The following is a 115,343-nucleotide window of genomic DNA, read 5'->3' on the forward strand; positions in this document are numbered from 1 at the left end:
ACCGAAAGCAGATACGGACAGTGCATTGGCGCCCAGTGCGGAACCTGCGTTAAAACCAAACCATCCAAACCAGAGTAAACCGGTTCCGATCAGTACATAAGGGATATTGGCAGGAGGGATCTCCTGTTGTTCAATATGCGATTTGCGACGCTTCAATACCAGTGCACCGGCCAAAGCGGCACAACCAGCAGAAATATGTACTACGGTACCGCCTGCAAAGTCGAGGGCGCCCATTTTAAACAGGAAACCTTCCGGATGCCATGTCCAGTGTGCGATCGGTGCATATACCAGTAAACTGAACAGGGCAATGAAGAGGATATATGCGGTAAAACGGATCCGCTCGGCTACAGCTCCTACAACCAGTCCGGGAGTGATGATGGCGAACATCAGTTGAAACAGTGCAAAGAGCGACAGAGGTATACTGGGTGCCAGGCTCCAGGGAGCGCCAGAGTTAACACCTCTGAAGAATAAGTGCGTAGAAGGGTTTCCGATAAAACCTCCGATACTGTTGCCAAAGCAAAGGCTATATCCTACAAAAACCCAGAGGATGCTTACCACTCCGGCGGCCACCACACTTTTGATCATGGTAGAAATTACATTTTTGCGGTGTACCATGCCGCCATAGAAAAAAGCCAATCCCGGGGTCATTAGGAATACCAGGGCGGTAGCCACGATGATCCAGGCTATATCGGCAGCGCTGTATTTTCCGCCGTCATCAAAGTTGGGAAGGGAGGGGGTGAACAGGGCTGCTACGGCAACTACTAATAAAAGAATAAATGGTGCGAATTGCTTGACGGTGGATTTTGACATAGATTTAATATTAAATTAAATAATAATAATTATTTATAAAACTAATGTAGTCATTAAAATGAATACTAGTATAAAAATAATTAACATTTAATTTAAATTAATATGTATCGCACAATCACTCTATTCTTTCTTGAAAATGACTTATTATTTTTAAATTCTATGTAAATAATAAAAAAAGCTCCCCAATGGGAGCTTTTACAAATAGATAACAAAAAATTATATACTAACTAAATAGCTCTTATCTTTCGACTCAAGTACTGATCCGCCCATTAAATACTCATCTACCTTACGCGCGCATTCCCTGCCCTCACTGATGGCCCATACTACCAGGGATTGTCCGCGACGCATATCTCCGGCTGTAAAGATCTTCTGGATATTGGTTTGAAAATCCTGTTCGGTTGCTTTTACATTACCTCTTTCGTCAAGGTCTATATCCAGTTGTTTCAATAATCCTTCGTGCTGCGGGTGTACGAATCCCATAGCCAGTAAAGCCAGTTCGCAAGGTATTTCCCTCTCGCTGCCTGTTACTTCTTCAAATCGGGCAGGTCCGCCTGCTTCGGGGGTTTTCCAGGCAAGATCCACCACTTTCAGTGCTTTCAGATTGCCTTTTTCATCACCAATGAATGCTTTGGTAGCGATCGACCAGTGCCTGTTGGCACCTTCTTCATGCGAAGAAGTGGTTTTCAGCAGCATAGGGTAAGTAGGCCATGGCATTACCGCTGTGCGGGTCTCCGGAGGTTTGGGCAGTAGTTCAAACTGGGTGACCGACACAGCTCCATGACGATTGGAAGTGCCTACGCAGTCGCTGCCGGTATCGCCACCGCCAATCACCACTACATTCTTTCCTTTGGCAAGTATGTCTTCGGTATCCACCGGGCGTTTACCGACGCGTTTGTTCTGTTGTTTCAGGAACTCCATTGCAAAATGAACTCCTTTTAATTCCCTGCCTGGTATATCCAGGTTGCGGGGGATGGTGGAACCTCCGGCTAATACGACTGCCTGGTACTCTCGCAGGAGATCGTTGATGCTCACATTCCCGCCTACATTGGCGTTGCAACGGAATATTACTCCTTCTTCTTCCATCAGGGAGATCCTTCTGTCGATCACCCATTTTTCAAGTTTGAAATCGGGAATGCCATAACGCAGCAGTCCACCAGGCGCATCGTCTCTTTCGAAAACCGTTACGCTATGCCCTGCATAGTTCAGCTGCGCAGCCGCGGCCAGTCCGGCTGGGCCGGAGCCTACCACAGCTACTTTTTTGCCCGTTCTTACATTGGGCTTACGCGGTATCACAAATCCTTTCTCGAATGCGATCTCGATAATGTGTTTCTCGATCTCTTCAATGGTCACCGGTGGCTGGTTGATACCCAGCACGCAGGCACTTTCGCATGGGGCGGGGCAGATCCTGCCGGTAAACTCGGGAAAATTGTTGGTGGCACTTAAGATATCATATGCCTCGGCCCAGCTTTTTCGGTATACGGCGTCGTTGAATTCGGGGATGATATTACCCAGCGGACATCCGTTGTGGCAGAACGGTACGCCGCAGTTCATGCAACGTGCGGACTGCTGATTGAGCTTTTCTTCCGGCAGTTTTTCTACAAACTCACGATAATCGTTCACTCGCTCTTTTGGGGAACGCTTGCCTGGCAGTTCCCTGGTAAATTCTATAAATCCTGTTGGTTTACCCATTGGGTTTATTTGTTTATTGGTTTACTGGTAATCAATTGCAGGATACCAGTGAAAAGGGTTATTTCTGTGTCTTAACTTTCGACTTTTCGCCTTTCTCAGCCAGCGCTTTTTTGTAGTCTCTCGGAAATACTTTCACAAAATTCTTCAGCTGGTTTTCAAAATCGCCTAATACAAATTTGGCAACGCTGCTGGCTGTGTAGGCAAAATGCCGGGTAATCATATCCTGCAACAATTGTGCATCGGTCTGATCCAGCGGATCAAGGTCTACCATTTCTTTGTTGCAGAGCTGGTCAAACTGCCCGTTTACATCATATACATAAGCAATACCGCCACTCATACCGGCTGCAAAGTTTCTTCCTGTGTTACCCAGTATTACGGCAGTTCCGCCGGTCATGTACTCGCAACCGTGATCGCCCACACCTTCTACCACAACATTGGCTCCTGAATTCCTTACCGCAAAACGTTCACCTGCTTTGCCACGGATATAGGCTTCTCCGGCAGTTGCACCATAGAATGCCACGTTGCCGATGATGATGTTTTCTTCCGGAACGTATGAGGCCTGTTTCGAAGGGTACACGATCAGTTTGGCACCACTCAATCCCTTACCGAAGTAATCATTGGCATCCCCTTCCAGTTCCAGGGTGATTCCCTTTGTATTGAAAGCGCCAAAACTTTGTCCCGCTGTTCCGGTGAAAGTAAAGTGGATGGTATCTTCCGGCAAACCTTCTGCCTTGTAGATCTTGGTGATCTCATTCGACAGGATGGTTCCTGCGGTCCGGTCGGTATTCTTGATGGGGAATGATGCCGATATGCGTTCTTTTTTCTCCAGTGCGGGTTGAGCGGCTTTCAGTAACTGCCAGTCGAGCACTTCAGCAATTCCATGATCCTGTTCTTCCTGTTTGTATAAACCTGTATACAGTGATCCTGGTTCCTTGTACAATACACCGGATAGGTCAAGCATACTGTATTTCCAATGGGTAATGTTCTCACGCATTTCGAGAGAGTCTACCTGGCCGATCATTTCGTTCACGGTCCTGAATCCCAGCTCCGCCATGATCTCACGTAATTCTTCGGTGATGAAATGGAAGAAATTGACAACATGGTCAGGGTTGCCTGTAAAACGTTTACGCAGTTCGGGGTCCTGTGTGGCAACGCCTACAGGGCAGGTATTCATATGGCATTTACGCATCATGATGCAGCCTTCCACGATGAGTGCAGCTGTGGCAACGCCCCATTCTTCAGCGCCCAGTAATGCGGCAATCGCAATATCTCGGCCGGTCTTCATCTGTCCGTCGGCCTGTACCACTACGCGGCTGCGTAATTTATTTTTGACGAGGGTTTGGTGTGTTTCAGCGAGACCAAGCTCCCAGGGAAGTCCTGCATGTTTGATGGAGCTGATCGGAGAGGCTCCGGTACCGCCATCAAAACCAGCGATCAATACCACGTCGGCTTTGGCTTTGGCAACACCTGCCGCAATGGTTCCTACACCAGCTTTGGATACGAGTTTTACATTGATACGGGCCGCACGATTGGCGTTCTTCAGGTCGAAGATCAATTGCGCCAGGTCTTCGATGGAATAGATATCGTGGTGGGGTGGTGGTGAGATCAAACCTACGCCGGGCGTGGAATGGCGGGTTTTGCCGATCCAATCATCTACTTTATGCCCGGGTAACTGACCACCTTCGCCGGGTTTGGCGCCCTGTGCCATTTTGATCTGCAGTTCGTCCGCTTCGGTGAGATAATAACTGGTTACGCCGAAACGGGCAGACGCTACCTGTTTGATGGCGGAACGCATGGAATCGCCATTGGGCAAACGTTCATAACGAACTTCGTCTTCGCCACCTTCGCCGGTATTGCTCTTTCCGCCGAGGCGGTTCATGGCGATGGCCAGCGTAGTGTGGGCTTCCCATGAAATGGAGCCGAACGACATGGCGCCTGTAGCAAAACGTTTGAAGATATTTTCGGCCGGTTCTACCTCATCGATCGGAATAGAAGGCCGGTTACGTTTGAACTGGAACTGGCTGCGTAACGTACAGGCTTTTTCGGTCTGGTCGTTCACCAGTTTCGAATATTTCTTGAATGTTGTATAATCATTTGTCCGGGTGGCCTGCTGCAGCAGGTGAATGGTTTGCGGATTGAACAGGTGGAATTCACCTTTCCGCTTCCATTGATAGATGCCGCCAACTGGCAGACGGTCAACCGGGATATCTTTTTTGCTGAATGCGAAATAATGTTTTGCCAGCACTTCTTTAGCGATTTCATCCAGTCCCATACCCTGTATACGGGAAGTAGCGCCAGTGAAATACTGGTCCACAACGGTTTTGTTCAGACCGATGATTTCGAAGATCTGGGCACCCTGGTATGACTGTAATGTGGAGATACCCATTTTTGAGAACACTTTCAGCAGCCCTTCGTTTATAGCTTTTACATAGTTCTTCTTCAGGTATTCAGTATCCAGTTCTGTCTGGAGTTTGTTGTTCAGTTTCATGTCCCTGATAGAAGAGAGCGCGAGGTATGGATTGATGGCAGTGGCACCAAAACCCAGCAGGCATGCGAAATGATGCACTTCCCAGACATCGCCGGCTTCTACGATGATGCCTACCTGTCCGCGATATCCTTTCCGGATAAGGTGGTGGTGCACGGCAGCAGTGGCCAGCAGCGACGGGATAGGAGCGTGATCGGAGTCGATGGCGCGGTCGGTAAGGATAATCACTTCAAAGCCATCTTCCACCGCATCTACCGCATAGCGGCATAAACGGTCAAGACCTTTTTTCAGTGATCCGGCTTTGCCGTCGGCACGGAAATAGGTCTGCAGGGTTTTTGCCTGGAAGATACCGGTATCGATACTGCGGATTTTTTCCAGTTCGTGGTTGTTGAGAACAGGGTGTTTCAGCGCTACACTGTGGCAAGCCAGCGGGTCTTCTATCAACAGGTTGCCATTGCTTCCTGCAAAAGTTGCCAGCGACATCACCATTCTTTCACGGATAGGATCAATGGGTGGATTGGTAACCTGAGCAAACAGCTGTTTGAAGTAACTGCTCAGGTGTTGCGGTTGTTCACTCAGGATCGCCAGTGGAATATCTGTTCCCATAGAGCCGATGGGTTCTTTGCCGTCGATGGCCATGGGGGCGATGATAGTATCGAGGTCTTCTGTTGAATAGCCGAATACTTTCTGGTATTTGAATACCTGTTCATGCTCCAGGTGGGTGAACATGACGCGAGGTTCGGGTAATTCTTCGAGCCGGATCTTGTATTTGTTCAGCCACTCTGCATAAGGTTTTTGTGAACAGATGGATTGTTTCAGTTCCTCATCACTGATGATGCGTCCCTGTTCCATATCCACTACGAACATCTTGCCGGGCTGTAACCTTCCTTTTTCCTTGATCAGGGCCGGTTCGATAGGGAGTACACCGGTTTCTGATGCCATGATTACGCGGTCGTCATGTGTAACAGCATAACGGGATGGACGTAAACCATTCCTGTCCAGCGTGGCCCCGATCATCTTTCCGTCGGTAAAAGAGATGGAAGCAGGGCCATCCCAGGGTTCCATCATGCAGGCGTGGTATTCGTAGAAGGCTTTTTTAACGGGGTCCATCTGGTCGTTGCCGTCCCATGCTTCGGGTATCAGCATCATCATCACATGCGGCAATGACCTGCCTGTCAGCGTCAGCAATTCGATCATATTGTCGAGACAGGCGGAATCTGACTGGTTTGCGGTAACGATTGGCAGTAACATTTCCATCTCTTCCTTACTGAAGTAGGGAGATGTGAATCCTTTTTCGCTGGTGCGTAACCAGTTCAGGTTTCCCTGCAGGGTATTGATCTCCCCGTTGTGGGCGATATAGCGGAAGGGCTGAGCCAGTTTCCAGGAGGGAAAAGTGTTGGTGGCAAAACGGGAGTGTACCAGACCAAATGCCGATACCACGCGTTTGTCGCTCAGGTCGGGGAAGTAGTTCCTTACCTGGTTGCTGGTGAGCTGACCTTTGTAGATAATGGTTTTATAAGAGAGGGAGGCAAGATAAAAGCCAATCTCATCTTTTTTTACCGTATTGCTGATGGTATGGGATGCGTAATTGCGTAATACAAAGAGTTTACGCTCGAATTCATCGGGGTTGGTGATACTGTCGGGACAGGCAATAAATACATGTTCCATACAGGGTTCTACAGAAAGAGCAGTATTGCCGATGCCCTCTTTGTTTACGGGCACTTTCCGGTAGGCCAGTACTTCAAGTCCTAATTTCTCGGCTGAACGGTTAAAAATATCCCGGCACTCTTCCCGCAGTCGGATCTCTTTGGGGAAGAATACTACGCCCACGCCATATTTACCATAAGCGGGCAAATGGACGCCGAGTTTTAAACACTCATCAAAAAAGAACTCGTGCGGAATCTGCAGCATGATGCCGGCTCCGTCGCCGGTATTTGCTTCGCAACCGCAGGCACCGCGATGCTCCATATTTTCCAATACGGTCAAAGCATCTGCAATGTGCTGGTGCGATTTGTTGCCTTTGATATTCGCCACGAAACCAATGCCACAGGCATCATGTTCAAACGACGGGTCGTAAAGTCCCTCGCTCTGTCTGGAAACAAGCATGTACAATCGAATTAATGTTCAGGAAATAAAATGGAAGGCAATCGTGGTGTGAATTTATGCAAAAAAATCGTCTTTACGAAAGATTGTTTAAATAAATTATCCAGATAGGTTAATAATATTCAATTAAATCAAAGAAAGATTGAATATTATCAATTATGCATACTAACGATTGTTATTCTGTTTCGAATACCTGCCAGTTTTGGCTGGCTTGTATCCGGGGCCGGGTACTCCTGGGGAAGATGCCATATACCGTACTTCCGCTGCCGGTCATAGCTGCATAGAGGGCTCCCCGGGCATATAATTCGTCTTTGGCTGCACTGATGGCGGGGTGTATGGCTGTTACGTGTTTTTCGAAATCATTTACCAGCCTGTTTTTCCATTCGGTTACAGGAAGAGAGGTGATCGTGGTGATGGGCTGCGCTGGTTTTTTGGGACTGATACCCGCGAATGCCTGGGCTGTGGAGACATGGATGCCGGGATTGATGAGTACAAAACGGTAAGCGGAAAGGTCCAGCGGGATGGGCTGCATCCGCTCGCCCCGGCCCTCGGCAAAACAGGGCTGGTTCAGGATGAAAAAAGGACAGTCGCTGCCAAGTTGCAGGGCATAACGGATCAACCGTGCCTGGCTAAGTTCCAGGTTGCAGAGCCGGTTAATGAGCAGCAGCATGAAGGCGCCGTCGGCACTTCCGCCGCCCAGTCCGGCCCCCATGGGTATCTGTTTATGCAGGTGCACCTGTAAACCGGGTAGATCAGGAAAATCTTTTTGCAGCAGGTGATAGGCTTTTACACAAAGGTTATCATGCGGGTTACCGGCAACGGGTAAACCTGAACTGGTGAACTGGATACCCCCACCTTCTGTCCGGATGCCTTCCAGGGCATCTTTGAGGGCTATGGGATAAAAAATTGTTTCCAGGTCGTGGTAACCATCCTCCCGTTTCCGGATGATATGCAGTCCGAGATTGATCTTGCAGTTGGGGAAGAGAACCATTGGGTATTTGTGAATGAGGAATGGTGAGTGGTGAATGGTGAATGTATCATTGCCATTCTCCATTCACTATTCACCGTAATCATTTTCGTTTGTTGATTTCATCCCGGATAGAGATGGCACGAATATAGTCTTCCTGCTCCAGGACATCATTCAGTAAGGTTTGTAACTGCTCCAGGTTCATGCTGCTCAGGTCTTCATGACTTCCGCCGGCCGCAGTTTCTTCAACACCTACGGCTTCGCCTTTGTTTTTTTTGGGTGTGCCATCCTCCATCAGGATACCCGCATTTTCGAGGATATGTTCATAGGTGTAGATGGGGCATCCGAAGCGTACGGCCAGCGCCAGGGCATCACTGGTGCGACTGTCTATCTCAACGGTATCGTGCTCGGTGAAACAGACCAGTTTGGAGTAAAATATTCCTTCCTGCAGGTCGCTGATGATAATTTCCTGCAGTTCTACGTTGAAGGCATTCATGAAGTTCTTCATCAGGTCGTGCGTGAGTGGCCTGCTGGGTTGCATGTGTTCCAGCGCAACGGCAATAGCCTGCGCTTCAAAACCGCCGATCACAATGGGTAAACGGCGCAAACCATTGACCTCACCCAATACCACTGCATAAGAATGGGTTTGGGTGATGCTATGCGACAGGGCCACGATTTCCAGTTCTATCTTCTTCATAGATATCACAAAAATACGTATAATGAAAACACGAAAACAGGGAAAGTAGCGAAAATGCGGAGTAGGGAATGATGAATATTGAGCAAGGAGTGGTGAATGATGAATGCCGGGGGGCGCATTATTATTCGGCATTACCGTAGTTTTGCCGCATGCATTATGTTTCTGCGGAAGGCCTGACGAAGAGTTATGGGATCAATCCCCTGTTCAAGAATATTTCCTTTCATATCAACGAGGGCGATAAAATAGCCCTGATCGCCCGTAACGGGGTGGGTAAATCAACCCTGTTGCGGATCCTGAACGGCGATGAAACCCCGGATGAGGGTAAACTGTTTATTCATAAGGATGTGACTGTTGCCCTGTTTGAGCAGGAGCCCAGATTTGATGAAAGCAAGACGGTATTGGAGAATATCTTTCATACCGATCATCCGGTGATGAATGTGATACGCGCCTACGAAGTGGCCAGTGAGACGGAGGATGGTGTGGCTTTGAGTGAACTGTTCGGCAAAATGGACGACCTGAATGCCTGGGATTTTGAAGTAAAGGTGAAGCAGATCCTGACCAAACTGAATATCCACCACCTGGAACAGCCGGTTCGCGACCTGAGCGGCGGGCAAAGGAAAAGGGTGGCCCTGGCCAAGACACTGATCGATATTGGCTTCGACCATAAGCATACGCTGCTGATGATGGATGAGCCTACGAACCACCTCGATGTGGAAATGATCGAATGGCTGGAGAACTACCTGAATCAGGAAAATGTAACCTTGTTACTGGTGACCCACGACCGTTATTTTCTGGATGCCGTTAGTGAAGAGATATGGGAACTGGAAAGAGAAAATATGTATGTGTATCATGGCGACTACGAGAATTATATCGAAAAGAAAGCTGCCAGGATCGAGAGCGAGCAGGCCAGTATCGACAAAGCCAAGAACGAATACCGGAAAGAATTGGAATGGATGCGCAAGCAACCCAAGGCCCGTACCACCAAAAGCAAAAGCCGGCAGGATAATTTTTATGAAGTAGAGGCCCGTGCAAAACAACGGATAGAAGATGCACAGCTGCAACTGCAGATGAAAATGAGCCGTCTGGGTGGTAAAGTGGTGGAGATGAAAAAAGTGTATAAAAGTTACGGTGAACTTCCCATCTTAAAAGGGTTTGATTACACGTTCAGCAAAGGGGAAAGGATCGGTATCGTTGGTAAGAATGGGGTAGGTAAGTCTACGTTCCTGAATATGTTGCAACAAATTGAGCCAGCGGATAGCGGTAAGATCAATATCGGTGATACGGTTGTTTTCGGGAACTTCTCACAGCAGGGACTGGTAATCAAAGAGAATATGCGTGTGATCGAATATGTGAAGACTTTTGCCGAGAATTTTCCATTGGCCAATGGCGGAAGTTTAAGTGCGGCGCAGTTCCTGGAACTGTTCCTCTTCACGCCAGATAAACAATATACCTACCTGAATGCTTTAAGCGGGGGAGAGAAGAAAAGATTGCAGTTATTGACCGTTTTGTTCACGAATCCGAACTTTCTGATCCTGGATGAGCCGACCAACGACCTGGACCTGCCAACGCTGGCTGTACTGGAAAACTTTTTGAGCGATTACCAGGGTTGTGTTCTGATTGTGAGTCACGACAGGTATTTCATGGACCGCCTGGTAGATCACCTGTTCGTTTTTGAAGGGGATGGTGAAGTACGTGATTTCCCGGGTAACTATACGCAGTACCGATTGTGGGTGAAGGACAATGAGAAGAAAGAGAATAAGTGGGATGTGCTGGAAGAGCGTAAGAGTAAAGGTGAAAGCACGGAATCTGCTGTTGTTACTCTTGAAATGCCTGTGGCCAAAAAGGAGCAGGCTGTAAAAAAGAAGATGAGTTTCAAGGAAAAGCGTGAGTTTGAACAGCTGGAGAAGGAATTGCCTGAACTGGAGGCCGAAAAGAAACAGGTCACGGAGCAGATGGGGTCGGGTAACTTGTCTTTCGAGGACCTGAATAAACTGAGCGGGCGGATACTGGAGATAGATCGCTTATTGGAAAAAAAAGAATTGCGGTGGCTGGAGTTGAGTGAGATGGAGGGTAAATAATAGTTACCAGTTGATTGAGGAAATTTTGGCTATGGTTTTGGGTAGCCAGAATTTCCTCAATTTTTTTTGATCAGATGAAGCTGATTAACTCCACATCGAAGATCAGTGTGCTGTTTGGTCCGATCTGGGCACTTACCTGGCGGTCGCCGTAGCCGAGATGCGGGGGAATAAAGAAGCGGAACTTGCTTCCGGTCGGCATCAGTTGTAATCCTTCTGTCCAGCCCTTGATGACCATATTCAAAGGAAAAGAAGCTGGTTTTCCTCTTTGTACAGAACTGTCGAAAATGGTACCATCGATCAGGGTTCCGTGGTAATGACAGGTAACTTCATTATGTGCCAGAGGTTTTTCGCCGGCACCGTTAACCAATATTTCGTATTGTAAACCGCTGGGCAATTCCGTTACTTCCGCCCTTTCTTTGTTTTTTGCGAGGAAATCCTGTCCTGCTTTCAGGTTGGCGTCTGATTTTTCAGCTTTCAGTTGCGCTAGTTGTTCTGCTACACCCATATTATTTTACTTTTTGCAAATATATGCATTGCCGCAAAGAGGTTGGGAAGTGCTCCTAATATTATGTTTTCATTATTTTTTCATTTTCCCTTTCCCAGTAATTTTGTTACGGCTACCTTGTGGGCTGATTAGTAATAGCCCCAATGACAAGCATAGTTAATAAGAACGGAGAAACGATCGCTTATTTGTACCAGAACATGATCCTCGACCTTACCCGGGAAAAAGTAATCGGCCTGATCCTGGGTAATTGCGTTTTTGGCAAACAAACGGGCCCGGCAGGTAAATTCTTCAACGATACATTTCGCAAAAAGAACGGCAAGATTATTGCTAAACTGGGTGATGATGTTTCAGCTACTTTCAAGAAATCGCCCAAAGATGCACAGCTTTCTTTACAGGCATGGCAGATTCTGTCTAAAGTAGACAACCACGTTTGCCTCTGGATAGAAGAGAAAAAAGCCTGGACCAAACAGGGTTTTATCGAATACCTGAAAGCCGACAAAGACCTGGTAGAGGAGGAATAAACTACCGTGTTTCTATTTTACCGGTACACGAACCTGAATTCATCCAGGTTGGGTTTTGTTTTGCGTAGCCGGTTCCTGTCATACTGTAACAGAATCTCACCGATCTCTTTAAAGAACGGATATCCGATTTCCTTATATTCATATTTATCATCGTTGAGAACTCCATCGCGGTTCACATAAATAACGGCGCTGAGCATTAGTTCCGTCCGGGTATCAAAATCAACGATATAAGCTGCATCGGTCAGGTAGCCATAACTCCATCCGGGTTTATTAAATATGCGGATATTAGCCGGTGGTTTTAATCTTTCTGATTTATATAGAAAAAATTTGCAGTAACTGTCGAAGAATTCAGTAGTGTCATATTTGGGATGGTTGCTTTCGGAAGGGTATTCTGACATGTATTGTAACAGGAAATTTCTGTCTTTTTTTCCAATATTAAATCGTTGATGACTAGCAACCGACTTGGGGAACAATACGGATTGTAACATCAGCCTCAGGTCTTCAAGAGGAAGGTTATTATGTCGGGTAAAATCAAATGGTGCATTGATCAATGAATCGTACCGGTTGTAGTGAGCCTTGCCGACCAGGACCTGCTTGCTGTAATCAAAATCCATACTGCTGTAATGGGGTAGTAAACGTAAAACGGTGTCGCCCTGGTTCAGAAAACTGATGGCATTGGTATGGCGGTTCTCTTCTTCGTTCATGGTAACAAAACGCCGGACAATACGAACATCTTTATACCCTTTCTGGTGCAGTAGTCCGTTCAGCTGGTCCTGTCCGTTGAATTCGTATAAACGGTTGTAAGCATCGTTGTCACTAACCAGGAATATTTTCCTGATATAGTTGGCGATAGAAGGCATTCCATCAGCTGCTGAGGTATCTTTTTTAACAGCCGTCTGCGCACTAAAGGAACTGTCCGTGAGCATACCTGAAAAAATACTCAGTCCGGGTTTGCGAAACGTATTCAGTTTTTCCAGCGCAATCAATGCAGTCGGAAGTTTTACTGTTGAGGCAGGATTATAATAACGGTTACGGTCAACCTGTACATAATGATTTTTAAAGTGGGGCTTGTTGTTTTTATCCCTGTTGATTTCCGTGTAGATGATCTGGTATTGGAAGCTGTCCGGATGATTGAGCACATGCTGTAAAAGCGGGGATCCCTGGGCTCTGAGCAATTGCAGCAACCATTCATCTGTTTTTTCCTGTGCCGTTGCCCGGGATAACAGGCAGGAGAAGAGCATTAGTAATGTAACGGTTTTACGGATAGACATAAGGAATATTTGAAGGACTGTTTGTTGGTAATGAATAGTAAAAGATAACTTACTGCATCCTCTTACTACTCGTTAGCTCAGGTTGGCTTGAAAGAAGTCGAGTGTGCGTTTCCAGGCATGCAGGGCGGCATCGGCATTGTAGCGTGCTTCAGATGTATCGTTATGGAAAGCGTGGTTTACGCCGGGATAGAGATAGAGTTCGTACCGGGTGCCAGCTTTTTTCAATGCCTCTTCAAACGCCGGAATACCAGCGTTTACACGTTCATCCAGTCCGGCATAGTGCAACTGTAGCGGCGCTTTGATTTTAGGAACGTCTGCCGGATCGGGTTGTTTGCCATAAAAAGCCACGGCAGCATTCAGCCTGGATGAGTTTACCGCTATCTGGTTGGTCAATGCGCCACCCCAGCAAAAACCCACACAGCCTACTTTTCGGTTGGTTTCTTTGCGTGCCCGCAGCAACTCAACTGATTTGACAAAGTTGTCCAGATTTTTTTTAGCATCCAGCGTTGTGAATAATTTGCGTGCTTCATCTTCGTTTGCAGGCGTGCCGCCGGCTTCTGAAAGCGCATCAGGCGCCATGGCCAGGTAACCGGCTTTGGCCAGGCGGCGGGTCACATCTTTGATATGGTCGTTCAGACCTCGGTTCTCATGTATCACCATAACTGCGCCCATATTCATTTTCTTTTTGGGCTTGGCCGTGTACGCGAACATCACAATGTCGTTGACTTCATAAGAGATCATTTCCGTATCCAGTTCCTCATCGTCTTCCGCGATGGTGGCGGCTTTGGCGTGATTGGATTCGAGCAGCGGGGTGATTGATAAAGCCAGGGCCATACTTCCGGTGATGGCGGCCAGCCGTTTTAAAAATTCGTCCCTGCTTAATGGCTGATGGGTGTACTCGTCATACAGGTTAATAATACGCTGATCCATGATATGGGTTTGGGTATTAAATATAAACAGAAAAGCGGGTAGCACAAGCAGGTCGTTCGTTCTGTGGAACCTTCTTACGCGTAAACTTTATTTCTGAGCACCCATTTTGCTTTTCGGTGTTGTGTGCAGGATATGTGCCGCTTCAACCAACTTACTTAGTTTTTCGTACAGGGTTAGGATGGAGGAGCGCTCCGATGCATTTAACTCTTTGTGATAAGTGCCTGTAACGGTAACTTTCAGCCATTCCCAAAGCAATTCCCGAATCTCGGGCAGGTGGGCAAAATCGAAAAATTCATCGATTACCAGTTGGGGATCTGCAATTTCTTTACTGCTAAGTAATTGTGATGCAATGTTTTGTTTCTGTGCCATCTTAATAACAGGGATTATTGGAGCTTACCTTACGACACAAAAAATAATAGTTGAATCTGCTTCATGGAATTCATTGCTCCGTGAAAAAAACAGGCAGATTAGGTATAAACCGCATTGCAGGGTTTAGTGGATTCTACTTATTTCGTAATGGTTATATGAGATACAATATTACCATTTAGTCGATGAATTTCATATGGTTTCATCACCTATTTTCTAACGTATTTATACCTGATGCGATTAATCGAAAGACTGCAGGACTATTTGATTTACAGTAATGTTTCAGCCTATGCTTTTGAGCGTAGTTGCGATCTGTCGAATGGATACCTGGGTAAACAACTGAAAGGAAAGGGTTCTGTGGGTTCGGATATTCTCGAAAAGATCAAGGAACAGTATCCCGACCTGAGCCTGGTTTGGTTGGTTACGGGTAAAGGGAAAATGTTATTGTCGGTTCCCATCAACGCCTCCTTGGGCAAACAGCCAGCTATTACGGAGCTTAACGAGGAACAGCAGACCTATTTTGCGTCCAAAGATGATGTGATCAAACTGCTGAACCGGCAATTGGAGCGGATGGAAACGATGCTGACTGATAAAGACAAGATCATCTTCCTGCTGGAAGATGAAGTGCGTAGGTTAAGCCAGTCGGCATACAAACGAGTCAGGTAAATCTTGCTATAAATAAAAAGGAATGCTGAATATTGGAATCATCGATCAAAATCGACTTCAACATTCAGCATTCCCTGTTCAATATTCCCTATGCATTTTCCATATAAGAGGAAACGGGCTCGCAGGTACAGATCAGGTTACGATCGCCATGGGTATTATTTACCCTTGCCACACTTGGCCAGAACTTGTTCTGGGTAACATAGTATAGCGGGAAAGCGGCCTGTTTACGGCTGTAAGTATGTTTCCATTCATCGTCACATACTACAGCCTGTGTATGTGGGGCATTTTTCAACGGGTTGTCGGTTTTGTCTGATTTACCTTCTTCGATGGCTTTGATCTCTTCGTAGATGGAGATCAGGGCATCGCAGAAACGGTCCAGTTCGCCTTTGTCTTCACTCTCGGTTGGTTCGATCATGATGGTGCCGGCAACAGGGAAACTGAGGGTTGGAGCGTGGAATCCGTAGTCGATCAGACGTTTGGCCACATCCTCTGCCTCAATACCTACCGATTGTTTGAATGGACGCAGGTCCACGATGAATTCGTGTGCACAAGTGCCATTGGAGCCGGTGTAAAGGATCTTGTAATATTTCTCTAACCGGGCTTTCATATAGTTGGCGTTCAGGATCGCATATTCGGTTGACTGGCGCAGGCCTGTTGCTCCCAGCATTTTAATATACCCGTAACTGATCAGCAGGATACTGGCAGAACCATAAGGTGCGGCACTGACAGAGCCGGTAGTATGCAGTGCCGGGTGGCCTGGTAAGTAGGGGGCCAGTTTATCGTTCACGCAGATGGGGCCCATTCCGGGACCGCCGCCGCCATGCGGGATAGCGAAAGTTTTGTGCAGGTTCAGGTGACATACATCGGCTCCGATCATTCCGGGGCTGGTAAGTCCGACCTGCGCGTTCATATTGGCGCCATCCATGTACACTAATCCGCCATTGTCGTGAATGATCTGGCAGATATTGCGTATGGTCTCTTCAAATACACCGTGGGTGGATGGGTAGGTCACCATCAGTGCTCCGAGTGTGTCTTTGTATTGTTCTGCTTTTGCTTTCAGGTCGGCCACATCGATATTACCGGCTTCGTCGCATTTCACTACCACTACATGGAAACCGCACATGACAGCGCTTGCAGGGTTGGTGCCGTGGGCACTGATGGGGATCAGTACCACATTCCGATGACTTTCTTTTCTGGCTGCGTGATAGGAGCGTATGGTAAGCAGGCCGGCATATTCTCCCTGGGCGCCGCTGTTAGGTTGCAAACTGCAGGCGGTAAAACCGGTGATCTCGCAGAGGTAGCTGTTCAGCTCGTCAATGATCTGCTGGTAACCTGCTGTCTGGTTCGCCGGCACAAAAGGATGCAGACCGCCAAATTCAGGCCAGCTAACCGGGATCATTTCTGTAGCGGCATTCAGTTTCATGGTACAGCTTCCGAGACTGATCATGCTGGTATTCAGTGAAAGGTCCTTGTTTTCGAGCGATTTGATGTAACGCATCATCTGGCTCTCGCTGCGGTGTGTATTAAATACGGGATGTGTGAGATACGCCGAGCTTCGCTGAAGATCTGCAGGGAACTGGTAGGTAACAGGTGAAAGCTCTTTGGCAGCCAGTTGGTGTCCGGTGCTTTTTTCTGTTACGGCTTCAAATATTTTCAGGATGGTATTGGCATCTTCCACGGTGCTGGTCTCGTCCAGGCTGATCCCGATATTACCATTGGCGAAATAGCGGAAATTGGTATGGTATTTTTCAGCCATGGTTTTCACAGATTCCGCCTGTACACCACTGATCTGTAAAGTGTCGAAGAATGCGGTATTGTTTTGTTTAATTCCCAGTTTGCCCAGTCCGTTGGCAACAGCCTGTGCCAGTATATGTATGCGGGAGGCAATATTTTTCAATCCTTCCGGCCCATGATATACGGCATACATGGCGGCCATATTGGCCAGTAATGCCTGTGCGGTACAGATATTGGAAGTGGCTTTTTCCCGTTTGATATGTTGTTCGCGTGTCTGCAGGGCCATACGTAAGGCACGGTTGCCCTGTGCATCGATACTCACGCCGATCAGTCGGCCTGGCATGCCTCGTTTAAAATCATCTTTGGTAGCAAAAAAAGCGGCATGTGGTCCGCCAAAACCCATGGGAACACCCAAACGTTGTGCCGAGCCAATGGCCACATCTGCACCCAGTTCTCCCGGTGCGGTGAGTACCGTAAGCGCCAGCAGGTCTGTGGCCATGATCACCTGCCCGTCCACAGCGTGAACATTGGCGATAAAAACACGATAATCCTCCACAGAGCCATTGTCGTTCGGGTATTGGATCAGTGCACCAAAATAAGTGTTGTCCAGTTGGACAGTCTTGTAATCACCATATACCAGCTCCACGCCAATGGGTTGTGCGCGGGTAACCAGTACATCTTTGGTTTGCGGGAAAACAGCATTGTCAACAAACAGTTTGGGTTTGCTGATCACCTCTGTTTTGTTCACATGGTGAAAGATCATGGCCATCGCTTCCGCGGCAGCAGTGGCTTCATCCAGTAATGAGGCATTGGCAATGGGTAAAGCCGTCAGATCGGCCACCATGGTCTGGAAATTCAGCAGGCTCTCCAGTCGTCCCTGGGAGATCTCCGCCTGGTAAGGGGTGTACTGGGTGTACCATCCCGGATTCTCAAAAACATTACGAAGGATCACGCTTGGCGTGATTGTACCATAATAACCCTGACCTATATAATTTTTGTATAATTTGTTTTTCGATGCTGTTTTTTTCAATTCGCTCAGGTACTCAAATTCACTGATGGCGGCGGGTATCTTCATGTCGCCTTTGATGCGGATAGAGTCAGGAACGGTTTTACTGATCAGCTCGTCCAGTGAGCCAGCCCCGATTGTGGCTAACATTTGTTTTGTGTCTGCGCTGTTGGGTCCGATGTGCCTGCCCTGGAATTCTGTGGAATGCTGTTCAAATAGATTCATAGTGCGTCTATAGTTTGAGGTGATTTTGTCGCTTTTCAGGGGGCCCCGAAAGCAGGCAAAGAAGTAAATCGCCGCAAAGGTAAGATGATAAATGAGGATAATAAAGCTTTTGTTGAACTTGGGGATAGGGAGTGGATTGTGTAAACAGTGCATGACTGCGCTGTGTTAGAGGATTTTTCGGAAAAACCGGTAAATCCTGCTAATCTTGTGGTTCTATCCGGCAAAGTATGAGCGAAATCATCATGGAAAACTGGGAAAAAAGGAGTGGGGAGCACCAGAAACAGTACAAACAGTTCTTGCAGCGGGCCAATAAGAACAGGGTACTGAAACTGCTGCCCGACCTGCACGAAGCCGCTTTTGAGGAAATTGATTGTTTAACCTGCGCCAATTGCTGCAAGAATTATTCTCCCCGGTTCAAAACCCCTGATATCAAACGCATCAGCAAATACCTGGGGATGAAGGAAGGTGATTTTATCGAGACCTATCTCTACCTGGATGATGAGGGTGATTACGTGGCCAAAAGCAAACCATGCCCTTTTCTGGGAAGCGATAACTATTGTTCCATCTATGACACAAGGCCGTCTGACTGCCAGCGTTTTCCCTATACCGATGAGGACGTATTGCTGAAACGGCCCGCCATCACGTTAAAGAATTCGACTTTTTGTCCCGCAGTTTATTTTGTACTGGAGAAACTGATGACTACTTTGAAGTAAGCTCTTCATAAGCAGCTGTCAGGCTTCTTTCCGCACCGCTGTTCTTCCAGCTGATACCGGGCAGTTCTTGGGATTTGATGATCTCTTCTTTGCTTTTGCCTGCTTTGATCTGGCTGTCAACAAAATCCAGCAGTTTTTTCAGGTAATCTTCAAAAGCTGCCAGGTCGTTCAATGAGCCCGTGATCTTTTCCGGATCGCCGGCATGTCCGAATATGAATAAAGTGTCCTTATCAAATGTTTTCTGTGCTTTCTGCATGACGCTTATCCAGTTTTGTATGTTGGCACCGGCTGATCTGTCGATGAATGGAGAGAGCTGGTTAAACAGCAGGTCGCCCATATGTGCGATATTAGCCTGTTCAAAATGGATAATGGCATCACCATTCGTATGGGCGGCGCCGAAATAATAAGCACGTATACTTTCTTTACCGATCTTCTGTTTCCAGCTTTTGCTGAAGGTGATATCCTGGAACAGTTGTTTGTCGGTGGTCTTTGCCTGTTCCGCCACGCGTTGGTAGTTGGCTAAACAGTTCTCATGTCCTACCACATGTTCAGCAATGTTTTTGAATGAAATATTCCCACCGGTGTGATCACCATGATGGTGGGTGTTGATCAGAAACCTGAATGGCATTTCTTTACGCTTCTTCAGTTCTTCTATCACGTGACTGGCAGGGTCGGGAAACTGCGAGTCTACAACAACGTACCCGTCTTCCGACTGGTAAAAACCTATTGTACCGCCTCTTTCTGTGAATATACCTATGTCACCACGGAGCATTTTTATTTTATAAGCAGGCTGTTGTAGTAAACCAGCCAACAGGTCCTGGGAAGATAGTGCCAGTAATCCGGCGGTAAGTCCTGTATTACGCAGGAATAAGCGACGTTTCATAAGTATTGGTTTAGGTTGAGGACGGATTACTAAGATAGGCAAATTTAGTATTCCATCTTCCGCAGGCTGGGAGCTTTGAACCAGGTAGTGGCTACCACCAGTAAGGTCATACAACCGCCGAAAACCACGGAAGGGATCACCCCCATCAGTTTGGCGGCCACACCGCTTTCGAACTGGCCCAGTTCATTGCTGCTGTTGATGAACATGGAGTTTACACTCATAACCCGGCCTCGCATATGGTCAGGTGTTTTCAATTGCAGGATAGTACCCCTGATCACCACACTGATTCCGTCGAGTATACCGCTCAGCATTAATACGGCAAAAGAAAGCCAGAATATTTTGGATAGGGCAAATATGATAATGCACAATCCGAAGCCGCCCACTGCCAGTAATAGCTTTTTGCCCTGTCCGCTGCGCATGGGTGCGATGGTGAGGGTTACGATGATCAGTATGGAACCGATATCCGAAGCCGCATTCAACCAGCCGAAACCGATGGGGCCTGTTTTCAATACGTCTTTGGCAAAAACCGGTATCATGGCTACGGCTCCTCCAAATAATACTGCAAACAGGTCAAGCGAGAGGGCCCCCAAGACTTCTTTGGTGCGGAACACAAAATTCAATCCTTCCTTTACACTGTCCAATGTTTTCTTTTCACCGGGTTCGTTCAGCGGTGGTTTGGGGTGTAGCAGGTACATGAAGCAGAGCCCCAAAGTCACCAGCAGACAAATAATAGCCAGTGAGCCCGTATTGCCAAGGCCGGCTATTAGGAAACCTACTGTAGCATGTCCCGTTACAGAGGCTGATAACCATACTCCCTGGTTCCAGGTAGTGGCATTCTGCAGGATGTTTTTGGGAACGATGGAAGCCAGCATGGTTCCGAATGTGGGACCTGTGAACGCCCTGAATATGCCCGTAAAAAAGATAATGACATAAATGCTGAATGCGATCCAGTGATTGCTGATCTGCGTAGCGGTATACCGGGTGGATAAGCCCAGTAGTAATAGTGCACAGCAGAGATACAGCGATACGCCTTTCAATAATAATTTTCGTTTCTCACTGATATCAATCACATGACCGGCATACAGGGAAAGAGATACGGCGGGAATCACTTCCGATAAACCGATCAGGCCAATGGCGAAAGGTTCATTGGTGAGTTCGTAGATCCACCAGCCCACCAGGGTGCCCATCATCCGAAGTCCCATGATGAACAGGAACCGTCCCAGCATCAGGTGCCTGTATTCCGGTATCCGCATGGCGGCAAAAGGGTCATGTTTCTGTTGGATATGGGTCATGGATCAGTAGTGGATTGACAAGATTTTTGAGGACCTTGCTAAGGTAAGCTGAAATAATGTTGTCCTTCATCGTAATCCTTATCCAACGCATCGATCACGATCTGCAGATGTTTCTCGTTGCCCAGGAAATCGGCATTGCTGGCATCAATAAAAATGGTTTTGATATTGTGCTGTTTGATATAGCTGGTATAGGTTTCCTGTAGGTTGAAAAGGTATTCATCAGGGATGCTCTGCTCATAACTGCGGTTCCTTTTGCGTATATTAGATTGCAGTTTCTGGACCGGGGCATGCAGGTAGATAAGGATGTCCGGGAAGACCAGTTGCTGGTGAATGATATCGAACAGTTTCTGGTACAGCCGAAATTCTTCTTCCGGGAGGTTCACCTTGGCAAAAAGAAGGCATTTGGTGAACAGGTAATCAGAAATGGTCACGGTTTGAAAAAGGTCTTTGGTATGCACCATCTCTTTCAGTTGCTTATAACGCTCGGCCATAAAGAACAGTTCCAGCGGAAAAGCATATTGATCCGGGTTCTCGTAAAATTTTGGGAGGAAGGGGTTGTCGGCAAACTCTTCCAGTATCAGCCTTGCATTGAAGTGTTTGGCCAATAAATGCGTCAGCGTGGTTTTGCCCACGCCGATATTTCCCTCCACAGTGATAAAATGGTGCTTCATGTAATCGCAGCTCAATGATGGCCAAAATTAACCGCCATCAGGTAGTGGTGTGAGATTTTTTTTGCACATCAAGCGGATCGGTGCATTCGTCCAGCAATTGTGCGATGGTTTTGTGTAAAACAGGGTGTAACAGCCCCGGTGCAATCTCTGATAAAGGCAGTAATGCAAATCTTCTCAGCGGGAGAGCCGGATGCGGTAATGTTAATAACCTCGTGGACAATACGAGGTCGTCGATCAGTAAAATATCCAGGTCAATGATCCTTGGTCCCAGCTTAACGGTTCTTTTGCGTCCCATAGATTCCTCTATGGACAGCAATGTTTTCATCAGTTCCCCGGGGGGAAGATGGGTGGCAACGGCAAGGGCCTGGTTGTAAAAATTGGGTTGATCCGTTAATCCCCAGGCGGCAGTTTCGTAAATAGCCGAAGAAAGAACGATATTGCCACAGGATTGTTGAATATAATGAATTGCTTCCTGCAGATAAGCAGACCGGTCGCCAAGATTGCCGCCTATCAGCAAATAAGCTGTATTCATAATTGGAAAAGGTTTTGAGGGGGCAAATATCTTTAAATTCATACTACTTAATCGAAAATTATGCAAGGCTTTTTTAAAACATTCTTTGCTTCCTTACTGGCGCTGATCATTTTTACGGTGATCGGGATATTTATTCTATTGGGAATCATTGCCAGTGCCACTACAGCCGATAAACCGGTTGTCGGTAAGGACGCTGTGTTGGTACTGGATCTTTCCAGCGAATTCAAAGAACAGTCGAGGGATAATCCATTGGATGCTCTGGTGAATGGTATTGAAAACGAGTGGCCCTCCCTGCATGATATGGTGCGTATGATCCGTTATGCCAAATCCGATTCCGCCATCAAAGGTATTTACGTGCTGTGTGGTAATAATCGGAATGGTTTTGCCGCCAGTGAGGAATTGCGGAAGGCGTTGGTCGATTTTAAAACCAGTAAAAAATTCCTGCTGGCCTATGGAGAAGCCATCTCTCAGAAAGGGTATTATGTGGGTAGTGCGGCCGATAGGATCTACTGTCATCCGCAGGGTGGGGTAGAGTGGTTTGGGTATTCCTCCAACCTGATCTTCCTGAAAGGTATGCTTGATAAACTGGAAATACAGCCACAGATCTTTTATGCCGGTAAGTTCAAGAGTGCCACGGAACCGCTGCGTGAAACAAAGATGACAGAAGCCAACCGTCTGCAGACATCCGTTTGGCTGGGTGATCTGTACAATGACCTGCTGGCAGTAACCGCCACTTCGCGTAAACTGGATACGGCGATGTTGAGGAGTATGGCGGTGCAGGGTACCATACAAACAGCGCAGGATGCAGTTACACACCAACTGGTGGATGGGGTAAAATACGATGATGAAGTAAAAAGGGAGATGCAGGATAAATTGAAACTCAGCCCGCGTGAGAAGATCAATTTTGTTACGTTCAGTGATTATGGTAAGGCTGTTGATTTTAAAGAGTCTTACAGCGACAAAAAAATTGCATTGATCTATGCCGATGGAGATATTGTTTCCGGCAATGGAGATCATGATCAGGTAGGAAGTGATGTATTTCGTACGTTGATACGTAAAGCAAGATTGGATAATGACGTGAAAGCGATCGTTTTCCGGATCAACTCTCCCGGGGGAAGTTCATTGGCGAGTGATGTGATCTGGCATGAGATCACACTGGCTCGAAAAGAGAAACCTGTAGTCGTAAGTATGGGAGATGTTGCGGCATCTGGGGGCTATTATATTGCCTGTAATGCGGATTCCGTTTTTGCCAATGCCAATACGATCACAGGATCTATCGGGGTATTCAGTATCGTTCCTAATTTTCAGTCTTTCTTCAAAAATAAACTGGGTATTACATTCGATGGGGTAAAGACAGCCCCGTTTGCCGATGCCGGCGGGGGGGACAGGCCTTTGAATGAAACAGAAAAAAGATTCTTCCAGGCTGCCACCGATTCCATATACCATACTTTCAAAAGCAGGGTGGCCGAAGGGCGTAAAAAAGATATCGGATATATCGACAGCATCGCACAGGGACGTGTTTGGACCGGTAAACGAGGAATTGATGTGGGATTGGTGGATAGGATCGGCACGCTGCAGGATGCAATTGCTTCCGCTGCCCGGATGGCAAAACTGGGTGAATACCGGATCAAAGAATACCCGGAGAAAAAGACCATTTTTGAGCAGATCATGAACAGTTATAAAAGATCGATCAAAACCAGCCTTTTAAAGGAAGAGCTGGGAGAGGAGCAGTTAAAAGCGCTGCAGGAACTCGGGAAAGTGAAGGCAATGATCGGTACACCGCAGGCAAAGCTGCCGTTTTTGGTTACAATCCGTTAAACGGCCTGTTGTTTGAACAGACGTTCATCAAAATAAAAATCAGCGGCATTACCCAGTTTCACTTTTTTGAAATCTGTATGGAGCGGATTGATGAGATAGTTGTGTTCCTGATGAACAATGGCCGATGGGCATCGGCATAACAAGTTTTGCTGTGATTGCAGTATCTCTTTCCCCATCCATTGGGTATAGTCAAAATCGTGGTGCCAGTTCTTTTTCAGGCCGTGCAAGCGGATGTCGTGATAGGCAATATTATCCGGTACCTCTATTTCCATGAGTTGCACGAGCCGAAGGTCCTCCAGGGTATGGGCATTAGCCAGTATTTCCAGCAATGCCAGGGATATGGTTTCGCTGGTATAGATCACGGGAATGCCCGGAGGGTTCCATCTGCCGCCTTTCAGGCGCGCACCGGTTCCGGAGAGGTCCTGCGCAAACTTCCTGTGTGCAAAACGAAAAAGCATCATGCGTAAACACCTTGTTGAATACGGATCAGTTGATCAATGATTTCCTGTATGCCACGATCTGAATATAAAGATGCAAAATTGAGTGTTTGCCCCATCACCGACTTCTCCTTTTTTAACCAGCGGTAAAAAGCCTGTGCATCCGTAAATGTTTCCAGCCCCAGCTGTATCATTTCCTGCAACAGCAGTATCCGGTCAGTATAAATGCCTTCAAAGGAAGAGTTGTTTTTGGCATAACGCTGCAGCGTTCTTTCAGAGAGATGCAGCATATTGGCCCATTCTGCCTGGGTAAAAGGTACCAGATCAGCTACCTTTTTCATTTTTTTATAGGTGTAATCAGCTACCTGTACAGGTTTCTTTGCCGGAGGATAGATGATGGCTGGTTCTTCTACGCGGGCTGTTTTCCCTTTCGGAGCGGTATATTTCTGCATTTTTGCCATATCCGTCAATTGTCGTACAATAATACGACTTTTGGCGGATATTTCGGTTTCCTGCTCTTTTTTTTTCAATAGGCAAATAATGGGATAGATTTGTTTGTATAATGTATTCATTATGAAAGGTACCTATAGCCAGTACAAGGCAATGCTGGCCATTACCCGGGGTAGTTTACGGGCTATTTTCCGCAGTCCCTCGGCGGTCATATTCAGTATTGCTTTTCCATTGGTGTTCATCCTGGTGTTTGGGTTTATTGGCAATGGAGGTAAAGTGTCCCTGAATGTGGCATTTGACAAACATACAGATACGGCCAATCCGGTATATGCCGCTATCAAGGGGGTGGCAGGTGTCAAAATAGTCAGCAAGCCGGACATTGAGATCCAGGAAGACCTGGAAAAGGGCAGGATCACTGCTGTGATCAATATTGAGAAATCCGGGCTGTCTAATCCACCTTATAAGATCAGCCTGTTGAGTTCTGAAGCGGTAAGCCCGCAGAACCTGCAGGTACTCCGGTCGATCCTGGATGCTGTTATCGCAGGACTCAATCAAAAGACCTATGCCAACGCACCTACCATCGCTATGGTAAGTAATACGGTACAAAAAATTCCCGGTCGTATTTACCGTACCATCGATTTTATCCTTCCCGGACAGTTGGGCTTCTCTTTGTTAAGTTCCGGAGTTTTTGGGGTGGCTTTCCTGTTTTTTAACCTGCGGCAGCAACTGGTGTTGAAGCGGTTTTATGCAACGCCTATCAAACGATCCTATATCGTACTGGGCGAAGCCATCAGCCGGGTATTGTTCCAGATGCTTACTTCTGTGATTGTGATCGGTGTAGGGCATTTCCTGTTCCAGTTCACGCTGGTACATGGTTTGCAGACCTTTCTTGAGATCATGGTGCTGAGTTTCATAGCACTGATCCTGTTCATGGGCTTTGGTTTTATTGTGAGTAGTGTGGCTAAGAGTGAAAGCACCATCCCGCCGTTCGCTAACCTGATCACTTTGCCGCAGTTCCTGCTGGCTGGAACTTTTTTCTCCATCGAAGCATTCCCCGCCTGGCTGCAGCCGATCTGTAAAATATTACCACTGACACATTTTAATACGGCCATGCGCAATATTGCATTTGAAGGGACCAGTTTGCTCAGTTGCTGGAAAGAATTGGGTATACTTGGCATCTGGACAGTGGTGGTCTATGCTGTTGCTTTTAAAACTTTTAAGTGGGAGTAGTGTATGAAACTGATCAAGCTGATTTTTTTTAGTGTACTGTCATTGTTTGTGGTTGCCTCATTCATAGGTATTTTACTGCCCTCTCATGTGCTGGTCTCAAGGGCTGTAGATATTGTGGCCGCAAAAGATTCCATCAAACCTTATATTGCCGATATTCAACAATGGAAGAACTGGATGGAGGGTATGAAGCAGGCTTCGGTTACCATCCATTCGCCGGTAAAAGCAGATCTTGCCGGTACAGAAGTGGTGATCACCAATATCACAGATTCATCGGTGGTATCCATCTGGACCCCCAAAAAAGGCATCAGGCAAACCAGTACGGTTCGTATCATCGGCAACAGCGCTCAAAACCAGGTAGTTGTTCAGTGGCAGTTCGAACAGCAATTGCCCTGGTATCCGTGGGAAAGGTTGGGTTCGATGATGAACGATAAGATACTGGGCACCATGATGGAAACAAATCTTAATCATCTCAAGAAACTGGCAGAGCAGCACTAATCACCGGCTCAGTTGCCCCAGTATACCGGTGATTACCTGATATACCTTGGTCAGTTCCTCTTCCGTAATACAATAGGGGGGCATCAGGTAAACCGTATTGCCCAATGGCCGGAGATATACGCCTTCTTGCATTGCTTTCTGCGTAATGAAACTGCTGAGCGAATTGAGGTATCCATCTTTTCCCTGAGTCACCTCAAAAGCAAGGATAGTGCCGCAAACACGGATGTCTTTTACAGGAAAACCTTGGGTCAGTGTTTCGGCGAAGCTTGTGTTTGATCGGCAGAGCCATTCGATCTTCTGCCGGCAGCTTTCTTTTTCCAGGAGGTCCAGACTGGCTAATGCGGCTGTACAGGCAAGGGGATTGGCTGTAAAAGAGTGGCCATGGAAAAAAGTCTTGAATGCATCATCGTTTACGAATGCTTCGTAAATATACTGGTTACAGGAAGTTACACCCAGCGCCATGGTACCACCGGTTAGGCCTTTACTCAGGCAGATGATGTCTGGCTGTTCGGTCAGGTATTCACTGGCAAACAGTTTGCCTGTTCTGCCAAAACCTGTCATCACTTCATCAGCAATACAAATGATCCGGAATTGTTTAACAGCTGCCAACAGCCGGTTCATCAATGCTGCCTCATACATCTTTATACCACCAGCGCCCTGAACCAGTGGTTCATAGATGAAAGCGGCGATCTCTTCACCCTGTTGTTGCAGGAGTTGTTCGATAGCACCTATGTTTTCCAGGGTAGGCGTATCAATAAAAATCACCTCAAATAACAGGTCGTGAAAAGCCAGGGTAAATACGCTTCGGTCGCTTACACTCATGGCACCAAAAGTGTCTCCATGGTAAGAATTCCGGAATGCCAGTATTTTTTTTCGGTTGGTTTCACCCTGGTTCCACCAGTATTGTATGGACATCTTCATGGCTACTTCTGTGGAGGTGGACCCGTTGTCACTATAAAAAACACGGCTCATGTTACCCGGTAACAATGGTAGCAGCCTTTCAGCGAGCCTGACCGCAGGTTCGTGTGTAAATCCGGCAAATATGACCTGCTCCAGTTGTAATGCCTGGTGGTAGATTTTTTCTGCAATATAGGGATGTGCATGGCCATGGAGGTTTACCCACCAGCTACTGATCGCGTCAATATAGGTGCTGCCATCTTCGGCGTATAAGAGTGTTCCGGCAGCTTTTACAATGGGGACAGGTGCTGCCATATTTTTTTGCGGGGTAAAGGGATGCCAGATTACCCTTTGGTCTCTTTCTGTTAAACTCATGAGGCAAATGTAATTGGCAATACGCTAAAAAATGAGTCAAAAGATTGTAAAAGCTGCAACGAACCATTTCCGTCTTTTATCCGGAAGGGCTGATAAAAGAAAGATTTCGTTTGATGCCTTTGTACTTGGCCCTTTTGATGGGAGAACCCTTGAAAATACGGGTGAAAGCTTCTTCACTCAGTGCTTCCCATTCTCGTGTGCCCAGGTTCAGTATTTCGGGGATGGGAGTGAATGCCGGTTCCGAATGTGTTTTGCTGAAACGGTTCCATGGGCAAATATCCTGGCAAACATCGCAGCCGAATAACCAGTTGTCGAATTTCCCTTTCATCTGCTCCGGAATCAGTGCATCTTTTAATTCGATGGTGAAATAACTGATGCATTTGCTGCCGTCGATCACTTTGTTGTTACCGATGGCGTCGGTAGGGCAGGCGTCGATGCATTTCCGGCAACTGCCGCAGAAATCTTTGGCAAGGGCATCGTCGTACTCTAGTTCTATATCCACTATGAGTGTGGCGATAAAATAAAAAGAACCGGTTTGTTTGTTGATGAGGTTCCCGTTTCGGCCGATCCACCCCGCACCGCTTTTTACGGCCCAGGTCCTTTCCAGTACTGGGGCCGAGTCTACAAATCCCCGTCCCTGTATCTCTCCGATGGATTGGTTGAGCTGTGCCAGGAAACCATGGAGTTTGGCCCGTATCACATCGTGATAATCCTTTCCATAGGCGTATTTGGCAATTTTAGGTATGCCGGTTGACTGCTTTTGCGCAGGATAATAATTCTGTAGCAGGGTTATCACAGATTTAGCACCGGGTACCAGCTTACGAGGGTCTATACGCAGATCAAAATGGTTCTCCATGTATTGCATGCTTCCATGCATACCTTGACGCAACCAGGCTTCAAGACGTCGGGCATCTTCATCCAGTTGTTCCGCCCTGGCAATACCACAATACGAGAATCCCAGCTGTCGGGCAGCTTCTTTCACCAAACGGGTATGTTTTTGCAGAACGCTCAAGGTGTTGGCTATTTACAGTTGGATGCCAGTTGTGCATCAATAGAACGTTTCATATCCATATAGATATCTTTTCTTTCTTCGCCTAATAGCCCTTTTGTGAAGAAGATACAGGCATAACCCCGGCAATGATCTACCATGGGCCAGGTGCCAAATAATCCCGGACTGGCCACTACGGTTCCCTGTCCGTTCTCATCTGCTTCCAGTATCCATTCACCAAACCCATAATTATATCCTTCGGCCGCTTTTGGTGCATATTTGATCATGGCAGGAGTGGTACGCACGGTCTGCATATCTCCGATCGCTTTTTCGCTGAGTATTCTTTTGCCATTGAACATTCCCTTATTCAGGATCATGGACAGGAAATTCATATAATCGCCGGCAGTAGAGATGGCTCCGCCGGAAGGATTTACGGCATTGAAGCTGGCAAAACTGGTGTTACGCATCATGAGCGGACGGGTAATGCGCTCCTGCATGAGCTGTTCAAAACTTCTGCGAGTCAACACTTCAAGTACACGACCGGCAATATTCAGCCCGATATTGCTGTAACGGAAAGAAAGGCCCGGGTTAGATTCAATCTCCTGTTTGGAGGCAAAATCATTTACTTCTTCTTCCAGTGAAGCATATTTTTTACGACCCATGATACTGAGCAGGCGTATGGGCTCCGATTCGATGCCGGTTAAATGTACGAGGCAATCCTTGATAGTGATATAACCTTTGGAATATTTGGTGAAAATGGGCAGGTATTTACCCACCTTGTCATCCAGTGATAGCTTGCCCTGGTCCACAAAACTCATGACCAATGCCGCCGTCAGCCATTTACTGCAACTGGCAATAGGCGCCTGGGTTTTCAGGTTAAAATCGGCTCCGATGGATTTTTGGTAAATGAGCTTGCCGTCTTTATAGATCAGGGCAACCACCTGTCCGCCAAGTTCTTTCCTGGAAGCTTCCAGTTTGCGGTCAAGTTCTGAAAACTCAGGCTGCCCCATGGCTACCTGAAAGAATAACAGGAAAATGAATACAGCACTGACTTTACCGCAGATTTCGCTTGTTTTTACAGACATAATTTCCGGATTTATCACTTGGATTGTGATTTGTAATAAGGTTTAAAGTTATTTGAAAAATAGCTAGTTCCGACAGAAATCGGTGGCCTGGCTGCAAAGAGTCTTTTGATAAATCCTGTTGCCCAAAGTACCAAAAGTACCCGTGTGCGACGCAAGAAAAGAGGAAGCGCCAACTGCAGCCGGGTAAAAACTATCTATCAGTCAATTAACCTTATACAAATCTGCCAATCAGTAAACGATAAAACCCCTATATGAACCTGAACAATTATACCATCAAGGCCCAGGAAACCATCCAGGCGGCACAGCAGGTAGCGTTCAATAACGGTAATCCCAATATTGAGACCAACCACCTGTTGAAAGCCTTGCTGGCGGATAAGGACAGTCCGGTAGAATTTTTGTTGAAGCGGAACAATGTGAATGTGGCATTCACCGAAACCAAAGTGGATGAAAGTATCAGCAAATTACCCAAGATCCAGACCGGTGAACCTGCCCAGAGCATCAGTCGCGACCTGAATACCGTTTTCCTTAAAGCCAACAGCACACTGAAAGAATTTAAGGATGAATTCATCAGCACGGAGCACCTGTTGCTCGCCCTGTTGCAGGTGAATGATGATACTGCCAAAACCCTGAAAGCGGTGGGTCTTACAGAAAAAGGCCTGATCACGGCTATCAAGGACCTGCGCAAGGGAGATACTATTCAATCGCAGACACAGGAAACCCAGTTGAATACTCTGAACAAATATGCCAAAAACCTGAATGAAATGGCTAGGCAGGGTAAGCTGGATCCTGTGATCGGCAGGGATGAAGAGATCCGCAGAACCCTGCACATTCTTACCCGTAGAAGTAAGAACAACCCGATACTGGTAGGTGAGCCCGGCGTAGGTAAAACTGCTATTGTGGAGGGGCTGGCCATGCGTATCATCAATGGTGATGTGCCTGATAACCTGCGTTCCAAAACCATTTTTGCACTGGATATGGGACAACTGATCGCCGGTGCCAAATACAAAGGTGAATTTGAAGAACGTTTGAAGGGCGTGGTAAAGGAAGTGTCTACCAGCGATGGGGAGATCATCCTTTTCATTGATGAGATCCATACCCTGATCGGTGCAGGTGGTGGTGAGGGTGCGATGGATGCAGCCAATATCCTGAAGCCGGCACTGGCCCGTGGAGAACTGAGAGCCATTGGCGCCACCACCCTGAATGAGTACCAGAAATATTTTGAGAAAGATAAAGCACTCGAACGCCGTTTCCAGAAAGTGATGATCGATGAACCCTCTATGGAAGATGCGATCTCCATTCTGCGTGGACTCAAAGACAGGTATGAGACCCACCACCATGTACGTATTAAGGACGAAGCCATTATTGCGGCAGTGGAACTGTCAAGTCGTTATATGACCGACCGGTTCCTGCCGGACAAAGCCATTGACCTGATCGACGAAAGTGCGGCCAAACTGCGCCTGGAAATGAATTCAATGCCGGAAGAACTGGATAAACTGGAGCGACAGATACGCCAGCTGGAAATTGAGCGCGAAGCCATCAAACGGGAGAATGATGAATCCAAACTGAAAGAACTGAATGTTGATATCAGCACCCTGATGGTGGAGCGGGATACCCTGAAATCGAAATGGAAACAGGAAAAAGAACTGGTAGAGAAGGTCCAGAACGCGAAAGCAAAAATTGAAGATCTGAAACAACAGGCCGAACAGGCGGAGCGTAACGGCGAATATGGAAAAGTAGCTGAGATCCGGTATGGTAAGATCAAAGAGCAGGAGGCGCTGATTACAGAGATCTCCGCACAGATCGAAAGCTCCACTGATAAACGATTATTGAAGGAAGAAGTGGATGCTGAGGATATTGCAGCCAATGTAGCCAAAGCAACAGGTATCCCGGTAGCCAAAATGCTGCAGAGCGAAAGGGAGAAATTACTGCACCTGGAGGATGAACTGCATCATCGTGTGGTTGGACAGGAAGAAGCCATCACAGCGGTGGCCGATGCTATCCGCAGAAGCCGTGCCGGTTTGCAGGATCCCAAAAAACCGATCGGTTCATTCATCTTTCTCGGAACCACCGGTGTGGGTAAAACAGAACTGGCCAAAGCGCTGGCCGAATACCTGTTCGATGACGAAAGTATGATGACCCGTATTGACATGAGTGAATACCAGGAGAAGCATACCGTATCAAGGCTGGTAGGAGCTCCTCCGGGATATGTAGGATATGATGAAGGTGGACAGCTGACCGAAGCCGTACGCCGAAAACCGTACAGTGTGGTATTGCTGGATGAGATCGAAAAAGCACACCCGGATGTATGGAACGTATTACTGCAGGTGCTGGATGATGGCCGTCTGACCGATAACAAAGGACGTGTGGTGAACTTTAAGAATACCATCATCATCATGACCAGCAATATAGGTAGCCACCTGATCCAGGATGCATTTGAGAAAGTGAATGAGGACAATGTTGAGGAAGTAACAGAAACGGCCAAGGTTGAAGTGATGAATCTGTTGCGTCAGACCATCAGGCCTGAGTTTCTGAACAGGGTGGATGAGATCATCATGTTCAGTCCGCTGATGAAAAAGCAGATCCTGGGCATCGTCAAGATCCAGCTGGAAGGGTTGAAAAAACTGGTGGCCGAGAACGGTATCGAACTGAATTTCAGTAAGTATTTGCTAGAGTTCCTGTCTGAACAGGGATATGATCCGCAATTTGGCGCCAGACCGCTGAAAAGGCTGATCCAGAAACAGATCATCAATGCCCTGAGTAAAAGAATTCTGGCAGGTGATATCGATAAAACAAAACCTGTATTAGTAGATGTGTTTGATGGGGTAGTTGTATTCAGGAACGAAGAATAAAGATGGGTTGACATAGGTTTTCAGGCCGGGGTAATGGTATCCCGGCCTTTTCTTTTAGGGTGTATTGATAGGAGGTGATTGCGGCAAATACGCTATGCAGTACTGCCCCGACAGATTATATTAGTAGTTCATATACACGCATGCCCCTTTAATTGGAGGACGCAAATTGCGTCCTCCAATTAAAGGGGATAACTCCCAAAAAGTTATGGATAGACAAGATATTCAGGTTGCTGACAAAGTGATTATGAACAAGATTTATGTGATACGAGGCCATAAGGTAATGATTGACAGGGATTTGTCCGAATTGTATGGTGTGGAGACCAAAAGGCTGAAAGAAGCTGTCAGGCGTCATTTGTCGCGTTTCCCGGAAGATTTTATGTTTCAGATGAATAGGGATGAGTTCGAGAATTGGAGAACGCAATTTGCGTCCTCCAATTCTCTCAAAATGGGACTCAGGCATTTGCCCTACTGTTTCACGGAACAGGGAGCAACCATGTTATCCTGTATTCTTAGCAGCGAAAGAGCCATTAAGGTGAATATTCAGCTGATACGGATATTCTCGCGTATGCGGGAAACATTATTGACGCATAAGGATATACTACTGCAGTTGGAAAAAATCGAAGAAAGGCTTTCTGGCCATGATGGGCAGATTCAGACTCTCTTTCAATATCTCAAACAACTGATCAATCCTACACAACCTGCCAGGCAAAGAATCGGGTTCAGGCGAAATCAGGAATGATTTTGCATTTTTTAAGGTGAACAGGCATGAGAAATGTATCATCATGACTGATCCTCTTTCTGCAGAAGTCATCAACAGCCTGCTCAGAATCTGCTTTAGAAAAAAAACCAGATAGCAGCAATCATACTGCGGAACACCTTAGACCTGTTGTATATCAAGAAGCATTCAAATATTGCGGTTGGGCAATCTTAAAAACAACCGTGCCGTGTGATTAGGAGAATAGATCGTTTTTAATAAAGAGGCTTGAATGCGTAAAAACAAGGGGCAGGTACGATGGATACCTGCCCCCCTATTGATGTAGCCGGAGAATAATCGATTATTCTTGTGGTTTGTTTTTAAGGGCCATTAAGAGGGTATACGCACCTTTAGTTACAATGGTTTTACCTGCAAAACTGGCACTATTCATGACCTCTATAAACCCATTCTCTTTGGTTCCTGTTTCAATGGCTGTCATCAGGAATTGATTGGGAGCTTTTTGTATGAATACATAGTTAACGCCCTCGTAAGCTACAATGGCTTCTTCGGGTAATGCAGGAGATTGCTGACTTTTCAGCTTGATCTCAGCATTCATATAGGTGCCCGGGAACAGGGTTTTGTCATAATCTTCAAAGTGACAATGTACATCAGCGGTTCTCTCTGGTGAAAGATCGTGACTGATGATGCTGATCTCACAGGGGTGTTTTTTTCCTGGGTTGTTATTGGTATATGCCAACAATTTCTGCCCAATGGCCAGTTTGGGCAGGTCTTTTTCAAATACCTGCAGGTTCAGGTGAATATCGTCAGGATTCACCAGTTCAAACAGGATATCAGTAGGGTTCACATATTTTCCTGTGTTCACCTTTACGCTTGATACGAACCCGGTAATGGGAGAGTAGATGTTGACACTTCTGGAAATATTGTTCTCCGATACCTGCTGCGGATTGATATGGATCAGCTTCAGTTTTTCAGCAATGGCACCCAGGTTGATTTTCTGTGTTTGATAATCCATCTGTGTTTGCTGGAAAATTTTATCACTGGTAGCTTTACTCTGGTTCAGTTCTTTCTGGCGGAGGAACTCTGCTTCAAGATATACCAGCTTTGATTTGGTTGTTAAATAATCCTGCTGCAGCTGGATGTATTGCTGGTCTTCCATAACGCCGATCACTTCTCCTTTGCTGATGTGCATACCCGGTAACAGTTTGGTAGAACGTAAAAAACCACCCAGGGGCATACTTACCGATATCATATTCTGTGGCGGCACATCTATTTTACCACTCACTTTGATTATGGCGGATATGCTTTTCTCTTCCACTTTCCCGGTTTCTATTTTGGAACCTGCCAATTGTGCTGATGTTAAGGTTACGAGGTTGGCAACTTCCGGTTTGGATATAGCGGCTTCTTCCTGCTTTTTGCTACTGCAGGCTGAGAGCATGATGAACAATAAGACGATATATATATGCTTCATATAAGATTATTTAGATAATAGATAAGTAATATGGATCAGGCTTTCGTTCAGCAGTTTCAGAGCATCCAGGTAGCTATTCTCTATCACGATACTCTGGTTACTCAGCATTACCCATTCCAGGTAATTGATCTCACCATTTAAAAACTGCTTATTGGCAGTCTGGGTGATCAGTCTTGCATTGGGCAATGCTGTTTTCTCGAAATAGGACACAGACTGAAGACCCGCCATATATTGTGTAACAGCTGTCTTGTATTGGCTTTCCAGTGATTGTAACTGTAGCTGGTAATTGGTTTCGGTAACCCTTTCATATGCCCTGGAAGAATTGATCCTGGCTTTCTGCGAGCCTGCAAAAATGGGTATGCCGACGCCGATCAAGGCTGAACTGAAACGGGTTCCGCTTCCGTACACAATATTGTCGGCGCCTACTCCCCGGATACTTGCGTTGGAATAACCGATGTTGAGATCGGGTAGCAGCCGGGCTTTTTCCAATTCCGTGTTGGCCATGGCCGCTATCTTTTGTTGCTGCAATATGGTCAGTAATGGGTGACCAGACAGGTTGCTACTGTCCATCCCCGGCGGGGCCGGCACTTTCAGCGAACTTGCTTGTGGCTCAAGCATCTCCGTGGTATTCAGTAATAAGCGGAGTTGGATCTGCAGCAGTTCCATTTCTTCCTGTAAGGCTTTCAGTTGCAGGAAAATATTGCCACGTTGTGTTTCTGCCGTGGTCTTTTCGAGGATATTGGCTTCCCCTTTTTCCAATCTAAGGGATGCTTTCCGGAGAAACTCGGCATAATTACTGTCTGCCCTCAATAACAGTTGCCTTTTTTCGTGTAATAACAGTATGGAATAAAAGACCTGTGTGACAGAACGTTTTAACTCTGCTTCCTTTACTGCTATGGTCAGTAAAGATGATTTCCATTCCTCTGTCAGCAGGTTTTTTTGTTTTGTGTAGACCGTTGGAAAACTGAAAGATTGCGTAATGCCAAATTTGGTATCAGTGTAACCGCTGTTGATCTGGCCCGCTTCTGCCGAAATATTGGCTTTGGGTATGTTGGTGGCTGTTTGGATCAACTGTTGTTGCCACACTGCTTTCAGTTTCTCGTTTTTTACTGTCAGGTTGTTTTTTAATGCAGTGTCAATTGCTGCACCCAGACTGATGTATTGTTGTGCCTGTAAGCCGGTTGTCGATAGTAACAGCAGACCAATAATTATGGCAACAGGCGCATGGCCATTCCTTTTTTTCTTTTTCCGGATACCGGATTTTTCAAAGAGGATATACATGATAGGTAAAACGAACAGGGTTAAAAATGTTGCGATCAATAATCCGCCGATTACTACGGTGGCCAGCGGCCTTTGCACTTCTGCTCCCGCACCGTTACTGATGGCCATGGGCAGGAAACCAAGCGAAGCGACCAATGCCGTCATCAAAACCGGCCTTAAACGTACTTTGGTACCCATTAGTACAATATTGTGCAGGTTGGTCAACCCCTCTTTTTTCAGGCGATTGAATTCTGCGATCAATACAATACCATTTAATACCGCCACGCCAAACAGCGCAATGAAACCGACACCCGCACTGATGCTGAATGGCATGCCACGTAAGGCGAGGAAAAAGATTCCCCCGATTGCCGATAAGGGTATGGCCGTGTAGATCAGTAAACCGTGTTTGAGTGAGTTGAAGGCAAAATGCAGTAATACCAGGATCATGAAAAGTGATACCGGCACGGCGATGCTCAGCCTTTTCTTAGCTTCATTCAGGTTTTCAAAAGCACCACCATAAGTGATATAATAGCCTTCCGGCAGTTTGATCTGTTTTTCCGCTTTCTGCTGTAGTTCTGTAACGATTGATTCCACATCACGATCCTTCACGTTAAAACCGACTACAATTCTTCGTTTGGCGTCTTCTCTTTGTATCTGGTTGGGACCGTCTTTGATGGATACAGTTGCCAGTTGCGACAAAGGAATCTGTGTGCCCTGCGGAGTGGCTACCAGCAGGTTCTGCACGTCTTCCAGGCTGCGACGTTTGTCCATATCCAGTCGAACCACCAGGCTGAAACGTTTTTCTTCTTCAAATACCATCCCGGCCGATTGCCCCGCAAATGCAGTATTGATGATCTGGTTAATATCAGCAATATTCAGCTGGTACTGTGCAATCAGTGGCCGGTTGTATTCAATGATGATCTGTGGCATGCCTGTTACAGGCTCTATAAATAAGCTCTGACTTCCCTGTACCGTGTTCACAATCTTTCCCAGTTGTGCGGCATAATGCGCCAGTGTGTCCAGGTTCTCGCCAAAGATTTTGCATACCACATCCTGTCTGGCGCCTGTCATCAATTCATTGAAACGCATTTGTACAGGGAATTGGAAACCGGTGGTGATACCCGGAACTTCCTGCAACGCTTCGCCCATTTTCTGCGACATTTCCTTAAATGTTTTGGCTGAAGTCCATTCTTCTTTGTCTTTCAGTATTACCATCAGGTCACTGGCTTCCATAGGCATTGGGTCGGTGGGAATTTCACCACTACCGATCTTGGTTACCACTTTCTCTACTTCCGGGAACCTTGTTTTTAAGATATGTGCTGCTTTTTGTGTACTCTCAATAGTAGTGGTCAGGTTACTGCCTGTAAGCACCCTGGTTTCAACTGCAAAATCACCTTCCTCCAGGGCCGGAATAAATTCACCACCCATGCGGGTTAGGGTAAAGATAGCCAGTATGAACAGGCTTACAACAATGGTCAGAATGGTTTTAGGAATACGCAGCAACCTGTTCAGTGCATGCTGGTAAATCCGTTCCAGCCGGAACATCAGTTTGTCAGACAGATTAGTCTTGTGTGATATCTTCTTACTCAGCACCAGTGAACTCATCATCGGTATGTAAGTGAGTGACAATATAAATGCCCCAAACAGGGCAAAAGCCACCGTTTGTGCCATGGGCTTGAACATTTTTCCCTCAATTCCCTGTAAAGTGAAAATAGGCAGGTATACAATCAGGATAATGATCTGTCCGAATACGGCGCTGTTCATCATTTTTCCTGCGGATAGGTCCACCTGCTCATCCATATCTTTTTGCGATAACTGTGTAATGCTGGCGAATTTCTTACTGTGTGTAAGCTGGTGCATCACCGCTTCCACAATGATTACGGCACCGTCAACGATCAATCCAAAATCCAGGGCTCCGAGGCTCATCAGGTTGCCACTCACACCAAACAGGTTCATCAGGATAATCGCTACCAGCATGGATAAAGGGATCACGGAAGCTACCAGCAAACCAGCACGTATGTTACCCAGGAACAGTACGAGGATAAACACCACGATCAGCGCACCTTCCATCAGGTTCCGGGTTACGGTGCCAATGGCATGATTTACCATCTTGGTCCGGTCGAGGAAGGGCTCGATCACCACACCCTTGGGCATGGTTTTTTGTATCTGTGCTACCCGCTCTTTCACATTCTTGATGACTTCGCTGCTGTTGGCACCTTTCAGCATCATGACAACGGCTCCGGCAACTTCACCCTTATCGTTGTAGCACATGGCACCATAGCGGGTGGCATAACCGGTTTTGATCTCTGCTATATCGCGCAGGAACAAAGGGGTTCCATTCGAAGTGGTTTTAACAGCAATGTTGCCCAGATCTTCCGGACTGCCGATCAGACCTTCGCTTCGGATGAACAGTACGGTAGCACCTTTTTCTATATAAGCCCCACCGGTGTTCTGGTTATTTTTTTCCAGTGCGGAAAATACATCCCGGATAGTAAGCTGGTATGATTGCAGTTTGTTGGGATTTACAGCGATCTCGTATTGTTTTAGTTTTCCTCCAAAGCTGCTGACTTCGGCCACACCTTTTACGCCCAGCAACTGACGGCGCACGATCCAGTCCTGGATCGTACGGAGTTGGGTTGCATCGTATTTATTTTCGTAGCCCTCTTCTGGTCTTACCACATATTGGTAGATCTCGCCCAGTCCGGTACTGATAGGGCCTAGTTCAGGTGTTCCTATGCCCGGAGGGATCAGTCCCTGTATTTTCTGCAGCCGTTCAGCTACCTGTTGTCTGGCCCAGTAAATATCTGTTTCGTCGTCAAATACGATGGTAACTAGTGAAAGGCCGAAACGGGAGAAACTTCGGATCTCCAGCATGCCTTTGATATTACTGTTGGCCTGTTCTATGGGAAATGTGACCAGTCTTTCAATATCGGTAGCCCCAAACGAAGGGGCCACAGTGATTACCTGCACCTGGTTATTGGTAATGTCCGGTACAGCGTCAATGGGTAGTTTGGTGGTTTCGTAGATACCAAAACCCACCAGCGTCAGTACAAATAGTCCGATAATGAGTTTATTGCGAATCGAGAAGCCGATTATCTTGTTTAGCATAATTTTTGTTGATCGTTTTTGTTAGCGTAATTGCATACAGGGTATCGCAAACACAAGGGTGTTTGCCTGATACCATTACCAGAGGTCAGATCAACAGCTTTTGGGGGGTTGCCAGATGGTAGACAAAAATGAAGCACCTGTAAATGTCTCATCTAACAAAGGAAAATGTCTGGAGTTGCTGGTAACAGGTTTGTGGATTTCTGTAGAATGATTGTTGGGTACAAATGCACCAATTACCGCATTGATGCAACCATCATGCGATTTAAACGGCAATTTCATGTCCTTGGCATAATCCGAATCTTTCTCTGTGGTAGGGGTGTAATGCAGGCAGAGAAACTCCCAAAGGGTCAGATCGCTTTTTTTCTGTTTATGTTCGATAAAATGCTCCACCAGCAGCGGCAGTTTAACCAGCTGGTACATTTCTGTTGTGGAAAACAGGTAAATGGAAAGGAACAATATAGCGATCAGCCTTTTCAACAGATCAAAGTTAGCAAAAACGTGCCAGTTGAACAACCCACCTGCCGATACTGGGCCGAGATTGGCCGGTTATCAAATGTATGGGATCTGATTTGCAGGATTTGCAGGGATACCCGAAATTGAATGAGAATATGGTACAGTTTACAGCTATGATACAACAATTTGGTGAGCAGGGAGAAAAGACCGGCTGGACCTATATTGCTATCCCTGTCGATATTGCTGAACAGTTGCAGCCGGGTAGTCGCAAATCGTTTCGGGTAAAGGGTAAACTGGATGCCTATGCTATTTCCGGTGTGGCATTGCTTCCGATGGGAGGTGGGAGATTTATCCTTCCGTTGAATGCAGTTATGCGAAAAACGATACAGAAGAAAAAAAGTGCCATGCTTACAGTCAGTTTATCCATTGACAAACAGGAACTGGCGGTTCCGGCCGAATTCATGGAATGCCTGGACGATGCACCTGAAGCCCGGATTTTTTTTGAACAACTCAAGCCTTCGCACCGCAATTATTTCATCAAGTGGATAGGGGGCGTAAAATCAGAGGCAGCAGTTACCAAACGTATTGTACAGGTGGTCAATGCCCTGGTTCGCAAGCAGGATTTTGTAACCATGATCCGCAGCCATCAGGCAGAGAAAGACAGGGGTGGGTTCTGAGATACCCCAGGAAGAAAAAAGACTTCTCAAAACTTACTGGTTAGTAAGTTTTCCTTAATTTCAGGGTGTGGCTCCCAGAAACCAGGATACCAAACAGGAAATACTCAGGATCGGGATGGATCTGATCAAACGCTATGGCTACAATGCGTTCAGTTATGCCGATATTTCGAAAGTCTTGCAAATGAAGAATGCTGCCGTGCATTATCATTTCCGTGGCAAGGAAGATCTGCTGGCGGCCATACTTGACCAGTACCTGGATGAGTATATCCAGATGGGCAAACAGCTGCAGGTATCAGGTTTGACTGCTTTACAGAAACTGGATAAGTTCATTGAACGTTACTCTGTGCTGGTAGATTCCAATTGCATCTGCATCATTGGTTCTGTAGCGTCTGATTATAATACGTTACCTGAGTCGGTTAAGACCCGGGTAACCGAACTGATCGAACTGGTGCTGGGCATGGTGGAAAAGACCCTGCAGGAGGGAAAGAAGAAGGGAGAATGCAGGTTTACTGAGTCGGCCAGAACGCAGGCGCTTCTGATCATGACCAACCTGGCTGCCGGTGTGCAGCTGGCAAGAATATCCGGTAAGCAGGATTATGTACAAATACGCAAGGCCTTACTAAGGCAGGTGAAAGGATGATTTTTTTTACCCTTAAAACTTACTTATTAGTAAGTAACTATCAGCAAACCAATAAAAACACATACCATGAAACAAATGATCGCATCTCTGTTATTAGTGGCTATCGGACTGCCATTGGGAACAGCGGCACAGTCGGTTCCCGAATTTCAGAAAGGAACCGTACAAAAAGCCAACCAGGAAACGCTGGATGGAACCATCCGCGACCAGACTGCTAAAAAAGGCAATATCCTTTTTCAATCAGCTGCCGGAAAGAAAACAATCTACTCGCCCGCTGAAATTGCTGGGTTTACCTTAAATGGCAGCAGTTATATCGCTTATGCCAGTGACTTTTATAAAGTACTTGTAGCACCGGGTAAGGCTGGTTTATACCAGCGTGTAACGGATAACAGTGGAAAAATGCTGTATAATGGCGCAGAAGTGATCAGTGTTACCACGGCTGAAGGTAAAGCGGGCGACTATTATATACAGTTGCAGGCAGACAGTAAATGGGTTCGTATTACCCAGAAAGATTTTGAGGCCACAGTCTCCAGTCTGTTCGCCGGTTGTTCTGTAGTGGTTGATGCAGTAAAGAACAAACAATTTGATTTTACCAGTTTGCCCAGGCTGGTAGAACAATATAATACCTGTAAATAACAGGGTAGCTGATGACTGAATGAGAAGATCAGTAACAGCAAAAAGGCATCCCGTCAGGGATGCCTTTTCTTATGATCAGAGAACTGTATCAGATCAGAGTTCAGAGAATTCTGCAGGATTCAGTAAGATCGTTTCATTTCTGGAAACGGTATTCAGGTATTCCGGCATTGCTTTCAGTTTGGTCCATTCGGGCGAAGACCCGAATGCTTTCCAGTGTTCATCCCTGTCGGCCATATTGTTAAAACTGGTCATATACATCAGGTTGGGCATACGGCTGCCAGCAATCACTTCTGCATAAAACACCGCATTAAAATTCAGGCGGCTGAACAGGGCTATTTCGCCACCCTCATTGAACATTTTTACTTTCTGCCGGTATAATCTTTCCGAACCGCCTTCATAACTCCGCAGCTCATACACCCGATCTGTTTTATTACCAGTGAGTGAGGGTTCTTTAAAAGTGGTCATCAGCGGGAATGCCTTCAGCAGGATATTCTCTATGCGCTTATACATAGGGGCATCATGTGCGGCATTCCAGTAAGTTTCACCGTCTTTCTGTAATTGGTTGTCTTTTACCAGCAGGTCTTCCAACGTACTGGCATCTTTCCATGTTGGAAGCGGGATAAATACGAAGATCCTTTTCTCTGTGGCCGTATCGTTACCCACAGGATGGTAAACGCCTACTTTCTTCACACCCGCCCTGTGTAATGCCGGCAAATAAGCGTTTTTCAAAAAAGCATCTACCTGCTGTAGCTGTTCATTATTGGCCAGACGGTAAACTTTGATTTCATAATAATCTCTTTTTTCGGCTTTGGATTTTTGGGCAACTAAATTTCCCTGGAACATTCCTGCGATGAGTAACAGGAGACAAACGACTTTTTTCATGGTGTTGTTGATGTTTATTGGATTAATCAGTATGGGTTAAACGATAGATCAGCAAAGCGGCTCTCTGTATCAGTAAAGGAAACTCTTTCAGGTTAATGGTTTCTCCCGGAGCATGTGCACCTCGGCCCGAAGCTCCCAGTCCATCGATACTTCCTTTCATATACCTGGCTACATACGAAATGTCTCCGGCGCCTCTTGAACCCGGATCACCCGCTTTGGTGGCGCCCAATCCCATGGCTTTGGTAACACCGCTGACCACATCCAGTAACCTGGCATTGCCTTCGGTAGGTTCCATGGCCGGAATGCCATCCTGAAATTTGATCTCAGCTTTGCTGCCATTCAGGTTCCTGGCAACGATCTGGCGCATTTTCTCCCGGGCAGTTTCTTTCTGTGCTTCGGTCAGGAAACGAAGGTCTCCGGTAACCACAGTTTCGGGAGAGATGATATTGGTTTTACCCAGTGCTTCCCCGCGTGCTTTGGTTTCCTCGTATATCATTTCTGATCCGCCCAGTATGAGACCAGGGTTGAAAGTGAGGTATTTTTCCATACTCAGTTCTTCGCGGAAACTATTCAGGATACGGGCCGCCTCATAAATGGCACCATAACCGGCTCCGGCACTAAATACCCCGGAGGAATGACCTGTTTTACCAGTTACATGCAGTTGCCAGCCACTGCTGCCTCTGCGGGCAGTAGCGATGGAATTCAGTCCGTTGGCACCTTCAAATGCCAGGGCCACATCACAGGCTTTGGCGCGTTCTATAAAATCTTTACGGCTAACACTGGTGGGTTGTCCCGATCTTTCTTCATCCCCCGTAAAATAAGCAATGATCTGTGTGTCGTCCAGTAATCCCATGGATTGTAAAGCCTGTAAGGCCATCACTACCACCACATCACCACCTTTCATATCATTTACACCCTGGCCGGTAGCAGTAGAATCATTTAAACGCTGATACGGAGAAAATGGCATATCAGGCTCAAAAACGGTATCCAGATGACCGATCAGGAAAATCTTCTTACCCTTTTTTCCCTTACGGCTGGCAACCAGGTGTCCCGCTCTTTTCAGCGAATCGGGCAGGTTGATCCATTCTGTGGTAAAACCAGCTTTGGCAAACTCTTTGGCAAAAACATCACCTACCTGTCGCACACCTGCCTTGTTCAAAGTACCGCTGTTGATATTCACCACATTGGCCAGTAAGTTTTCTGCCTCAGGGATGTGCAGATTAATGTAATTGATGATCTTTTTTTCGGTGTCGGAGAGCGGCTGTGAAAAAATTTGGTTATGCAGAAGCAACGCCAGAACAAAGGCGGGTATCTTTCTCATGAAGCATTCATTGATTTCTGCCAAGTTAAGTAACAAAATCCTGTGTTTCACAGGTATGCGGTTAAAACTTGGTAATTTTTTGAAAAACAAACAGTTGTACGCTAAATGTTTGTCATATAAGAAAAATCGAAATACGAATGGGGCTTGAAAAGTTTCTTTAACAAATTCTTTGCACAGCTTAGTATGGTTGTTGTAAGGTTTCTCCGGATCCAAACGGCAACCATCTATGGGCGAATGTTACTTTAAAATCTAAGCACATGAAAAAAAACATCTTCGCAGCCGCTATGGTGGTTGTTGCTGCATCGCTCCTGGTGACAGCCTGTAACAAAAGTACTTCTTCGGAAGTGAACATGAGAGGTAAGGAACAGCTATCCTTATATCTGACGGATGGTCCCGGTTTCTTTGACAATGTATACATCGATATCCGCTCGGTAAAAGTATTGGTGGATACCAGCAGTGATACACGCAGGCACGATGACGACGATTGGGACAGGAGAGGAGAGGATGATCGCAGAAGAGATTCTTCATTTGTTTGGGAAGACCTCGGAATCGCCCCCGGCGTATACGATATCCTGAAATTCCGTAATGGTGCCGATACCCTCCTGGCAAATGCCGGTATCACCAAAGGTTCTATCCGCCTGATTAAAATAGAGCTGGGTACCAATAACTCGGTGGTTAAGGACAGTGTAACCTATCCGCTGGCAGTGCCACCTAATGACAAAGGATATGTTCTCATTAAGTTAAAAGGAAATGAGTGCGAAGAGCACGCTCCCGGCAAAAAACGCCTCTGGCTTGATTTTGATGTAAGCCGCTCCATCGTACAGGATAATAACCGCTTTATACTGAAACCTGTGTTCCATTTCTTTGTGGTGAATAATTCCGCAAGCGTGGCAGGCAGGGTTGGACCTAAAGAAGCGTATCCGGTATTGACTTTATTTAACCAGACCGATACCGCGTATGCTCTTCCCAACAAAGAAGGCTACTTTAAGATGCGCGGTCTGAAAGCAGGAACCTATTCCCTGTATGTAAATGCTTCTAATGGATATATTGATACAACGATCAATAATATCAGTGTCAAACCAACAGGAGAGACTTCTGTAGGAATTATCACACTCAGAAAATAATAAAGCAAACAACCAACCGGGGGGAGCAGGAATGCTCCCCTTTTTTTATGCGCTGGATTCTTTGTACATTACCTTATGCAAAACAATAGCTTCCTTTTGTATGGGGCCAATGGATATACCGGCCGGCTGATAGCCGGTCTGGCCGATAGTTACGGACTTTCCCCAATTCTTGCCGGACGAAATAAAGAATCTCTGCAACAATTATCGGAAACGCTGGGATATCCTTACCAGGTAATAGACCTGGCAGACAAGGCTGCCTTACAGCAGGCTTTGCAGGAGGTTTCGGTTGTATTACATGCCGCTGGTCCTTTTCAGTTCACTGCCCTTAAAATGATGGAAGCCTGCCTGGCCACACATACCCACTATCTGGACATCACCGGTGAGATCGCCGTATTCGAAATGGCCAAACAATTGGATGCCCGGGCAAAAGATGCAGGCATCATGCTGATGCCAGGCGTAGGTTTTGATGTGGTGCCTACCGATTGCACAGCCCTGTATGTCAGGAATCAATTACCTGATGCCACACAGTTGAAACTGGCTTTTGCCACACTGGGTGGTAAACTCTCGCACGGAACCGCTACTACCATGGCGGAAGGCCTGGGTGAAGGAGGTGCTGTTAGGGAGAATGGGAAAATCATTAGAAAACCATTGGGACATAAGGGCGAATGGATCGATTTCGGTGAAAAGAAACTGTTTGTAATGGCAATACCCTGGGGTGATGTTTCAACGGCATACACCACTACGGGTATACCTAATATAGAAACGTATACAGCTGTGTCCCCAAAAACATTCCAGCTACTGAAGTGGCAATCACTCTATAATTGGATACTACGCAGTTCCTTTGTCCGCAACCTTGCTAAAAAGAGGATCAAAAAACAACCGGCTGGACCTTCGGCTGACTTGCGTGCCAGAGCCGTTAGCCTGGTCTGGGGTGAAGCCAGGAATGCTGCCGGTGAAACCCGTACCGTTCGTATGCGCTGTCCGGAAGGATATACATTAACAGCTATCAGCAGCCTGCTGATCGTCCGGAAAGTACTGGCGGGAAACCTGAAAATAGGTTACCAGACACCTGCCGGGGCTTATGGTGCCGATCTTATCCTGGAAGTGCCCGGGGTAAGCAGGGAACAGGTATAAATTTTCTTATATTTGTCGCCTTTTATTTTACATGCACTTTAATTTTGATACATGGCAATGAACCGCAAAGCGGCAATGGGTTTTATTTTTATCACATTGCTGATAGATGTTACCGGTTTTGGTGTCATCATCCCGGTAATGCCCAAACTGATTGAACAGTTGCTGGGCGTGGATGATATCAGTAAGGCTTCACAGTACGGTGGCTGGCTCACATTTGCCTATGCTTTTATGCAGTTTCTTTTTGCACCGGTGCTGGGTAACCTGAGCGATAAATATGGAAGGCGTCCTGTGCTGTTATTTTCCCTGTTTGGTTTTGGTATCGATTACCTCTTGTTGTCTTTCGCGCCTACCATTGCCTGGCTATTCCTGGGACGTTTGATTGCCGGTGTCACCGGAGCCAGTTTTACTACGGCATCTGCTTACATAGCCGATATCAGTACTCCGGAGAACCGTGCACAGAATTTTGGAATGATCGGAGCTGCTTTTGGATTGGGTTTTATTATCGGTCCGCTTCTGGGTGGTTTGCTGGGTGAGCTGGGACCCCGTGTTCCCTTTATGGTGGCCGCCTGCCTGGCTTTGATGAACTGGCTATATGGTTATTTTGTATTACCCGAGTCGCTCGATAAAGAACACCGCAGACCTTTTGAATGGAGAAGGGCCAACCCGCTGGGGTCGCTGCTGCAATTGCGCAAATACCCGGCTGTAGGTGGTTTGATCGGCTCCTTTGTATTAATTTATCTTGCGGCACACGCTGTACAGAGCAATTGGAGCTTTTTTAATATTGAAAGATTCAAGTGGACCCCCAAGATGATCGGGATCTCCCTGGGTGTAATCGGAGTGCTGGTGGGAGCAGTGCAGGGCGGATTGGTACGCGTAGTGAATCCCCGTTTGGGCAATGAAAGAAGTGTGTACATCGGTTTGGGATTGTATGCACTGGGGTTGCTCCTGTTTGCTTTTGCTTCAGAAAGCTGGATGATGTTCGTGTTCCTGATACCGTATTGCCTGGGAGGTATAGCAGGACCAGCTTTGCAATCCATTATTTCGGGTCATGTGCCACCGAATGAACAGGGCGAGTTGCAAGGGGCGTTGACCAGCCTGATGAGTGCAACATCAATCGTAGGGCCGCTGATGATGACCAATCTCTTCGCTTATTTCACACATAAGGAAGCGCCCGTTTATTTTCCGGGGGCCTCCTTTTTATTGGGTGCTGTGTTTATGCTGGCCAGTGCCATTTGGGCCTATATTGCGCTTCGTAAAAACCATGCAAAATAAATCGTATCGTGTGGATGAGTCGTAAAATGAGCTCAGGTATTGGCTTTTGTTGTAAAGTGATACCTGATGCGAAGGATCATGGCAGTAAGGATCAGCAACAGGCAAAATTCTGAGAAGAACTTTTCTGCATCCAGCCAATCTGTAGGTCTGTCTTTTAATAAAGGATCCATCAATAACCCGTGAAACAGGAACAACAAGGCCGTGGCATATGAAACCAGGTGAATGTTCTTCCACAAACGAAATCCCAGTTTCTTTTTGACTATTTTCTGTGTGGTGATGATAACGATCAGTAATGCATAAAAACTGATTGTACCTAACATAACGATATTACTTTGTTTGGGGGCCGCTACGGGCCATAGTATATCACGTAGGGTAAAAGCCTGCTCTTTATCCAGCAGCAGAAATAAGGGGTGTAGTGCCACAAAAAGCAAAGCGATATAAGCTGTCCAGTTATGCAAGCGGTCTATATTGATCTGTTGTACAACAGATGGCAGTTTCTTCCAGTACACGGAACGTTTGTATGCAGTACTCAGTAACATACCCAGCAAAAAATTGAAACTAAGCACCCCGGTAGCACAGAGTCCGAGTGCACCGGATATGTCTAAATAGGAGATGCCAAACATCAGATCAAATCTATTATAGGTTAGTAGAAACGGTTGTATCGCCTGCTAAGATAAGTCAGCCTTAGTATTCAGCAGATTACCCGCTTGTTTGTTATATGGGCGGATGAATCACTGTTGAATACGGGTATCAGGCTGTTATACAGCGTATTGGCTGTTATTTAACAGTTCAGGAGCATATTTATTAGGCGGCGAAGCTATTTAAGGTTACCTTTGCCGCCATTAATTATTTACAATTTTACAAATGGACACACAAATCACAGGAACTGTAAAGTTCTTTAACGAAGAAAAAGGTTTTGGATTTATTAAGCATGATAACTCCAGTAAAGAAACTTTCGTACATGCCAATGGCCTGATTGATCAGATCGAAGCAAATGACAAAGTCATTTTTGATGTACAGGAAGGACGTAAAGGCTTAAATGCCGTTAACGTTAAGCGTTTAAGTTAACTCTGAACTTTCTTAACCTATCATAGGCCACTCCGCTCAGCGAAGTGGCCTTTTTATTATCAGCATACGGATGCAGCACCCAATAGCTGTATAACTACGCGTGAGACTATTCTGTACAGTAGCCGCCTTATCATTATCTTTGCCAACTAATTTTTAGCATATGTCAGATATCATGCAGCAGTTGCAGGAAACAGTGAATTTTATCCGGAAACAGGTGTCAGGGCAGGCCAATGCCGGAATTATTTTGGGTAGCGGACTGGGCAACCTTGCCAACGTGATCGTAGCGGAAAAAGAAATACCATATACAGACATTCCTAATTTCCCCGTTAGTACTGTTCAGGGACACAAAGGGCGTTTGATCTTTGGCGAACTGGGTGGTAAAAAAGTATGGGTAATGGCCGGCCGCTTTCATTATTATGAGGGGTATACGGCACAACAGGTTTGTTTCCCCGTACGGGTGATGCGTTTGCTGGGCGTAGAAACGCTGCTTTTATCCAATGCTGCCGGAGGGGTCAATCCCGATTTCGAGATTGGTGACCTGATGATCATCAAAGACCATATCAGTTTTTTCACAGAGAACCCGTTATTGGGTAAAAATGAAGATGCACTGGGAACCCGGTTCCCCGACATGAGCGAACCTTACAACAAAGAACTGATCAAAAAAGTATGCGATATTGCTGGTCAGCACCAGATTAGGGTTCACCAGGGAGTATACACGGGTGTAACAGGTCCTACTTTTGAAACAAGGGCAGAATATAAACTGATCCATATCCTGGGAGGTGATGCCGTAGGAATGAGCACCGTACAAGAGACCATTGCTGCGGTACATTGCGGTATGAAGGTCTTTGCAGTGAGTGTTATCACCGATCTGGGTATCCGCGAGGAAGACAATACCATTACACATGAGGAGGTGCTGGAAGCTGCCCATGCAGCAGAACCCAAACTAACGGTATTGTTTACAGAGCTGGTGAAAAGTCTATAAGAGCAGTGGTGAGCCGGGAAATTGCAGTAATATGAAATCCTGACTCCGACTATTTTAACGTGATCCTTAGTAGCTTTACCCATAATTTATTGCACATTTGTAAGCATGCGTCTACCCTTAGCCCGGAACATATTTGTTTGGCTGTTGTTGCTGGTGTCCGGTAACAACATTTTGCAGGCGCAAACCCGTTTTGGGCAGTTGGGTAATCTCCAGCGCAATACCGGCAATATCACCTATGATAGCCAGGGCCGGATGATGAAAAAGAATACGGGTAACGATTCTTTGCAGCGGCGCGACAGGAATGCAGATTCTATTACCATTTTTTACAAGTTTTTTGATTCGAGCAGGCTGCGTACGATCGATTCTTCCATTAATGATTTTACCACGCGTTTTCCCCTGCCGTACTATTATCATACTTTGGGTAATTATTCTACTGCTTCACAATCTTTTTTCTTTAACCCCCTCATGAAACCCGGCTTTGATGCAGGTTTTCATCAGTATGATGTGTATGCTTACACTTTGGAGGGTACCCGTTTGTTTCAAACCACCCGGCCATATACAGAGCTCTCATATGTGTTGGGTAGTAAGGCCGAACAGTTACTGAGTGTGCTGCATACCCAGAACCGGAACAGTAACCTCAACTTTTCAGTCGAATATCGCTTCAATAACGCGCCGGGGAATCTTAAGAACCAGAATGCCAGCCAGAATAATTTCCGTTTTGCTGTGCATTACCAGACACTGAATAAGAAGTACGAGAATTTTTTCATTTTCATCTCCAACAAAAGTGCCTCTTCCGAGAATGGGGGATTGCAGGATGTAAACAAGCTGGATAGTCTTGCCCTTAATGATCCTTACGAACTGGAAACAAGGATGGGAAGGGCAGGAGCAGCAGGCCGTAACCCTTTTAATACGGCAGTGAATACCGGGAATATCTATAAAAACAGTACTTTTCTGTACCGGCATCATTATGATATAGGTTCCAGGGATTCGCTGGTTACCGATTCTGTGACTTACCAGCTATTCTACCCGCGTTTCCGGATAGAACATACTTTTCGATATACCGGCAGTAATTTCAATTTTCTGGATAAGTTTGTTGATTCAGGCCATTACCAGAAATATTTTAATTATACAACCCCCGATAATGTTCCTATCAGTTTCAAGGATGCCTGGAGCGACCTGAATAATGAATTCAGCCTGATCTCTTTTCCTGATAAGAACAATCTTGCCCAGTTTCTGAAAGCCGGTGTTGCGGTGCAGAACCTGAAAGGAACATTCAACGATTCAGTGGCAACCATCTCTATGTACAACCTGTCTGTGCTGGGCGAATACCGTAACCGTACCCGCAACCAGGTATGGGATCTGGAAGCTACGGGGCAGTTATACCTGAATGGATTTCATGCAGGAGATTACTCCGCTTACATCAGCATGAAACGTATGCTGGGAAAGAAACTGGGATACCTGAATATCGGGTTCCAGAATGTGAACCGTTCCCCTTCATTCATCCTGAACCGGCTGAGCAGTTTTCCGGTGTCTAAAAGAAGTACCTATGGTAAAGAAAACATCATCCGGTTGTTCGGGCTGTATGAGAATCCGCGTAATGGCTGGAAACTGGGAGCAGAATATTTTGTGGTGAACAACTACCTGTATTTTGATAGTTTTTTTACGGCTAAACAATATGCTAGCCTGTTCAATGTTTTGCATTTGAATGCCGAAAAGAAATTCCGGTTGTCCCGTTACTGGAACTGGTATACAGAGATTCATGTACAGCAAACAACAGGACAACCGCCGGTAAATATTCCTTTGCTGCTAACCCGTAACCGTATTGCGTTTGAGGGAAATTTTGCTACCAATCTTTTTCTTTCCACCGGTCTGGAACTTCGTTATAATACCGCTTACAAGGCAGATGATTATTCGCCCATACTGGGGCAGTATTTTGTGCAGCAAAACAATACCATCAGCAACCGGCCGGATATTGCGGCCTTCCTGCATTTCAGGATCAAGAGCTTTAAAGGCTTCCTGCGCCTGGAAAATCTGAATACGTTGAATGTAAAGAAAGGCTTCACGTTTAACAAACCTAACTTTATGACCAACTATTATCCCGGTACGGCACTGTGGATACGTTTTGGTCTTTGGTGGAATTTTGTGAATTAAACCGCGGGGGATACTTAATGCCCCTTCAATGCTCTTTTTTTGATCATGCCTCCCCGGGTATCCTTCACACTGTTCATGACCACAAAAGCATGCGGATCTATTTTTTCGATCTCGGTATTAAGCTTGTTCAATTCCAGTCGGGTTACTACAGTATAGATGATGTCAATATCATTTCTTTCGCCATGACTACCAAAACCACGTTTCCCTTTATACACGGTAAGTCCGCGCCCGATCCTTTCCATGATCATCATACGGATCTCCTCGCTGTGTGGAGATACGATGGTGACACCGGTATATTCCTCAATACCCTCAATAACAAAGTCGAGGGCCTTGGAAGCTACCAGGTAAGTGATCATAGAATACAGCGCGGTTTCTATGGAAAGCAGGTAGGCTGCCGCTGAAAAGATCAGGATATTGAACATAATAATAATATCGCCGATGGTAGTGCCCAGTTTTTTACTGAGAAAAATCGCCAGTACTTCTGTGCCATCAATCACGGCACCGCCTCTTACGGATAAGCCAATGCCGGCACCCAGGAAAAAACCGCCAAAAATGGAAACCAGTAATTTATCGCGCGTCACTTCCGGAAAATGAATAAAAGCAACCGTAATCGCAAGACCTGTGATTGCGAGAGCAGTTTTAACAGCAAAGTTCTTCCCCAATACTTTGTAGCCAAGATAGACAAAGGGGATGTTTACAACGATCAACAGTATGTAGAGGGGAACATTTGAAAGTTCTGAGATCAATAGAGAGATACCTGTGGCGCCGCCATCAATAAAGTCATTGGGTAACAGGAAACCTTCAAGTCCGAATGCGGCAGATAAAATACCCGCCAGCATAAAGAAGATATCTCTCAGCAGCCGCAGAAAATTGATCTTCAGCTCACGATATCCTTTAGCCAGTTCATACCGGGAATAATCGATATCGCCATCATCGTTTTTAGCGTTTAGAACAGTGCGCGTTATGATCCTGGTCCAGAAAGAATTCATCCCGGTAAAGTTACTAAAAAAGGGGAACGCTATTGCAGCTCAGTCTTCAAAATAGGCCAGACTTCCGCCTACCCATTCTTTGTCTTTATTGTATCGTACGCCGATCATCTTGCCTTTACTCAGGCGGGCCAGGTTGTTGGTGGCAATGGGTCTGGCTGATCCTTCTTTCCAGAAATAAAAAATACGGATCTCTACTTTCGCCGGAATATCCGGGGTAGGTATCACATCGGCATAAGTTACTTTCCGTTGCAATATCCAGTTTTGCGGATCGCTTATCTTATCTATATCAGCATGGGTGACATCGATCACGACACCCTGGCCTGCAAAAGAGAACAAGGGCTTTAATACGTAGTTCTGCAAGTCAGCAGGTATTTTCGATAGCTGGTTCAGAAACCATGTTTTAGGAACATAGGGATGATCGATGAATGGCAGCGTGTGTTTACTGATACGGTAAAACCAGTTGGGGTGTGGCACCCATTCCACATGGAGGTCTGCCAGTAATACTTTTCCTTTCTCCTGTATCTCGGCTGTTTGTTGCTGCAAATCGTCAAAAATGATCCGGTTGTAAATACGGGCAACGGGAATTTTTCTGCCATTTTTCAGGTAGAAAAGTTGTTTGCCTTCCTGAATCAATTCAGTCAGACAAACCACCGGTATGCCTATATAATCGGATGTGCAGTAAAAATCGATCCTTGTTTTCTGTTGGTGTGGTAATAATTCCAATAGAATGACATTTTCTGCCGGGTGGTTGCCCAGTATGATTTCTTTTAGCAGTTGTTTGTATGATTCGGGGGTAAACCCGTTAAGGTAGGTGTGGTAATTTTCGGGTATGTTGAAATTTCTGCGTGTTACTTCATCATGCCACACCTGGTAGGCAAACAGGGTAGGGAAGCCCTGCATTTCGATCAGTTGTGGTTCCAGTTCCCCCTGTTCATTTTGGCAGATGCCGAAATCAAAGGCGATGAAATGGGTGTGTGCATTTTCGTTGGGCACTTTCACCTCTTCAGGAATAGCAGCAGCACTGCTGTTGATAAATCCGGGCTGCGTGATCACATCCACGATACTTTCGCAGGCAGAAAGTATCTTGTCCCGAAATGCCCTGTCGATGAATACGGGAGTTTCTGCCACACGGAATTCAATGGCGCCGGGATGTTTGCTGTGCAGTTCTTTCAGGAAAGCTTCATATTGCTCAGTAGTAAAATGCTCGTTGTACTGTTTTCTCACAGCGGGTACCATGTATCAGAGTTTAGCTTTTTCCTAAAGTAAAAAATCCTTTCCAATACCCGAAAGATTTTTTACCTGTAGTGCTGATGAGAAAATACGCAGATGACTGCCTACGCTGTTACGGATTCTCCCAGCGCCAGGTTGAGAAAATTGGGCAGCACGTGACGGTAGGTCCACATGATCTTTTCAGGGTCCTGCAGTTGTTCCACCATACTTTGCCATTTGGCTTCGCCATGGTTCTCGATCACTGTTTTCTTTTTGTCTTCCCGAAGCAGGTACATATGCATACCCGTGGCATCTGCCTCTGGGTGGAACTGTGTTCCAAGGAAATGATCGTTGAAGCGGACAGACATGATGGCCCTTTCGTACGGTACATGCGGCCGGTCTTTTTCGATGGCGAGTATTTTGCCGCCCATCTCGCGCAAACGTGTGTGGTTCGGTTCTATTACCTGGTAATCGCGACTGTCCACACTGTAAAATGGATCTTTAAGCCCTTCAAATACGGGCTCCTGTTTGCCATCCTCCAGCATATGCACCGGGAATACACCAAAAGCGGTGGATTTACGTTTGCATACGTTTCCGATGCCATAATGCCGGCAGGCCAGCTGAAAACTATGGCAGATAAAGAACACATGTTTCTTATCTGCTTCATCGGCATGCAGGTTATGTTGTTCTATCTGTTCTAACCAGCTGAAATATTTTTTTTCCCATTCACTGCCTATCGTTTCCAGCGGTGAACCCGGGCCGCCGCTGGAGATATAAATATCAAAAGAACTGTCGGGCACTTCCAGTTTCAGGCGAACATCGAATTCCTGGCAGATCAGTTCTACCTGGTTGGCGGCTTCCCACTGTAATAAGATATCCCTGATACAACGCATTCCCTGGTTGGCCTGTCCTTCGTACAGATCAAGGATGGCAACCCGCACATATTTTTTCTCTGTTGCATTCATACGCCGCGAAAGTAGGGATATTTGAGTTGGGGGCCGGTACCGGGGTATTGCAGCCCCAAACTCAAATTGTTACAGGTAACTCAGGTTGGTTTTGGGTGTCAATGCCAGTAATGTATGGTACATCAGCTGGATGGTTTCTTCAATGTCTTTTTTGTGCAACATTTCCACGGTGGTGTGCATGTATCGCAACGGAATGGAAATCAGCACAGAGGGACAACCATCGTTGGCGTAGGCAAAACTATCGGTGTCGGTTCCAGTGCTGCGGCTAAGGGTTCTGTACTGAACGGGGATCTTGTTTTTCTCCGCCACATCCTGAACCAGTTTCAGCAATTTGTTATGAATGGCTGGTGCATAGGCAAGAGAGGGGCCTTTGCCACAGAGGATATCACCTTCAATTGCTTTACTGATCAGTGGGGTGTTGGTATCATGCGTTACGTCCGTGATGATGGCTACATCGGGTTTGATGCGGCGCGCGATCATTTCTGCTCCGCGTAAACCGATCTCCTCCTGTACGGCATTCACCACATACAGACCGAAAGGAAGTTTTTTCTTATTTTCTTTCAGTAAACGGGCCACTTCGGCGATCATGAAACCACCCACCCGGTTATCAAAAGCGCGACCGATGAAATAATCATAAGCCAGTTCGTCAAACCCCTCTTCATAGGTCACTACCGATCCGATATGGATGCCGAGGGCTTCTACTTCCTTTTTGCTGCGTGCACCGCAATCGAGGGTAAGATTATCTACTTTGGGTTGTGGTTCTTTCTGGTCGGGATTGCTTAAGCGGGTATGGATGGCTGGCCAGCCGAAAACAGCTTTTACAGGTCCTTTTTTGCCGTGGATCCATACGCGTTTGGCAGGTGCCACCTGGTGGTCCACGCCGCCATTTCTTTTCAGATAAATCAGTCCCTGCTCATTGATGTAATTCACAAACCAACTGATCTCATCGGCATGTGCTTCTATCACCACCTTAAAAGGAGCGTTTGGATTAATCACACCCACTGCTGTTCCGTATGGATCATGAAAATGGGTATCTACATATTGTTTTACGTAATCGAGCCATATTTTTTGCCCGCCACTTTCAAAACCAACAGGTGAAGGGGTGTTGATATAGTTCTTTAGAAATGCCATGGAGTCGTCCGTAAGGATCGACCTGGTCTTTGATCTGGAGGAAGATTTCGCTTTTGCCATACAGTTTATTTTATAAATATCATTCCTGCAATTCCGCAGATTGCTTTAACGAGCATTAGGCCGTCTATGATTGCAAGATAATAGAGAATGCTTTTACGCCGGTGCATGGAATGGGCAACAGTTATCAACAATAGAAACGGTATCATGTTAATCAATATGGTTTCCAGTGGAAAACCACGTAGCGTGGTAAACACCAGAAAAACACCCAGTCCGGCCAGGCTCAGCGGTATGATAATTGAAAAAAGGGTAAACCGAAGGCCGTACCTTACTACAAATGTCTGCAACTGTTTGTTATAGTCGGTTGCGTAATCCTTTATGTCGAACAGGATACACAAGAGGGAGATATACATGAAGTTTTTTAATGTAAGCAGGATCATGAAGAGGTTGGGCCGGTCAAGCCGATGGTGTTCCAGGTCGCTGAATACAACGGGGTATACGGTTACTGCACCCGCCCATACCAAACCGATGACAAAAGGTTTTATCCAGCCATTGTTCCGCAGGCTTTTTTTACTGGCGCCCGGGGACAGGCTGCCATAATACAATGCCGCCACTACCGGGAAAATAAGGATCAGCAGCCATTGCCAGCTTTTCAGTGCAAGGAGATTGTTCCAGTTCTCTTTCAGCAGGTAACTGCCTGTTGATAGGCAGAGGATGGTCAGCAGCAGTTGTGACCAGGCAATCATGCTCCGGTTCCTTGCATACCAGGCGGTTCTTTTGTTTTTATGTTCCGGGCTGCTTGCTGGCTCCGCTATATAGGCATGTGTGTAATACAGTACCGTAGCGGCAAATACAAACAAATAATAGGTGAGGCTGTTCAGCGGGATATGCTGTTGCAGGTTGGCTTCTATGGACAAAGCCACTGCACAGAAACCATAAAAATAGTTTCCGAAAAAGAGTAACCTGATTAAGCCATTCAACCGCTTTTATTTAAGTAAGATAATGTTACCACTGGTAAGGGTATCGCTCACGTTCTGGGCTTTGTCTTTCAGCCAGAATTTGAAATAGGCAGTATCGTTTTTGGTACCGCAACCGGTAATAGTGCTATAGCCCTGAATATTGGCATTGTAGGCATAACCGAATTCAAGCGTGCCTTTCAGGTTGGAAGTGGCCGTAAAATTCGGCACTTTATTTTTGCTGATGAACTGGGCACCGGGTGTACCCGGGCAATTCCGGGAGATTTTTTGTACCCATAAAGTATCCTGTATGTCACCTTCCTTATCGGTAAACTCCAGTTCAAATAACAGCAGGTCCCCCTGGTTCAGGGTTGTTGCGTTGATATTTTTGATACTGATCTGGGGTTTGGTGGTATAGGTATTCTTTTTACAGGCATAAAATAGGAACGGTATTGCCAATAGTATCAATAATTTTGTCTTCATTCGGATCACTTTCATTTCAAATTTAGTTAAAACATTACAATAGATAGCTGTGGGCTCATTTGATGTTAACAATATTTTCTCTCTTTCCGGCGATCCGGCTGCTTTTCTGGAAGCCAGCCTGCAGACTTTCCATTACCAGTATCAGGAGAACCCGGTATATAGCGAATGGTGCCAGCTTACAGGCGCTGATCCTGCCGAATGCAAGACGCTGGTTTCGATACCTGCGTTGCCCATCTCTTTTTTTAAAAGCAGGGAAGTGGTTTCCGGACAGTTTCAGCCTGAAGTTGTTTTCGAAAGCAGCGGAACCACACAGCAGCTCGCCAGCCGCCACCTGGTAAAATCGGTTGACCTGTACCGGCGTAGTTTCCTGGAAGCATTTCATCTTTTTTATGGAGAGGTAACAGAATGGTGCATCCTGGGTTTGCTGCCTTCTTACCTGGAACGGCAGCATTCCTCGCTGGTGATGATGGTGGATGAATTGATCCGCGCAAGTGCCCATCCCAATAGTGGTTTTTACCTGTATGATCACCAGCAGTTATCCGATGTATTGCAGCAACAGGAAACTAAGGGACAGAAAACCTTGCTGATCGGGGTTACGTTTGCCCTGCTTGATTTTGCAGCGTCTCATCCGCAACGGCTTACACATACGGTGGTGATGGAAACCGGAGGCATGAAAGGTCGCCGTAAGGAACTCACCCGGACAGAAGTACACCGTTTATTGACGGAAGGATTGGGGGTTACATCCATACATTCTGAATATGGCATGACGGAACTGCTCAGCCAGGCATATTCAAAAGGAGAGGGGCGTTTTGTTTGTCCCCCCTGGATGAAAGTGCTGGTGCGGGATGAAGAAGACCCATTTTGTATAAAAGAAACCGGTAGAGGTATTCTACAGGTGATCGACCTTGCCAACCGGCACAGTATTTCTTTTATTGCTACAGAAGATGTGGGACAGGTTTTCGGGGATGGTAGTTTTGAAGTATGGGGCCGGCTGGATAATAGTGATATCAGGGGCTGTAGCCAGCTTGTTGTTTAATTCAAAAATCAAAAATCAATATTGATAATTTCTAATTAAACTGAGGGGGCAGTTTTGTGTTGGAGGGAGTGTTAAAGAAAAAAATTTGCTTGGTATTTATTCAATTCCTCCTATATTTGCACCCCTGAAACACAATTAAGAAATCTGAATCTTGATTTTTGAATTTAGATTTTTTAATTATTCTCTGCCCAGATGGCGAAATTGGTAGACGCACTGTGTTCAGGTCGCAGCGCTCGCAAGGGTGTGCTGGTTCGAATCCAGTTCTGGGCACAAAGCTCCGCAAATGCGGGGCTTTTTTATTGGGCATCCCTGAACACCCGGGATGCTATAATGCCTGCCCTGCACCGATAAATGGGAGGGACTGCTGTACACGCTACAAATGCTAAAAAATCAGTGACAAATATTTCCGTGTTTTTCACAAATGAATAGGGTGATTATCGCAAGGTATTGGTAGTTGGATTCAGTAAATTGCCATAGGTAAAGCATGACAGTAAACCCGAATTACGATTGTCATTGTTGTATCATATTTGGATAAGATAGTATAATTCCAGCTTTTCGGCTGTATTTTTGTAACTCAATGATAATGAGTTTTTTATATTGGTATTGACAAGATTAATATGCCGGAATCAGCATGGAGTTGCTGTTTTTTGCAGAAAATTGATAAGTGAAATGTAGTAATTTTGAAGGCATAGGGCTGTAAAATCAACATCTAAATTGAAATAAAAGAGTAGCACTAATGAGAATATTGATTGCAGATGATCATACACTGATCCGGGAAGGTTTGAGAAAGATACTGGTGGAGTCGTTCCCGTTTGCGGATATACATGATGTGTCTGATTCAGCTGACCTCCTAAAAAAAGCCATTCAGGAAAAATGGGATATCATTATCTCTGACATCAGCATGCCTGGTTATTCAGGTATTGAGATTTTAAAACAGATCAAAGAAAATGCACCGCTGACACCTGTCTTGATGTTGAGTATGCATGCTCCGGAACAATATGCAGTTCGTTCGCTGAAAGCCGGTGCCTCTGGCTATTTGACTAAAGAAAGCGCTCCTTACGAACTGGTAAAAGCAGTACAACAAATACTTAGCGGCCGCAAATACATTACCAGCGAAGTGGCCGAAGTCCTTGCCGGTTCCATTGAACAAAACAACACACAGGCTCCACACGAACAGTTATCCGACCGAGAATTCGAAGTGTTCAAAATGATCGTTTCCGGGAAAAGTATTTCTGCTATTGGCGAAATACTGTCGCTAAACGTAAATACCATCAGCACTTATCGCTCCAGAATCATGGAAAAAATGCATCTGCAAAGCAATGCTGACCTTGTGAAGTATGCGATCATGAATAATATTATATAATTTGAAAAATATCGTGTAGTTTATTTACTACGCAATAGCAATAATATACTATTTTTTGTGACGATTTTTATCATTTCCTTTACCAAATAGGAAGTGAAGGTTTCTCTTGTATGGAACATCTTACCTCTTTATAATCAATATCCTTATAATTCATTATCCTTGGAAATTCCCAGATGCTTACCGGTTGCTTGCCATTGTAATGCATTTGCACAGAATATTTTCTCCTAGAAAAACCATGGGACAGAAAACTGAAGAACTCCATAACATTCTTTGTTGTGGGGTTTTTCTTTTTATAAACGCGATAAGCCCGGATAGAGGAATTGTATAGATTCTCTTGTAAGCTGTTTTATGAAAGATATAGCTTTTAATGGTAGTGTAACGACTACAATAGCTTTGTATTCTCTGCTACAACTACTATTTACAAGCAGCTCTATCTTCGATTTCTGGTATTGTACGCAAATGGAAAAGAAAGGACTCAAGGTTTTATTGATTGATGATACGGTAATGGTACTGCAGCATCTCAAATCAATCCTGTCTGATGTAAAAGATGTAACCAGCACCGAAACGGTTACCAGTGCAGAGGAAGCCCTGGTATTGATGGAGGGGTATCAACCTGATGTTATGGTACTCGATATCAATATGCCGGGAATGAGCGGTATTGAAATGTTGCGCAGGCTCAGTCTTCGCCAGGTGATAAAGCCTGTTGTCATCATGCTCACCAATAATACTTTTGCCGGTTATCGCGATGAATGTATGCGTTTGGGTGCTGATTATTTTCTCGATAAGTCACGCGATTTTCTGATGATCCCATCCATTGTCAAGCAGGTAAAAGAGCGTAACCTGGTGCGTGACTGATCCGCCAATGTGACCTTCAGATTCCCAGCACTTTCTTCAGTTTGGCATAACCCGCTTTACTCACCGGTAGTTTTACACCGATACTCAATACCGCCAGATGGTTTTCCTTTTCATAAGGATCTATGCGGGTGATCAATTGTACATTGATGATATAGGAACGGTGGATCCGGATAAAATTTTGCGCTTCCAGCGTTTCTTCAAAAAAGCCCATCGTTTTATTCTTGAGGAATATGCCGTCTGCCGTATGGATTTTTACATAATCATCTGCGGCTTCCAGGTAACGGATATGGGTAATTGGGATGATCTTCACTTTCCCGTTATCTTTCACCACCACCCGGTTCTGCTGCACAGGGTTCAGAGCCTGTGTTGTAAGCAGTGCTTCGGTTTTGGTTATCCTTTCCTGTTTGTTTTGTAACAGCCATTTCTGTATGGCTTTGTCAAAGCGCTCTTTGCTGAAGGGTTTCAGCAGGTAATCCACCGCATGTGTTTCAAAAGCCTTGATCGCATATTCTTCAAATGCGGTGGTAAAGATTACCGCAGGCGGGTTCTCAATCAGTTCCAGCATTTCAAACCCGTTGATCTTGGGCATCTGTATATCTAAGAATATCAGATCAGGCTGGTATTGTTGTATGGCTTTGATACCATCAAACCCGTCGTTACATTCCTGTACCACTTCGATGTCAGGATACGATTGCAGGTATTCTTTTACCATACTGCGGGCGAGCATTTCGTCGTCAATGATGATTGCTTTCATAGTTATATTGAGGTATCAGGATAGTGGTGGTAAACAAAGTGCCGGATTTGCTGGTTTGCAACAGGTCGTGCCGGGCAAACAATAAGAATAACCGCCTGTGGATGGATGCCAGTCCGAAGCCCGTTCCCTGGGTGCTTACAGCGGTTTCTTCATCATAGGGGTTGGTGATGGTGATCTGTAGTTGTCCCCGGTCGACATGGGCATCGATGGTGATCAGTACTTCGCCGGTGGTATCGTATAATCCAAACTTGATCGCATTCTCTACGATCGGTTGTAACAGGAGTGAGGGGATATGTAAGGCCCTAGTATCAGGCGCTATGGTTACTGCCGTTTGTAACCGCTGCCCGAACCTTACTTTTTCTATCTCAAGATACAATTCCAGATGCCTCAATTCCTCTTCCAGGGAAACCCATTGATGATCCTCTCTTTTTAATGTGCCGCGCAGAAAATCGGACAGCTGGTGTATCATATGCCTGGCTTTCTCGGGTTGTGTTCCCGCCAGGGCGCTGATGGAGTTAAGGCTATTGAATAAAAAATGCGGTTGCAGCTGCTGCCGCAGTTTCAGGAGTTCTGCGTCCTTGGTCATCTTCTCCGCCTCCTCTTTGCGACGGTTGGCTTCCTGCTGTTCCTGCAAGGTATACCAGAGCAGGCTCAGTATCCCCATACATCCGATCATCAGCACCCCGATCACATACCGGATATAGATTGATTTTTCCAGGAAAACAAGATAATCTGCATCGCTGCCCAGAAACAGTTTCAACAAGATCCTCACCAGCCATAACCATACCGCACTGAGTACCACACTCATCAGCAAAACATACCAGTATCGTTCTTTTTGGGGCAGATAGTATTTCATGTTATTGGTGATGAGCAGACAACTGGCTGCCAGTAAAAGGTTACAAAGCAAACTGTCAATAATGCTTTGCTGTAAACTGGCCCCATAGCTGTTAACCACCATCACCTGCACCAGTGCCCATACCAGCCACCAACTGGTAAATGAAATACGAAAACGGGAGCCGTTGGTGACAGGGTTGATCATGGACTTACAATGACTGGATAAATTGTTCGGTACAGTGTTCCGACAAATATCTTGATTTTACCTGTACGGTATGCTGGTATTTGTCGCCATCGGCATCTTCGTAAATGCGGGAATATACTTCTGCTCCGTCTGAAAGCGCTTCCAGTTTGTGCAACTCCGTAACATTGATGAATTTCCAGTGAACGGGTTGCTGATGGTGGTTGTTGAAGCAGTCCTGTTCCCGCTGTCCCACCAGTTGTGCTTTGTTGAAAGCATGTAATGCATCGTCTGCACAGATCAGTCTTAGTTGTTCATCAAACTGGGCGGTGTGGTTGCCGGGACCGCAGATGATGCGGTATACCAGTTTGGCCAGATACCATTGCATGGGAATTATAATTTTGGTGTGGGGTGGATATGTCATATACAGATCAATAGCTTTTGATCTCGATTCCGCCGAATATGGTAGTTCCTTTCAGGATCAGCACTTTATTAGGGTCGAAGCTACCGGGTTGTGCAGGACGTTTGTCTTCGATGCCTGCAAAAATGGCCACCGCTTCGGAACGGATCTCCCAATGCGGGGGAACTACCAGTTTGGTACCGCCAAATACCTGGATGATCTCGATGCTGACAGGCCCTGTAATATCGGCCTGGCTGAGGTTATACTCAGCGCCACCCATGAAACAAACGATTTCCCCGCCTTTAAAATCTTTTGAAGTAATCACTTTTTTTACACCACCGAAAATGGAAGTGCTGTTGATCACATCATCTGATGATTGAGAGGAATAGCCTGCACCGAAACTGATATTTTCATCCGGCAGGCCCCATTTTTCACGCTCACGGTACCATTTTTTTCTGGGCCGGAACATAAAGATCAGGCCAACGCCAATGATGATGACAGGCCAGAAATAACGTTTCAGGTCAAGATCGATCATCATTTCATCCCAGAGAAAAAATACGCCGATAGCCATCATGATCAGCCAGGAAGCATTGGTGAACCTGTGTTTCAAACCGGTTACCACACCTGCAATGATCAGTATCATGGGCCAGGTAAATAGCCAGTCGGGAAGACCGGCTCCCATTTTCTGCAGCAATAATGCCGCACCAACCACCAGGAAGGCGAAGCCCGTCCAGAACCGGTCGTGTTTCTCGTTTATCAGGCTGGGTTTTCTGCTTTCGTTTTCCATTTTGAAATATTTATACAGCAAAACTAGGAGAGGGGACTCCCCGGGTCAATAGACTTTAGGCTGTTAACCCGAAATCGCCGGTAAACGACAGGAAAGCTTCGGTAAAAAAATTGGATTTATTTCTCACCGGCATATTGCGACTGCCAGCCGATCAGGATTACCCCGGCAATTACCAGTGCGGTACCGATGATCTGTGCCGGAATAATATGCTCACCCAAAAACCAGTGGGCCTGCAGGATGGTAGAAACAGGGCCGATACTGGTGATGATGGATACGTTGTTGCTGCCGATACGCTTCATGCCGTTGCTCATCAGGAAAGAGGGGAATACGGTAGCGATCACGGCCAGTGCAATGCCATACCAGGCCAGCGTGGCAGACAGGGGGATGTCCTGCACCCGGTGCGTCACCAGGAAATTGATGAAGATTCCGGCAGTTGCGGCAAGCATGGCATATGCCGTATACCGGGTTACCCCTACTTTCTGTACCATTCTGCCCGTGCCTACCAGGTAAAATGAATACGTGATGGCACAGAGAAAGATCATGAATGAGCCATAATAGAAATGTGGATTCGAGGTATCCATTTTCAGTTCGCCAAAATACGCAATGCCGATACCAAGATAGGTTAGTACCAAGGCCACCAGCTGAACCCGGCTCAGGCGGGTCTTGAAATAAAAGGTATTGATCAGTACCGCAAAAGTGGGGTAGAGAAAAAGGATCAGCCTTTCCAGTCCGGCTGAAACATATTGAAGACCAATAAAATCGAACAGGCTGCTCAGGTAATACCCCAGTATACCCATCACCAGGATGAGGAGCCAGTCGCGCCGGCTCAAAGGGGTTTTATTTTCTTTCCTGGAAGCCATCCAGGCGGCAACCAGGTAGAAAGGCAGTGAGAAGAGCATACGCAGGCTCAACAGTGTGATGGCATCTACCTGTGTGGCCTGGAATGCCAGTTTAACAAAGATGGCTTTGGTAGAAAAAAAGATAGCCCCCAGCAGGGTAATTAAAAAACCGGCAAGGGTGATCTTTTTGTCCATAACCCTGATGGATAATCATAGTAAATAAAACCGTGACCATGGACTATGGGCCAGGGTCACGGTAAGAGAATTTAGGCGCTCACATTAAAATCGCGCAGTGCATCGTTCAGACTGGTCTTGAGATCGGTACTGGCTTTACGCTGACCGATGATGAGGGCACAGCTGACACTGTATTCGCCGGCATTGAATTTTTTGCTGTAGCTGCCGGGTATGACTACGCTGCGGGCCGGAACACGTCCTTTGTATTCAACCGGTTCGGAACCGCTCACATCAATGATCTTGGTGGATTGGGTCAGAACGACGTTGGCGCCCAGTACGGCTTCTTTTTCAACAACCACACCTTCCACCACGATACAGCGGCTGCCGATAAAACAGCCATCTTCAATGATCACCGGACTGGCCTGCAGGGGCTCCAGTACACCGCCGATTCCCACACCGCCGCTTAGGTGCACGCCTTTGCCAATCTGGGCGCAGCTGCCTACCGTAGCCCAGGTATCTACCATGGTTCCTTCGTCTACATAGGCACCGATATTCACATAACTGGGCATCAATACCACATTTTTGGCGATATAGGCGCCATAACGGGCCACCGCATGTGGTACGGCACGTACGCCCAGCTCTTTGTAATTGCTTTTCAGCAGCATTTTATCATAGAACTCAAAGGGCGGCAGTTCCCATGTCTGCATTTGCTGTATGCCGAAATATAACAGGATGGCCTGTTTCACCCATTCATTCACCACCCAACCCTGTTCGGCAGGGGCAGCCACCCGCAGGCGGCCTTTGTCTACTTCTTCAATCACGGCTTTCACCGCATCTGTATAAACAGGATCTTTTAAAAGTTCGCGGTTGCTCCAGGCTTCCTGGATCTGAGCTTGTAAGGACATGCGTAAATTTTTTGCAAACATACAGTATGAAAACTTTATGAGAACTTTGTTGGGTAATTGTTCTGTCACAATTAGTAATTTGGTGCCTGGAAAGCACTTATCGATACGCTTATGCTGCCATTTAGCAACGATCTTGAATATTGTCTCGAAAAACTGCAGGCGGGCGGCCTGATCCTGTACCCGACCGATACGGTATGGGGTATTGGCTGCGATGCCACCAACCCGGAAGCCGTGGAAAAGATCTACCGGCTGAAAAAACGTATCGACAGTAAATCTATGATCGTTCTGGTGGCTGATGAGCGGGATATACTCACGTATGTTTCCCAGCCGGAACTTCAGATATTCGATTATATCAAAGGTGTGAGCCGCCCTACCACAGTGATCTATGAGGGGGCCATTGGACTGGCCGAGAACCTGTTGGCTGATGATGGTTCGGTGGGTATCCGTATCTGTGAGGATGCTTTTTGTAAACACCTCATCAAACGGTTCCGAAAACCCATTGTCAGTACTTCAGCCAATATCAGCGGATACCCGTCACCACTGTGTTTCAAGGAAATTGAACCTTCTATCATCAATGGGGTGGATTATGTGGTAAGCTATCGACAGGAAGAAACAGAATACCGAAAACCTTCGTCGATTGTGAAATGGGAAAAAGACGGAACACTCAGTATCATACGTCCCTGAAATGTGCAAAACCCTGTGTGAAAAAAGGTTTTTCTGTTAATTTTCTGGCTCAGAATTGCTTAGAAAAGCTGCATTGTTAAATCTCTGATAATTCCAGGTAAGATAATCGGGTAAATGCTTGCATGGCTCAATAAAATGCAGTACATTTCTAGTAAGGAAAATAAGCCATGACCAGAGTAATCCTTGATGTTCCCAATGACAAAATGCAACCTTTTCTCAAGGCGATACTTGGGCTGGGACTGGCTTCTCATACCATTCAATCCAAAAGACTGCGCAAACCTTTTATCAGGCAGACCAGGCAGAATGCTTCCTTGAAAAGGATCTCTTCGAGTTTTCTGTTATTCGATTGGGAATTCTTCAGCAATGAGCTGGAGTATGAGTAGCGGATACTGTAAATCTTTTCCGGTCAACTCCCGCATCTTCTATAGTTTTGCACCATGCAGAAAATGCTTGTGATACAAACGGCTTTTATCGGCGATGTGGTACTGGCTACCGGTATTCTCGAAAAACTGCATGTCTATTTTCCGGATGCAAGTATCTCGATATTGGTGCGCAAAGGCAATGAGTCGTTGTTTACAGGACATCCTTTTGTACATACGGTACTTGTCTGGGATAAAAAAGGGCCTAAATATGCGAACCTGTTTACCCTGTTGAAACAGATCCGCCGCAGCAAATACGACCTGGTGATCAATGTGCAGCGTTTTGCCGCTACGGGTATCCTCACTGCGTTCTCCGGTGGTAAACAAACGATCGGGTTTGATAAGAATCCATTCAGTTTCCTTTTTTCAGATGTGGTGAGGCATGTGATCAGTGAAGGCGATCACACCATGCACGAGATAGAACGTAACCATGAACTCATCCGTTCCTTCACCGATGATAAAGCAGCCAAACCCAGGTTATACCCTTCTGATGCCGATATGGCTGCCGTAGCCGGATGGAAAACGCAACCTTATGTGTGCATAGCACCTGCTTCTGTCTGGTTCACCAAACAATTCCCGAAAGAACAATGGATCCAGCTGGTACAGGCTTTACCGCCATCGTTGCAGGTATACCTGCTGGGCGCTCCAGGCGATCGGGCACTTTGCGATGAGATCGTTGCCGCCTGCGGGGGGCGAATTGTGGTGAACCTGGCCGGTCAGCTGCGTTTCCTGGAATCGGCTGCTCTGCAACAGGACGCGGTGATGAATTATGTGAATGATTCGGCGCCAATGCATTTCGCCTCCTCTGTCAATGCACCGGTAACGGCAGTGTATTGTTCCACCATCCCCGCTTTTGGTTTCGGACCCTTGTCCGACAACAGCCATGTGGTGGAAGTGGCAGAACCCTTGTCTTGCCGCCCCTGCGGACTACATGGCAAAAAAGCCTGCCCACAGGCTCATTTTAGCTGTGCCAGGCTGATCACTACCCCGCAATTACTGGCTGTACTCTCAAAATGATGCAATTGGCCAAGCCACCTTACATTTGCAGCACATGGATATTGTATGTACAGATAGGGAGTTGGGTATTTTTGAAAAAATAGCTGCTGCAGCGCAACAGCTGGATGTTCCCTGTTACCTGATCGGTGGTTTTGTACGTGATAAGATCATTGGCCGTCCTACGAAAGATGCGGATATTGTTTGTATGGGAGACGGTATTGAACTGGCTCATGCCGTGGCTGCGGCATTCCGTCCCAAACCAACGGTGGCCTATTTCAAGACATTCGGTACCGCCCAGATCAAACTCGACGATTTTGAGATAGAATTTGTGGGCGCCCGAAAAGAAAGTTACAGCCAGAACAGCCGCAAGCCTGAAGTGCTGCCCGGAACACTGGAAGACGATCAGAACCGGCGTGATTTTACCATCAATGCCATTGCCATCAGCCTGAATCAAGCGGATTTTGGTACACTGGTGGATCCCTTTAACGGGTTGAGGGATATTGAACGGAAAATCTTACAGACACCTCTGGCACCCCTCCAGACCTTCAGTGATGATCCGCTGCGGATGATGCGCGCCATCCGTTTTGCCTCACAGTTGGGCTTCGTGATAGCTGAAGAGACTTTCCAGGCCATCCGGGATAATACGCATCGGATCAGGATCGTGTCGCAGGAACGCATCACGGATGAGCTGAACAAGATCATGCTGAGTCGAAAACCCTCTGTTGGCTGGGACCTCTTGTTCCGTTCCGGTCTGTTGCAGATCATTTTTCCGCAAATGGTTGACCTGCACGGTGCAGAATATGTGGATGGTAAAGGGCATAAGGATAACTTTTACCATACCCTGCAGGTACTGGATAATATTTCAGAAAATACCGGAGACCTCTGGATACGCTGGGCCGCGTTACTGCACGATATCGGCAAACCACCTACCAAAAAATTCGAGGAGGGACATGGCTGGACCTTTCATGGTCACGAAGTGGTAGGGGCAAGGATGGTGCCTAAGATCTTCACGCGTCTCAAACTTCCGCTGAATGAAAAGATGCGGATGGTACAGAAACTGGTGTTACTGCACCTGCGTCCCATCAGTCTCACCAAAGAGAATATCACCGATAGCGCCATCCGCAGATTGTTGTTCGATGCAGGTGAAGATATCGACCATCTCATGATGTTGTGCGAGGCGGATATCACCAGCAAGAATCCCAATAAGGTGAAACGTTTCCTCAAGAATTTCGAAATGGTGCGCAAACGACTGCAGGAAGTAGAGGAAAGCGATAAGATCCGTAACTGGCAACCACCTATCTCGGGAGAGATGATCATGGCCAAATTCGGGCTTAGTCCCGGTAAAACCGTTGGTGTCATCAAAGATGCTATCCGGGAAGCGATCCTTGATGGACTGATCCCCAACGATTTTGAAGCGGCCCATGCTTTCATGCTGCAAAAAGCGGCCGAGCTGAACTTGTCGGCGGTGGAATAAATTGTAGTTTTGTGAATGGGTAATCGTGAGTAGTGAGTAGTGAGTAGTGAGTGGTCAGTATTGCGTTCTTTAGTTAGATAAACCAACAAACCAATAAAACAACCGAATGGCTATATTAAAATTCCGGATCTACCTGGAAGAAGATGATGCAGTATACAGGGATGTGGTGATCAAACACACACAGAACTTTCAGGAGTTGCATTTCGCCATATTGAAATCGTATGAGTTCGATTCTAAACACAAAGCCACTTTTTACCGAAGTAACGATAACTGGCAGCGGGGAAGGGAGATCAGTTTTGAGCGGTACGACAAACCCTATGTGGTGGAGCCGCTGCTGATGGCGGAAGTGACCATTGGTTCTGAGATCCGTGATACCAATCAGAAGTTCATTTACGAATATGATTTTGAAAAGCACTGGGTGTTCCTGGTGGAACTGATCAATGTAAGCAAGGAAGAGAGCAGCAAACTCAGTTATCCTGCAGTTACCCGCACAGAAGGTATCGGCCCGCAACAATACGGGACCAAGAGCCTGTTGGGAGATAAGTTCACCGACATAGAAGAAAAATACGATCTCGCCGAAGCCGCCGAAGGTTTTGGTACGGAAGGGGATGAAGGCGATACCGAGGCCGATGAAGAGGAAGCCGCTGATGATAGTACGGGGCAGGAGGATGATTTTTAGGGGAAGGGTTAAAATAGTTAAAGGGGTTAAAGAGGTTAAAAGGGTTAAATGGGGGGGAGAGGCAGAAGTATTTTGCAGTGTACCATTCCGATGACCCCGCATAACCATCAGCTATTCCCTGTTTTATCAACACATCTCACCCATTCTTACTCTTTATTTTAACTATTTTAACCTCTTTAACCCTTTTAACCCCTTTAACCTTCTCTAACCCTCTCTAACCTCTTCAACATTCCCACTGCATGCAGCCAACCATTATCATCATTGCCGGACCCACTGCTGTTGGTAAGACCGCATTTGCTATGGAGGTGGCGAAACATTTTCAAACAGAGATCATCTCTGCCGATTCACGTCAGTGTTACCGCGAAATGCGGATCGGTGTTGCCAGGCCTACGGAGCAGGAGCTGGCAGCGGTGAAGCACCATTTTATCGCTTCGCATTCGGTAACGGAGGATCTGAATGCAGGAAGTTTCGAAAAATATGCGCTGGCGGCTGCTGAAGCCATTTTTCAACACCATCCCGTAGCTGTGATGGTGGGTGGCACCGGTTTGTACATCAAGGCCTTTTGTGAAGGGATCGATCCCATGCCGGAAGTGCCGGATGCCGTGCGGCAGGATGTGATCAAAGGATATGAGCAGAAAGGATTGATCTGGCTGCAGAAAGAATTGCAAACAAAAGATCCTGCATTCTGGGCAGTGGCCGAAAAACAGAATCCGCAGCGTTTGATGCGCGCACTGGAAGTATTCAATGCCACGGGAGAGTCCATCCTGGCATTCCGGACAGCTAAAAAGGTGGAACGTCCTTTCCGTGTGATCAAGATCGGATTGAACATTCCCAAAGAGCAGTTGCAGGAACGTATTCACCGGAGGGTTGACCAGATGATGCAGGAGGGATTACTGGAAGAGGTGAAATCATTAACGCACTACCGGTCACATAATGCGCTGCAGACGGTCGGATACCGGGAGTTATTCGAACACCTGGATGGCCACTGCAGTCTCGAAGAAGCCGTGAACCATATCAAGACGAATACCCGTCATTACGCCAAACGACAGCTTACCTGGTTCCGGAAGGATCAGGCGTTTCAATGGTACGAGCCTTCGGCAGCTGCCTTGCAGCAGCTGGTGGCACTGGTAAAAGGTTAAAAAAATGTTAGCTGTTGTGTAATAATCGCCGCTTTATTATTACAAATAATATTGATTCGTTTATCTTACAGGTATTCGATACGGAAACCTATCAAAAACATAATTATGCGAAAATGGCTCATGACCCTGCCGGCTGTTCTGTTGTTTATCAACGGTACACAGGCGCAGGCACCCAAAATCACTTTTGAGAAGTACACATTGCCCAACGGCTTAACGGTGATCCTGCACCAGGATAAAACGGCGCCGGTAGTGGCGGTGTCGGCCCTGTACCATGTAGGGTCGAAGAACGAGGACACGGCACGTACCGGTTTTGCGCATTTCTTCGAACACCTTATGTTCGAAGGAAGTGAGAACATCAAAAGGGGGGATTTTGATAAATATACCTCAAACGCGGGTGGCTATAACAATGCCAATACCACCCAGGACAGGACCTATTATTTTGAACTCTTTCCCAGCAACCAGGTGGCATTGGGCCTTTGGTTGGAGAGTGAGCGTATGTTACATGCCAAGATCGAAGAGGTTGGCGTGAATACGCAGAAAGAAGTGGTGAAAGAAGAAAAACGTCAAAGGATTGATAACCAGCCCTATGGAACCATCATCGGAGAGATCTTCAAGAGGGCATTCAGGGAGCATCCTTATAAATGGCAGCCGATCGGTTCGCTGGAGCACCTGAGCAGGGCAAAACTTTCTGATTTCATCCAGTTCTACAAAACGTTTTATGTACCTAATAACTGCGTGCTGAGCATCGCAGGTGATATTGATATACCGCAGTTGAAACAGCAGATCAGCGCTTATTTCGGACCGATCCCCAAAGGCGCTCAGCCCATACCCAGGCCCGCCATTAGCGAACCGCCGCTGGGTGGAGAAGTCCGGGATGTGATCGAGGATAATATCCAGCTGCCTGCCGTGGTGCAGGCCTATCGTTCTCCCAGGCAGGGTAGTGAGGAATATTATGCATTCAATGTACTCTCTTCGCTGCTTTCAGGCGGTAACTCTTCCCGCATGAACAAAGCCATCGTGGATGAAAAACAGCTGGCCGTGCAGGCTGGTGCTTTCAATTATGCGCTGGAAGACGCAGGTCTCTTCATCACTTTCGGTATTGCCAATATGAACGTGAAACCCGAAGACCTGGAAAAAGAGATACAAGTAGTGGTGGATGGCGTGAAGGAAAAACTGGTGGATGAGCGCGAGTTTGAAAAAGTAAGGAACAAGATCACTACCGATATCGTCAACAGGAATGCATCCATGGCAGGGATCGCTGAATCGCTGGCCAATTACCAGGTATATTTTGGCGATGCCAACCTGATCAATACGGAGATCAACCGCTACAACAAAGTTACCCGTGAGGATCTGATGAAAGTGGCACAGAAATACCTGAATAAGGAGAACCGGGTAACACTGTACTATGTACCCAAGGGATCCAAGAAATAAACAGTGTTTCGCTGACTCAACAATCTAAACGCAAGAACATGAAAAAGATATTCCTATACTTCCTGATAGTTACACCCATGGCCGTGATGGCACAGGTGAAGATCAACAGAACCCAGGCTCCGAAACCAGGACCCGCACCCGTGATCAAAGTAGGAGAGCCCGCCTCTTTTACACTGGCCAACGGCTTACGTGTATTCGTGGTGCAGAACACCAAACTGCCGAGGGTGTCAGCCACACTCACCATTGATCGCGAAACGATCCGGGAGGGCGACAAAGCCGGTCTGGTCAGTATGGCCGGACAGTTATTTCGTAGGGGAACCACCAGCATGAAAAAAGCCGTGTTGGATGAAGAGATCGATTTCCTGGGCGCCAACATCAATACTTCGGCACGCAGTGTCAGTGGCGGATCGCTCAAGAATAATTTCAGTAAACTGTTTGCGCTGATGGCCGATATTGCCCTGCGCCCTTCTTTTCCGGCCGATGAGTTGGAGAAGATCCGCCGCCAGGAATTATCCGGCCTGGCACAGGCCAAGGAAGATGCCAATGCCATTGCAGAGAATGTGGTAAGCCGACTGGTATACGGGAAAGATCATCCCTACGGTGAAATAGAGACCGAAGAGACCGTAAAAAGGGTTACGGTAGAAGATATCCGCTCTTATTATACCACTTACTGGAAACCGAATATCGCCTACCTGATCTTTGTGGGGGATATTACACCGGAAGAAGCCAGGAAACTGGCAGAAACACATTTTGGTAGCTGGCAGAAGGGAGAATTGCCAGCACAGGATTTTGCGATGCCGGTGGCTCCGGCCAAGACCTATATTGCTATTGTAGACAGGCCCAGTTCCGTACAGAGTGTGATCAACCTGGTAACACCGGTACCATTGAAACCCGGTGCACCTGATGCGATCGCTGCTTCTGTGATGAACAACCTGTTGGGCAATGGGTCTTCCGGCAGATTGTATAAGAACCTGCGTGAGAAACACGGGTTTACCTATGGCGCTTACTCATCACTGCAGGCAGATAAACTGGTAGGTAACTTTACAGCCAGTGCTTCTGTGCGTAATGAAAAAACAGACAGCGCCATTGGCCAGTTCTTTGTGGAACTGAACCGCATACGTAATGAAGCAGTCAGCAATGAGGACCTGGGCCGGTCTAAAAATGAAATGAGCGGCAGTTTTGCCCGCTCGCTGGAAAGCCCTGCCACCATCGCCAATTTTGCATTGAATGTGGCTCGTTATGGGTTGCCCAAGGACTATTACCAGAATTACCTGAAGAATCTGTCGCTTGTAGATAACAGTGCCGTACAGTCCATGGCCAACAAATATGTGACACCCGGAAAGATGCATGTGGTGATCGTGGGTAACGCAAAACAGATCGCACCTGGGTTGGAAAAATATGGTGAAGTGAGGTATTTTGATGTGTATGGTAATGAAAAGGCAGCGCCTGTAGAGAAAAAGGCAGGTGCAGATATCACACCGTCCAGCGTACTGAACAAAGCGATTGAGGCACAGGGTGGAGAAGCGGCCATCGCAGCATTAAAGGACGTATCCATGAAGGGAACGGCCAGTGTGATGGGGCAGAGCCTTGACTTTACAGCGCAGTATGTGCTTCCTTCGGGTTATCTGCAGCACATCAGTATGGGCGGGATTGCTGTAGCCAAACAGATGACAAAAAATGGTACCTACCTGGTGGCACAGCAGGGCATGGAACAGCAATTGAAAGACGAGGATAAGGAAGAACTGGATGAAGCTGCTTCGCTGATACCAGAACTGTATATGCAGAAAAAAGGTGGGTACAGCTATACTGTAAAAGGGATTGAGCAGGTAGAAGGGAAAGATGCCTATAACCTGGAGATCAGATCGCCTAAAGGAAGAACCATTAATTTCTTTTATGATGTGGCAACCGGTTTGCGTGTAAAGGAAGCCCGAACCCAGGAAACACCGGGCGGCAAAATGACGATCAGTGTCACCAATACAGAATACAAGACCTTTCATGGTGTGAAACTTCCTGTGAAACTGGTGATGGATACCGGTCAGTTCAAGATCAATACCGAGATCTCTGAGACCAAAGTGAACCAGGGGTTGACTTTGGATGATATCAAATAGGTAATTCAGTTACGCAAAGAAGAAGGCCAGTTGAATCAACTGGCCTTCTTCTTTATGATGGGAACTTCTATCAGAATTTACATCCGAAGGTCATCATGATGGTGCCCCGGCCGCCGGTTTGTGTGGCGAATGTGTTGGGCTTATCGTTCAGACGGTAAGCGAACTGTGCATCTTTCGTGAACATATGTGAGTAGGTAAGATCGATAAAAATGCCATGATCGCGGTAACCCACTCCACCAGATGCCAGGATACGGTTGGCTTTCAGCGCCGCATCGGCATAAGGGCTTCCATAATAGGCTCCGCCGATCCGGAACATGATGGTGTGCAGTTTTAACTCACCACCAAGGCGCAGGTTGATATTTCCCTTGTAAGTGTCTTTGATGCCTTCATTCACGATGCTGTAATAATCCCTGAGGGCCTGATCTGATTTATCTGCTGCGGAAAAACGGGCACCCCGGTAATTCACATATTCGAGGTCGGCACTGATGAAAGCGCGTTGCCTGCGGGTATCGCTGATCTCACGGAATACATAACTGGCACTGATGATGGCCCTCCAGGGCGTGATCATATTGTATTTACGTTCGCCGGAACGGCCGCTGTTCAGCGCGTTACTGCTGGCTGTACGGATGCCAGCATAACTTTCCGTATTGGCGGTGATGGAAGAACTGATCTTGTCGGTAAAGCCCATCAGTTGCGGACTGTGAAAGGCAAAACCGATGCGCCAGTATTCCTTGGGTTTATAGATCGTTCCCAGTTTTACGCCTACACCGATGCCCTGTGAGGAAAAGTTCTCGGTATACTCAAATGATTTGAACTGGTTATCGGTACGGCTGGTGGCATCAGTTTCACTATAGGTAAGATTGCGCCGGTAACTGATCACCGGGATGGTGAGGCTGCCACCTACATACATTTTATCTTCCAGGTTACCTGCAAGGCCCAGCGCGATCTCATGATAGCCGCCAAAAGTATTGGCGTCGTATGACTGGTTCACTCCGCTGGAGATGGGCACCAGGCTTTGGTAACCTGCCACAGATCCGCCGGGGCCGCTCAAAGTATCGATCAGGAAAGTCCGGAACGCAAGGGAAGAGCCAAAGATATAATTGCTCAAAGCTGCATTGGTATCGGCACGGTCGCGGGTAAGTTCTTCCAGGTATTGCTCAGTGAAAGAACTCATGTTGTTGAATCCTTTGAACTGAACATGGTTGTTATAATTGGCCACCTGGTTCACCGAAATGGCAACAGCGCTGCTGGTCCATTTGCGTTCCCTGCCTTTGTAGGATGAACTCAGGATAAATCCGGAAGCTCCATAATTAAAATTGTTCCGGTTGCTGATGGTGTCGGTACCACGGTAGTTGAACTTATTCCTGTTCAGACCAAAGCCCGGACTCAAAACGAATTCGTTCGTTTTGAAAAGGCCGATCCCCGCAGGGTTTACATGGTTGGCGGTGATATCGCCACCCAGGGAACCCATCACACCTCCGGTGGCCATGTTGCGGCCGGTGCCATTCTGGGTAAACCAGGCCGTACGTAAGGCGTCATCGGGATTTTGGGCAAAAAGGGTGGTACTGGCTATGGAAAATATAACTAGTAGATATTTTTTCATACAAGCGTTTTTGGGTACACGATGAACCGTGAAAACCTGACCAGGTGTTTTGATAATGGGATAATGATGAATGGAAAAAGTTTATCCTCGTCCTCCACGGCCGGTGCTGGTACTGCTGCCGGTGCTCTTGAATCCACCGCTGTTACCACCCGCACTGCTGCTGGTAGGAGGTGGTGTATAGGTTGGATTATTGGAAGGTGAGTTAAAGGTCCTTACAGGCCTGTCGTAACTGTAGCTACTACCCTCCGATGAACCGGAGAACACTCTTTTTAACAGGCTGCCGAAGTTACTGTTACTGCCGCCGGGTACAAAAGCGCCTGTTTTGGGGTCTTTGTAACCATAGTTGCTATTGTCGTAATTCTTATTACGGTAGGCAGTGATATTGCTGCCGAAAGTATAACCACCGGGGTTACTGGGTACCAGTGAGTAATAATGAACCACCGTGTACACAGGGCTGCTCCATCCCCAGCCATACCTGCCGGGGTAGTAATTACCGTAGCCCATACCCAATCCAAATCCTGGACTCCAGTAGGCATAAGGATTCAGGCTGCTATAATATTGATAATTGTATGTGCCGAAGTCGTAGCGGCTATCGTACCAATAGTCAAAATTGTCGATCCCGCCCCAACGGTAGCGGTTGGCTACTTTCATGCGCAGGTACCTGTCGTCCATGCTGCTGACATAAGCCTCGTAGGCTTCTTTTTGCTTTTGCTGATCCTTTTGGCTCAGCACTTCCTCTTCCAGCTCGCGGCCGGGTGAATAATACACATCATCAGGTGTTTGCCCGTTTTTAAAGGCAGTGGAACAACCGGAGAGTACAGTTACAGCAAGTAGCGATAGTAGTAAAACCTGTTTCATATAAGCAGGATTAGGGTTAGATAAAGCTAAGTTACCTACATTTGCGCAGCCGGTAAGGCTTCTTACAATAGTGTGACAAATCCTTTGCCAACTAACAATTGTAAGTCTTTATATATGTTAAAAGAATGTTAAACAAATATGGGAAAGGAAATTACATCAAGAGCGCAGGATTATTCACAATGGTATAATGACCTGGTGATCAAGGGAAGTCTTGCAGATTATAGCGCTGTTAGGGGTTGTATGGTCATCAAACCTTATGGTTTTGCGTTGTGGGAGAATATGCGGGATGTGCTTGACAGGATGTTCAAGGAAACCGGTCACCAGAATGCGTATTTCCCGCTGTTCATTCCCAAGAGCCTGTTTGAGGCAGAGGAAAAGAATGCGGAAGGTTTTGCCAAAGAATGCGCAGTGGTAACCCATTACCGGCTTACTTCTGATCCGAATAACAAAGGTAAACTGATTGTTGACCCAGAAGCAAGGCTGGAAGAAGAATTGGTAGTGCGCCCCACCAGTGAAGCCATTATCTGGAATACGTATAAAGGATGGATACAGTCGTACCGCGACCTGCCCATCCTCGTGAACCAATGGGCCAATGTGGTTCGTTGGGAAATGCGTACCCGTTTGTTTCTTCGTACGGCCGAGTTTCTCTGGCAGGAGGGACATACGGCCCATGCCACATCAGAAGAAGCGGTGGTGGAAACCAAAAAAATGCTGGATGTATATGCCGATTTTGTAGAGAACTGGATGGCATTGCCGGTGATCAAAGGAGTGAAAAGTCCGAACGAACGTTTTGCCGGTGCGGTAGACACCTATTGTATTGAAGCGCTGATGCAGGATGGTAAAGCGCTCCAGGCTGGTACTTCACATTTTCTTGGGCAGAATTTCGCCAAAGCATTTGATGTTAAGTTCACCGACAGGGATAATAAACTGGATTATGTATGGGCCACCAGCTGGGGCGTGAGTACCCGGTTAATCGGTGCTCTGGTAATGGCGCATAGTGATGATGACGGATTGATTCTGCCTCCGAAGATCGCTCCGGTTCAGGTGGTGATTGTTCCTATTTACAAAGGGGATGAGCAAAAGGCGCTGATAGATGAAAAAGTACATGCGGTGGTGAAGAACCTGAAAGCAATGGGCATTTCGGTGAAATACGACGATAGTGACAATGCAAGACCCGGATGGAAATTTGCCGAATACGAAATGAAAGGGGTCCCGGTACGCATTGCTATTGGCGCCCGTGACCTGGAGAACAATGTGGTGGAAGTAGCCAGGAGAGACACCAAGGAGAAGAATACGGTAAGCATGGATGGTATAGAAACCTATATCAGCCAACTGCTGGAAGAAATACAGGTCAACCTGTTCAACAGGGCCAAACAGTTCCGTGATGAACATATTACCCGTACGGACAACTGGGACGAGTTTGTGCAGTTGCTGGATAACAAAGGCGGATTTGTATCAGCCCATTGGGATGGTACACCTGAAACAGAAGACAAGATCAAGGAACTCTGTAAAGCTACAATACGCTGTATCCCCTTGAATAACCCACAGGAAGAAGGAAAATGTATTTTAACAGGCAAACCTTCTGCACAAAGGGTGTTATTTGCCAGAGCATATTAGCATATTGAACAGATGAACAAGGAACAGATGAACCTGTCTGACGGCGGACAGGTGTTGAATGAAAATAGCTGATATTCTTCAGTTCCTTGCTCATCTGTTCGTCTGTTCATTTGTTTTCTAATTGTGTTTTATTTTCATGAAACAGAAACCGCTTCCGGATTATATGCAGCCTTATCTTGAGGGTAAGGTGTTGCTGTTTGATAAGCCACTTCGCTGGACCTCTTTTGATATGGTTCGTAAGATACGGAACCTGACAAGGGTGATGAAAATAGGGCATGCGGGCACCCTGGATCCGCTGGCCACCGGTTTACTGATCGTGTGTACCGGAAAGTTTACCAAGAAAATCAATGAATACATGGGGATGGAGAAAGAGTATACAGGAACTTTTACTCTTGGTGCCGTTACGCCTACGTACGATCTGGAAAGTGAGCCCCGCGACCACAAAGAGTATAACCATCTTACTGAGCAAGCCATTCACCAGGCTACCCAAATCTTTACCGGAGAGATCATGCAGGTGCCGCCCATTCATTCTGCCATCAAGCAGGATGGCAAACCTGTGTATCTGGCCGCCAGGAAAGGGGTGGATGTTAAACTGGAACCCCGGCCGGTTACGATCTATTCTTTCACGATAGAGAAATTAGAACTGCCTGTTGTGCATTTCCGCGTAGTATGTTCTACGGGTACTTATATCAGGAGTCTGGCCCATGATTTTGGTGCGGCCCTGGGTGTGGGCGGTTATATGAGCAGTTTGCGCAGGACCCGTATCGGCATGTTCCAAGTAGAAGATGCACAGAGCATCGAAAGTTTTGAAGAGGAACTGAAGCAACTAACTGTTGCATCAGAAGGGCAGGCCGATGCCTAACTGTAAAGCGTAGTTGGGAATCTTTAATCCATTGGCCCTGTTCTCTGTCCACTGAAATTTGTCCATCCAGCCATTGTTGTATTGTCTGGCAGGGTCCTTCACTTTATAAGCCAGGTCGAGCCTGATCAGGAAGTAGGAAAAATCTACCCGCACGCCGGTACCCACGCCGATCGCGAGATCACGCCCCAGGTTTTTAAAAGAGAATTTTGCTTCGGGGTCAATGGTATTGGTCTTCAAGTTCCAGATATTACCGATATCTGCAAACAAAGCACTCCCGATTTTAACGCCTGCAATGGTTGCCAGTGGGTAACGATATTCAATATTGGCTTCCAGCTGGAAGTCCCCAAAACGGTCGCGGTAACTGTTGGCGCTGGCACTGGCTTCGCTTTGCTTCGAACTGCCCAGTCCCAGCTGCCGCAATCCCCAGGCCCGCATACTGTATGGTCCACCGGCAGAGAATTGTTTAAAGAAGGGTAGGGTCCTGTCGCGAAGCGTATCATTTCCGTAATTATATCCCACTCCCGCAAAAGCCCGGAAAGCCAGTTCTGTCTTGCGCATTTTGATCGACTCGCGGTATTCAGCTTCCAGTTTCACATAACGGTAGATCTGATTTCGGATGCCGCCAAATAAACCGAACAAGCCACCTGCTTCTTCCAGTCCAACACGCATATAATGGCTCCGGTTCGGATTGTTGCTATTGATGAAATTTTTTATCAATGAAAGGCTCTGGCTGATCACCCTGCCTGAATTGAAAGAGGATCGTAAGAATGGGATGCTGTCGAACAAGCGCCGTAAACCATCCAGCGTATCGATGGAGTAAAGCTCCACATTCAATGGTTTGTACAGCCAGGTATTATTTCCTTTTTTCCATTCATATCCCCAACTGGTCACCAATGAACGCAGTTTGTAAAAATCCCTTCTATCCACATATGAGCCGTTGACAGAGAACAGTGTTTTTTTATTGTCGAGCCTGCTCAACGCGCGCCAGTTCTTGAAAGGAACGATGAGTTTGGGGAATGCGTACGTGTGTCCTACATTCACCAGGAATGTCTGCAGCAAACGGCTTTTGTCGCTGGTAAGCAGATTGAGCTCTACTCCCGTACGTAAAGTGGTGAGCGATTGCACTGCGCTTTTCCATACGTTTTTGTTATTGTAGGCGAAATTGGTGGAGATACCCCAGAGATTACCCAGACCGAAATCGGCTGTGTTGCGACTGCCTTCGAGGTCTACGGTGAAATTCTGTTTGATGGCGGGAGCCAGGAAAAAATAGACATCCAGGCTGTCTTTACTCCGGATCACCGGCCTGGCATCCACCTGTTGCCAGGCGCCGATCTGTCCGAGTGTGTTGATCGATTTGAAATAATCGTTCTCATTGTACAGGGAACCGTTGCGTAAAAAAGTATGTTCGCGCAGCGGGCGGTAATTGAAAAGCCCTTTTTTGTAACGAATGGTCATATTCCTGCGATGGGTTTCCAGGAAATCAGTCCGTTTCAGCAGGCTGTCCGGGATATCAGACATTTTAGTCTCCGGATAGTAGTACAGCTGACCAATATAGTATTGTTTTAGCCGGTTTGAATCGGTGATGGGCCTGTTGAAGATGGTAATGTCCCAGGTGGGATTTTCCCTTCTTGCTTTGGCCGCTTCTGCAATCAGCTGAGCCTGTTTAAAAGGGTCGAGTGTTAATTCAAGCAGGCGGGGATCGGTGGTATCGGCTTCTGCAAAAATATCATCACGGGTGAACAGAAAATATCCATTTTGCCGGTAAAGACTCACCAGCCTGTCCAGCTCAGCGCTGATCAAACCTTTGGTATAGGGTACCCCTTTTTTCAGCAGGGTGCTGTTTTCTTTTTCTTTGGTAAGCTGCTGCAGGGTGCTATCGCCCAGGGCAAAGGAAACAGAATCAATCGTGATATTCTTACCCACCTGGATACGCATATTGATCTTTGCGCGGATCTGTTCTTTTACGGTATCGATCTTCACGGAATCTGCATAAGTGGCGTAATAATATCCCTGCGAATTGAGGTAAGCATTCATCATCGCTACGGTGCGGGTGATATTGGCCGAATCGAATACCGGCGGGTTCTTGATCTTATAAAAAACTCCGAACTGCTGGATCTTTGGTACTTTCAGGCTGTCATCCCAGTAATTGACCAGTTCTTCGGACAAACGTTTTTTCTCATCTTTGGAAATATTTCCTTTGAGTTCGATCTTGTTATCGAATACAAAAGCTTTGTTGGTGGGTGGATTTTTGACGGTAGTAAAATTCACTATTGAACAGGAACTGAAGAGTACCAGCAGTAAGGAGAAACAGAGAAAAGAACGAATAAATATATTATGAAAGGTCAAACCCATACAGAATGTTAAGCAAGAATGAGCTCAAATATATCCAATCTTTGTGCCAGAAAAAACAAAGGCAGGAAGAACGGTTATTTATTGTGGAGGGTGCCAAGCTGGTAGAAGAGCTGTTACTCACCCAATATGAGGTGAAAGGTATTTATGCACTGCCTGCCTGGGCGGAGAAACACAGCCACTTGCCGAATCTGACCGTTATCACCGAACCGGAACTGGAACGGATCAGTAACCTGCAAACCCCCAACCAGGTACTGGCCGTAGTGGTACAGCCGGAGCAGGCTAACGGCCTGGAACTGGAGAACCAGCTTACTCTGGTGCTGGATAATATTCAGGATCCCGGTAATCTGGGTACCATCATCCGCATTGCCGACTGGTTTGGGATCCGGCAGATCGTTGCCAGTCCGGACACCGTTGAACTCTATAATCCCAAAGTGATCCAGAGTACCATGGGTAGTTTTGCCAGGGTGCAGGTATGGTATCAACCTTTGTTGTCCTTTCTGCAATCGGTGAAACTGCCGGTGTATGGTGCTTTGTTAAAAGGTAAGAACCTGTACGAAGAAGCACCGCTGAAAGAGGGTTTGTTGCTGATCGGAAATGAATCCAAAGGTATTGCGCCGGAGTTATTGCCATTCATTTCACATCCCATTACCATTCCCAGGATCGGTGGAGCCGAATCGTTAAATGCTGCGGTGGCTGCTGGTATCATCGTATCTCATCTTACCCGGGTAAAATAACCGGCTGCCCGATCTTACCGGAACTGTATCGCTTTTACCGGTTCTATCTTTTTGATGAGCCAGGTGGGAATGATCAGGGCCAGGTAACAGACCAGGGCTGTTACTGCGCATACCAGCGAGATCTGCCACCAGATAATCTTTACGGGAGCGGTGGATACATAGTAGGAGGCTTCATCCAGTGTAATAAAACCGGTGGACTGTTGCAGTAAACAGAGGCCTATACCCAGTATGAAACCTGCGCCAATACCGGTGAATGTGATCACGGTGGCATGGTAGAGGAATACTTTCCGTATCAACCCGTCTTCGGCTCCCAATGCCTTCAGGATGCCTACCATACGGGTTCGCTCCAGTATCAGTATCAGCAAACAGGTGATGAGGTTGATGATAGCCACCACCGACATCACGATAAAGATCACATCGCGGTTCATATCCTGTATGCTCAGCCAGTCAAAGATATTGGGATACACTTCGCGGATACTGCGGCTCATCCAGGCCGCGGGTAAGGCTTCGGACAAACGGTTGCTCACACTGTCGATGCTGCTGTGTTCTTTCAGGAAGATCTCATAGCCGCCTGTCTGGTCGGGTGCCCAGTCGTTCACCCGGCGTATCAGGTCCAGGTCGCCCAGCACAAATAGTTTGTCGTATTCTTCGATGCCCGTTTTGTAAATACCTACCACTGTCAGTTTCCGGTAGGTCCTGGCACCATCGGTTCCGGAAATAAAATAAACGGTAATGGTATCCGACAGATTAATCTTTAGCTGGGCCGCCAGTTGCTTCGATAACAGGATCTCTTTGCTGTAACCGGCTGTATCAAATCGGATCCATCTGCCCTCTGACAGGTAAGGATGTAAACGACTGCTGTCATAATCCCGTTCAACGCCTTTGAGCAATACCCCTTCAATCTCCTTATTTTTTTCCAGTACGGCCGATTTGGTGGCAAAACCCTGCAGTTGCAGAACATCCGGGTCCCGCCTGATCAATGCCTCAATGGATGTGTCCTTGTTGATGGCCGTTTCTTCGGCTACCAGTGATTTGTTGGGTTCGTATTTCTGTACGCGTACATGTCCCCAGAAGCTGAATACTTTTTCTGATACCGTTCGCTGGAAACCGTTTACAAAAGATAGCGTAATGATCATCGCCATTACGCTGAGCGCTGTTGCGGTAACAGATAAGCGGATGATGAACCGCGAGAAGGTTTTCTGTCGGTTAAACGCGATCCTTTTGGCAATATGAAAAGCCAGGTTCAACGGCACGATTTTGGTTGCACCAAAACTACACAGCTGCAGGCAATGCCCCAAAAGCAATTGGTTACAGAAATGTTGTATGTTTAAGCTTGAATGGCACATATGCGAAACCTTTTCTTTTGGGTACTATTGATAGCAGGTATGGGCAAGGCAACTGCACAAAGATTGCCAGACCATGTTTATATGCCGGAGATACGCACCCCCAGGCTGTTTCAGCAGAATAACCAGCAAAGTATGGCCCTGATCACGCTGAATTCTTCAGACCTGCTGGAACTGCATTTCGACGATATGAGCGGGGTCCCTAAAAATTACTATTATACCTATGTACTGTGCAATGCCGACTGGACGCCGGCTGATGTGAGCCCGTTCGATTATATCAAAGGTTTTCCGCAGAACCGTCTCAGTCAATACCGGGTTTCTACGGTTACTGCCAGCCGATATGTACATTACCAGGCATTGTTGCCGGATCGGAACTGTATGCCTTCGAAAAGCGGCAATTACCTGCTGAAAGTATACCTGGATGCGGATACGTCCAGACTGGCTTTTACCAAACGGATGCTGGTAGTGGATAACCGGGCCAGTGTGGGGGCGCAGGTACAGCAGCCTTTTGATAATGAGATCCTGCGCACCCACCAGAAGATACAGGTGGCGGTGAATACGCAGCAACTGAATATACTGAGCCCGCAGCAGACCAAACTTGTGATCCTGCAGAATAACCGCTGGGACGATGCGATCAGGGATATACAACCGACTTTTATCCGCGGTAAGATGATGGAATACAATGCAGAGCAGGACTGCATTTTCCCCGCAGGGAAAGAATACCGCTGGGCTGATCTGCAGAGTTTCCGTTTCCTGAGCGACAGGATGGACCGGGTTGATAAAACCAGGGAACCGGTTGATGTATATCTGAAACCTGATCTGGAAAGAAATAATCTCCGTTACCTGTTTTTCCGCGACCGCAATGGCTGGGATGAGATCAACACAACAGAATCGCTGAATCCCTGGTGGCAAACAGATTATGCATATGTGCATTTTACTTTTGCCCCTGCCAACAGGCAGCCTTTTGCCGGAAGATCGGTGTACCTCTTGGGATCCTGTACCGGTAACCAGATTGGGGATACTTCGAAGATGGACTATGATGCGGCCCGGGGACTGTACACCAAGACCATCTTGCTGAAACAGGGCTATTACAGTTATGCTTATGTGACCAAAAACGATCAACATCCGGAAGAAAAAGCGGAGCCATCGTTAACGGAAGGAAATTACTGGGAAACGGAGAATGAATATACTGTCCTGTTTTATTATCGTTCTTTCAGTAGCCGTCATGATGAATTGGTGGGGATCCGTTCAGTGAATTCACGTAATGAGCGGCCGGTTTTTTGAATGCATGTATGTACGGGATATTTATTTCAGTCAGAATCCTTCAAAAAAATAGTTGAATTAGCCTGTCAACCCTTATTTTTGCGCCGGCAGGTCTCGCACGACCAGCTCCTGCTGAACCTCCCCAGGGCAGGAATGCAGCAAGGATAAGCGGTTGAGCGGTGCGATGCGAGTAGCCTGCCATTTTTTTTCTTCTACTCGAAAAATGGCTGATGTGCGAATGATCGGAATGCAAAAGAATTATTCATCCGACAAATCCGTAATCCGTTAATTCATAATCTGCAATACCAATATGAAATTTTTTATTGACACGGGTAACCTGGCCCAGATTAAGGAAGCCAATGATTTAGGAATTCTGGATGGTGTAACCACCAATCCAAGTTTAATGGCCAAAGAAGGGGTTAAAGGCGAGGAAGCCATTGCCCAGCATTACAAAGCCATTTGCGAACTGGTGGATGGTGATATCAGTGCGGAAGTGCTGTCTACCGATTTTGCCTCCATGGTGGAAGAAGGTAAGAAACTGGCTGCCATTCATCCCAATATCGTTGTAAAAGTCCCTATGATCAAAGATGGTATCAAAGCCATCAAGTGGTTCACCGATAATGGTATCCGTACCAACTGTACGCTGGTATTCTCGGCCGGGCAGGCCATACTGGCTGCCAAAGCGGGTGCTTCCTATGTTTCTCCATTCATTGGTCGTATTGATGATAGCGGCTGGGATGGAATGGAGCTGATCGGTCAGATCCGTCATATTTTTGATGTACAGAACTACAAAACAGAGATCCTGGCTGCCTCTATCCGCAACCCGCTGCACATCATCAAAGCGGCTGAACTGGGCGCTGATGTGTGTACCTGTCCGCTGGACTCTATCCTTGGCCTGCTGAAACATCCGTTAACAGATATCGGCCTGGCTAAATTCCTGGAAGACGCTAAGAAAATGTAATACCAACGAATACACAATTGATAAGAAAACCCACCATTCGGTGGGTTTTCTATTGTTGACTACTATAAGTCCATCACTTTCCTTTCCCGGCTGCTTTCCCTGGCCGCTTCAATGATCTGCATCACATGGATACCATCGGTGGCTGATACCGGAACCGGTTTCCCGTGGCGCAACGATTGATAGATGCCTTCATAATAGCCGTAATAATTTCCCTGCAGGGTGGGTACTTTTTCACGAATTACCTGACCGTTTTTTTCAGTATGCAACAATCCCTGTTCCGATATGGGCTCTGTTCCCCAATCTGTGAGGTTGGGTTTCTCATTGGCCAGCAACCGGGTTTCCTGCACGTCTGCACGCGTCTTCAGAAAAGATCCTTTGCGCCCATGTATCACATACGAAGGAAAGGGCTCGCGCACCTGGTATCCCGATTTTAAACGAACGCGCAGCAGGGGATAATACAGCAGTATCTCAAAATAATCATCAACCTGTGAACCCGGCCGGGTAATGCGGATATCCGCAAAAACAGCTTGCGGCATGCCGAACAAATAAAGGGCCTGGTCTATCAGGTGCGGTCCCAGATCACTGACGATACCTGCACCCGGCGCAGCGATTTCTTTGTGCAGTTTAGGACTCAATTCATCTTTAAAACGGTCGAAATGGATCTCTGCTTCCATGATCTCGCCCAGCCAGCCTTCCTGAACGATTTGTGTAACGGTTGCAAAGTCACTGTCCCACCTGCGGTTCTGAAATACTGAGAGCACCAACTGCTGCTGTTCTGCCAATGCGTTCAGTTCTATAGCTTCAGCTACAGTTGTGGTAAAGGCTTTCTCTACCACAGCATGTTTGCCTGCCAGTAATACCTGTTTGGTGAAATCATAATGGGTTCCGGTAGGGGTATTGACGACTACTAACTCTATGGACGGATCGGTCAGTATTTCTTCCAGTGAACGGTAGATCCTGGCCTTCGGATAAAATTCGGCTGATGCTGATCGGCTTCTTTCCCAGATACCGGTCAGTTCGAATCCTTTGTGCAGATCGATGAAAGGGGCATGGAAGACCTTTCCAGACATGCCGAAGGAAAGTAGGGCTGTTTTAATGGGAGACATAGGGAGTAATGAGTGAATGAGTGGATGAGAGAATGAGTGAATGATCGATTGGGTTAAAATTATAAAACCTGCTCCAATTTGGGGCAGGTTTTATGTGATGAGATTACGATAACGGTTTAGTTGGTTGTGGTGGAGGCGGGTTTTTCGCGTTCTTTCATTTTATCGAGATAAGAGACCCCGTTGCTGATCCATTTTTCTGCGGGTTTGCCCAGCAGGTAATGATCGAACCACTCTCTTTGTTTTTTCTGGTAGTCGATCTGGTTCTCTTTTTTGGCAAGACCATGGTTCTCGTCTGCATATACCAGCATCACATGCGGTTTTTCCATCCGGCGCATAGTGCCGTACATTTCGATGCCCTGGTGCCAGTCAACCGCCCCGTCCTTATCGCCAAAAGCCACCAGCAAAGGTGCTTTGATCTTACCGGCATTGAACATGGGTGAGTTACGGATATGCGCATCAGTTCTTTCATACCAGGGACCATCAAACCTGCCCTGACTGGTTTCGAAGATCTTCTGATCGGGTGTACCGCTGTTCCAGTAAATGCTCATGGACATGCTGATCAGGTCTGTGAGCGGAGCTCCGGCGCAGGCAGCTTTGAAGATATCTGTCTGTGTGATGATAAAAGAGGTCTGGTAAGCACCCCAGCTATGTCCCATCAGGCCTACTTTGTCTTTGTCGATCATACCTGTTTTTAGAACCTCTTTTACAGCAGGCACCACGCAGTTCACAGCGCTGGTGCCGGGTTCGTTGGTCTCATATACAATGTCGGGCCGGAATACAAAATAACCATTGGTGGTGAAATTGGTGGTATTGTAAGGGCTCCGCGCTGATGGATTGGTGTAAGTATGAACAGTATTCGACAACAGCTCATAGATATAAACGATCATCGGGTATTGTTTACCTGGCTCATAGTTGGCAGGATAGAACAGCGCGCCCTGCATTTTTTTGCCCTTGGTATTGGTATAGCTGATCAAGCGGCTCTTACCCCAGTAATAATTATCCTGCTGTGGATTGGTGCCGGTGACCTTTTTTTCGTTGTTGAAATTATCGCTAACAAAAAGTTCGGGCGATAAATGAAAATCCTGTTTTACATAAAGGAAACTGTTGGCATCCCTGGCTTTTGTCAGGCGACTGATGGAGAGATCTTCGAAAATGAGTTTGTCGGTTTTCCCGTTCTCCCATTTGTAATAACCATACTTTTTACTTTTATCGCCATAGGCGGAAAAATAGATCGCTTTGCTATCGTCCAGGTAAGGTTCTTCAAAATCGGTCCGATATACGCGGAACATGATCTCTTCCTTTTCTCCCTGCGTTAATTTTCTTCCCCCACTGCCATCTGGCTTCACTGCCCAGATATTGTACTCGTCATACAATAAGAGTTCCTTGTCGGATTTGGTCCATCCTCCAACACCCACCGGTGGCCTGGTAGCAGGATGATCGTCGCGTATATCCTGGAAATCCGTTTTTATGTTTTGGGTAATGTTGGTATTCCTGGCCGCAGCGATATCATATACCCACCAATGTTTGTCTCTGAAATAATACAGGTATTTGCCGTCAGGAGAGGGGCGGGGACCGGTGTAGGCACCTGCCAGCGATTTTTCATACAATAATTTCTCTTCGCCGGTTTGCGTATTCACCAGGTAAAAATCCGCATAGTCTTCTTTAAAAGCGGGTTTGTATTTTTTGTTGGTGGAAGTGATGGCAAATTTCTGGTTGCCGGTCAGTAATGCATCGGGTGTGTTCTCTTTCGCCAGTTGGTAGAACTGTCCGTTGCCCAGGTTCCATACAGACAGGTAACTGGCTTCCTTGTCCTGTGGAAACATCACTTTCTGTCGTGGTTGTACTTCTGGATCCTTCCAATGCCAGATATCCACTGCAGGTAATTTTTCATCAACGGCAGGTCTCTTTGCTGCCAGCATTTTTGTGCTGTCTGTTTTGCTTTTGCTGCTGTCCGTATTCTTTTTGTCCTCTTTTTTGGATTTCAGGGTCCAGGTCTTCAGGCCAAAGAAAACGGCACTCATGTCATCACTGAGCCTGAGTGCAGAACCGTTATAGATCCGCATGTTTTTCGGAAAACCAGCTACGGTGGTTGGGTCAAAGACCTGTAATGCAAGATTCTTATAAATATCCGTGTAACTGTATACCATGGCGTTCTCTTCCTCGTGTGTATCCTTCTTAAAGGTCTTGAAGAAGCTGAATCCATCACCCTCTTTCTGCCAGGTAAGTTTTGAGAAACGGGTTGTGTCGCTGGCCACCACTTTTAAGGTATAGTGATTCAGGTTGAACAGTTCCACAGAGTTTCCGGCGATATTGGCCGATTCTGTGATATAGGCAAGGAAATCACTTTTTTTGTTGAAGGCATAGTCGGTGACATTGCCAATGGTTCGGGTGGAATTATCCGCCAGGTTTTTCAGCAACAGTACACTGCCTTTTTCCTTATTCTCTTTCGGAGGAGACAGGTACACGGCGAGGAACTTTCCATTGCGTGAAAACCCGAACCGGGATATGTTCTGCACGGTTTCTTTTTTACCCGTTTCCAGGTTCAGTAGTCCCATTTTGTATTCGATGGGTTTACCCTGGTCTCGAAGTCTCTCTGCTTCTTTGAACGGCAAACCAATACGGTAGGCCAACCATTTGTTGTCTTTAGAGAACTCCGGTGCGCTGGCAAACTCCAGTTTATAGGATTTGCCGGTGCTTCGGTTGGTAACGAACAGCGTGTCGTTATCCTCCTGCACCAGTAGCTGGTAAGCTACCCATTCACCATTGGGTGAGAGGTCGTTGGCACCAATGCTTTGCCATTTGCCGTAATCGTCTACGGGCAATGTCTTTTTTTGTTGTGCCAGGGCACTGCCTGTTACACAGCTGGCCAGTAACAGCACAAGAAAGAACTTCCTGAACATAAGCGTATAGTTTTAACCAAGATAACCAAACTTGCTGATGCAGCTACCCGCTTGTTGTATGGAAGCTTATTTATATACATTAACATAGTATTTGCAGTTTTATTTTTCCATTATGTTGAAAAGCTGTACATTTGCACCCTGAAACCGAGAACGTATTATTAAAGACTCTCATGGGTGATGTTATCTGGAGTTTCTTCTAACGATTGAACTGGTTCTTTCCCCCTTTCTGCTCGGTATAAAACATAACAGTAAAAAATAGAAATATTATGAAGAATAATGTCATGCCCTCTATTGTCCAGATCGAGGCAAATCAATTGAAGCAACTGGTAAGCGAAGTAAAAGAAACCGTTGCAACCGGTGTACTTCCTGTAAATCGCAAAAAGGTCAACCACCGTTTCGGTGCTGTTGATATGTGGAAACTGCGCCGTGGTATGAAAACCACTCGTGTGGCATGCCGCCTGTTCCTGTAACAGCCGGTCAGCTGATTCCAGGCTGTGATACGCCTTGTTTACGGGGTATCCTGCAGCTGTTTTACAGAAAATCATACCGTTCACCGATAATAATCCTCTAACGCCCGAATAATCAGTTTTGCGCTGGTAAGGACAAGTAGTTTTATCCTGTTAAAGGTTACAACTCGGTGGCATAGCAATCGGTACCGGGTAAATAATCCGAAGCCCCTGAGAAGGGGCTTTTTCTTTTAGAGCTGTTTGCAGAGTATTACCATACCCCGGTATATTTCTTTCATATTTTCAAAAGGTAATACCAGCCTGCCGTGTTCTGTAAATCCCATCTTTTTGTAAAAACGGATGGCATCAAGACTGGTGTCCATCGCTTTCAGAAAAATAAGCTGTTGGTTGTGCTGCCGGGCAATTGCTTCACTTAATTCCATCAACTGCTTACCGATCCCTTTTCCCGTAAAGGCTTTGTGCAGATAGATCCTTTCGATCTCCAACCCGGTTTTGTTTTCACAAACATGGCATACGGACTGCAGTTTTAGTTTGAGATAACCTTCGGGCAAACCTTTGTCGTTGTAAACGATATAATGCAGGTTGTTAGGATCGGCCAGCTCTGCCTGCAGTTTGTCTTCCGGATAGGCATATTCATTCATATACCATTCTGCTCCGCCGGGATACCATAAATGCAGGTAATGCTCCACATAAATGGCTTTAGCCAACCCGGAAAGTTCTGCTGCTTTCGACTTGTCTATCTGTTGAATGTTCATACGGTCTTCTTTTCGGTCCAGCTGAAATCCGCTGACCTGGGCATGCTGTTAAATACCTGCCGGAAGGATTCCGGCGGTACGGCCAGTTTACGGGTAGCAGTATCGATCCAGGCTCCGTCGATGGTGATGATGGCGCTGAGTGTATTACCGTTCTTCCAGATTTCGTGTATCATGGTCCAGCGACTCATGTCATGGGTGCTTTTCACCATTTTCAAGGAAATCTCCACTTTGTCGCTGAAATGGATTTCCCTTTTGAACATACATTCCTCGCGGAACAGGATGGGGCCTATCTGGTTCTGTTGCATCACAAAAGGGGTAAGTCCGTGTTCTGTCATGAACGCTACCCGAACAAAAGCGCCGAAATCGTAATATACAGAATGACGCAGATGAAAATTCGGGTCAATATCGCTCCATCTGATCTCGATCTGTTTGCTATATCCATTCATGTAAGAGTCTTTTTCTGAGTGCTAAATTCTGCTATGTTTACCATTCAATTCAAAATTATGCGGGAAACAGAGAAAATATGTCATTTATTTGACGATCTGCAGCAGGGTGATTGCTGGGTAGGACTGAACATGCAGCAGGTATTGGAGGGCGTATCCAACAGCACCGCAGTTCAGAAACTGCATGAGAAAGGTAATTGTATCTGGCAACTCGTTAACCACATCATTTACTGGCGAAAAACTGTGATGATCCGTTTACAGGGAAAGAATGCACAGCCTCCTATGCCCGACATGTACCTGCCTGATCAACCGGATGATGACTCCTGGCAAACCACACTGGCACATTTTGAAGAGGTTTACCGCCAACTGCACCAGGTGATCACAAGGTTTGATGAGTCATCACTTGATAAGGCATCGCCCATGAAAGGGCAGACCTATTATCAGTTGCTGATGGGATGTCTGCAACACGATGCCTATCATATGGGGCAGATGCAGTTGATCAAAAAAGCCCTGTAAAAATACAGGGCCTGCGACATAACAGATATGTACACATGAGAAAGCTCTTTACCACAAAGGTTTTCCCTGGTAAAAGTCGAGCACTTTTACCCGTAACAGGTAATCATATTTGGCTGCAATGAAATTGGCATTGCTTCTGTCCACATTGTTCTTCGCGATCATATATTCTACGGAAGTGTTCACACCCGCATTGAAACGGACTTCAGCCGCTTTGAAAGAAATGGTAAAATCCTCCAGTTGACGTGCCAGGGTCTGGTAGCGTTCAAAAGCGGTATTCATATTGATATAGGCCTGGTCAACCGATTGCCGCAGCTGTGTTTTGACCGTCTGAGCCTCAAAGCTGGTCCTTTTCTCGGCGATCTTAGCCTGGTTCATATTGCTGCGCGCACGTAATCCGTTCAGGATCGGGATCTGCAGGCCAATGCTCAATGAAGAGTTCAGGTTGTTGGTCCATTGGTCTCCATAGGTGATCTTATGGCTCTGGTAATTGCTTTGCGGTGCAAATACAGGGAGTTTGCTGCCGCTCAGGTCTACATACTGATTGGTGGGCATATCGGTAGTGCTGATCAGTTCCTGCCGGGTGGCCACGCTGGAATAATTGGTGCCGAAACCTCCGTTAAAACTGAGCGTGGGCAATAATTGCGCTTTGGCCGACAGGTATCTTTTCTGTGCGCTTTGTTTCCGGTATTCGGCTGCTTTTACCAGCGCCAGCTGTTGTGTGGCTGCCTGGTAAATATTATCGGCTGTGCCATCGTATAAAATAGGTGTAACGGGTGAAGCGAGTGCCTCCAATTGGAGGGATGCCTGGTAGGGCATGTTCATCATCTGCGACAGGTTGATGCGTGCAGTCTCCAGCTGGTTCTTCACATTGATCACACCCAGCTGGTCGGATGCAAGCTGACCTTTCAGGTCGTACAATACGGCCGGGGCGATGGCGCCACTGGCATTCAGCGTTTCGAGCCGGGCCACCTGGGCCTTGGTAACTTCTACCTGGTTGCGTGCGATGGAGAGCTGTTCCTGTGCACTCAGCACCTGCAGGTAGGCCAGTATCACATTGATGGTGATATTGTCTTTGGCCTGCTGCCAGTCCATTTCACTGGCTTTGGCAGACAGTTCATTCTGCCGGATCATATTCTGTATGGCAGAACCGTTCCAGAGGGTGACGCTGGTATTGATGTTGTAGTTCGCGAAATTGATCTGCTGGTTGGCATAAGTGTTGGTGAAAGGATCGATGCTGCGGCCCTGGTTGATGCCATGGTTCACTGCTCCCGAGATAAAGGGTAACTGGCTGGCTTTTGCCTGACGATAGATCACTTTGTCGGACTGTGCCTGGTATTCAGCCTGTCTTACCTGCAGGTTGTTTTGGATGGCCCTCTCAATACATTGTTTCAGTGTGAGTACGCCGTTGTTCGTATCCGTGTTCTGTGCACTGCTTCCGATGCTTAACAGTAAACACCCTACCCATGTGATGCCCGTAAGAAGTCTTTTTTTCATATGCGCTATGCCATTTAATTTTTTTCGATCCTGCCATCGAGCAGGTTGATGATCTGGTTGCCGTATGCGGCATTTTTCTCTGAATGCGTTACCTGTATGATGGTAACGCCCTCTTCCTCGTTGATCTTTTTGAAAAGTTCCATGATCTCTTCGCCCTGTTTGGAATTGAGATTTCCCGTAGGTTCGTCTGCCAGTAATAGTTTGGGTTTGGCTATCAGTGCCCTGGCAATCCCAACCAACTGCTGCTGACCACCGGATAACTGGGACGGGAAGAGATCTTTTTTACCCACTATGTTGAACCGGTCGAGCATATCCGCTACCATGGATTGCCGTTCCGCTGTTTTGATCTTCTGATAGAGCAGGGGTGTTTCAATATTCTCATAAACGGTCAGCTCATCAATGAGGTGGTATGCCTGGAAGACAAAACCGATATTCTGTTTGTACAGGTCGGAACGTTGTTTCTCTTTGATCTGGAACACATCCTGTCCTAAAAAGCGGTAATTGCCTTCGGAAGCTTCATCCAACATGCCGATAATGTTCAGCAGGCTGGATTTACCCGATCCTGAAGGGCCCATAATGGAAATGAATGCTCCTTCCTCAATACCAAGGTTGATGTCTTTCAGGATGAACACCCGGTTATTCCCGTTGTTATGCCATTTGTAGATTTTTTCTAACTGGATCATAGTCGGTTGTATCGTTAAGGTCGAAAGTCAAAGTTTATGCCATCTTTACAAACCCTTGCCAGGAAAGGATTTTGTGAATTATTGCTATTGGAAGGTGTACGAAAACGGACAGTTGCTGTCTGTGTTCGTACATGTCTATTCTGTTCGTAAACTGTTCACCGGGTTGCTCCGTGCCGCTTTAAGTGCACGGAAAGTCACCGTAAGCAAAGCCAGGGTGATGGTAGCGATACCCGTTATAGCAAAGACACTCCAATGAACTGTGATCCGGTATGAGAAATCCTGCAACCACTGGTTGACCGCCCACCAGCCAATGGGGAAGGCCAGCAGAAATGCAAGCAATGCCAGCAGGATAAACTCTTTAGACAGGATGGTTACGATCTGGAACAGGGAGGCCCCCAGCACTTTTCGGATACCGATCTCTTTAATCCTTTGCTGCGCCGCAAAAGACGACAATCCCAATAATCCCAAACAGGCCAGCAATATGGCGATGCCGGCAAATACCGACAGTACCTTTGCCAGCCGGTTCTCGCTTTCGTAGAGTTCATTGAATGCGTCGTCCATGAACCGGTATTCAAAAGGCCTGTGCGGCACCATTTTTCTCCATAGTTCTCCCATGCTGGTGATCGCCAATGGCAGGTTGTTACCATCCAGTTTCACCAGCATCTGTGAACTCCTGGAGGATGGGAAGAGTACCAATGGGTTGATTTTATCGTGCAGCGACCTGAAATGAAAATCTTTAATCACGGCTTTCACATAACCGGGCCTGTCATCGCCAAGAAACATCTTTTTACCGATGGCGGTCTGTGCCGTCCAGCCCAATTCTCTGGCAGCAGACTCGTTCAGTATGAATTGATAGGCCGGATCTTCGGGATGTTTCAATTCGTCTGCATTTTCCATGTCCTGTTGTGTCAGATCACTTCCGGCAATCAGTTGCAGACCGGTCGTTTTCACATATTCCTCGTCAACAGGCGAAGCTGTCACGGAAACTATTCCATCCGGTGGCATCGCATCACTCCGCATATGGTATCCGCCTTCTATCATGGTGGGGTTGCTCACGGCCCTGGATACAGCAAGGATACCTGTTTTCTTTTTCAATTCGGTTTTGAGGGTGGGGTAGTTCTCCAGCATTTTCTGATCCAGCGGTAATAGCAATACATGCTCCCGATCATATCCCAGGTTCTTGCTGCGGATATAATTCATCTGCTGCTGTATGACCAGGGTGGCAACGATCAGGAATACAGAGATCATGAATTGGAAAACGATGAGCGACTTTCTGACCAGCAGCCCCGAACTGCTGTTGCGGAACAGCCCTTTCAATACTTTGATCGGTTGAAAACCAGACAATACCACTGCAGGATAACTTCCTCCTGCAAAACTGACGATGATCCATACAGCCAAGAGGAAAGACAGGTTCACCGGCGTGAATAGTGCCGAATAACTGATATGCTTGTCTGCTAGTCCGTTAAACCAGGGAAGTGCCATCGCCACCAGGATCAGGCTTACCAGCAGGGCAATCAGGCATAGCAGTAGGGATTCGCCGATGTGTTGCCAGAATACCTGCCATTTATCGGCGCCCAGTACTTTGCGGATGCCTACTTCCTTAGCCCTTTCAATAGAGCTGGCCGTACCGAGATTGATATAGGTAAAACAGGCGATAAATAAGATCAGCAAGGCTACTGCACAGATAATATAGATATAGGTGATGCTGTTGTTGGGTTCAAAACCGGGATAAGGTGAGTATAAATGTATTTTAGTAAAAGGCTCCAGTTCAAATGAAACATAGGTATTGGGCTGGTCGGCCATTTCTTTTTTCATGAACCCGGGTATCTTGTTCTGCAGGGAGATGAAACTGTTCTCATCTCTCAGCAGCAGGTAGGTAGTATAGTTTGCATTCCAGTAAGTTGTTTCCTGGATTTCCCCCATGGAAGAGAAGGACGCCAGGAAATCAAATTTTATCTGTGAACTTTCCGGGCAATCCTGTATGATACCTGTGATGAGGTAGGGCGTTTGCGAAGCACTGATCAGTAGCGTCTTGCCAACCGGATTGGTATTGCCGAAATACCTGCGTGCTGTTGTTTCGGTAAGGAGTATCTTGTTAGGACCAGCCAGCGCAGTGCTGGTGTTTCCCTGGCGTAACCGGAAGGAGAATAGGTCAAAGAAAGTGGAATCTGCGTACATGAATTTCTTTTCATTGAATACCTTATCCTCGAATTTTACGATCCGGCCAGACTGGTACATACGAACCGCTGATTCCACTTCGGGAAAATTACGTTTGAAAACGGGGGCTACTTTTGTACTGGTGTAGTTGCCCTTGTTTATTTTTTCACCAAAACTGTAGGACATGATGACGCGGGCTATTCGGTTGCCTTTTTGTTGAAAACGATCATAGCTCAGTTCGTTTTGTATATATAAACCCATCAGTATGCAACAGGTGAAACCTATGGTGAGCCCCACTAGGTTGATAAATGTGAAGAATCGGTTCTTCTGAAAACTTCTGAGGGCGGTTTTGAGATAATTTCGGATCATATTTGTGAGTAGTGAGTAGTGAGTAGTGAGTAGTGAGTAGTGAGTAGTGAATGTGGACTACCTACTCACCACTCACTACTCACGTAGATCATTCTGTTCGTAAACTTTTTACAGGGTTGGCGATAGCTGCACGGATGGCCAGTATACTGACAGTAAGCAGGGCAATGGCGGCGGCTATGCTGCCTGCAGCCACAAAGATCCACCAGCTTACCGGAATGCGGTAGGCGAAATCTGCCAGCCATTGACTCATGGCGTACCAGGCAACCGGGAAAGCGATCAGTGCTGCCAGTAATACCAGTTTCATGAAATCTTTGGATAACAGGAACACAATACTGCCTGTTCCTGCACCCAGCACTTTGCGTACGCCGATCTCTTTGATCCTTTGTGTAATGGCAAAGGAGGAGAGTCCCAGCAGACCCAGGCAGGCTATCAGTATGGCAATACCCGCGAAGATGGTGAACAACCGGCCCTGCCTCTGTTCAGCCTGGTACAGCTTGTTGTAACTGTCATCTACGAATGAAAATTCAAAAGGGATCTCCGGTAAATACGTTTTCCATATTTTCTCGATGGAGGCCACTGCTTCTTTGGTGTTGTTGCCAGCTATCTTGACAGAGAGGGCGTTGTAGAAATTAGGAAGTGCCGGGTTGGGCATCGACAAAACCATCGGAGCGATACGCTGGCGCAGTGATTCGAAGTGGAAATCCCGGACAACCCCGATCACTTTACCGCGGGTGCCGCCATAGGAGAAATTCCGCCCGATCGCTTTTTCTGCTGAAGGCCAGTCCAGCACTTTTACTGCGGTTTCATTCAGCAGGAAATTGGCGGTATCTGTAACGATCGCTTTGGAGAAATTCCTTCCTGCGGCCATGTCAATACCGTAAGAAGGAATAAAATCCTGGTCTATGGCAAGGTATTTCAGTTCCGCATTAACGGGCTGTAAGGAGTCGCCGGACTCGGCGGCTGCATTCTGCGAGTCGAGCAGGCGACCCGTAGGGATGCGTGAGGAACGTCCGATGGTTTGTATATGCCTTTGTGTAAGTATGTCATTCCTGAAAGCTTCATACTGACTGCTGCTGGTAAAATAGTAGGGAAGTGCAAGCACTTGTTCCTTCTGATAACCCAGTTTGGCCTGTTGCATATACCGGAGTTGCTGGAACACGATGGCTGTAGTAATGATCAATACGATGGAAATCCCAAACTGTGTCACCACCAGTGCCTGTCGGAATGAAAGGCTACGGCCGCCAGCCCTGAATAAACCTTTCAGCGTTTTGACGGGTTGAAAAGAAGACATGAACAGGGCAGGGTAGATACCCGATGTAATACCTACGATAAAAGGGACCAGGATCACCGGAGCCATGTATTTCCAGTTCAGAAGCATACGTCCTGTTAATGCCAGATCCGATAAACGGTTGATCCAGGGTAAAGTTATCCAGGCGATCAATACAGCCAGTATCATGGCTATCCAGGCGATCAATACGGACTCGCTAAGGAATTGTACGATCAGTTCACCTTTCCCGGCTCCCGCTACTTTGCGGATCCCGATCTCTTTTGCCCTGAGTGCAGAACGGGCTGTGGCCAGGTTCATATAATTGATACAGGCGATCAACAGTATAATCAGAGCGATCACAGCGAAGATGTACACACGGGTGATATCTCCATTCTCCTCTGCTTCATAATCTGTATGTGAGTATAGGTGGATGTCGGTTAGTTTCTGTATCCCCAGACTGGTAAGCTTCGAGAACTTCACGGTAGGAGGTGCGCCAGGAAAAAAAACGTGTTTGTCGATGAATGCCGGGAACTGCGCTTCTATCTGCTTAACAGGATACTTTTCGGGGATCAGGAAATAAGTGAAGAAGGAATTGTTGCCATAGTTTGTCAGTAATTGCTTCTCGCCATATACTGCAGAATCTTTCAGGGTATTAAAAGATACCATGATCTCTGGGTGAATATGTGAGTTGGACGGGAACGAGCGGAATACACCCGTTACTTTCAGGTTGAACTGATTGTTGATCTTAATAATCTTGTTCAATGCTTCTTCATTACCGAAATATTTCCTGGCGATTTTTTCTGAAACCATTACAGTGAATGGATCCTGCAGGGCTTTTTGCGGGTTACCCTTGGTTACATCCACATCAAATACGTCGAACAGGTGTTCGTCGGCAAAAAATAATTGTGTTTCGTTGAAAAGTTTCTCCCCGTATTTGACGGGTGTTTTCCCGCTGGGCAGCAGCCTCGTCACTTGCTGGATATCCGGAAAATCATTTTTTAACAGTGGCCCAAAGGGTGGCGCAATGGTGCTGAGTCTGAGCGTAACCGTACCATCCGGATTATTGAAATTCCGGGTTACCCGGTAAATGCGATCGGCTTTGCTGTGGTATCTGTCGTAACTGGTCTCGTGTATGATATAAATGCTGATGAGCAGGCAGCAGGCCAGCCCCATGGTCAGCCCAAAGAGGTTGATGAACGAGATGAACCGATGTTTCATCAGGTTACGCCAGGCCATTTTCAGGTAGTTCTGTATCATAAGTCGTATTTTTAATGATACCCGGCGAACATGGATTCGCCGATATCTGCTATTCGCTTCTTAATGTTTTTACCGGATTGGTTAGTGCTGCTTTCGTGGCATTCATACTGACTGTCAGCAGTGCGATCACCAGCATTAGTAGGCCTACTGCAAAAAAGATCCAGATAGAGACCACTACGCGATAACTGAAATTCTCCAGCCAGCGGTGCATGCCCCACCAGGCGGTAGGTATGGCAATCAGGAAAGCAATGGCTACCAGGTACAGGAATTCTTTCGACAGCAATAACAACAGTTGTTGTAAGGAAGCTCCCAGCACCTTACGGATACCAATCTCTTTTTTTCTTCTTTCTATCGATGAAGACACCAGTCCGAATAAACCGAGGCAACAGATAAAAATACCCAGACCGGCAAAGATCACGGATAAACGTCCGATCAGCTGTTCTGTCTTGAATTTCTGGTTGAATTCATCATCTGCAAAGCTAAATTCGAAAGGGAAGGCAGGACTGTATTTTTTATAGATGGATTCAATAGAAGCCATGGTCTTACGTATATCGGCCTTTTCGTTGATGCGGATATTGATGTAGCGAGACCACCTGTCTTCATAACGGAACATCAGCGGAGCAGCTGATTCGTAAGGGGAACCCATGATCATATTATCTACTACGCCTACGATCTCCATATTTCTTCCCGCCCAGTTTACGGCAGTGCCAATGGGGTTTTTCAGTCCCATCAGTTTAATAGCTTCTTTGTTGAAAATCACACCCAGACTGTCACCTCTTCTGAAATCACGTCCTTCCGTGATCCTTGCCTGCAGGGTTTTGGTGAGATCCACATCTGTGAACATGAACCCGATGATCAGGTTATTGCTAACAGGTGCATTGATTGCTTTTACACCTGAAGTGAATCCGAAGATGTTAGAGGGCGGACTGGAAGCGCGGTTCACTGATGTGATGAGCCCTGTTTGTAGCAAGTCGTTTCGAAGCGCATCAAAACTTTTGTCTGTCTGGTTCGATGCGTTTACCGTTACCAGCTTGTTAGTTGAAAAGCCGATATCGCGTGTTTTGACATATTGTAATTGCTGGTAAATAATGAAAGTGGCGGAGACCAGTACGATAGATACGATGAACTGAGCGGTCACCAGTATTTTCCTGGGTAATAATACGCCCCGGGTAGGCAGGAAACTTCCTTTAAGTACTTTCACAGGCTGGAACCCAGACAGGTAAAATGCGGGATAACTGCCTGCCAGCAAACCGGTAACCAATGCAATGCCGGCCAGTATTAACCATAACATGGGTTCTTCATACGGAATACGGATGGGCTCATTTAACAACTGGCTGAATGCGGGGAGCAGCAGGTACACCAATCCGGTTGCCAGTATCACTGCAGTTACGGATAATAGTATCGACTCTGTGATAAATTGGACCAATAACTGGCCTCTCCCTGAACCCAGTGTTTTACGGATACCCACTTCTTTGGCTCTCTTTTCAGAGCGTGCGGTAGAGAGGTTCATGAAATTTACGCAGGCAATGGCCAGTATGATCAGTGCTATCCAGATAAAAAGAGATACATACTGGATCCGTCCACCGGTATTTTTTCCGTCCTTGAATTCTTCAAACAGGCGCCACTTGGACATGGGATGCAGTATCAGGCTGCCCCTTGTGGTGGGATTGTCGCCCTGCGTCTTTGATCTGATCAGGTCCAGCAATTTCTTTTCCAGTGCAGATATGTTGGTTCCGGGCCTGGTGGTCAGGAATACGCGGTTTCCACAGTTCACCCATCCATTTTGATCGGCAATTACCTGGGGGGAGGATGGGTTAAAAGTGATCAATGCGTCGAACTGTATGGTAGAGCCCGCGGGAATATCCTTAACGACCGCTTTTACCACAGCGTTCCTGTCATTGTTGATCTTTACAGCGCGGCCATAAGCATTGCCGTTGCCGAACAGTGACCTGGCGGTAGATTGGGTCAGGGTCACGGCATCCGGGTCGTTGATCACAGAGGCATCTCCCTCTATGAAGTCAAAGCTGAATATCTTGAAAAAATCAGTTGTGGTGGTGAGGGTGTTTTTGGTCAGGATCTTTTCACCAACAGTAAAGATTGTCTTCTCGCCAAACGAAACTACAGCTGCGTTCTCCACTTCCGGATAAGCTGCTTTCGCTGCTGCCGGCAGCGGGAACATCATATCAGGGCCGGTATTGATCACGCCATTGAAATTCCGGTTGGACATGACATGGTACGTATTGGCATATTTCTCATTGTGCTTGTTCCATGATTTCTCCGCGTACACCCACAGCAGGATGAGCATTGTGGCCGCCATGCCAATCGAGAGTCCCAACAGGTTGATAATGGAGAACGAACTGTTCCTTACCAGGTTCCGCCATGCGACGATCAAATGATTCTTTAGCATTGGTTTGTTTTAAGTTGTGAAAGGATGCAACTGTTTCTCATGTGCTGATCCGTTCGTGTGATCTTTCTTATTCTGTACGCAGGCTTTTTACCGGATTGGCATTGGCCGCTTTGATGGCATGGTAACTGACTGTTACTATTGCGATCAGGATGCTGAGCCCGGCAGCGAAAGCAAAGACCCACCATTCAATAGATACCCGATACGGGTAGTTTTGCAGCCAGTTATGCATGAACCACCATGCTACGGGAGATGCCAGTATGAATGAGATCACTACCAGCCCGATGAAATCCTTGGATAAAAGGGTGGCAATGCCCGTTACAGACGCGCCCAACACTTTCCTGACACCTATTTCCTTGATCCGGCTCTCTGCCATATAAGCTGCCAGGCCAAACAAACCGAGGCATGAAATAAAAATGGTAAGTCCTGCGAATAAGCCGGCCAGGGTTCCGGTTCGTTGTTCCGATTTGAACTTGGCAGCATAATCCTCATCCACAAACTTGTATTCAAAAGGGTATTCAGGATTGTATTTTTTGAAGATGATTTCCGCTTTTTTTAGATTATCTGCAGTAGTGTTCTTGTTGTTGAGTTTAATGTGTATGATATTCATCCAGCCTTTGGCCCCTTCAATGATCATGGGTTTGGTGGGATAGTAGGGTGACTGCAGGATAAAATCTTTGATTACACCTACCACATGCCATTCGCGTCCATTGTCTTTAACGATCTCTCCAATAGGTTCTTTCAGTCCCATCGCTTTTACAGAAGATTCATTCAGGATCATAGCGGTAGAGTCTGTGATATACTGTTTCAGGTTAAAATCACGTCCTTTAACAAATTGCAGTCCCACGGTAGTTCCAAAATCCTCATCGGCAGAGAAGCGGTCGAAATCTGTTTTGTCATCCGGAGCTTTTCCTTTCCATTCAATGCCCCAGGTATCGCTCCATCCCTGTGTGATGGGGGAACTGGTCTTGGTAACGGAAGTGGCAGCGCCGGATCCGAGCAGTTCGTTTTTGACCAGCGCATAATTCTTTTCAAGATCGCCGGTAAGAAAATGGAAGATGAGATTGTTCTTATCGTAGCCCATTTCCCGGTTGCGGGCATGTTGGATCTGTTCTTTTACGATGGCAGTACAGATGATCAGGATGATGGCAAAAGTGAACTGCAATACCACCAGTACTTTCCGCGGAGTGACTACCTTGTCTGATTTCAGGAAAGTACCTTTCAACACTTTTACCGGCTGGAAGGCTGATAGGTAGAATGCGGGATAACTTCCTGCGATGACACCTGTGAACAATACAAAACCGATAAAGATCAACCATAAATAGAGGTTGCTGTAGTCGATGGATAGTTTTTTGTCGGTAAGTGTGCCAAAAGCCGGTAATGCAAGCTGCACGATCAGTAAGGCTGCGAGGCCTGCTATCAATGAGATCAGAATGGATTCTCCGAGAAACTGTCCTATCAGTGAACCTTTGTTGGCGCCTACCACTTTCCGGATACCTACTTCTTTTGCCCTTTTTTCACTGCGTGCGGTGCTCAGGTTCATAAAGTTGATGCAGGCGATGAGCAGGATAAATGCGGCGATGACGGCAAACATTTTTACAAAATCGATCAGTCCGCCATCTTCTACGCCGTTGGTGAAACTGGAATACAGGCGCCAGCGTTGGATGGGATAGAGAAACATTTCATTGGTCAGCTCCGAGTTATCGTATTTTCGTTTGAGTGTTTTCAGCTTCGGTGCAATGGAAGCCAGTGTTGCATTGGGTTTCAGCAGGACATAGTTCCGTGTGGAATTGTTACCCCAGTTGGCATCATCCTCACCCTGTTTGCGGAGGTAGGCCCAGGGCAGCAGGTAGTTGAATTTGAAGCGGGTATTGTTGGGGAGATCTTTCAGTATGCCGGTTACCGTAAAATTATCCTTGTCGTTGATGCGGACCTGTTTTCCCATCGGATCTGTATCACCAAAGAAATTTTTGGCTGTGGTTTCTGTGAGTACGATCGAATACATGTCCTTCAATACTGTGTTCGGATCTCCTTTGAGTAAGGGGAAGCTGAATACATGCAGGAAATTCGAGTCTACGATATTGCCTGCTACTGTAAGCCTTTTCTCGCCGATGGAGAAGAGATAATTACTGGGCCAGTTCACACGTGTGGCCATCTCCACTTCCGGGAAATCACGTTCTACCGTACGGGCGAAGATCTTCGGAGTGGTATTCCAGCATTGCAGTTTACCGCTGAACGTGTCTTTGTTCCAGGCTTCATAAATACGGTCTTTCTTTTCATGAAACTGGTCGTAGCTCATTTCATGGTTGATCCATAATAGGATTAATATGGCGCTGGCCATGCCTACGGACAGGCCCAGTATATTGATGAAAGAAAACCCTTTGTTCTTTAAAAGATTTCTTACGGCTATTTTCAAATAATTCCTGAACATGGTGATGGGTAGCTTTGGTAATGGTTCGTGGTTAACAGGCTTACAACTTTTGAATGAATTATACCAGTATGTTCTCGGTCACTGTCTGTCCATCAAGCATGCGGATGATGCGGTGACTGTACCTGGCATCATGCTCTGAGTGAGTAACCATGATGATGGTGGTTCCCTGTTCGTTCAGATTGGTGAGCAACTCCATTACTTCGTTACCATTGGATGAGTCCAGGTTACCGGTTGGCTCATCCGCCAGTATCAGTTTAGGGTTGTTGACCACGGCACGGGCAACTGCCACACGCTGCTGCTGACCACCGGACAACTGCTGGGGATAGTGATTCCGGCGATGCATGATCTGTACTTTCTCCAGCACTTCATCTACCTTTTTTTTCCGATCAGCCGCTTTCACACCTGTATAGATCAGTGGAAGTTCTACGTTCTCAAATACGGTCAGCTCGTCTATCAGGTTGAAGCTCTGGAATACGAAACCGATATTGTGTTTGCGCAGTTCAGCACGCTGCCGTTCATTGAATTTGGCGATCTCTGTCCCGTTAAAAACAAAACTGCCATTATCCGGATCATCCAGCAGGCCAAGGATATTCAGCAGGGTAGACTTGCCACAGCCTGATGGCCCCATTACGGCAACAAATTCTCCTGATTTGATCTCCATTGACAGACGGTTCAGTGCAATGGTTTCTACTTCATCCGTACGATAGATCTTCTCTAGGTCAGTGATTTTTATCATGGTTTGGTTTTTGTTATGTGTATGAGTTGTTTTTATTCGAAAGTTGTAATGCCCTTTGTTTTATTTGTTGATTGGCCGTTCATCTGCCTGTTTCCAGGTAACTCGGCCAACCACCAGTATCCAGAATCAAGTATCCAGTATCCAGTATCCCCAAAACTGTATCTACTGCTTCTTCAACACCAGTTCCTGCATATTTCCATAGTTCTCATAACTGGATGTCACTACTTTATCGCCTGGTTTCAGTCCCTGCAATACTTCATAATAATCGGGGTTCTGGCGTCCCAGCTGTATATCTACTTTGTATGCCATGGTTCCGTTCTCGTTCACTTTAAAGATCCAGTTACCGCCGGTCTGCTGATAAAACCCCCCTTTGGGTACCAGTATGGCGGTTGTCTCATCGCTCAGCGCCAGCAGGATCTGTAAGGTTTGACCACGGCGGATACCCTGGGGTATTTCACCCACGAACTGCATGTCTACCTGGAACCGTCCGTTCGTTACCTGGGTAAATACTTTGGTAATCTTGAGTTTAAAGGTCTTGTTACCGAAAGTGTAATCGCCTGTAAGACCGGTGAATATCCGCGAGATATAGTGTTCATCAACGTCTACACGCACTTTAAAACCGCTCAGCACATCTATTTGTCCCAGTCGTTCACCTTCTCTTTTGTTCTGGCCGATTTCTGCATCAAGCGAAGTGAGCTGCCCGTCAATCGGTGCTCGCACCACCAGGTCGCCCACTTTTTTACGCATGACCGTTAAAGCGTTCTGTGAGCCTTCATAGGATTGTTTGGCCTGTTCCAGCTGTTGTTTGTTGGAGATAGAGTCCTGCTGCAGGATCTGGTTGGTGAGCCGCTTCTTGCGCAGCAGGTAATTATAGTTGTTCTCTGAGGTCTTGAATTCCTGTAAACCGATGGCTTTTTGCTCGTATAGGGTTTTATTCAGTTTATATAAACGTTCCGCTTCAGTCAACTGACTCTCCACGTCGGTCATCTGGTTTAATTTGTTCACCGTATTCTGTAATGCGGCATTGCGTGAAATCTGCATCTGAGTCAACAGGTTATATACGGAAGTCTCCTGGTTTACCAAGCTCAGTTGCAGGTTGGTGTTAGATAGTTTCAGGATGGGCTGTCCTTTTTTCATGATGGCGCCGTCTTCTACATATTTCTCTTCTACACGGCCTCCTTCAGTGGCATCCAGGTAGATAGATGTAACCGGTAAAACAATACCATTTACCGGTATGGCATCTTTATAAGGACCTTTGGTTACTTCACTGATGGTGATCCTTTCTGTATCCACATTCAATTTGGCTTTACCCGAAGTGAGGTAAAAACTACCGCCGATCAATGCGAGAATACCTATTGCTGCCACAATGGTAAGGATCCGTTTGTTGTTCCATTTCTTTTTTTGAATGACTCTGTCCACAGCTGTTGGTTTTTGGTTGAACTTATATGAGTTTGATGATGCCGATCTCAGATCCTTCCCTTGCTGAACGTTGTTTATGGGAAGATGTTACAAACACCAGTAGCACCAGGCCAATTGTTCCTGCTGCCAGCAGGAGGGCTATGAATCGGGGTTGTTGCCGGATGGTTGTTTTCATACAGGGTGAATTATGGTATAGACTATGAAACGATTGTGCCAGAACTTGTGCTTATTGATAATCAATGATTTACTTTTTCATCAACTGAAAAGACTGTACGCATCCGGTACAGAAACTGTCCGGTTTTGATACAGTATCCCTTTGGCTTTTTTTTCTAAATTGTTCTTTCTCAAATTATTAGCTAACTGGTATATTTATGGCTCATTTGTTTGCGGTGTTATTGAATAATGAATTACTGTTTGTAAACAGCCTTTATCAACCGTTTAACCCGTGAACGCATCAACCCATGTCCATAAACCATAACGATATCTGAAAAACCGCCCCTGCATGAGTTTGAAGAAAGCCAGTATTCTGGTGATAGATGATGATACCGACGTGCTGACGGCGGTCCGCCTGCTGCTTCGTACCGAAATGAAAGAAGTGGTAACCGAAAAGAATCCCGAACAGATCCCCTTTTTACTGAGTAAGGACAACTTTGATCTGGTATTGCTGGACATGAATTTCAACGCTTCCATCAACACCGGTAATGAAGGTATTTACTGGCTGCAAAGAATCAAGCAGCTGCAGCCTGGTGTATCTGTGATCATGATCACCGCCTATGGCGATATTGATCTGGCGGTAAGATCCCTGAAAGAGGGTGCGGCAGATTTTGTGGTAAAACCCTGGCATAATGAGAAACTGCTCTCAACACTGCAGAGTGTATTGAGTAAGCGGGAACTTCCCAAGAACCATACTGTTGGTAAAAAGATACAGGTAGGACTGGGCAACAGTACGCTGATCGGTGAGAGTGATGTGATGCAGGATATCTTTTACAAAATCGATAAGATAGCACCTACGGATGCCAATATTCTGATTCTGGGCGAGAACGGCACAGGTAAGGACCTGATCGCTACCGCTATTCATGAACAATCCCTGCGTGCAGATAAACCATTTGTGAAAGTGGACGTAGGTGCGCTGACAGAAAGTCTTTTTGAAAGCGAACTGTTTGGCCATAAAAAAGGCGCATTCACGGATGCAAGAGAAGACCGTATGGGACGTTTTGAATCGGCCAGTGGCGGTACGCTCTTCCTGGATGAGATCGGGAATATTTCTTTACAACAGCAGGCCAAACTGCTTACGGTCTTGCAGAACCGGCAGGTTACACGTTTAGGCGCTAATCAGCCCGTGCCGATTGATATCCGGCTGATCTGCGCCACAAACATACCGCTAAGCGAGCTGGCCAATGAGAACCGTTTCCGCAAAGACCTGATCTATCGGATCAATACGGTTGAGATCACCGTACCGCCGCTTCGTAAACGTAAGGATGATATCCTGCTGCTGGCCAAACATTTTGCCAAGACCTATGCAAACAAATACCTGAAGCCGAATATCCAGTTTCATCCATCGGCTATGGAGAAGTTGCAGCATTACCCATTCCCCGGAAATGTTCGGGAGTTGCAATATACCATCGAACGCGCCATCATCATGGCTGACAGTGATACTATCGGAGCGGCGGACCTGCTGTTTTCACCCATTGAATCCTCCGTAACGGAGTCGCAGGAAGATGAAGTGTTCAAACTGAGTACCATGGAAAAGAACACGATCATGAAAGTGATCGATAAACACAATGGCAATATCAGTAAAGCTGCCAGAGAACTGGGGCTTACCAGAACTGCATTGTACAGAAGACTTAGTAAATATGACATATAGAAGGATCCAGTGGGATATCCTCACCCGCGTACTGTTGTTATTGCTTACACTTTGTGCAGCCGCATTCCTGCTGGTAAAGCAGTGGTATGTATACGAGATTTTGGTACTGCCTGTGATCATCTACCAGGTATTTGATTTCTATAGCTTCCACAAACAGGCACAGCGGGAAGTGGAGCAGTTTGTGGAATCGATCCATTACCGGGATTTCTCCCGGAACTTCAACGTGACACAGGCACCTGAAGACCTGAAAGAACTTCGTCGGGGTTTTAATGAGATCAATTCCGCTTTCAAACTTATCTCGAAGGAAAAGGAAACCCAATACCAGTACCTGCAGAAGATTCTGGAACTGGTTGATACAGGAATCATTTCCTACGAAACGGAGACTGGAGAAGTGGTATGGATGAACGAGTCGCTGAAACGAATGCTGTTGTTGCCTTATCTAAAGAGTATTCATTCCCTGCAAAAAAGGGATGCGGTGCTGTACGAACAGGTCATTCGTCTGCAACCCGGTAACAGCCACGTGGCCACGGTTCACCAGGAAAAGAACATGTTCAAGATACTGCTGTCTGCCACCGCTTTTCAAACGGAAGGGAAAAAGTTTCAATTGGTGGCTTTTCAAAATATTAATGAGGCGTTAGACGCCACCGAATCGCAGGCCTGGAAAAAGCTGTTGAGTGTGATGACGCATGAGATCATGAATTCAGTAGCACCCATTTCTTCCCTCGCCGATACGCTCAAAAACCGCCTGCAGGAATCGGTCCAGTTCCTGGATAACAGTAATGGGGTGGTGGAAGACCTGGAAGTGGGTATCAACACCATTAAACGCCGCAGCGAAGGGTTGCTGAAATTCGCAGAAGTATACCGGAACCTGAACAAAATTACCAATCCAGCCCTGAAACATGTGTTCGTGCGTGACCTGTTCGAGAACATGCACAACCTGATGCTGCCTACCTTCAACCAGAAAGGCATTGAGATGGAATTGATACTCAAAGACCCCGACCTGTCCATTGAAGTAGATCCCAATCTGATTGAACAGGTATTGATCAACCTGATTGTGAATGCCATTGAAGCAGTGAAGGAAAGTGAACACCCGAGGATCGTTCTTTCGGCGGTACAGTCTTCCGGCCATAAACTGGCCGTTAAAGTATCGGATAATGGTTATGGGATGAGCGAAGAGGTGATGAACAATATCTTCATACCTTTTTTCAGCACCAAAAAGAATGGCAGTGGTATTGGACTGAGCCTGTGTAAGCAGATCATGATGTTGCACAAGGGCAATATCACGGCTCAATCGGTGGAAGGGAAAGGATCCGTATTTACTTTGCAGTTTTGATGCAGGATCTCAATGCTCTCGCGCAAGCGCCTGCTGCATTTTTTCTTTACTGGCGTCGGGGAGGGTTTCATGTATATGGATCTGCCTGGCCATACGACCGATCAAACCGCTCTGCTTCTCAAACCTTCTGCACATGCTGCATAGGGCCATATGTGTGCGTAATTGCCATTTTTCGAGCCAGGACAACCGGTTCTCCTCTTTCTTAGCAATAAGCCATGTGGCTTTTTTACAACTGATCATCAGGGATTTCATCATAATTATTTTAAATGGATCCAGTTTTTTTCCAAACAGACGCGTAATTGCAATTTGGCCCGGTGTATTAATACCCAGTAGTTAGACGAAGTAATGTTCAATACCTTACAAATCTCCGCTGCGTCAAGATCTTCCAGGTATTTCATGGAAAAAACAGCCTGTTGCATTTCCTGCAGTTTTTTCCGGCATTTTTCCAGTACTGCATAAAATTCTTTACTGTCTGTTGGTTGTTGCTGTATGTCCCAATGGCCGGGCTGGTTTTCAGGAATCCAGTGTTCCACTTCATCAAAAAAACCATCTGCTGCAGTGAACTCGGGCATGGGTTGGGTGATATCCCTGGCTTTTTTACGGTAATAATCGATTATCTTATTTTTGCAAATGGTGTAGAGCCAGCTTTTTTCAGAAGCTTCGCCCTTAAAGCTGCTACGGGCTTTCCAGGCACTGAGAAAGGTTTCCTGGACAAGATCCTCGGCCAGCGCTGCATCGTTTACCCGGGGAAGCGTGTAACTGTATAACGCGTCCGCATAGTCGTTGATCCAGCGATCGGGGTTAAGTAAAGAATGAGACATAGGCTTGGATGAATTTCGAAAATACGTAAATTAAATTGCTTGCCATTAACGGAGTGATCAGGCTACCCGCCGGGAAAACAGTAAGTTTGCGGTTATGCAAGTGTTCTCCAGTTCCAGTCGTATTATTATAACCTGTCATAAATGGCTGTCTCCTGCCTTACAGCGTGAAGTAACGGCCCTGGGTTTCCCGATCGCACGTTCATTCCCTACGGGTGTGGAACTGAACGGTACCCTGAACGACTGTATCCGGCTGAACCTGAACCTGCGTTGCGCCAGTCAGGTCATGTATTCGCTCAGATCATTCCAGTGTGATCACCCGGATGAATTGTACAGGGAACTGACAAGCATAGCCTGGGAAACGCTGATCCGGCCGGATGGTTATTTTTCTGTGACCAGTAATGTGTTTCATCCTACCATACAGACCAACCTCTTTGCCAATCTGCGTGTGAAAGATGCTATCGTAGACCGTATGCGGAATAAAACAGGTAAACGGCCTTCTACGGGTTCTGAATTATCGGGGGCGGTGGTATACCTGTTCTGGAAACAGGAAGAGGCCGAGATTTTTTTAGATACCTCCGGTGAAACACTCGCCAAACACGGATACCGGAAATTGCCAGGCAAAGCGCCTATGCTGGAGGCCCTGGCTGCCGCTACCATCTTATCCACCAAATGGGATGGCCGCTCGCCTTTTATCAATCCCATGTGCGGCTCAGGTACTCTTGCCATCGAAGCCGCGTTGATCGCTACCAACCGCCGGCCGGGGCTGTTACGCAAGAATTATGCATTCATGCATTTTCTTAGTTATGATGCCGCCGTGTACGAGGAAGCCATGGCACAGTTGCAAAAACAGGTACAGGAAGTGCCAGGTTTGCAAGTGATTGCTTCGGACCGGAGTGAACTGGCCGTATCCATCGCCAAAACCAATGCGGTTGCTGCAGGTGTGGAGCAGCTGATCGTTTTTCAGGTATGCGATTTTGAAAAGACCACCGTTCCGCAGGATGCCGCTGGTGTGATCATGTTCAATCCTGAATACGGTGAGCGACTCGGTGATGAGATAGAACTGAATGCTACCTATGCACGAATGGGCGATTTTCTGAAAAAATCCTGCAAAGGATATACCGGTTATGTGTTCACCGGTAACCTTGACCTTGCCAAAAAGATCCGTTTGAAACCTTCCCGACGGATCGAATTCTTCAATGCCACCATCGATTGCCGTTTACTGGAATACGAAATGTATGCCGGTACCAAACGGGAAGACAAAATAAGCCCTGCCCCAGGTGTTGAGCAATAGTCACTGCCTTTTTTGGTTGAATTTGATTCCGTAATGTTGAATTACTGCTGCTGTGCTTCCGCAAATACCGTTTTGTGGAAATTAAATGCTGTTCGGAATGACAGCCAAAGCATTTTAGTTTTATCATTGTAAGCCACAAAGAAATTCCTTCTCACGTTAAATGCTTGCACATGAAAAAATCCCTGTTGTTTTTGGTTGGTGTGCTAACTGCTGCAGTGATGCAGGCGCAGTTATATACACCCAGTCCAGAAAATCTCGCATCAAGAAAACAGTTTCAGGACAGTAAATTCGGTATGTTCATTCACTGGGGCGCTTCGAGTGTATTGGGTAGCGGTGAATGGGTGATGAACAACCGTAATATCCGTGTGAATGAATACAGCACCCTGCAGCGGGTATTCAATCCGGTAGATTTTGATCCCAAAGCCTGGGTAGCCACGGCTAAAAATGCGGGTATGCAATACATCACTTTCATTACCCGGCACCACGACGGCTTCAGTAACTGGGATACCCAACTCTCGGATTGGAAGATCACCAATACGCCTTACGGGAAAGACGCGTTGAAGTTATTGGCAGATGAGTGTCATAAACAGGGTATCCAGCTCTTCCTGTATTATTCGCTGCTCGACTGGTACCGTTCTGATTACCAGTATGAGACCGGTAAGACAGGCAAAGGCACCGGCAGGACCCAGAAAAGCAACTGGCCCAGCTATATCAATTTCATGAAAGGGCAGTTGACCGAATTACTCACCAATTATGGCGAGATCGCGGGCATCTGGTTTGATGGCCACTGGGATCAGCTGGATAACGACCATGATAAAACCCTGCAATCCAAAGTGAACTGGCATTATGATGAGATCTATCCGTTGATCCACCAGTTGCAACCCAAATGCCTGATCAGCAATAACCATCATCTTTCACCCATACCCGGTGAGGACTTTCAGGCATTTGAGAAAGACCTGCCCGGTAATAATACCACAGGATTTGGCGGGGCCAGCGTTTCGCAGCTGCCACTCGAAACCTGTGAAACCATGAATGATGCCTGGGGATACAATATGACCGACCGGAAATTCAAAACAGTACCCGCTTTGATCCATTACCTGGTGAAAGCTGCAGGGCGTAATGCCAATTTCCTGCTGAATGTGGGACCCAAGCCTAATGGACAGATCCAATCAGAATTTACCGATACGCTGGCACAGATCGGTGACTGGATGCGTACCAATGGAGCCAGTATTTACGGAACGCGCGGTAATGTGATACCGGAACAGGAATGGGGAACCGTTACGGCCAAAGACAAAACTCTGTATGTACATATTCTGAACAAAAAAGAAGTGAAACAGCATTACCTGTTCCTGCCGGGTGTTACGGCAACGGTCAGTAAAGTCGCTACTTTTGCCGATAAAAAAACGATGCGGTTCAAACAGCAACCGGAAGGTTTGTTTGTATACCTTGATACTATCAGCTTAGATGCCATTGATACGATACTGGAATTAACCCTTCAATAAATAACCAACATGAAACTGATCCGCTTTGGAGAACCGGGTAAAGAGAAACCGGGTGTGCATATCAATGGAAAGAATTACGATCTGTCCGGCTTTGTGAATGATTACGATGAAGCTTTTTTTGCGAACGACGGGCTCGGCCGCTTATCGGCCCTGTTATCGAAACGAACGGAACTGACGCCATTACCGGAAGGAACCCGTTTGGGTTGCCCGGTAGCCAGGCCCTCCAAGATATTGTGCATTGGATTGAATTATGCCAAACATGCAAAAGAAACCAATGCACCCATACCGAGTGAGCCCATCCTGTTTATGAAAGCTACCAGCTCTATAAGTGGGCCCAATGATCCCATTATCATTCCGAAGGATTCGGTTAAGACGGATTGGGAAGTGGAACTGGCATTTGTGATCGGTAAAAAAGCAAGTTATGTAGCCGAATCGGAAGCCATGGATTATGTGGCCGGCTATTGTTTACACAACGATGTGAGTGAACGTGAATTCCAGCTGGAACGTGGGGGCACCTGGGATAAGGGCAAGGGTTGCGACACATTTGCCCCGCTGGGACCCTGGATGGTGACCAGGGACGAGATCTCCGATCCGCATAAACTACGGTTATGGTTAAGCGTGAACGGCGTGATGATGCAGGATGGAAATACGGACGACCTCATTTTTTCTATTCCGCAACTGGTGTCCTATATCAGTCGCTTCATGACCCTGCTGCCGGGTGATATCGTGTCTACCGGAACACCGGCGGGTGTGGGGCTTGGTTTTACGCCGCCTGTATACCTGAAACCCGGTGACGTAGTAGAGCTGGGGATCGATGGATTGGGCAGTTCCCGTCAAAACCTGCTTGCTTATGCCCGTGATTGATGCGCACCAGCATTTCTGGAAATACCATCCTGACACGCATGACTGGATCAGCGATGAGATGGCGGTGATCCGGGAGGATTTCCTGCCTGCGGATCTGGCCCCCATACTGAAACAACAAGGGGTTGATGGATGTATTGCCGTTCAGGCCGACCAGTCGGAAGCTGAAACTGATTTTCTCGTATCGCTTGCCGATAGTAATGATTTGATCAAAGGGGTAGTGGGTTGGGTAGATCTTTGTGCAGAGAATATCCGGGAACGTTTGCAATATTATCACCAGGTGCCGGTAGTAAAGGGATTCCGGCATATTCTGCAGGCAGAAGATCCTGTGTTCATGCTGCAGCCTGCATTTTTACGGGGCATCGGGGCTTTGCAGGAATATGGATTTACGTATGATATACTGGTCTACCCCAGGCACCTGTCTGCAGCGCAACAACTGGTGAAACAGTTTCCCAACCAGCGTTTTGTGATCGATCATCTGGCCAAACCGGATATCAGCAGGGGTGTTTGGAAGGATTGGGCCAAACATATGCAGGCCATATCGGCTTTACCGAACCTGTATTGCAAGGTCAGTGGCATGGTTACCGAAGCCAACTGGTCGTCCTGGAAAAAAGAAGACCTGTATCCGTATCTGGATATTGTAACAGAAGCATTTGGAACCAACCGCTTGTTGTATGGTTCCGACTGGCCCGTTTGTTTGCTGGCCGCATCGTATGAAAGAATGATGGAACCCGTGAGAGAATATTATAGTAACTTTTCTGCTGCCGAACAGGCGGCTTTGTTTGGCGGCAACGCAGCTGCTTTTTATCATGTATAATTCTTGAAGATGGACCTCCAATTACAAAATAAAGTGATCCTGGTGACCGGCGGTGCACGCGGTATCGGGGAAGGTATCGTACGGGTACTTGCCAAAGAAGGAGCCATTCCGGTGATCATTGGAAGAAATGAGCAGGATAATCAACAACTGGTGAATGAGCTGCTGGCCAATGGTTGCCAGGCAGGACAGGTGGTTGCGGAGCTGGCCGATCCCGTTGCAGCCAGTAATGCCGTCAGGGCCGCATTGTTGCAGTTTGGCAGAATAGATGGCTTAGTGAATAATGCAGGTGTGAATGATGGGGTGGGATTGGAGCATGGCAGTTATGACTGTTTCATGGAAAGCCTGCACAAGAACCTGGTACATTATTATCTGGTGGCACAAACTGCGTTGCCTGAGTTGATCAGGTCCAAAGG

The 115,343-nt window shown here is 46.7% G+C and carries 99 protein-coding genes, 1 tRNA gene and 1 other RNA gene (2 of these 101 cut by a window edge); 45 read left to right on the plus strand and 56 right to left on the minus strand.

What is annotated here, in order from left to right:
* From ACH3Y6_RS11740 to ACH3Y6_RS11760, 5 genes are all read right to left on the minus strand, one after another.
* Window positions 1–810, minus strand: partial view of an ammonium transporter gene (locus ACH3Y6_RS11740; protein ID WP_490835803.1) — the 5' portion only. The gene continues 537 nt to the left of window position 1, outside the view; 810 of the gene's 1,347 nt are visible here — the first part of the coding sequence; the start codon lies at window positions 808–810; its stop codon lies off the left edge, out of view.
* A 216-nt stretch (window positions 811–1,026) separates the two neighbouring features.
* Window positions 1,027–2,499 carry a glutamate synthase subunit beta gene (locus tag ACH3Y6_RS11745; protein ID WP_490835804.1) on the minus strand — a complete coding sequence of 491 codons (1,473 nt, stop codon included), beginning with the start codon at window positions 2,497–2,499 and terminating at the stop codon, window positions 1,027–1,029.
* Window positions 2,500–2,557: 58 nt separating this feature from the next.
* Window positions 2,558–7,090, minus strand: coding sequence for a glutamate synthase large subunit (gene gltB / locus ACH3Y6_RS11750; RefSeq protein ID WP_490835805.1), 4,533 nt, complete (start codon window positions 7,088–7,090; stop codon window positions 2,558–2,560).
* Between the two features lie 172 nt (window positions 7,091–7,262).
* On the minus strand, window positions 7,263–8,141 hold the full coding sequence (gene ispE / locus ACH3Y6_RS11755; protein ID WP_490835806.1) for a 4-(cytidine 5'-diphospho)-2-C-methyl-D-erythritol kinase: 879 nt from the start codon (window positions 8,139–8,141) through the stop codon (window positions 7,263–7,265).
* Window positions 8,142–8,157: 16 nt separating this feature from the next.
* Window positions 8,158–8,751: a bifunctional nuclease family protein gene (locus ACH3Y6_RS11760; RefSeq protein WP_490835807.1), complete on the minus strand. Its 594-nt coding sequence runs from the start codon at window positions 8,749–8,751 to the stop codon at window positions 8,158–8,160.
* A gap of 149 nt (window positions 8,752–8,900) precedes the next feature.
* Here ACH3Y6_RS11760 and ACH3Y6_RS11765 point away from each other — a divergent pair, with 149 nt between their 5' ends.
* A complete protein-coding gene (locus ACH3Y6_RS11765; RefSeq protein WP_490835808.1) occupies window positions 8,901–10,829 on the plus strand; it encodes an ABC-F family ATP-binding cassette domain-containing protein in 1,929 nt (642 codons plus the stop codon).
* A gap of 70 nt (window positions 10,830–10,899) precedes the next feature.
* On the opposite strand, the gene ACH3Y6_RS11770 is transcribed toward ACH3Y6_RS11765, so the two are convergent.
* Window positions 10,900–11,334, minus strand: coding sequence for an FKBP-type peptidyl-prolyl cis-trans isomerase (locus ACH3Y6_RS11770; protein ID WP_490835809.1), 435 nt, complete (start codon window positions 11,332–11,334; stop codon window positions 10,900–10,902).
* 143 nt (window positions 11,335–11,477) lie between these two features.
* Between ACH3Y6_RS11770 and ACH3Y6_RS11775 the strand changes: the two genes are divergently transcribed.
* The gene (locus ACH3Y6_RS11775) at window positions 11,478–11,855 is read left to right on the plus strand and encodes a hypothetical protein (RefSeq protein ID WP_490835810.1); all 378 of its coding nucleotides are present in this window, start codon (window positions 11,478–11,480) and stop codon (window positions 11,853–11,855) included.
* Between the two features lie 17 nt (window positions 11,856–11,872).
* Here ACH3Y6_RS11775 and ACH3Y6_RS11780 read toward each other — a convergent pair whose 3' ends face one another.
* The 3 genes from ACH3Y6_RS11780 to ACH3Y6_RS11790 form a co-directional block, all read right to left on the minus strand.
* Window positions 11,873–13,126, minus strand: coding sequence for a serine hydrolase (locus tag ACH3Y6_RS11780; RefSeq protein ID WP_490835811.1), 1,254 nt, complete (start codon window positions 13,124–13,126; stop codon window positions 11,873–11,875).
* Between the two features lie 72 nt (window positions 13,127–13,198).
* Complete coding sequence (locus ACH3Y6_RS11785; RefSeq protein ID WP_490835812.1) at window positions 13,199–14,056, minus strand: dienelactone hydrolase family protein; 858 nt, start codon at window positions 14,054–14,056, stop codon at window positions 13,199–13,201.
* Between the two features lie 87 nt (window positions 14,057–14,143).
* Complete coding sequence (locus ACH3Y6_RS11790; RefSeq protein WP_490835813.1) at window positions 14,144–14,425, minus strand: hypothetical protein; 282 nt, start codon at window positions 14,423–14,425, stop codon at window positions 14,144–14,146.
* Window positions 14,426–14,656: 231 nt separating this feature from the next.
* Here ACH3Y6_RS11790 and ACH3Y6_RS11795 point away from each other — a divergent pair, with 231 nt between their 5' ends.
* The gene (locus ACH3Y6_RS11795) at window positions 14,657–15,088 is read left to right on the plus strand and encodes a hypothetical protein (protein ID WP_490835814.1); all 432 of its coding nucleotides are present in this window, start codon (window positions 14,657–14,659) and stop codon (window positions 15,086–15,088) included.
* Window positions 15,089–15,176: 88 nt separating this feature from the next.
* Here ACH3Y6_RS11795 and gcvP read toward each other — a convergent pair whose 3' ends face one another.
* On the minus strand, window positions 15,177–17,978 hold the full coding sequence (gene gcvP, locus ACH3Y6_RS11800) for an aminomethyl-transferring glycine dehydrogenase (protein ID WP_490835815.1): 2,802 nt from the start codon (window positions 17,976–17,978) through the stop codon (window positions 15,177–15,179).
* A gap of 302 nt (window positions 17,979–18,280) precedes the next feature.
* Between gcvP and ACH3Y6_RS11805 the strand changes: the two genes are divergently transcribed.
* Complete coding sequence (locus ACH3Y6_RS11805; protein WP_490835816.1) at window positions 18,281–18,766, plus strand: YkgJ family cysteine cluster protein; 486 nt, start codon at window positions 18,281–18,283, stop codon at window positions 18,764–18,766.
* On the opposite strand, the gene ACH3Y6_RS11810 is transcribed toward ACH3Y6_RS11805, so the two are convergent.
* Genes ACH3Y6_RS11810 through folK form a run of 4 tightly spaced genes read right to left on the minus strand, consistent with a single transcriptional unit; the run spans window position 18,753 to window position 22,144 of the window.
* Window positions 18,753–19,649 carry an MBL fold metallo-hydrolase gene (locus ACH3Y6_RS11810; protein WP_490835817.1) on the minus strand — a complete coding sequence of 299 codons (897 nt, stop codon included), beginning with the start codon at window positions 19,647–19,649 and terminating at the stop codon, window positions 18,753–18,755. The genes ACH3Y6_RS11805 and ACH3Y6_RS11810 overlap by 14 nt on opposite strands.
* Before the next feature lie 44 nt (window positions 19,650–19,693).
* On the minus strand, window positions 19,694–20,941 hold the full coding sequence (locus tag ACH3Y6_RS11815; RefSeq protein ID WP_490835818.1) for an MFS transporter: 1,248 nt from the start codon (window positions 20,939–20,941) through the stop codon (window positions 19,694–19,696).
* Between the two features lie 38 nt (window positions 20,942–20,979).
* On the minus strand, window positions 20,980–21,612 hold the full coding sequence (locus ACH3Y6_RS11820) for a deoxynucleoside kinase (protein WP_490835819.1): 633 nt from the start codon (window positions 21,610–21,612) through the stop codon (window positions 20,980–20,982).
* 37 nt (window positions 21,613–21,649) lie between these two features.
* Window positions 21,650–22,144, minus strand: a complete 495-nt coding sequence (gene folK / locus ACH3Y6_RS11825) for a 2-amino-4-hydroxy-6-hydroxymethyldihydropteridine diphosphokinase (protein ID WP_490835820.1) — start codon at window positions 22,142–22,144, stop codon at window positions 21,650–21,652.
* 60 nt (window positions 22,145–22,204) lie between these two features.
* On the opposite strand from folK, the gene sppA reads away from it, so the two are divergent.
* A complete protein-coding gene (gene sppA / locus ACH3Y6_RS11830) occupies window positions 22,205–23,962 on the plus strand; it encodes a signal peptide peptidase SppA (RefSeq protein ID WP_490835821.1) in 1,758 nt (585 codons plus the stop codon).
* Here sppA and ACH3Y6_RS11835 read toward each other — a convergent pair.
* The gene (locus ACH3Y6_RS11835) at window positions 23,959–24,423 is read right to left on the minus strand and encodes an RES family NAD+ phosphorylase (RefSeq protein WP_490835822.1); all 465 of its coding nucleotides are present in this window, start codon (window positions 24,421–24,423) and stop codon (window positions 23,959–23,961) included. The two genes, sppA and ACH3Y6_RS11835, sit on opposite strands and share 4 nt — an antisense overlap.
* Window positions 24,420–24,860 carry an Xre family toxin-antitoxin system antitoxin gene (locus ACH3Y6_RS11840; RefSeq protein WP_490835823.1) on the minus strand — a complete coding sequence of 147 codons (441 nt, stop codon included), beginning with the start codon at window positions 24,858–24,860 and terminating at the stop codon, window positions 24,420–24,422. The genes ACH3Y6_RS11835 and ACH3Y6_RS11840 overlap by 4 nt, the downstream gene beginning before the upstream one ends.
* Window positions 24,861–24,972: 112 nt before the next feature.
* Between ACH3Y6_RS11840 and ACH3Y6_RS11845 the strand changes: the two genes are divergently transcribed.
* Window positions 24,973–26,079: an ABC transporter permease gene (locus ACH3Y6_RS11845; RefSeq protein ID WP_490835824.1), complete on the plus strand. Its 1,107-nt coding sequence runs from the start codon at window positions 24,973–24,975 to the stop codon at window positions 26,077–26,079.
* A gap of 3 nt (window positions 26,080–26,082) precedes the next feature.
* A complete protein-coding gene (locus ACH3Y6_RS11850) occupies window positions 26,083–26,574 on the plus strand; it encodes an SRPBCC family protein (protein WP_490835825.1) in 492 nt (163 codons plus the stop codon).
* Here the strand turns inward: ACH3Y6_RS11850 and bioA are convergent, their stop codons facing one another.
* The 3 genes from bioA to ACH3Y6_RS11865 all read right to left on the minus strand — a co-directional run bounded on the left by bioA (window position 26,575) and on the right by ACH3Y6_RS11865 (window position 29,919).
* Complete coding sequence (gene bioA, locus ACH3Y6_RS11855) at window positions 26,575–27,846, minus strand: adenosylmethionine--8-amino-7-oxononanoate transaminase (RefSeq protein WP_490835826.1); 1,272 nt, start codon at window positions 27,844–27,846, stop codon at window positions 26,575–26,577.
* A gap of 76 nt (window positions 27,847–27,922) precedes the next feature.
* Window positions 27,923–28,858 (minus strand): tRNA epoxyqueuosine(34) reductase QueG, encoded by a 936-nt coding sequence (gene queG / locus ACH3Y6_RS11860; RefSeq protein WP_490835827.1) that lies wholly within the window; start codon window positions 28,856–28,858, stop codon window positions 27,923–27,925.
* A gap of 8 nt (window positions 28,859–28,866) precedes the next feature.
* Window positions 28,867–29,919 carry a serine hydrolase domain-containing protein gene (locus ACH3Y6_RS11865; RefSeq protein WP_490835828.1) on the minus strand — a complete coding sequence of 351 codons (1,053 nt, stop codon included), beginning with the start codon at window positions 29,917–29,919 and terminating at the stop codon, window positions 28,867–28,869.
* Between the two features lie 251 nt (window positions 29,920–30,170).
* Here ACH3Y6_RS11865 and clpB point away from each other — a divergent pair, with 251 nt between their 5' ends.
* Both clpB and ACH3Y6_RS11875 read left to right on the plus strand, forming a co-directional pair.
* Window positions 30,171–32,768, plus strand: coding sequence for an ATP-dependent chaperone ClpB (gene clpB, locus ACH3Y6_RS11870; protein WP_490835829.1), 2,598 nt, complete (start codon window positions 30,171–30,173; stop codon window positions 32,766–32,768).
* 244 nt (window positions 32,769–33,012) lie between these two features.
* Window positions 33,013–33,507, plus strand: coding sequence for an ORF6N domain-containing protein (locus ACH3Y6_RS11875; protein ID WP_490835830.1), 495 nt, complete (start codon window positions 33,013–33,015; stop codon window positions 33,505–33,507).
* 316 nt (window positions 33,508–33,823) lie between these two features.
* On the opposite strand, the gene ACH3Y6_RS11880 is transcribed toward ACH3Y6_RS11875, so the two are convergent.
* From ACH3Y6_RS11880 to ACH3Y6_RS11890, 3 genes are all read right to left on the minus strand, one after another.
* A complete protein-coding gene (locus ACH3Y6_RS11880; protein WP_490835831.1) occupies window positions 33,824–34,951 on the minus strand; it encodes an efflux RND transporter periplasmic adaptor subunit in 1,128 nt (375 codons plus the stop codon).
* 6 nt (window positions 34,952–34,957) lie between these two features.
* Window positions 34,958–39,319 carry a CusA/CzcA family heavy metal efflux RND transporter gene (locus ACH3Y6_RS11885; RefSeq protein WP_490835832.1) on the minus strand — a complete coding sequence of 1,454 codons (4,362 nt, stop codon included), beginning with the start codon at window positions 39,317–39,319 and terminating at the stop codon, window positions 34,958–34,960.
* 90 nt (window positions 39,320–39,409) lie between these two features.
* Window positions 39,410–39,796 carry a hypothetical protein gene (locus ACH3Y6_RS11890; protein ID WP_490835833.1) on the minus strand — a complete coding sequence of 129 codons (387 nt, stop codon included), beginning with the start codon at window positions 39,794–39,796 and terminating at the stop codon, window positions 39,410–39,412.
* Window positions 39,797–39,927: 131 nt separating this feature from the next.
* On the opposite strand from ACH3Y6_RS11890, the gene ACH3Y6_RS11895 reads away from it, so the two are divergent.
* The 3 genes from ACH3Y6_RS11895 to ACH3Y6_RS11905 all read left to right on the plus strand — a co-directional run bounded on the left by ACH3Y6_RS11895 (window position 39,928) and on the right by ACH3Y6_RS11905 (window position 41,722).
* Window positions 39,928–40,449: a YdeI/OmpD-associated family protein gene (locus tag ACH3Y6_RS11895; RefSeq protein WP_490835834.1), complete on the plus strand. Its 522-nt coding sequence runs from the start codon at window positions 39,928–39,930 to the stop codon at window positions 40,447–40,449.
* Between the two features lie 67 nt (window positions 40,450–40,516).
* Complete coding sequence (locus tag ACH3Y6_RS11900; protein ID WP_490835835.1) at window positions 40,517–41,089, plus strand: TetR/AcrR family transcriptional regulator; 573 nt, start codon at window positions 40,517–40,519, stop codon at window positions 41,087–41,089.
* Between the two features lie 66 nt (window positions 41,090–41,155).
* Window positions 41,156–41,722: a hypothetical protein gene (locus ACH3Y6_RS11905; protein ID WP_490835836.1), complete on the plus strand. Its 567-nt coding sequence runs from the start codon at window positions 41,156–41,158 to the stop codon at window positions 41,720–41,722.
* Between the two features lie 93 nt (window positions 41,723–41,815).
* Here the strand turns inward: ACH3Y6_RS11905 and ACH3Y6_RS11910 are convergent, their stop codons facing one another.
* Complete coding sequence (locus ACH3Y6_RS11910; protein ID WP_490835837.1) at window positions 41,816–42,604, minus strand: NIPSNAP family protein; 789 nt, start codon at window positions 42,602–42,604, stop codon at window positions 41,816–41,818.
* A 22-nt stretch (window positions 42,605–42,626) separates the two neighbouring features.
* The gene (locus ACH3Y6_RS11915) at window positions 42,627–43,925 is read right to left on the minus strand and encodes a M20/M25/M40 family metallo-hydrolase (protein ID WP_490835838.1); all 1,299 of its coding nucleotides are present in this window, start codon (window positions 43,923–43,925) and stop codon (window positions 42,627–42,629) included.
* 257 nt (window positions 43,926–44,182) lie between these two features.
* Here ACH3Y6_RS11915 and ACH3Y6_RS11920 point away from each other — a divergent pair, with 257 nt between their 5' ends.
* From ACH3Y6_RS11920 to ACH3Y6_RS11930, 3 genes are all read left to right on the plus strand, one after another.
* On the plus strand, window positions 44,183–45,049 hold the full coding sequence (locus tag ACH3Y6_RS11920; protein ID WP_490835839.1) for a DUF4382 domain-containing protein: 867 nt from the start codon (window positions 44,183–44,185) through the stop codon (window positions 45,047–45,049).
* 75 nt (window positions 45,050–45,124) lie between these two features.
* Complete coding sequence (locus ACH3Y6_RS11925) at window positions 45,125–46,183, plus strand: saccharopine dehydrogenase family protein (protein ID WP_490835840.1); 1,059 nt, start codon at window positions 45,125–45,127, stop codon at window positions 46,181–46,183.
* A gap of 51 nt (window positions 46,184–46,234) precedes the next feature.
* Window positions 46,235–47,455: a TCR/Tet family MFS transporter gene (locus tag ACH3Y6_RS11930; protein WP_490835841.1), complete on the plus strand. Its 1,221-nt coding sequence runs from the start codon at window positions 46,235–46,237 to the stop codon at window positions 47,453–47,455.
* A 32-nt stretch (window positions 47,456–47,487) separates the two neighbouring features.
* Here ACH3Y6_RS11930 and ACH3Y6_RS11935 read toward each other — a convergent pair whose 3' ends face one another.
* Window positions 47,488–48,078, minus strand: coding sequence for a ferric reductase-like transmembrane domain-containing protein (locus tag ACH3Y6_RS11935; protein ID WP_490835842.1), 591 nt, complete (start codon window positions 48,076–48,078; stop codon window positions 47,488–47,490).
* 241 nt (window positions 48,079–48,319) lie between these two features.
* Between ACH3Y6_RS11935 and ACH3Y6_RS11940 the strand changes: the two genes are divergently transcribed.
* The 3 genes from ACH3Y6_RS11940 (at window position 48,320) to ACH3Y6_RS11950 (ending at window position 51,656) form a co-directional block, all read left to right on the plus strand.
* Window positions 48,320–48,523, plus strand: a complete 204-nt coding sequence (locus ACH3Y6_RS11940; RefSeq protein WP_490835843.1) for a cold-shock protein — start codon at window positions 48,320–48,322, stop codon at window positions 48,521–48,523.
* 160 nt (window positions 48,524–48,683) lie between these two features.
* Complete coding sequence (locus tag ACH3Y6_RS11945; RefSeq protein WP_490835844.1) at window positions 48,684–49,505, plus strand: purine-nucleoside phosphorylase; 822 nt, start codon at window positions 48,684–48,686, stop codon at window positions 49,503–49,505.
* Window positions 49,506–49,610: 105 nt separating this feature from the next.
* Window positions 49,611–51,656, plus strand: a complete 2,046-nt coding sequence (locus ACH3Y6_RS11950) for a putative porin (RefSeq protein WP_490835845.1) — start codon at window positions 49,611–49,613, stop codon at window positions 51,654–51,656.
* A gap of 14 nt (window positions 51,657–51,670) precedes the next feature.
* Here the strand turns inward: ACH3Y6_RS11950 and ACH3Y6_RS11955 are convergent, their stop codons facing one another.
* The 6 genes from ACH3Y6_RS11955 to ACH3Y6_RS11980 form a co-directional block, all read right to left on the minus strand.
* A complete protein-coding gene (locus ACH3Y6_RS11955) occupies window positions 51,671–52,645 on the minus strand; it encodes a YitT family protein (RefSeq protein ID WP_490835846.1) in 975 nt (324 codons plus the stop codon).
* A gap of 39 nt (window positions 52,646–52,684) precedes the next feature.
* Entirely contained in the window at window positions 52,685–53,881 is a 1,197-nt protein-coding gene (locus ACH3Y6_RS11960) for a hypothetical protein (RefSeq protein ID WP_490835847.1), read from the minus strand.
* Window positions 53,882–53,979: 98 nt separating this feature from the next.
* The gene (locus tag ACH3Y6_RS11965; RefSeq protein ID WP_490835848.1) at window positions 53,980–54,819 is read right to left on the minus strand and encodes a type 1 glutamine amidotransferase; all 840 of its coding nucleotides are present in this window, start codon (window positions 54,817–54,819) and stop codon (window positions 53,980–53,982) included.
* A gap of 69 nt (window positions 54,820–54,888) precedes the next feature.
* Window positions 54,889–56,010 carry a M42 family metallopeptidase gene (locus tag ACH3Y6_RS11970; RefSeq protein WP_490835849.1) on the minus strand — a complete coding sequence of 374 codons (1,122 nt, stop codon included), beginning with the start codon at window positions 56,008–56,010 and terminating at the stop codon, window positions 54,889–54,891.
* A gap of 5 nt (window positions 56,011–56,015) precedes the next feature.
* Entirely contained in the window at window positions 56,016–56,927 is a 912-nt protein-coding gene (locus ACH3Y6_RS11975) for a UbiA prenyltransferase family protein (protein ID WP_490835850.1), read from the minus strand.
* Between the two features lie 6 nt (window positions 56,928–56,933).
* Entirely contained in the window at window positions 56,934–57,401 is a 468-nt protein-coding gene (locus tag ACH3Y6_RS11980) for a hypothetical protein (RefSeq protein WP_490835851.1), read from the minus strand.
* Between the two features lie 34 nt (window positions 57,402–57,435).
* Between ACH3Y6_RS11980 and ACH3Y6_RS11985 the strand changes: the two genes are divergently transcribed.
* From ACH3Y6_RS11985 to ACH3Y6_RS12000, 4 genes are all read left to right on the plus strand, one after another.
* The gene (locus tag ACH3Y6_RS11985) at window positions 57,436–58,422 is read left to right on the plus strand and encodes a LuxE/PaaK family acyltransferase (RefSeq protein ID WP_490835852.1); all 987 of its coding nucleotides are present in this window, start codon (window positions 57,436–57,438) and stop codon (window positions 58,420–58,422) included.
* Window positions 58,423–58,608: 186 nt separating this feature from the next.
* A tRNA-Leu gene (locus ACH3Y6_RS11990) sits at window positions 58,609–58,692 on the plus strand.
* A 466-nt stretch (window positions 58,693–59,158) separates the two neighbouring features.
* Window positions 59,159–59,785, plus strand: a complete 627-nt coding sequence (locus ACH3Y6_RS11995) for a response regulator (RefSeq protein ID WP_490835853.1) — start codon at window positions 59,159–59,161, stop codon at window positions 59,783–59,785.
* A 459-nt stretch (window positions 59,786–60,244) separates the two neighbouring features.
* Complete coding sequence (locus ACH3Y6_RS12000) at window positions 60,245–60,640, plus strand: response regulator transcription factor (protein ID WP_490835854.1); 396 nt, start codon at window positions 60,245–60,247, stop codon at window positions 60,638–60,640.
* A 16-nt stretch (window positions 60,641–60,656) separates the two neighbouring features.
* On the opposite strand, the gene ACH3Y6_RS12005 is transcribed toward ACH3Y6_RS12000, so the two are convergent.
* From ACH3Y6_RS12005 to ACH3Y6_RS12030, 6 genes are all read right to left on the minus strand, one after another.
* Window positions 60,657–61,394 carry a LytR/AlgR family response regulator transcription factor gene (locus ACH3Y6_RS12005; protein ID WP_490835855.1) on the minus strand — a complete coding sequence of 246 codons (738 nt, stop codon included), beginning with the start codon at window positions 61,392–61,394 and terminating at the stop codon, window positions 60,657–60,659.
* Window positions 61,375–62,433 (minus strand): sensor histidine kinase, encoded by a 1,059-nt coding sequence (locus tag ACH3Y6_RS12010; RefSeq protein ID WP_490835856.1) that lies wholly within the window; start codon window positions 62,431–62,433, stop codon window positions 61,375–61,377. Before ACH3Y6_RS12010 ends, ACH3Y6_RS12005 begins: the two co-directional genes overlap by 20 nt.
* Before the next feature lie 4 nt (window positions 62,434–62,437).
* Window positions 62,438–62,797 carry a DUF4288 domain-containing protein gene (locus tag ACH3Y6_RS12015; RefSeq protein WP_490835857.1) on the minus strand — a complete coding sequence of 120 codons (360 nt, stop codon included), beginning with the start codon at window positions 62,795–62,797 and terminating at the stop codon, window positions 62,438–62,440.
* A gap of 43 nt (window positions 62,798–62,840) precedes the next feature.
* The gene (locus ACH3Y6_RS12020) at window positions 62,841–63,596 is read right to left on the minus strand and encodes a LiaF transmembrane domain-containing protein (protein WP_490835858.1); all 756 of its coding nucleotides are present in this window, start codon (window positions 63,594–63,596) and stop codon (window positions 62,841–62,843) included.
* A gap of 116 nt (window positions 63,597–63,712) precedes the next feature.
* Complete coding sequence (locus tag ACH3Y6_RS12025) at window positions 63,713–64,630, minus strand: DMT family transporter (RefSeq protein WP_490835859.1); 918 nt, start codon at window positions 64,628–64,630, stop codon at window positions 63,713–63,715.
* Window positions 64,631–64,701: 71 nt separating this feature from the next.
* A complete protein-coding gene (locus ACH3Y6_RS12030) occupies window positions 64,702–65,514 on the minus strand; it encodes a 2,3,4,5-tetrahydropyridine-2,6-dicarboxylate N-succinyltransferase (RefSeq protein WP_490835860.1) in 813 nt (270 codons plus the stop codon).
* 111 nt (window positions 65,515–65,625) lie between these two features.
* On the opposite strand from ACH3Y6_RS12030, the gene ACH3Y6_RS12035 reads away from it, so the two are divergent.
* The 8 genes from ACH3Y6_RS12035 to ACH3Y6_RS12070 all read left to right on the plus strand — a co-directional run bounded on the left by ACH3Y6_RS12035 (window position 65,626) and on the right by ACH3Y6_RS12070 (window position 74,444).
* Entirely contained in the window at window positions 65,626–66,198 is a 573-nt protein-coding gene (locus tag ACH3Y6_RS12035; RefSeq protein ID WP_490835861.1) for an L-threonylcarbamoyladenylate synthase, read from the plus strand.
* 167 nt (window positions 66,199–66,365) lie between these two features.
* Window positions 66,366–66,581 carry a hypothetical protein gene (locus ACH3Y6_RS12040; protein WP_490835862.1) on the plus strand — a complete coding sequence of 72 codons (216 nt, stop codon included), beginning with the start codon at window positions 66,366–66,368 and terminating at the stop codon, window positions 66,579–66,581.
* A gap of 54 nt (window positions 66,582–66,635) precedes the next feature.
* Window positions 66,636–67,634 (plus strand): glycosyltransferase family 9 protein, encoded by a 999-nt coding sequence (locus tag ACH3Y6_RS12045; RefSeq protein ID WP_490835863.1) that lies wholly within the window; start codon window positions 66,636–66,638, stop codon window positions 67,632–67,634.
* Between the two features lie 34 nt (window positions 67,635–67,668).
* Window positions 67,669–69,087 (plus strand): CCA tRNA nucleotidyltransferase, encoded by a 1,419-nt coding sequence (locus ACH3Y6_RS12050; protein WP_490835864.1) that lies wholly within the window; start codon window positions 67,669–67,671, stop codon window positions 69,085–69,087.
* A gap of 106 nt (window positions 69,088–69,193) precedes the next feature.
* A complete protein-coding gene (locus ACH3Y6_RS12055; protein ID WP_490835865.1) occupies window positions 69,194–69,766 on the plus strand; it encodes an IS1096 element passenger TnpR family protein in 573 nt (190 codons plus the stop codon).
* 239 nt (window positions 69,767–70,005) lie between these two features.
* A complete protein-coding gene (gene miaA / locus ACH3Y6_RS12060) occupies window positions 70,006–70,905 on the plus strand; it encodes a tRNA (adenosine(37)-N6)-dimethylallyltransferase MiaA (protein WP_490835866.1) in 900 nt (299 codons plus the stop codon).
* Window positions 70,906–71,010: 105 nt separating this feature from the next.
* Window positions 71,011–72,336: a M16 family metallopeptidase gene (locus ACH3Y6_RS12065; RefSeq protein ID WP_490835867.1), complete on the plus strand. Its 1,326-nt coding sequence runs from the start codon at window positions 71,011–71,013 to the stop codon at window positions 72,334–72,336.
* Between the two features lie 38 nt (window positions 72,337–72,374).
* A complete protein-coding gene (locus ACH3Y6_RS12070) occupies window positions 72,375–74,444 on the plus strand; it encodes a M16 family metallopeptidase (RefSeq protein WP_490835868.1) in 2,070 nt (689 codons plus the stop codon).
* Window positions 74,445–74,514: 70 nt separating this feature from the next.
* Here the strand turns inward: ACH3Y6_RS12070 and ACH3Y6_RS12075 are convergent, their stop codons facing one another.
* Both ACH3Y6_RS12075 and ACH3Y6_RS12080 read right to left on the minus strand, forming a co-directional pair.
* A complete protein-coding gene (locus ACH3Y6_RS12075; RefSeq protein WP_490835869.1) occupies window positions 74,515–76,047 on the minus strand; it encodes an OmpP1/FadL family transporter in 1,533 nt (510 codons plus the stop codon).
* 81 nt (window positions 76,048–76,128) lie between these two features.
* On the minus strand, window positions 76,129–76,905 hold the full coding sequence (locus ACH3Y6_RS12080) for a hypothetical protein (protein ID WP_490835870.1): 777 nt from the start codon (window positions 76,903–76,905) through the stop codon (window positions 76,129–76,131).
* A gap of 138 nt (window positions 76,906–77,043) precedes the next feature.
* Between ACH3Y6_RS12080 and proS the strand changes: the two genes are divergently transcribed.
* Complete coding sequence (gene proS / locus ACH3Y6_RS12085) at window positions 77,044–78,522, plus strand: proline--tRNA ligase (RefSeq protein ID WP_490835871.1); 1,479 nt, start codon at window positions 77,044–77,046, stop codon at window positions 78,520–78,522.
* Window positions 78,523–78,658: 136 nt separating this feature from the next.
* On the plus strand, window positions 78,659–79,384 hold the full coding sequence (gene truB, locus ACH3Y6_RS12090; protein WP_490835872.1) for a tRNA pseudouridine(55) synthase TruB: 726 nt from the start codon (window positions 78,659–78,661) through the stop codon (window positions 79,382–79,384).
* On the opposite strand, the gene ACH3Y6_RS12095 is transcribed toward truB, so the two are convergent.
* The gene (locus ACH3Y6_RS12095; RefSeq protein ID WP_490835873.1) at window positions 79,361–81,736 is read right to left on the minus strand and encodes a BamA/TamA family outer membrane protein; all 2,376 of its coding nucleotides are present in this window, start codon (window positions 81,734–81,736) and stop codon (window positions 79,361–79,363) included. The genes truB and ACH3Y6_RS12095 overlap by 24 nt on opposite strands.
* Before the next feature lie 5 nt (window positions 81,737–81,741).
* Between ACH3Y6_RS12095 and ACH3Y6_RS12100 the strand changes: the two genes are divergently transcribed.
* Window positions 81,742–82,470, plus strand: a complete 729-nt coding sequence (locus tag ACH3Y6_RS12100; protein WP_490835874.1) for an RNA methyltransferase — start codon at window positions 81,742–81,744, stop codon at window positions 82,468–82,470.
* A gap of 14 nt (window positions 82,471–82,484) precedes the next feature.
* On the opposite strand, the gene ACH3Y6_RS12105 is transcribed toward ACH3Y6_RS12100, so the two are convergent.
* The gene (locus ACH3Y6_RS12105) at window positions 82,485–83,723 is read right to left on the minus strand and encodes an ABC transporter permease (RefSeq protein WP_490835875.1); all 1,239 of its coding nucleotides are present in this window, start codon (window positions 83,721–83,723) and stop codon (window positions 82,485–82,487) included.
* Window positions 83,724–83,816: 93 nt separating this feature from the next.
* Between ACH3Y6_RS12105 and ACH3Y6_RS12110 the strand changes: the two genes are divergently transcribed.
* From ACH3Y6_RS12110 to fsa, 3 genes are all read left to right on the plus strand, one after another.
* A complete protein-coding gene (locus tag ACH3Y6_RS12110; protein WP_490835876.1) occupies window positions 83,817–85,097 on the plus strand; it encodes a type IX secretion system plug protein in 1,281 nt (426 codons plus the stop codon).
* 84 nt (window positions 85,098–85,181) lie between these two features.
* Window positions 85,182–85,280: signal recognition particle sRNA small type (ffs, locus tag ACH3Y6_RS12115), an RNA gene on the plus strand.
* Window positions 85,281–85,386: 106 nt separating this feature from the next.
* Window positions 85,387–86,037: a fructose-6-phosphate aldolase gene (fsa, locus tag ACH3Y6_RS12120; RefSeq protein WP_490835877.1), complete on the plus strand. Its 651-nt coding sequence runs from the start codon at window positions 85,387–85,389 to the stop codon at window positions 86,035–86,037.
* Window positions 86,038–86,099: 62 nt separating this feature from the next.
* On the opposite strand, the gene ACH3Y6_RS12125 is transcribed toward fsa, so the two are convergent.
* Both ACH3Y6_RS12125 and ACH3Y6_RS12130 read right to left on the minus strand, forming a co-directional pair.
* Entirely contained in the window at window positions 86,100–87,107 is a 1,008-nt protein-coding gene (locus tag ACH3Y6_RS12125; RefSeq protein WP_490835878.1) for a Gfo/Idh/MocA family oxidoreductase, read from the minus strand.
* A gap of 152 nt (window positions 87,108–87,259) precedes the next feature.
* Complete coding sequence (locus ACH3Y6_RS12130) at window positions 87,260–90,043, minus strand: S9 family peptidase (protein WP_490835879.1); 2,784 nt, start codon at window positions 90,041–90,043, stop codon at window positions 87,260–87,262.
* A gap of 266 nt (window positions 90,044–90,309) precedes the next feature.
* Here ACH3Y6_RS12130 and ACH3Y6_RS12135 point away from each other — a divergent pair, with 266 nt between their 5' ends.
* Entirely contained in the window at window positions 90,310–90,513 is a 204-nt protein-coding gene (locus ACH3Y6_RS12135; RefSeq protein ID WP_490835880.1) for a hypothetical protein, read from the plus strand.
* A 227-nt stretch (window positions 90,514–90,740) separates the two neighbouring features.
* On the opposite strand, the gene ACH3Y6_RS12140 is transcribed toward ACH3Y6_RS12135, so the two are convergent.
* Complete coding sequence (locus ACH3Y6_RS12140; RefSeq protein WP_490835881.1) at window positions 90,741–91,265, minus strand: GNAT family N-acetyltransferase; 525 nt, start codon at window positions 91,263–91,265, stop codon at window positions 90,741–90,743.
* Window positions 91,262–91,711: an acyl-CoA thioesterase gene (locus ACH3Y6_RS12145; protein WP_490835882.1), complete on the minus strand. Its 450-nt coding sequence runs from the start codon at window positions 91,709–91,711 to the stop codon at window positions 91,262–91,264. The genes ACH3Y6_RS12140 and ACH3Y6_RS12145 overlap by 4 nt, the downstream gene beginning before the upstream one ends.
* Window positions 91,712–91,744: 33 nt before the next feature.
* On the opposite strand from ACH3Y6_RS12145, the gene ACH3Y6_RS12150 reads away from it, so the two are divergent.
* The gene (locus ACH3Y6_RS12150) at window positions 91,745–92,224 is read left to right on the plus strand and encodes a DinB family protein (RefSeq protein ID WP_490835883.1); all 480 of its coding nucleotides are present in this window, start codon (window positions 91,745–91,747) and stop codon (window positions 92,222–92,224) included.
* A 48-nt stretch (window positions 92,225–92,272) separates the two neighbouring features.
* On the opposite strand, the gene ACH3Y6_RS12155 is transcribed toward ACH3Y6_RS12150, so the two are convergent.
* The 9 genes from ACH3Y6_RS12155 to ACH3Y6_RS12195 form a co-directional block, all read right to left on the minus strand.
* Window positions 92,273–93,718, minus strand: coding sequence for a TolC family protein (locus tag ACH3Y6_RS12155; RefSeq protein ID WP_490835884.1), 1,446 nt, complete (start codon window positions 93,716–93,718; stop codon window positions 92,273–92,275).
* Window positions 93,719–93,732: 14 nt separating this feature from the next.
* Entirely contained in the window at window positions 93,733–94,401 is a 669-nt protein-coding gene (locus tag ACH3Y6_RS12160) for an ABC transporter ATP-binding protein (RefSeq protein ID WP_490835885.1), read from the minus strand.
* Between the two features lie 135 nt (window positions 94,402–94,536).
* Complete coding sequence (locus tag ACH3Y6_RS12165) at window positions 94,537–96,927, minus strand: ABC transporter permease (protein ID WP_490835886.1); 2,391 nt, start codon at window positions 96,925–96,927, stop codon at window positions 94,537–94,539.
* Window positions 96,928–97,015: 88 nt separating this feature from the next.
* On the minus strand, window positions 97,016–99,451 hold the full coding sequence (locus tag ACH3Y6_RS12170) for an ABC transporter permease (RefSeq protein WP_490835887.1): 2,436 nt from the start codon (window positions 99,449–99,451) through the stop codon (window positions 97,016–97,018).
* 49 nt (window positions 99,452–99,500) lie between these two features.
* Window positions 99,501–101,858: an ABC transporter permease gene (locus tag ACH3Y6_RS12175; protein ID WP_490835888.1), complete on the minus strand. Its 2,358-nt coding sequence runs from the start codon at window positions 101,856–101,858 to the stop codon at window positions 99,501–99,503.
* 67 nt (window positions 101,859–101,925) lie between these two features.
* On the minus strand, window positions 101,926–104,286 hold the full coding sequence (locus ACH3Y6_RS12180; RefSeq protein WP_490835889.1) for an ABC transporter permease: 2,361 nt from the start codon (window positions 104,284–104,286) through the stop codon (window positions 101,926–101,928).
* A gap of 58 nt (window positions 104,287–104,344) precedes the next feature.
* On the minus strand, window positions 104,345–105,022 hold the full coding sequence (locus ACH3Y6_RS12185) for an ABC transporter ATP-binding protein (RefSeq protein WP_490835890.1): 678 nt from the start codon (window positions 105,020–105,022) through the stop codon (window positions 104,345–104,347).
* Window positions 105,023–105,184: 162 nt separating this feature from the next.
* Window positions 105,185–106,441 carry an efflux RND transporter periplasmic adaptor subunit gene (locus tag ACH3Y6_RS12190; RefSeq protein WP_490835891.1) on the minus strand — a complete coding sequence of 419 codons (1,257 nt, stop codon included), beginning with the start codon at window positions 106,439–106,441 and terminating at the stop codon, window positions 105,185–105,187.
* Window positions 106,442–106,463: 22 nt separating this feature from the next.
* Window positions 106,464–106,616: a hypothetical protein gene (locus ACH3Y6_RS12195; RefSeq protein ID WP_490835892.1), complete on the minus strand. Its 153-nt coding sequence runs from the start codon at window positions 106,614–106,616 to the stop codon at window positions 106,464–106,466.
* Window positions 106,617–106,943: 327 nt separating this feature from the next.
* Here ACH3Y6_RS12195 and ACH3Y6_RS12200 point away from each other — a divergent pair, with 327 nt between their 5' ends.
* Entirely contained in the window at window positions 106,944–108,305 is a 1,362-nt protein-coding gene (locus ACH3Y6_RS12200; RefSeq protein WP_490835893.1) for a sigma-54-dependent transcriptional regulator, read from the plus strand.
* Window positions 108,295–109,638: a sensor histidine kinase gene (locus ACH3Y6_RS12205; protein ID WP_490835894.1), complete on the plus strand. Its 1,344-nt coding sequence runs from the start codon at window positions 108,295–108,297 to the stop codon at window positions 109,636–109,638. The genes ACH3Y6_RS12200 and ACH3Y6_RS12205 overlap by 11 nt, the downstream gene beginning before the upstream one ends.
* A gap of 9 nt (window positions 109,639–109,647) precedes the next feature.
* Here the strand turns inward: ACH3Y6_RS12205 and ACH3Y6_RS12210 are convergent, their stop codons facing one another.
* Both ACH3Y6_RS12210 and ACH3Y6_RS12215 read right to left on the minus strand, forming a co-directional pair.
* The gene (locus ACH3Y6_RS12210; RefSeq protein ID WP_490835895.1) at window positions 109,648–109,893 is read right to left on the minus strand and encodes an anti-sigma factor family protein; all 246 of its coding nucleotides are present in this window, start codon (window positions 109,891–109,893) and stop codon (window positions 109,648–109,650) included.
* A 2-nt stretch (window positions 109,894–109,895) separates the two neighbouring features.
* Complete coding sequence (locus tag ACH3Y6_RS12215) at window positions 109,896–110,459, minus strand: sigma-70 family RNA polymerase sigma factor (RefSeq protein ID WP_490835896.1); 564 nt, start codon at window positions 110,457–110,459, stop codon at window positions 109,896–109,898.
* 94 nt (window positions 110,460–110,553) lie between these two features.
* Between ACH3Y6_RS12215 and ACH3Y6_RS12220 the strand changes: the two genes are divergently transcribed.
* The 5 genes from ACH3Y6_RS12220 to ACH3Y6_RS12240 form a co-directional block, all read left to right on the plus strand.
* Window positions 110,554–111,750, plus strand: a complete 1,197-nt coding sequence (locus ACH3Y6_RS12220) for a THUMP domain-containing class I SAM-dependent RNA methyltransferase (RefSeq protein ID WP_490835897.1) — start codon at window positions 110,554–110,556, stop codon at window positions 111,748–111,750.
* A 170-nt stretch (window positions 111,751–111,920) separates the two neighbouring features.
* Window positions 111,921–113,252, plus strand: a complete 1,332-nt coding sequence (locus ACH3Y6_RS12225; RefSeq protein ID WP_490835898.1) for an alpha-L-fucosidase — start codon at window positions 111,921–111,923, stop codon at window positions 113,250–113,252.
* A gap of 9 nt (window positions 113,253–113,261) precedes the next feature.
* On the plus strand, window positions 113,262–114,116 hold the full coding sequence (locus ACH3Y6_RS12230) for a fumarylacetoacetate hydrolase family protein (RefSeq protein ID WP_490835899.1): 855 nt from the start codon (window positions 113,262–113,264) through the stop codon (window positions 114,114–114,116).
* Entirely contained in the window at window positions 114,103–114,930 is an 828-nt protein-coding gene (locus ACH3Y6_RS12235) for an amidohydrolase family protein (RefSeq protein ID WP_490835900.1), read from the plus strand. The genes ACH3Y6_RS12230 and ACH3Y6_RS12235 overlap by 14 nt, the downstream gene beginning before the upstream one ends.
* Before the next feature lie 9 nt (window positions 114,931–114,939).
* Window positions 114,940–115,343 carry the 5' portion of an L-fucose dehydrogenase gene (locus tag ACH3Y6_RS12240; protein WP_490835901.1) on the plus strand. Its footprint extends 385 nt past the window's final position, so 404 of the gene's 789 nt are visible here — the first part of the coding sequence; its start codon is at window positions 114,940–114,942; its stop codon lies beyond the right edge, outside the window.

This window comes from Sediminibacterium sp. FW305-C-269, from assembly GCF_058231045.1.

Bases quoted from the DNA above. Each gene is read 5' to 3' on its own strand.
- ACH3Y6_RS12230 (WP_490835899.1), top strand. From the start codon at position 113,262: ATGAAACTGATCCGCTTTGGAGAACCGGGTAAAGAGAAACCGGGTGTG.
- ACH3Y6_RS11775 (WP_490835810.1), top strand. From the start codon at position 11,478: ATGACAAGCATAGTTAATAAGAACGGAGAAACGATCGCTTATTTGTAC.
- ACH3Y6_RS11780 (WP_490835811.1), bottom strand. From the start codon at position 13,126: ATGTCTATCCGTAAAACCGTTACATTACTAATGCTCTTCTCCTGCCTG.
- ACH3Y6_RS12015 (WP_490835857.1), bottom strand. From the start codon at position 62,797: ATGCAATGGTATCTGGCCAAACTGGTATACCGCATCATCTGCGGTCCC.
- ACH3Y6_RS11920 (WP_490835839.1), top strand. From the start codon at position 44,183: ATGAAAAAAAACATCTTCGCAGCCGCTATGGTGGTTGTTGCTGCATCG.
- ACH3Y6_RS12075 (WP_490835869.1), bottom strand. From the start codon at position 76,047: ATGAAAAAATATCTACTAGTTATATTTTCCATAGCCAGTACCACCCTT.
- sppA (WP_490835821.1), top strand. From the start codon at position 22,205: ATGCAAGGCTTTTTTAAAACATTCTTTGCTTCCTTACTGGCGCTGATC.
- ACH3Y6_RS11915 (WP_490835838.1), bottom strand. From the start codon at position 43,925: ATGAGAAAGATACCCGCCTTTGTTCTGGCGTTGCTTCTGCATAACCAA.
- ACH3Y6_RS11940 (WP_490835843.1), top strand. From the start codon at position 48,320: ATGGACACACAAATCACAGGAACTGTAAAGTTCTTTAACGAAGAAAAA.
- ACH3Y6_RS11820 (WP_490835819.1), bottom strand. From the start codon at position 21,612: ATGAAGCACCATTTTATCACTGTGGAGGGAAATATCGGCGTGGGCAAA.
- ACH3Y6_RS11765 (WP_490835808.1), top strand. From the start codon at position 8,901: ATGCATTATGTTTCTGCGGAAGGCCTGACGAAGAGTTATGGGATCAAT.
- ACH3Y6_RS11790 (WP_490835813.1), bottom strand. From the start codon at position 14,425: ATGGCACAGAAACAAAACATTGCATCACAATTACTTAGCAGTAAAGAA.
- ACH3Y6_RS11965 (WP_490835848.1), bottom strand. From the start codon at position 54,819: ATGAATGCAACAGAGAAAAAATATGTGCGGGTTGCCATCCTTGATCTG.
- ispE (WP_490835806.1), bottom strand. From the start codon at position 8,141: ATGGAGAATGGCAATGATACATTCACCATTCACCACTCACCATTCCTC.
- ACH3Y6_RS12225 (WP_490835898.1), top strand. From the start codon at position 111,921: ATGAAAAAATCCCTGTTGTTTTTGGTTGGTGTGCTAACTGCTGCAGTG.
- ACH3Y6_RS12030 (WP_490835860.1), bottom strand. From the start codon at position 65,514: ATGTCCTTACAAGCTCAGATCCAGGAAGCCTGGAGCAACCGCGAACTT.
- ACH3Y6_RS11745 (WP_490835804.1), bottom strand. From the start codon at position 2,499: ATGGGTAAACCAACAGGATTTATAGAATTTACCAGGGAACTGCCAGGC.
- ACH3Y6_RS12235 (WP_490835900.1), top strand. From the start codon at position 114,103: ATGCCCGTGATTGATGCGCACCAGCATTTCTGGAAATACCATCCTGAC.
- ACH3Y6_RS11885 (WP_490835832.1), bottom strand. From the start codon at position 39,319: ATGCTAAACAAGATAATCGGCTTCTCGATTCGCAATAAACTCATTATC.
- ACH3Y6_RS12125 (WP_490835878.1), bottom strand. From the start codon at position 87,107: ATGTCTGGAAAGGTCTTCCATGCCCCTTTCATCGATCTGCACAAAGGA.
- gltB (WP_490835805.1), bottom strand. From the start codon at position 7,090: ATGCTTGTTTCCAGACAGAGCGAGGGACTTTACGACCCGTCGTTTGAA.
- ACH3Y6_RS11930 (WP_490835841.1), top strand. From the start codon at position 46,235: ATGGCAATGAACCGCAAAGCGGCAATGGGTTTTATTTTTATCACATTG.
- ACH3Y6_RS12170 (WP_490835887.1), bottom strand. From the start codon at position 99,451: ATGATACAGAACTACCTGAAAATGGCCTGGCGTAACCTGATGAAACAT.
- ACH3Y6_RS11895 (WP_490835834.1), top strand. From the start codon at position 39,928: ATGGTACAGTTTACAGCTATGATACAACAATTTGGTGAGCAGGGAGAA.
- clpB (WP_490835829.1), top strand. From the start codon at position 30,171: ATGAACCTGAACAATTATACCATCAAGGCCCAGGAAACCATCCAGGCG.
- bioA (WP_490835826.1), bottom strand. From the start codon at position 27,846: ATGAGTTTAACAGAAAGAGACCAAAGGGTAATCTGGCATCCCTTTACC.
- ACH3Y6_RS12005 (WP_490835855.1), bottom strand. From the start codon at position 61,394: ATGAAAGCAATCATCATTGACGACGAAATGCTCGCCCGCAGTATGGTA.
- ACH3Y6_RS12200 (WP_490835893.1), top strand. From the start codon at position 106,944: ATGAGTTTGAAGAAAGCCAGTATTCTGGTGATAGATGATGATACCGAC.
- ACH3Y6_RS12010 (WP_490835856.1), bottom strand. From the start codon at position 62,433: ATGATCAACCCTGTCACCAACGGCTCCCGTTTTCGTATTTCATTTACC.
- ACH3Y6_RS12025 (WP_490835859.1), bottom strand. From the start codon at position 64,630: ATGGACAAAAAGATCACCCTTGCCGGTTTTTTAATTACCCTGCTGGGG.
- ACH3Y6_RS12160 (WP_490835885.1), bottom strand. From the start codon at position 94,401: ATGATCCAGTTAGAAAAAATCTACAAATGGCATAACAACGGGAATAAC.
- ACH3Y6_RS11805 (WP_490835816.1), top strand. From the start codon at position 18,281: ATGAGCGAAATCATCATGGAAAACTGGGAAAAAAGGAGTGGGGAGCAC.
- ACH3Y6_RS12050 (WP_490835864.1), top strand. From the start codon at position 67,669: ATGGATATTGTATGTACAGATAGGGAGTTGGGTATTTTTGAAAAAATA.
- ACH3Y6_RS12100 (WP_490835874.1), top strand. From the start codon at position 81,742: ATGTTAAGCAAGAATGAGCTCAAATATATCCAATCTTTGTGCCAGAAA.
- ACH3Y6_RS12180 (WP_490835889.1), bottom strand. From the start codon at position 104,286: ATGTTCAGGAATTATTTGAAAATAGCCGTAAGAAATCTTTTAAAGAAC.
- ACH3Y6_RS12205 (WP_490835894.1), top strand. From the start codon at position 108,295: ATGACATATAGAAGGATCCAGTGGGATATCCTCACCCGCGTACTGTTG.
- ACH3Y6_RS12155 (WP_490835884.1), bottom strand. From the start codon at position 93,718: ATGAAAAAAAGACTTCTTACGGGCATCACATGGGTAGGGTGTTTACTG.
- ACH3Y6_RS11950 (WP_490835845.1), top strand. From the start codon at position 49,611: ATGCGTCTACCCTTAGCCCGGAACATATTTGTTTGGCTGTTGTTGCTG.
- ACH3Y6_RS11760 (WP_490835807.1), bottom strand. From the start codon at position 8,751: ATGAAGAAGATAGAACTGGAAATCGTGGCCCTGTCGCATAGCATCACC.
- ACH3Y6_RS12055 (WP_490835865.1), top strand. From the start codon at position 69,194: ATGGCTATATTAAAATTCCGGATCTACCTGGAAGAAGATGATGCAGTA.
- ACH3Y6_RS12020 (WP_490835858.1), bottom strand. From the start codon at position 63,596: ATGGAAAACGAAAGCAGAAAACCCAGCCTGATAAACGAGAAACACGAC.
- ACH3Y6_RS12095 (WP_490835873.1), bottom strand. From the start codon at position 81,736: ATGGGTTTGACCTTTCATAATATATTTATTCGTTCTTTTCTCTGTTTC.
- ACH3Y6_RS12175 (WP_490835888.1), bottom strand. From the start codon at position 101,858: ATGCTAAAGAATCATTTGATCGTCGCATGGCGGAACCTGGTAAGGAAC.
- ACH3Y6_RS11785 (WP_490835812.1), bottom strand. From the start codon at position 14,056: ATGGATCAGCGTATTATTAACCTGTATGACGAGTACACCCATCAGCCA.
- ACH3Y6_RS11770 (WP_490835809.1), bottom strand. From the start codon at position 11,334: ATGGGTGTAGCAGAACAACTAGCGCAACTGAAAGCTGAAAAATCAGAC.
- ACH3Y6_RS12040 (WP_490835862.1), top strand. From the start codon at position 66,366: ATGACCAGAGTAATCCTTGATGTTCCCAATGACAAAATGCAACCTTTT.
- ACH3Y6_RS11910 (WP_490835837.1), bottom strand. From the start codon at position 42,604: ATGAAAAAAGTCGTTTGTCTCCTGTTACTCATCGCAGGAATGTTCCAG.
- ACH3Y6_RS12210 (WP_490835895.1), bottom strand. From the start codon at position 109,893: ATGATGAAATCCCTGATGATCAGTTGTAAAAAAGCCACATGGCTTATT.
- ACH3Y6_RS12000 (WP_490835854.1), top strand. From the start codon at position 60,245: ATGGAAAAGAAAGGACTCAAGGTTTTATTGATTGATGATACGGTAATG.
- ACH3Y6_RS11835 (WP_490835822.1), bottom strand. From the start codon at position 24,423: ATGATGCTTTTTCGTTTTGCACACAGGAAGTTTGCGCAGGACCTCTCC.
- ACH3Y6_RS11815 (WP_490835818.1), bottom strand. From the start codon at position 20,941: ATGACCCATATCCAACAGAAACATGACCCTTTTGCCGCCATGCGGATA.
- ACH3Y6_RS12145 (WP_490835882.1), bottom strand. From the start codon at position 91,711: ATGAATGGATATAGCAAACAGATCGAGATCAGATGGAGCGATATTGAC.
- ACH3Y6_RS12140 (WP_490835881.1), bottom strand. From the start codon at position 91,265: ATGAACATTCAACAGATAGACAAGTCGAAAGCAGCAGAACTTTCCGGG.
- ACH3Y6_RS11850 (WP_490835825.1), top strand. From the start codon at position 26,083: ATGAAACTGATCAAGCTGATTTTTTTTAGTGTACTGTCATTGTTTGTG.
- ACH3Y6_RS11945 (WP_490835844.1), top strand. From the start codon at position 48,684: ATGTCAGATATCATGCAGCAGTTGCAGGAAACAGTGAATTTTATCCGG.
- ACH3Y6_RS12215 (WP_490835896.1), bottom strand. From the start codon at position 110,459: ATGTCTCATTCTTTACTTAACCCCGATCGCTGGATCAACGACTATGCG.
- ACH3Y6_RS11970 (WP_490835849.1), bottom strand. From the start codon at position 56,010: ATGGCAAAAGCGAAATCTTCCTCCAGATCAAAGACCAGGTCGATCCTT.
- ACH3Y6_RS12135 (WP_490835880.1), top strand. From the start codon at position 90,310: ATGAAGAATAATGTCATGCCCTCTATTGTCCAGATCGAGGCAAATCAA.
- ACH3Y6_RS12035 (WP_490835861.1), top strand. From the start codon at position 65,626: ATGCTGCCATTTAGCAACGATCTTGAATATTGTCTCGAAAAACTGCAG.
- ACH3Y6_RS11865 (WP_490835828.1), bottom strand. From the start codon at position 29,919: ATGTCTGTAAAAACAAGCGAAATCTGCGGTAAAGTCAGTGCTGTATTC.
- ACH3Y6_RS12070 (WP_490835868.1), top strand. From the start codon at position 72,375: ATGAAAAAGATATTCCTATACTTCCTGATAGTTACACCCATGGCCGTG.
- ACH3Y6_RS12220 (WP_490835897.1), top strand. From the start codon at position 110,554: ATGCAAGTGTTCTCCAGTTCCAGTCGTATTATTATAACCTGTCATAAA.
- gcvP (WP_490835815.1), bottom strand. From the start codon at position 17,978: ATGTTAGCCACAATCGGGGCTGGCTCACTGGACGAGCTGATCAGTAAA.
- folK (WP_490835820.1), bottom strand. From the start codon at position 22,144: ATGAATACAGCTTATTTGCTGATAGGCGGCAATCTTGGCGACCGGTCT.
- ACH3Y6_RS12130 (WP_490835879.1), bottom strand. From the start codon at position 90,043: ATGTTCAGGAAGTTCTTTCTTGTGCTGTTACTGGCCAGCTGTGTAACA.
- fsa (WP_490835877.1), top strand. From the start codon at position 85,387: ATGAAATTTTTTATTGACACGGGTAACCTGGCCCAGATTAAGGAAGCC.
- ACH3Y6_RS11995 (WP_490835853.1), top strand. From the start codon at position 59,159: ATGAGAATATTGATTGCAGATGATCATACACTGATCCGGGAAGGTTTG.
- ACH3Y6_RS11880 (WP_490835831.1), bottom strand. From the start codon at position 34,951: ATGAAGCATATATATATCGTCTTATTGTTCATCATGCTCTCAGCCTGC.
- ACH3Y6_RS12150 (WP_490835883.1), top strand. From the start codon at position 91,745: ATGTTTACCATTCAATTCAAAATTATGCGGGAAACAGAGAAAATATGT.
- ACH3Y6_RS11810 (WP_490835817.1), bottom strand. From the start codon at position 19,649: ATGAAACGTCGCTTATTCCTGCGTAATACAGGACTTACCGCCGGATTA.
- ACH3Y6_RS11795 (WP_490835814.1), top strand. From the start codon at position 14,657: ATGCGATTAATCGAAAGACTGCAGGACTATTTGATTTACAGTAATGTT.
- proS (WP_490835871.1), top strand. From the start codon at position 77,044: ATGGGAAAGGAAATTACATCAAGAGCGCAGGATTATTCACAATGGTAT.
- ACH3Y6_RS12185 (WP_490835890.1), bottom strand. From the start codon at position 105,022: ATGATAAAAATCACTGACCTAGAGAAGATCTATCGTACGGATGAAGTA.
- ACH3Y6_RS12165 (WP_490835886.1), bottom strand. From the start codon at position 96,927: ATGATCCGAAATTATCTCAAAACCGCCCTCAGAAGTTTTCAGAAGAAC.
- ACH3Y6_RS11925 (WP_490835840.1), top strand. From the start codon at position 45,125: ATGCAAAACAATAGCTTCCTTTTGTATGGGGCCAATGGATATACCGGC.
- ACH3Y6_RS11960 (WP_490835847.1), bottom strand. From the start codon at position 53,881: ATGGTACCCGCTGTGAGAAAACAGTACAACGAGCATTTTACTACTGAG.
- ACH3Y6_RS12065 (WP_490835867.1), top strand. From the start codon at position 71,011: ATGCGAAAATGGCTCATGACCCTGCCGGCTGTTCTGTTGTTTATCAAC.
- ACH3Y6_RS11955 (WP_490835846.1), bottom strand. From the start codon at position 52,645: ATGAATTCTTTCTGGACCAGGATCATAACGCGCACTGTTCTAAACGCT.
- ACH3Y6_RS11980 (WP_490835851.1), bottom strand. From the start codon at position 57,401: ATGAAAGTGATCCGAATGAAGACAAAATTATTGATACTATTGGCAATA.
- ACH3Y6_RS11935 (WP_490835842.1), bottom strand. From the start codon at position 48,078: ATGTTTGGCATCTCCTATTTAGACATATCCGGTGCACTCGGACTCTGT.
- truB (WP_490835872.1), top strand. From the start codon at position 78,659: ATGAAACAGAAACCGCTTCCGGATTATATGCAGCCTTATCTTGAGGGT.
- ACH3Y6_RS12080 (WP_490835870.1), bottom strand. From the start codon at position 76,905: ATGAAACAGGTTTTACTACTATCGCTACTTGCTGTAACTGTACTCTCC.
- ACH3Y6_RS11840 (WP_490835823.1), bottom strand. From the start codon at position 24,860: ATGGCAAAAATGCAGAAATATACCGCTCCGAAAGGGAAAACAGCCCGC.
- ACH3Y6_RS12110 (WP_490835876.1), top strand. From the start codon at position 83,817: ATGCGAAACCTTTTCTTTTGGGTACTATTGATAGCAGGTATGGGCAAG.
- ACH3Y6_RS11905 (WP_490835836.1), top strand. From the start codon at position 41,156: ATGAAACAAATGATCGCATCTCTGTTATTAGTGGCTATCGGACTGCCA.
- ACH3Y6_RS11845 (WP_490835824.1), top strand. From the start codon at position 24,973: ATGAAAGGTACCTATAGCCAGTACAAGGCAATGCTGGCCATTACCCGG.
- ACH3Y6_RS11875 (WP_490835830.1), top strand. From the start codon at position 33,013: ATGAACAAGATTTATGTGATACGAGGCCATAAGGTAATGATTGACAGG.
- miaA (WP_490835866.1), top strand. From the start codon at position 70,006: ATGCAGCCAACCATTATCATCATTGCCGGACCCACTGCTGTTGGTAAG.
- ACH3Y6_RS12045 (WP_490835863.1), top strand. From the start codon at position 66,636: ATGCAGAAAATGCTTGTGATACAAACGGCTTTTATCGGCGATGTGGTA.
- ACH3Y6_RS12195 (WP_490835892.1), bottom strand. From the start codon at position 106,616: ATGAAAACAACCATCCGGCAACAACCCCGATTCATAGCCCTCCTGCTG.